Origin of the sequence: Pseudomonas sp. MWU16-30316, assembly GCF_020515645.1 — a bacterium.
GTDB classification, from domain to species: Bacteria; Pseudomonadota; Gammaproteobacteria; order Pseudomonadales; family Pseudomonadaceae; genus Aquipseudomonas; species Aquipseudomonas cerasi.
In genome coordinates this window covers 115344-229661 of the sequence record NZ_JAIZAZ010000005.1, presented here as the reverse complement: position 1 = coordinate 229661, position 114318 = coordinate 115344, and the positions used below count along the sequence as shown (strand labels likewise).

Genomic DNA, 114318 nt, shown 5'->3' with positions numbered 1-114318 from the left:
GATCAACGATCTGCGCGAGCGCGGGCTGATTCGCGCCGCCCATGCCTGGCCTGCCGATGGCATCGACACCGACGCAGCGGGCCGCGCAATCGGTCGCGACGGTGAGGTGCAGCAGCGGCTATGGGTTCTCGGGCCCGCCGTGGAAGGCTGCACGTTCTACAACCACTACTTACCGACACCTGACCCGAGCTGTCGCGCGCTGATCGAGGCGCGCCGGGCGGTCGAGTCCTGCCTGGATACGCTGACAAACACAACTTCAAGTGGCATCACATTTCAGTTGAACAAAGCCATTCAAGCCATTAATTAAAAAGGAATTATTGCCATGTACGAAATCACTTTGCTGACCGCTCTCGCTGGCGCGTTCATCGTGCTGATCATCAGCCCCGGTCCGAATTTTCTGGTAATCACCCAACTCTCGTTCAGCCAGTCGCGGCAGCAGGGTATCTGTGCCGGGCTGGGCGTGGCCTCGGGCAGCATTCTCTGGGCCTTGCTGGCCGCCACCGGGTTGGGGCTGGTATTCCAACAGTTGCCATGGCTGCAACCGACCCTGCAATTGCTTGGCAGTGCCTACCTCACCTGGCTCGGCAGCAAAAGCCTGCGCAGTGCCGGCAGCCAGCCCAAACCCAGGGACATCGCTGCGCTGGGCATTGGCAGTCTGAGCCGTGCCTATCGGTTCGGTCTGCTGACCAACCTGACCAATCCCAAGGCACTGGCGTTCTACACCAGCGTGTTCACCACCGTGACCACGCCAGGCATGCCGATGTGGGTGCGCACTGCAGGTGTGTCGATCATCGCGGTACTGGCGATTTCCTGGTTCGTGCTGCTCGCCACGCTGTTTTCGATACCTGCGGTACAGGCGCGCTATCAGCGCATGAAGAAGGCCATCGACATCGTCACCGGCCTTTTCATGATCGCTTTCGGCCTGCGCCTGCTGATCGGTTTGCTGCCTGCTGGCTTCATCCACTGAAATCATCTGTAAAGGAATACTTGAATGCATCGCAACGACTGGCACTACCCGACTTCCATCCGCGCAGGCGCAGGACGCGTCAACGAACTGGCCGACGCCTGCAGGGTGACCGGCATACAACGTCCGCTGCTGATCACCGACAGCTTTCTGGGCAGCACCGACATGATCGCCAGCGCCGTAGAGGACTGCCGCAGTCAGTTGGGCCACTGCGGCCTGTTTGACCGGGTCAAGGGCAACCCGACCGGCACCAACGTCGCCGAGGGGCTCCACGCTTATAGAACCGGTGGCTACGACGGTGTGATTGCGTTTGGCGGCGGCTCGGCGCTGGACGCCGCCAAGGCAGTCGCGCTGATGTCGGGCCAGACCCGCCCGTTATGGGATTTCGAAGACATCAACGACAACCACCTGCGCGCCGATCCGGCTGGCATTGCGCCGGTGATTGCGCTGCCGACGACGGCCGGGACCGGCTCTGAAGTCGGGCGTGCGTCAGTGATTACCGATGAACAGGCGCAGGTCAAACGCACCATCCTGCACATTCGCATGATGCCGCGCATCGCGATTCTGGATGCCACGCTGACACTCGACCTGCCTAGGCACCTGACCGCCGCCACCGGCGCCGATGCCTTGACCCACTGCATGGAGTCCTGGTGTTCGCCGGCCTGGCACCCGATGGCCGAAGCGGTTTCGGTCAAGGGCATGCAGATGATCAAGGCGTTTCTACCGCGTGTCGTCGCCGACGGGCAGGACCTTGAGGCGCGGCAGCAGATGCTGGTGGCCTCCAGCCTTGGCGCCGCTGCATTTCAGCGCGGTCTGGGCGGCGTACACGCGATCGCCCAGAGCCTTGGGGCGCTCTACGATCAGCATCACGGCTTGCTCAACGCAATCCTGCTGCCCTATGTACTGGAGGCCAATCGTTCGGTGCTGCAGACGCAAATGGACGATCTGGCGGTTTACCTGCGGTTGCCGTCGCCCGGCTTCTCCGGGGTGATGGACTGGCTGCTGACGCTGCGCGAGCAGATTGGCATTCCACATACGCTGAGCGAGATCGGCATCGATGATCGCGAAGCCGAGCGGGTCGGGCGGATGGCTTTCGTCGATGGCTGCTCGCACACCAACCCGATTCGCCATTCGGCGCAGGTCTACGCGCAGATTTTCAGCCGCGCTGTGAGGGGCGAGTGAACCATGGCCGCCCTGACGAGGCGGGCATACAGCGTCTTGACCAGGTCTGGCGGGGATTCGTCGAGCCGGGCCGGATCGTCGGCGGGGTGCTGTTGCTGGCTCGCCAGGGCCGTCTGGAATACGCCAGTGCATGCGGTTGGGCGGATCGCGAGCAGCAGATTCCGGTCACCCGCCACACGCGTTTTCGCCTGGCCTCACTGACCAAGCTGTTGACCTCGGTTGCGGTGTTGCGGCTCTGCGAACGGGGTGTGTTGGATCTGCAGGCTTCGGTGACTCATTGGTTGCCAGCCTTTCGACCGCATCTGGCCAATGGCCGCGAACCGTCCATCACGCTGCAGCACCTGCTGTCGCACACGTCGGGTTTGAGCTATGGCTTTGAGCAGGCGCCCGAGAATGCCTATCAGCGGGCCGGGGTGTCGGACGGGCTGGACCGGGTCCCGTTCGACCTGCAGGAAAATCTGACACGTTTGGCGCGTGTGCCCTTACTGTTCGAGCCCGGCAGCGCCTGGGGATATTCGCTGGCCACTGATGTGCTGGGTGCAGTGGTCGAACAGGCCACTGGCCTGAAGTTGTCAGAAGCCATCGATAAATGGGTCACCGTACCGTTGCGCATGCACGCGACCTCATTCAGGCACCTGCCGGAACATCCGCTGGCCAGCGCGTACAAGGACGGGCTCAGCGGCCCGCAGCGTATCGCCGACGAGGATGAGGTGCTGCTCGCCAGCGGCAAGGCGCAGCTGTCCGCAGCTCGCGTCTTTGACACCGGTGCGTATGAGTCGGGCGGTGCGGGAATGCTGGGCACGGCTGATGACTATCTTCGGCTGCTCGAATGCCTGCGTCTCGGTGGCGCGCCGCTATTGAGTGAAGCCAGTACCGCACGCTTGCTGGGCAATGCGATTGGCCAGACGAGCATCGCCAGCCGCGGACCCGGCTGGAGGTTCGGGCTGGGGCCGATGATTCTCACCGATCCAGTGCTCGCCGGGCAGCGGCAGGGCGCAGGGACCTGGTCATGGTGCGGCCTGTATGGCAGCCATTACTGGGTCGATCCGCATGCTGCGCTGAGCATGGTGGTCCTGACCAATACAGCGGTTGGCGGCGCGTGGGGCGAATTTGCCGACGCGATCGTCGATGCGCTTTACCCCGAGCCTGCGGTCAGGCCCGGGCGAATTGCTTGCGGTAGCTGCTCGGGCTGATGCCCACCAGATTGCGGAAGTGCCGGCGAAACGACTCTTCGGAGCCGAAGCCGGCGCGGTCCACCACTTCGTTCAGGCGTAATTTCGACGATTCCAGCAGTTCCTTGGCGTAGGCAATGCGCTCACCGAGCAACCAGTCGTAAGGCGTCAGCCCGGTGCTTTCCATGAAGCTGCGGTGCAAGGTGCGGGTACTGAGCGCCGCCCTGGAGGCCATCTCCTTGATGGTATGCGGGCGCTGCAAGTCGCTGCGAATCCAGTCCATCAGGTTGGAAATCGGCCCGTCGCTGGCCGATACCAGTTGCCGGGATGCGTATTGCGATTGTCCGCCTTCGCGATGAGGCGGGATGACCATGCGCTGCGCGACCATGTTGGCGACGCGCGAGCCGTGATCGTTGCGCACCAGGTGCAACATCATGTCCAGCCCGGCGGCCGAGCCTGCTGCGGTGACGATGCTGCCCTGATCCACATAGAGTTCGTTGGGCTGAATGGTCAGGCCAGGGTACATGGTGGCCAGCAGGTCGGTGTAGCGCCAGTGGGTCGTCACCTTGTGCCCGTCGAGCAGACCCGCCGCCGCCAGGACGAAGGCCCCGGTACAGATCGAGCAGATTCGCGCGCCGCGTGCATGAGCCGCCTGGAGCTGTTCGATGAGCCGTTGCGGAACCGCGGATTCCACCCCGCGCCAGCCCGGCACGATGATGGTGTCGGCGTTTTCCAGCAGCACCTCGCCGGGTGTCGGCACGATAGTGATGCCCCCGGCAGCGGTGATCGGTCCGTCGTCGACCGGGAAGGTCGCGAACTCGTACCAACTGACGCCCAACTCGGGTCTTTTCAGCGCAAAGACTTCCACCGTGCAGCCAAATTCGAAGGTGCACAGCTGGTTATAGATGAGTGCGACAACGAGATGATTTTTCATGGCGCGATGTTACCGGATATTGGCATTTCAGCCAGTAGTTTGGCGTGATGCTACTGAGTAATCTGCTCTGTGTCACCGCTGAAACCCGCTTAACCCTCACTATGATGCAAGTGGTCTGCCATGCAGGCCCTGGAGCCAACTCGTGCCACTCAATATCGGTATCTACGTTTATGACGACGTCGAGGTTCTCGACTTCGCTGGCCCCTATGAAGTGTTCACCACCGCAACCCGTATGCACGCTCGCAACAGCCGTGATGACCGGCAGTTGTTCAACGTATTCACCATCGGCCGCAGCACCGCGCCGGTGCGTGCCCGCGCCGGCCTCAAGGTCGATCCGGATTTCTCGATCAACGACCATCCGGCCGTCGACTGCCTGATCGTTCCGGGTGGCGTCGTGACCGCCGAACTGGAAAAACCCGACGTGATTCACTGGATCAGCGATCAGTCGGAGCCTGGCCGCGTGGTCGCTGCCGTGTGCACCGGTGCCTTCCTGCTGGCCAGGACCGGCAAGCTGGCCGGCAAGCAAGTGACCACGCATTGGGAAGACATCGACGACCTCAAGGAAATGTTCCCGTCGGTGGACGTGCTCAGCACGCTGCGCTGGGTCGATGAGGGCTCGTTCGTGACATCGGCAGGTATTTCTGCCGGTATCGACATGAGCCTGCACCTGGTCGAGCGCCTGCACAGCCGTGAACTGGCCGAACGCACGGCGCTGCAAATGGATTTCGACTGGACCGAGAACGACTGAGTCATCCAGTCGCGCTGCGGATACCCCTGAAGAGGCTATGTGCCCGAAATGTGCATAGCCAGCGCTTCAACGCGATAGCCAGCGTTCGCTTTACCCCCGCTTGAGACATTCATTCGAATGGCCGATAACCCGGCCAGATCGGTGTTTCGGCGGGGGTTTCCTGTATTCCCGAGCCTTTGGCTCAGCGGCAGGGCCGCACCCACCTTTGCAAAACCAGAGTGCAGGACACATGAAAACCCACTTCTTCAAAGTCGTTCAAACCGTTGCACAGCACGGTTCGTTCTCGGAGGCCGCCGCCATTCTGGGCTGCAGCCAGTCGAACATCAGCTATGCCATCAAGGAGGTCGAAGATTTTTTCGAAAAACGCCTGTTCATTCGCAGTCGCACAGGCTGCACGCTCACCCCTGAAGGCAAGGTCATCAGCCAGACCCTGGGAAATATCATGGCCACGCTCGAACAACTAAAAAAAATGGGGTCAGTGGTAGCGTCACCATTCATTATCACTCGCACATCCGCGAGACCGGCCTGAGTGCCTCGCTGGACTTTCTCGCCCATCATTACCCCGATATCCATCTGAACGTGCTGCACCGCAGCGAGCAGAATCCGTCGCTGGACGCATTGATAAAGGGCGTGGCCGATATCCTCATCCTGCCGGCTACTGTGCTGGACGAGCATTATCTCGAACACCATTGCTGGTCGGACCATTACGTACTGGTAGCGGCGCGAAGCAAGCAGGGCGCGGCGCAGTGTTTCGCCGAGCTTGCGCAGGTGTCGCGCTATGTGGCCTGGCGGCATCCTGGGATGGAGCGCCTGCACCAGCAACTGGCATCGGCACAGCTACGGCTCAGCCAACGCGGCGAGCTCAGTTGCCTGGACACGCTGCTGGACCTGGTCGCCAAGCGCCATTGCATCTCGATTGTGCCCAGCGCGTTGTTGAGCGGGCGGCTTCGCGAGCTGGAATCTATCCCGCTGCCGCTGACCGTGAGACGCCAGATCAGCGTCGTGGCGCGGCCTGCTTCATTGTTGTCCAACGCCGCCAATGCCGTGGTTCAGGCACTCAAGAAACCACCGGCCTCGAACACTCGGCCTGATTGACGGAGGTGTCGCAAAACGTTGTCACAGTGCCCTTAACGAGCGTTTGACCGCGACATGAATGCAACGAATCGGGCCGGCAAGGCTCATATCCGTAAGCAATACATTCAGGACGCTCCGCATGCGGGGCGTCTCAGGTCGCCGATTCGAGAGGAAGACTGAACGCTATGACGATACCGGACAAGCAATACGTGGACTGGCTGGTCGAGCAATCGATGCTTAACGCCGCAAGACAGCGCGCCAAGACCTATTCGGGGCAGGGCAGGCTCTGGCAGCGTCCTTTCGCCCTTGCGCGTCCCAGAGACGCCTCCGCTATCGCCTCGGTCTGGTTTACCGCCTACCCGGCCTCCATCGTCACCCGTGAAGGTGGCTCGGTGCTTGAAGCACTGGGTGATGAAACGCTGTGGCATGCACTGTCGGAAATCGGCATTCAGGGCATTCATAACGGCCCGCTCAAGCTCTCCGGCGGACTGAAGGGGCGTGAGCGCACGCCGAGCATCGATGGCAACTTCGACCGCATCAGTTTCGGCATCGACCCGGACCTGGGTACCGAAGCACAACTGTTGAGCCTGTCGCGCATCGCCGCAGCGCACAACGCGGTGATCATCGATGACATCATTCCGTCGCACACCGGCAAGGGCGCAGACTTCCGCCTGGCCGAGATGGCGTACGAGGATTATCCCGGTTTGTTCCACATGGTCGAGATCCGTGAGGAAGACTGGCAGCTGTTGCCTGAAGTGCCAGCCGGCCGCGATGCGGTCAACCTGATGCCCGATGTGGTGGATCAGCTGCGCGACAAGCACTACATCGTCGGCCAGCTGCAACGGGTGATCTTCTTCGAGCCAGGGGTCAAGGAAACCGACTGGAGCGCCACCGACGTGGTACACGGCGTCGACGGCAAGGCCCGCCGCTGGGTCTACCTGCATTACTTCAAGGACGGCCAGCCCTCCTTGAACTGGCTGGACCCCAGCTTTGCCGCGCAGCAGATGATCATCGGTGACGCGCTGCATGCCATCGATGTCATGGGCGCCCGGGTGTTACGTCTGGACGCCAACGGCTTCCTTGGCGTCGAACGTCGCGCCGAAGGCACCGCCTGGTCGGAAAGCCATCCGCTGTCGATCACCGGCAACCAGCTTCTGGCTGGTGCGATCCGCAAGGCGGGCGGCTTCAGCTTCCAGGAGCTGAACCTGACCATCGATGACATTGCCTCCATGGGGCAGGGTGGCGCGGATCTGTCCTACGACTTCATTACCCGGCCGGCCTATCAGCACGCGCTGCTGACCGGCACCACCGAATTCCTGCGCCTGATGCTGCGTCAGGTGCATGCCTATGGCATCGATCCGGCATCGTTGATCCATGCCCTGCAGAACCACGACGAGCTGACCCTGGAACTGGTGCACTTCTGGACGCTGCACGCTCACGACACCTTCCATTACCAGGGCCAGACGTTCCCGGGCAACATCCTGCGCGAGCACATCCGTGAGGAAATGTACGAGAAACTGTCCGGCGAACACGCGCCATACAACCTCAAGTTCGTCACCAACGGCGTCTCTTGCACCACAGCGAGCATCATCACTGCTGCGCTGGGCATTCGTGACCTGAGCACCATTACCGATGCCGACATTCAGCAGATCCAGCACATTCACCTGCTGCTGGTGATGTACAACGCCATGCAGCCGGGCGTATTTGCCCTGTCGGGCTGGGACCTTGTCGGTGCGTTGACGCTGCCGGCCGAGCAGGTCGACCACCTGATGCAGGATGGCGACACGCGCTGGGTTCATCGTGGCGCCTACGATCTGGTCGATCTGGACCCCGAAGCCGAGTTTTCTGCGGGTGACATGCCGCGTCCCAAGACGCTTTACGGCAGCCTGGTCAGTCAGCTTCAGCGACCTGATTCGTTTGCCTCGCAGCTCAAGAAAATTCTTGCTGTGCGCCGTGCCTATGACATCGCGGCAAGCCGTCAGATTCTGATTCCGGATGTCGAGCATCCAGGGCTGCTGGTCATGGTCCATGAACTGCCGGCTGGTAAGGGCACGCAGATCACTGCGCTCAATTTCAGCGCCGAGACGATCGTCGAAACGCTGCAACTGCCCGGTATTGCGCCAGGTCCGGTGGTCGACATCATCAACGAGCGTGTCGAAGGCGATTTGACCGAGCAGGGCGAGTTCACTATCACCCTGGACGCCTACGAAGGGCTGGCCCTGCGTGTGGTCAGCGCCTTGCCACTGTAAGGTGTAACGCGCAGCCGGATCGGCTGCGCGTTACCGCTGAGTCAGGCTGTTCAGGGCTGACGCTTTTTCAGGCGGTAGGCAAACTGGGCGCGACTCAGGCCCAGCAAGCGCGAGGCGGCCGCCAGGTTGCCTTCGCTCTTGTCCAGCGCCTCCTGGATCAGGCGCTGTTCAAGGTCGTCGATGGAGAACGCCTGATCCGACTGATTAAGGGAGTCCAGCAGGGAGGTAGCAGGTGCCTGCTGTGCGCTCGCAGCCGATGCCTGACGCAGCGCGCCATGGTGATTCAGCGAATAGGCGTCCCGTGGTAACGACTCGTTGCGGAAAATATGCACCAGATCGATGGCCTGGCCTTCATCGCTGGCGATCAGGCCGCGCTCGATCAGATTCTGCAATTCGCGCACGTTCCCGGCAAAGTCATAGCCCAGCAGGGTTTTCAATGCGCGCATGGTCAATCCGGCCGGCGTCCTGCCGTACTCCTGACAGAAGCGCTTGAGAAAGAAGTTGATCAGCAGCGGGATGTCATCGCGGCGCTCGCGCAATGGCGGCAGGGCGATCGGGTAGACGTTGAGGCGATAGAACAGGTCTTCGCGGAAATCGCCATCGGCCACCGCCTTACGCAGGTCGACGTTGGTCGCCGCCACCACTCGCACGTTGACCTTGATACCGTGCCCACCCCCGACGCGCTCGATCTCCCGCTCCTGCAAGGCGCGCAGCAGCTTGCTTTGCCCGGCAAGGCTCAGGGAGGTGATCTCATCCAGGAACAGCGTGCCACCGTTGGCGCGTTCGAAACGCCCGGCTCTGGAGTGCGTGGCCCCGGTATAAGCCCCTCGCTCCACGCCGAACAGCTCGGCCTCGATGAGGTTGTCGGGGATGGCTGCGCAATTGAGTGCCACAAACGGGCCTTCGCGGTTGCGGCTGAGCTGGTGCAACTGGCGGGCGAACATCTCCTTGCCGACCCCGGACTCGCCGCTGATCAAGACGGTTGCCGGGGTCATCGCCACCCGTTGCAGCGCCTGCGTGGCCGCATTGAAGGCAGCGCTTGCGCCGACCAGCGGCTGGTTGCTGCCGGTCGGCGGGCTTGCTTCATAGCTCGCCGCAGGCACCGGTGCGCTGTGCACGGGTGCAGGGGGTTTGACTGCTCTCAGGTAGCTCAGGTCGCGTTCGACATCGCCCCATTGTTCCGAGGTCTTGCCGACCACGCGGCAGCTCGCATGCCCCATGCCACGGCATTCCACTTCGCGGAAAACCACCATCTGTCCGAACAGGCCGCTGACAAAACCGATGGCGTAGCCGATTTCGGTCCAGCACACCGGATCCTGGCCGATGCCGTACGCCGCGACATGCTCATCGGCTTCGCAGGAGTTATGCCAGAGAAACTCGCCCTCGTAAAACCCCGACTCGGCGTCGAATTTGAAGTGCACCGGCTCGACCTTGGTCATGCCTTCCAGGGTATGCAAGTGCGTACCGGCACGAAACGCCGACGAAGCGTCAGCCATTGGCCAGCGTTCGCGAATCAATCGGGCGTCCCGTGCGCCAGACAGATACCCGGCTCGGGTGAACATCCCGCGCGCCTGCTCCTGGCCCAGACGTTCGATGATTTCGCGGCGCAGCGTGCCGAACGATGAGGTGTGCAGCAGCAACATCCGCTGGTCGTTGAGCCAGATGCGCCCATCGTCAGGCGAGAAGAACAGGCAACTGGTCAACTCCTCGGGGGTTGGCGAATCACCTGAATGCATCTGACTGCTGTCGCCGCGAGGCGCGAAATGTTCGGTGGGAACGCTGTGATCGGGCAACTCACAGTGGGGATTATCCATCGTTGTACCTCGGCCGGGTGATGGTCGAAATGATCAAATCATGGCTTGATTAATAAACATAACTTCATCAAATGAACAAGCGGGTCCGCGTAGAGTTTCCGCCTGAGGGGGCTCGACGCTTCAGCGTGGTCGTCGAAAACCCTTGTTCTAAAGCGGTTGAGTGATGACATGATGGTCGGATGACAATCCCGGCACAGGCTTTGCTCTGACGTACGTACGGCGCATGCTTCCCGTGGCAAATGGGGCAGGCGATTACAACCATAAAAGCCGGAGTCTTAATATGTCAGCGTCTGATGGCACCCCTCTGTTGCAACGCGCGATTGAAGCCGAATGTGTTTTCAATGGCGACTGGATTCCTTCCTCGTCTCCCTCATTGCCCGTCATCGAGCCTGCGACCGGCGAGCTGTTGATGAACACAGCCATGGCCGATGCTGCGGACATCGCGGTTGCCTGCCGTGAGGCCGCGCTGGCTCAACCTGCCTGGGCGGCGCTGGGGCCGCGTGAAAAGGCTGACATATTTCTCCTCGCCGCCGATCACGCGGTTTGTGCGTTCGATGAACTGGCGCTGTATGTCGCCCGCGAGACCGGCGGCAGCCTGCAAAAGGGCCAGCACGAAGTGAACGAGACCATCGTGTTGTTGCGTCAGGCGGCGGGCATGCTGTCGCAGGCTCATGGTCATGGCCTGATACTGCCCAGTCAGGCCGGTCGTCTGTCCTACGCGCGGCGTGTTGCGCACGGTGTGGTGGGAGTGATTTCGCCATTCAATTTTCCCCTGGTGCTGTCCCTGCGCTCGGTCGCTCCGGCGCTGGCTGCCGGCAATGCCGTGGTGCTCAAACCCGATCCGCAGACACCCATCAGCGGCGGTTTCCTGATCGCCCGGCTGTTCGAGGAAGCCGGTCTGCCCAAAGGGCTGCTGCACGTGCTGCCGGGTTCTGCCGATGCCGGCGAAGCGCTGTGCCGCGACACCAATGTGCAGATGATCACCTTCACCGGCTCGACCGGGGCCGGACGCAAGGTTGCCGAAGCGGCGGGCCGCAACCTGAAGAAAGTGTCGCTGGAGCTGGGCGGCAAGAATCCGCTGGTGATTCTCGAAGACGCCGACCTTGATCTGGCCGCCAGCAATGCGGCGTTCGGTGCCTGGCTGCACCAGGGGCAGATCTGCATGGCCACCGGGTTGATCCTGGTGCACGAATCCATCGCTGCCGAGCTGACCCGCAAGCTGGCGGACAAGGCGCGGGCGCTGACGGTGGGTAATGCGGCACGCGGTGAGGCTGCTCTGGGGCCGCTGATCAACAAACGGCAGTTGCAGCACGTGCATCAGGTGGTCAGTGACAGCCTGCAGGCCGGTGCGCGACTGGAAACCGGTGGCGAGTATGAAGGCCTGTTCTATCGCCCGACGGTGCTCAGCGGCGTGAAACCCGGTATGCGCGCATTCGAGGAAGAGATTTTTGGCCCGGTGGCGGTTGTGGTCAGCTTTTCCACGGACGAGGAAGCCATCGAACTGGCCAACCGTTCCGAGTATGGCCTGGCAGCTGCGGTGATCTCCCCGGACATCGGCCGCGCGACGGCGATTGGCGACCGGCTCAGGTGCGGCATGTTGCACATCAACGATCAGACGGTGGCCGATGAGTGTGTCAATTCGTTCGGCGGGCGCGGTGCGTCGGGCAACGGCAGCAGCGCTGGCAGCCCCTCGGACTGGGATGAATACAGCCAATGGCAGTGGGTCACGGTGAAGAACCAGGCGCCGGCCTACCCATTCTGAGTCTGACTGACATTCCATGCTTCATCGCAACAGGTGATGTGATTCAACGGCAAGACGTGATCCAACAACAATAAGAGCGCGTGACTATGAACCTGAATAACAAAACACTGATCGTGACTGGTGTGTCATCCGGCATCGGCGCTGAGCTGGCACGTGTGGCACGCTTCCAGGGTGCCCGAGTGATCGGCATCGATCGTCATGAACCGCAATTGACCGTAGACAGTTTTTTCCAGGCGGACCTGGCCGATCCAAAGAATATCGATGCGTTGATCGAGCGCTTGCCCAAGCAGATCGACGGCCTGTGCAACATCGCCGGTGTACCTGGCACAGCGCCCGTTCAGGCGGTCGCCCAGGTCAATTACCTCGGGCTGCGCCACCTGACCCAACGCCTGCTGCCGCGCATTTCACCGGGCGGCAGTATCGTCAACATAGCGTCGATACTCGGCTCGCAGTGGCCGGAAAGGCTGGAGTTGCACAAGGCGTTGGCCGCCACTGAAAGCTACAGCGCAGGGCAGGAGTGGCTGGCGGCCAATCCGGTTGCCCATGAAACCTGCTATCAGTATTTCAAGGAAGCGTTGATCGTCTGGAGTTTCAAGCAGTCGCAGGAATGGTTTCGCGATCATTCTGTGCGCGTCAACTGCGTCGCACCGGGGCCGGTGTTCACACCGATTCTGGGAGACTTTGTCAGCATGGTTGGCCAGGAGCGGGTAGCCCGCGATGGCCTGCACATGAAACGTCCTGCGTTGGCCGATGAGGTGGCCGAGGTGATTGCGTTTCTGTGCTCCGACGCCTCGCGCTGGATCAACGGCGTCAACTTGCCCATAGATGGAGGGTTGGCCGCTTCCTACGTGTAATGGCTGCACGTGTTGCAACCCCGGCGACGCGTTCGTGGCGTCGGGGGCACTTGAAAACAACAACAATAAGTACAGGAATCACAAGATGCCCAAGTCTGTCTTGCGTACCGTTGCGACCGTATCATTCATCGCCTTGTCCTCGACTGCATACGCCTATGACTTGCCCGGCCTCAATCTGGGCAACACCAGCTTCTACGACGGATCCCCGGCGCCTGCGGGTCCGGGCTGGTATCTGGAGGAGTATCTGAACTATGCCAAGGCCAATCGTTTCAATGACGTGAATGGCGACAAACTGCAACTTCCCAAACAGGATGTGGATGTATTGGCGGTGACCACGCAGATCATCTACGTCGGTCAGCCAATGGCCAATGGTGCCATGCCGGGTATTACCGCAATCAACACGTCGCTGGCACATGTCGACGTGGATGACGGCCTGGGCAACACCGCCCTGAGTTCGCGTGCCGGTTTCGGTGATTTGGTCATCGGTCCGTTTCTGCAACTGCCGACGATCACCCATGCCGATGGCAGCCCGCTGCTGACCCAGCGTGTCGAGGCGGACATTGCGATTCCGGTCGGCGCTTATGATCGCAATCGCTCGATCAACCCGGGCAGTAATTTCTGGTCGTTCAACCCTTACTACGCCGCGACTTACTGGTTCTCGCCGAAATGGTCGGCCAGCGGGCGTTTCATGTATTTGTGGAACGGCAAGAATGATGACCCGCAAGCCGGATTCGGCAATGCTTCCGACACGCAGGCAGGGCAGGCTCTGCATGCCAACCTGACTCTGCAATACGCAGTCAACGAGCAACTTTCGCTGGGGCTCAACGGTTACTGGCTCAAGCAGTTCACCGACACTCAGGTGGACGGCCATGATGTCAGTGGTCGCAAGGAAAAGGTCTGGGCTATCGGCCCGGGCCTGCTGTATGCCTTCAACAAGGAGAACGTGCTGACGGTCAATAGCTACTTCGAACAGGGCGCGGAAAACCGCACCGAAGGCAACAAGCTGGTGCTGAATTTTCTGCACAAGCTTTAAGGCATTGGAATTTTTTGACTATCGTTCCTCACGCTCCGCATGGGAATGCAGTTCGTGACGCTCTGCGTCACACGAGGGTTCTGCGATGTCAGGTGGATTGAGGTTCGGCTCAGGTCACCTTTTCGCCCCTCGGCGAGTTGCTGATCCGGGGGTAGCCTGGCAGGACGCCAGGCTAGCCGCACCGGGCCATGGATGGCCCGTTGCGGCGACGCCCGGATCAGTGTCAGGGTGAAGGAACCCGACGAAGTCGGGCCGGAAACAGGAGCGAGGGGCTTTGGTTACTTTGGCCCCATCTCAGTGCCAGGACTCAGCCGTCACTAACGTCGCACTCTGCGTCGACAGTGCCATCGCGATCAAAAAAGCAGCCTGAGATCTAAAACAAATCTCACTTAACCCCCAGAACGATGTGAAACGGATTGCTCATTGTTATACATAAATCCGCTTTTGATTCTAGCCGGAGGCCGTGGGAGTGGACCGGGCGACGCTTCGCTTGTTCGCGAAGAGGGCCTTGATCAGCTCGACCCTGCAGCCTTGAGCTCACGCTGCTCGACGGCGGCTGACCTGGACAGCACTGTAATCGCCGCCAGTGCGGCAATCACCAAGCCTGGCGAGGTGGCCAGCAGTACGCCGGCGGTTCCAGCGCCAGCGCCCAGCAGTTGTCCGGCCGCCAGCGGGCCGGCAACCGAACCGAGACGGCCGATGGCTACTGCAGCACCCACACCTGTGGCGCGTACCGAGGTCGGGTAGGACGGCGGGGCCAGCGCATACAGCACCAACTGCGCGGCGATGACAAACACCCCGGCTGCAAACCCGGCAATGGCCATCGGTACGATACCGACCGACAGACCCACGCCTGCCAGCGCTGCTAGCAAGCCGGCATAGACGAACAGCACGACCTTGATGCCATTGCAGCGATCAAGCAACAACCCGCCCAACAGCGAGCCCAGTGCGCCGCCGATATTGAACAACATCTGCACCATGCCCGCCTGCGGTTTGCTGAAGCCCTGACCGATCAGCAGTGAAGGCAGCCAGTTGAGCAGCATGTACATCACGGTCAGGGTGAAGAAGTAGCCGAGCCACAACGCCAGCGTGGTGCGAGCCCGGCCTTCGCCGAACAACGCAGTGGCGCTTGAATGCCGAACGCTGTCAGCATTGGTCTGCTGTTTGAAAGCGCTGGACTCAGGCAGCAACAGGATCATCAGCGGAGCCACCAACAGCGGCACCAGACCACCGATGATGAACGTGGTTTGCCAGTGCTCGCTGGTGAACATGGCGACGACCGCCGCCAAGGCACCGCCCAGTGGAACACCTGCGTACATGACGCTGATAGCCAGGCCGCGGTGACGTTCGCTTGCAGCTTCTGCACACAGGGCAATCAGGTTGGGCAAGGCCGCCCCCAGACCCAGGCCTGTCATGAAGCGCACCAGCAACAGGCCGGAAAAGCTTTCGACATACGCAGTGCTCAGCGAAAAGACCCCGAACAGCAGCACTGCGCTAACCAGAATCTTCTTGCGGCCGATGCGATCGGCAATCCACCCGCCAAAGAACGCCCCAGGCAGCAGCCCGATGATCCCGGCGCTGAACACCCAGCCCATCATTTTTGGATCAAGGGCGAAGGTCTGGCGCAACCCGGCGGCGGCCGTTCCGGCAGCCTGCAGGTCGAAACCCTCGATGAGCGCAACGATAAAACACAAGACAATGGTCAGCGTCGATCGACGTAATGGACTGTTCATGGCAAGCCTCATTGTTGTTTTTGTTGTGGAGAAAAGCCTGTTCCCGAGCGCCAATCGAGGCGTTGTGACAGGTCGTTATCAAGGTAACAAAAATAACTAAAAAGTGAATCTGACTGGAAGAGTGATAAAAAGAAGTGTTTAGTCTTTCAAAAACATTGAGTTAGCAGCGGAATATCAACAAGCTGATAAAGTAGTTAATAATATTAATGTTCGATTATCGGCCATTTTGGATTGACGCGGCGGTGGAATCTTTCAATTCTCTACTCACGGGCCCGCAGTTAGCGCCGGACCGACTCCAAAAACAACAACAATAAGTGGACACCGAACATGTCAAAGCTCGCTCATGATGCAGCAAGCGCTGTGTCAGCTCCCTTTTTACGTGGAAAACGTTGTGGCCTTGCACTGGGCCTGTTGGGTATCAGTGTCATTCCCGACCCTGCACAGGCGCAGGGCTTTCTGGATGACAGCCATGGCACCCTGACGCTGCGCAACTATTATATGGACCGCGATTACAAGGATGATGGCGCCAAGACTGCGACTCGGGAGTGGGCGCAGGGCTTCATCATGAATGCGGAGTCCGGCTTTACCCAAGGGCCGGTGGGTTTCGGTCTCGATGCGCGAGCGCTGGTCGGGGTGAAACTGGATTCCTCGCCAGACCGCAGCGGCACCGAGCTGTTGCCAGTATCCGCCAGCGATGGCCGGGCGGCTGACGAGTATTCGCGGCTGGCCCTGACCGGCAAGCTGAAATTTCACGAAACCACGGTCAAGACCGGCGACGTGTCGATTTTCCTGCCGTTCGCTTTCGCCAGCCCCTCGCGACTGTTGCCGCAGACCTTTCGTGGCACCACGCTGACCTCCAAGGACATCGATGACCTGACCCTCAATGCGGGCTACATCGACCGGGTCAACAAACGTGACTCGAGCAACTACCAGCCCATCAGCCTCGCTTCACCGAACCGCCGTTTCAATGGGGCGGCAACCTCGTCGCACATGGCTTACGCCGGAGGCGATTATCAGGTCAACAAGGACCTGAGCCTGCGGGCGTACCACGCCGAGGTAGACGATCTCTACACCCAGAACACCCTGGCCCTGTTGCACAAGCTGGCGATTGGCGACGGCGTGCTGACCACCGATCTGCGCAGCTTTTTCAGCCGCGATACCGGCAGTGCAAAGGCCGGTGAAGTAGACAACCAGAACCTTTCCGCGTTGCTTGGCTACAAGTGGGGAGGGCACAGCGTGAGCCTTGGCTACATGCATTCCAGTGGCGACACGGCAACGCCTTATGTCTCGGGCACCGAACTGATGGGGTTGAGCGAGATGACCATGAGCTCGGACTTCCTCAACGCCAAGGAGCGCACCTGGCAAGCCATCTACGACTATGACTTCACGGCCGTCGGGCTGGTCGGGCTGCGCAGTCGTCTGCGTTACGTGCGCGGCGACAACATCGAGCTGGCCGCTTTCAATGCCGATGATCGCAAGGAGCGTGAGTTTCAGATGGAACTGGGCTACGTCGTGCAAAGCGGTCCGCTGAAGAACGTCGGGCTGCTGGCGCGCAAGTCGATCTATCGCAACGACTTCCCGGCGGGTGCAGCCTTTCGTGACGAGAACCAGACACGCTTTATCGTGCAATACAGCTTGCCGCTCTGGTAATCATCGCGCATCGACGGCAGGGAAGCCGTCTATGAGCGCTTTTACGATTGATACACCTTTTTCAGCAACCTGAGCAGGTCCTGACGTTCCTTTTTATCCAGCGCGGCGGTGGATTCCAGGTCGCTGTCCACGGCGATCTGTTTCAGTTCGCGCAGCAGTGTTTCGCCGCTTTTGCTGAGAAAGATGCCGTATGAGCGTTTGTCCGGCTTGCAACGCACCCGGACGGCCAGCGCACGCTCTTCGAGCTTGTTCAGTAATGGAACGACCTGCGGCGGTTCGATCGCCAGCGCCTTGGCCAGGTCTGCCTGCATGAGACCCGGGTTCTGCTCGATGATCGCCAGCGCCGAGAACTGCGCCGGGCGCAGGTCGTGTGCGGAAAGACGTCCGATCAGGTTCTGGAACAGCTTGAGTTGTGCGCGGCGCATGGCATAACCGATCAGATCATCCAGCGCAGAATCCGTTGGCAAACGTGCCTCGGCAGCCTGTACGGGAGCCTGGCAAACGTCGGCGATGTCAGATGGCTTGGCCATTGAAAATGCGGTCCTTATGGTTTGATGGGTCAATCAGCCGGTCAGTTTGCCGAGGTTGGCGAACGATAGCTATGGGGCATACGTGACTGTGACCAGCCTGTTCGGGCGGAGTGCCGAGATTTTGATTAATGTGAATAACAGTTAATTGACATAACTATATTTGCGGTTTAGCTTTGAGTCATCTTCAAGCCAAGAACAAGAGAGCATCGCCATGAGCAAATATGAAGGCCGCTGGTCAACCATCAAGGTCGAGATCGAGCAAGGTATCGCGTGGGTCATCCTCAATCGGCCGGAAAAACGCAACGCCATGAGCCCGACCCTGAACCGCGAAATGATCGATGTGCTGGAAACCCTGGAGCAGGATCCCGATGCGGGCGTTCTGGTGCTGACCGGTGCCGGCGAGGCGTGGACCGCTGGCATGGACCTCAAGGAGTATTTCCGCGAGGTGGACGCCGGACCGGAAATTCTGCAGGAAAAAATCCGTCGCGAAGCCTCCCAGTGGCAGTGGAAGATGTTGCGCATGTACGCCAAGCCAACCATCGCGATGGTCAACGGCTGGTGCTTCGGTGGAGGTTTCAGCCCGCTGGTGGCCTGTGATCTGGCGATCTGCGCCGATGAAGCGACCTTCGGCCTGTCGGAAATCAACTGGGGCATTCCGCCCGGCAACCTGGTGAGCAAGGCCATGGCCGACACTGTGGGCCACCGCCAGTCGCTGTACTACATTATGACCGGCAAAACCTTCAACGGTCAGAAAGCCGCTGAAATGGGCCTCGTCAATGAAAGCGTACCGCTGGCACAACTGCGTCAGGTGACCATCGATCTGGCCAATAATCTGCTGGAAAAGAATCCGGTGGTACTGCGCGCCGCCAAGCACGGCTTCAAACGCTGCCGCGAACTGACCTGGGAGCAGAACGAAGACTATCTGTACGCCAAGCTGGACCAGTCACGTCTGCTGGACAAGGAAGGCGGGCGCGAGCAGGGCATGAAGCAGTTCCTCGATGACAAGAGCATCAAGCCTGGTCTGGAAGCGTACAAACGCTAGTCTGATATCCAGACGTTTCGAGCCAAGTCTGTAGTTCCTGATAAAGACAATAAAGAGGAATCACCATGCTGGACGTGCCCCTGCTGATCGGCGGACAGTCGTGCCCCGCGCGTGACGGACGTACATTTGAACGCTGCAACCCGGTGACTGGCGAGGTGGTTTCGCGGGTAGCGGCGGCGACTCTGGAAGATGCCGATGCGGCAGTCGCAGCCGCTCAGGCTGCGTTCCCCTCATGGGCGGCGATGGTGCCCGGCGAGCGTCGGGCGCGTCTGCTCGAGGCTGCTACGCAGTTGCAGGCCCGCAGCGGCGAATTCATCGCTGCTGCCGGCGAAACCGGAGCAATGGCCAACTGGTACGGCTTCAACGTACAGCTGGCCGCCAACATGCTGCGCGAAGCGGCATCCATGACGACGCAGATCACCGGCGATGTCATTCCTTCCAATGTTCCCGGCAATTTTGCCATGGCGCTGCGCCAGCCCTGCGGTGTGGTCCTCGGTATCGCGCCGTGGAATGCGCCGGTGATTCTCGCCACACGGGCCATCGCCATGCCACTCGCCTGCGGCAACACCGTGGTGCTCAAGGCCTCGGAGCTCAGTCCCGCCGTGCATCGGCTGATCGGCCAGGTGCTGCAGGATGCCGGGTTGGGTGACGGCGTGGTGAACGTGATCAGTAACGCGCCGGCCGATGCGCCGGCGATTGTCGAGCGCCTGATTGCCAACCCGGCAGTGCGGCGGGTCAATTTCACCGGTTCCACTCATGTAGGCCGCATCGTCGGTGAGCTGTCGGCGCGGTATCTGAAACCGGCACTTTTGGAATTGGGTGGCAAGGCACCGTTTCTGGTGCTTGACGACGCGGATCTAGACGCGGCAGTAGAGGCCGCCGCCTTTGGCGCCTACTTCAATCAGGGCCAGATCTGCATGTCCACCGAACGGCTGATCGTCGACCATAAGGTCGCCGATGCCTTCGTTGCCAAGCTGACGGCCAAGATCAAAACGTTGCGCGCCGGTAATCCGGATGACAGCGAATCAGTTCTCGGGTCGCTGGTCGACGTGGGTGCCGGGACGCGCATCAAGGGCCTGATTGACGACGCTGTGGCGCTTGGCGCAACGCTGGTGGCGGGCGGGCAACTGCAGGGCAGCATTCTGCAACCGACGCTGCTCGACGGCGTGACAGATGCCATGCGCCTGTACCGCGAAGAGTCCTTCGGCCCGGTGGCCGTGGTGCTGCGCGGCGACGGTGACGAGGCGCTGTTGCGGCTGGCCAACGATTCGGATTTCGGTCTCTCGGCGGCGATTTTCAGTCGTGACACCAGCCGCGCCCTGGCGCTTGCGCAACGGGTGGAGTCCGGGATCTGCCATATCAACGGACCCACCGTGCACGACGAGGCGCAAATGCCCTTCGGTGGGGTGAAGTCCAGCGGCTATGGCAGTTTCGGCGGCAAGGCTTCGATCGAGCACTTTACCCAGTTGCGCTGGGTGACGCTGCAAAACGGGCCCAGGCACTATCCGATCTGAGCCATCCGATTCGAACGCTTCCAGGCTGGCGGCAGCGGTCTTTTGTACAAGACTGTGTCGCCGGTAAGTCAGGCATAACAATAACAAGGCTGCAGCCTGGTGCTGCAACGCTCGGCCCGGACCGCTGCATGGCGTTTGGTGCCTGCGTACCTTGATGGAGAGAACGCACGTGAGTTCCGATATCAGATCATCAACGCTGCAGAGTGAAGATAATCCACCGCGCTACCGTCAGGTCTCCATCGGCCACCCGCCCATCGAGGTGCGGGAAGAGCAGGGCGTTCTGCACATGCGAGCCCTGGAACCTCTGGCGCGGTTACCCGACCGGCTGCTCGACCGACTGGTGCACTGGGCGCGGTTGCGTCCACAACAGACCTTCATTGCCGCGCGCGACAGCCGGGGCGGCTGGCGCAAGGTCAGTTATGCCGAGATGCTGACTGACGTGCGCGCTATCGCACAGAGCCTGCTGGCGTACGGCCTTTCCGCCGATCGGCCGCTGGCGTTGCTGTCAGGTAACGACATCGAGCACTTGCAGCTTGCTCTGGGGGCCATGTACGCCGGATTTCCGTACTGCCCGGTATCACCGGCGTATTCGGTCATGTCTCAGGATTTCGCCAAGTTACGCCACGTCTGCGACGTATTGCAGCCAGGATTGGTATTTGTCAGCGATGCCGCGCCGTTTCAGCGTGCCATCGATGCGATCATTCCTGCGGACACGCCCGTCATCACTGTACGCGGACAGCTCAATGGCAGGCCTCAGCTGAGCTTCTCCAGCCTGCTCGAAGAGCCGGGTGGCAGCGAGGCCGAGGCCGCGTTCCTGGCCAGCGGCCCCAACACCATCGCCAAGTTTCTGTTCACTTCGGGCTCGACCAAACTGCCTAAGGCGGTGGTGACTACCCAGCGCATGCTGTGTGCCAATCAACAGATGCTGTTGCAGACCTTCCCGGTGTTCGGCGAAGAGCCGCCCGTGCTGGTCGACTGGCTGCCTTGGAACCACACCTTCGGCGGCAGTCACAACATCGGTATTGTGCTGTACAACGGTGGCACGTTCTATCTGGACAACGGCAAGCCAACTGCACAAGGCTTCGCCGAGACGCTGCGCAACCTCAAGGAAATTTCGCCTACCGCTTACCTGACTGTGCCCAAGGGCTGGGAAGAGCTGGTCAACGCACTGGAGCAGGACGCCGAGCTGCGCGAGCGATTCTTCTCGCGCATCAAGCTGTTCTTCTTCGCCGCTGCCGGCCTGTCGCAAAGCATCTGGGATCGTCTTGACCGGGTGGCCGAGCAGCATTGCGGCGAGCGGATTCGCATGATGGCCGGACTGGGTATGACCGAGGCCGCGCCGTCCTGCACGTTCACCACCGGGCCCTTGTCGATGGCCGGATATATCGGCCTGCCCGCACCGGGATGCGAAGTGTGCCTGGTGCCGGTGGATGGCAAGCTCGAAGGGCGTTTTCGTGGCCCGCACATCATGCCGGGCTATTGGCGCTCGCCGCAGCAGACGGCCGAAGTGTTCGACGAGAACGGCTTCTATTGCTCCGGCGATGCGATCAAGCTTGCCGATCCTGCGGCCCCGGAGCTGGGCCTGATGTTCGACGGGCGACTGGCCGAGGATTTCAAGCTGTCGTCGGGCGTGTTCGTCAGTGTCGGCCCGATGCGCAACCGCGCGGTGCTGGAAGGCTCGCCGTACGTGCAGGATGTGGTCATCACCGCGCCTGACCGCGAATGCCTTGGGGCGCTGGTGTTTCCCAGGGTGCACGAGTGCCGGCAACTGGCCGGGCTGGATGCACAGGCCAGCGATGCGCAGGTCCTGGCCAGTGCGCCGGTGCGTGAGTGGTTCGCCGGCTGGCTGGCGCGCCTGAACCAGGGCGCGAACGGCAACGCCAGCCGGCTGGAGTGGATCGTGCTGCTTGATGAGCCCGCGTCTATCGATCGCGGCGAAATCACCGACAAGGGGTCGATCAACCAGCGCGCCGTCCTGCAGTGGCGCGCAGACAAGGTCGAAGCGCTGTACCGTGATCAGGACCCCGACAAGCTCAGTGCCGGGCCCAAGGCATGAGTGGCGGCGGGCAGTATTCGGCATTCAGCGACGTGGCCATCGTCGATGCCGTGCGCACACCCTGGGTGGATCTGGGCGGTGCTCTGGCGCCTGTTTCGCCCATTGATCTGGGTATCAAGGTCGGCCGCGAGGTCCTGGCGCGGGCCGTCATTCAGGCGGATCAGGTCGACAGCGTACTGGCCGGCTCGATGGCGCAGGCCAGTTTCGATGCGTACCTGCTGCCCCGGCACATCGGCCTGTACAGCGGCGTCGCGCAGAGCGTTCCGGCGTTGGGTGTGCAACGCATCTGCGCGACCGGTTTCGAACTGTTGCGCCAGGCCGCCTTGCACGTGGGCGAAGGTGGGCAGATGGCGCTGTGCGTCGCCGCCGAATCCATGTCGCGCAACCCGATCGCGGCCTATACCCACCGCAATGGCTTCTCGCTCGGTGCCGCCGTGCAGTTCAAGGATTTTCTCTGGGAAGCGCTGTATGACCCGGCACCGGCGATGGACATGATCTCCACCGCAGACAACCTCGCCAAGCGTCATGGGTTGAGTCGTGAGGCGGTAGACAGCTATGCCTTGCTCAGCCATGAGCGGGCGCTGCAATCACAGATTTCCGGCAAATGGACCGAGGAAATTGTCCCGGTCAGCCGCGAGCGCTTTGCGCTGGAAGGCTATCAGCCGCGTGGCATCGAGTTGCCGCGTGGGGTTGAAGTGGTCACGCAGGACAGCCATCCGCGAGCGACCCACCTGGCAGCGCTATCGCGTTTGCGCGCCATTCACGCGAACGGTGTGCAGACCGCAGGCAATAGCTGTGCGGTGGTCGATGGCGCGGCGGCGGCCCTGGTGGGGCGTGCTTCACAGTCAACGAGACCGGTGTTGGCGCATCTGCTGGCCAGCGCGGTGACGGGTGTCGCGCCAGAGTTCATGGGCATCGGCCCCGCACCTGCGATCCGCTTGCTGTTACAGCGCAGCGGGCTGGCGCTGAGCGATATCGGTCGGCTGGAAATCAATGAAGCGCAGGCCGCTCAGGTTCTGGCAGTGGCACAAACGCTGGAGCTGGACCACGAGCGGCTCAACTGCCTGGGTGGATCACTGGGCCTGGGTCACCCATTGGCTGCCACCGGGCTGCGTCTGGTCATGACTCTGGCCCGGCAACTGCGCGACGCAGGCCTGCGTTACGGTATAGCGGCAGCCTGCGTCGGCGGTGGGCAAGGCATGGCGCTGCTGATCGAGAATCCCCACTGTGCGTCCAGCCGTGTCTAGCCAGGCAAATACCCGCAAATGCGACATTTTCCTGCTTTAAACGCTACGCCTCAAGCAGGTCATCCTTTAGCGCTTGACCGAATCGTGGCGAACGGTGAATCTCGCACCTCTCGACCCCACGGAACCCCGTCTATGCGTGCCCTCGCTGAGCTTTCTTTCGATTTCGTCTGGCATTTGATGTTCACGGATGACAAGCAGCTCGACCAGGATCTGGCGGTGCGCTCGCTGGAAAATCTTTCCGATTGTTTTTCGTCGATGTCCGACGAAGAGAAAAGGGCGTTCATCGCGGTGGCCCACGAACGCAAGGCGCGCCTTTTCGCAGTGCCCGATGCCGACGGCTACTCGCCGATACGTCTGGCCACCGAAGAGCAGGCGCAGTTTCTCGATCATGTCGTTTCCGGGCAGTTCTTCCAGCAGTTCGAAGAGCCCCTGGCGGCGGATGCAAGCGACCGTGTGGTGCCGATTCGCCGCTGAGCGTACCCACGCTGCCCGGTTATTGCTCGACGGCTTCCGGCAGCCTGGCGATGACCTTGATTTCAAAATCGAAGCCATACAGCCAGGTGACGCCGACGCCGGTCAGGGTCGGGTGCGGCGCTTCGCCCCAAAACTCGGGAATTACCTTCCATATCCGCTCGAACCTTGTCTCGGGATCGACAATGAACACCGTCACGTCGACCACATTGTCGAACGTGCAACCGGCCGCCAGCAGGATGGCGTTCAGGTTGGTGAACGCCAGGCGCACCTGTTTTTCCAGATCAGGCTCGGGTGAGCCGTCTTCGCGACTGCCGACTTGTCCGGACACGAGCAGAAAACCATTGGAGCGTATGGCGGGCGAATAGCGATTGCGCTCGTAAAGCGCCTGGCGGCCAGCCGGGAAAACGACGTCACGTTGGGTCATGGGGATCTCCATCAGAGCTTGAGTACGAAGGCTGAAGTCAGCGTTGAAGCCACAGTAAGGACTTGCGTCAGCGCGATAAACGAGCAACCGTACTCAGCACTGTTTGGGAAACCCAAACAATCGACAGGCTGATGGGACAAGACAGGCGGGGCGAGGATGGACCGTTTCGACGCAATGCAAGCGTTTGCTCGCGTGGTGGAAACCGGCAGTTTCACCAAGGCTGCCAGCACGCTGCACATGAGCAAGACCAGCGTGACGCAACTGGTGCAGCAACTGGAGGCACGCTTGCGGGTCAAGCTGCTCAACCGCACCACGCGGCGGGTTAACGTGACTGCCGACGGTGCGGTATTTTACGAGCGCGTGGTCAGGCTGCTGGCCGATATGGATGACGCCGAGACCAGCCTGTCCAGTGCAACATCGCTGCCCAGAGGGCGTTTGCGCGTGGACGTACCCAGCCCGCTGGCCAGCATGCTGCTGTTGCCCGCCTTGCCAGGGTTTCATGCGCGTTATCCGGACATTCAGATCGATATGGGCGTCAGCGACCGTATGGTCGATCTGATCGGCGAGAACGTCGACTGCGTGGTGCGGGGAGGTGAAATAGCCGATCAGTCGCTGATGGCGAGGCGGGTGGGCGACCTGCAACTGGGCGTTTACGCTGCGCCGGACTATCTGCAGCGCATGGGCACGCCTGTTCATCCGCAAGAGCTTGAAGACTCGGCCCATCGCATCGTCGGCTATCTGTGGGCGCGCACCGGCAAGGCGCTGCCCTACGCCATGCACCGCGCCGGGGAAAAGGTCCATGTGCAGGGGCGCTATACGCTGGCGGTGGATGATGGCAATGCCTACGTTGCCGCAGGGCTGGCCGGAATGGGCATTCTCTGGCTGCCGGACTACATGGCCAGGCCATATCGGGAGCGCGGAGCCCTTGTCCCGCTGTTCGAAGACTGGCAGCTGGACAGCATGCCGATGTACGTGGCCTTCCCGCCGAACCGTCACATCAGCATCAAGGTCCGCGTGTTTATCGACTGGATCACCGAGCTGATGGCCGAGCATGCGCCCGTCACTCGGCCACCGACACGCCCTGCGCAATAGCGTGCCGCGGGTTCAACGCCGTGCCGACAGTTGCTGCGGGGCCAGAAATGCGTCATGAAAATAGTTGCGGAAGGCCTGCATGGCCGGGCTCAATTCACGTTCGCGGTGCCAGGCCAGGCCGACGCTCATGGGCGTTACTGTGTCGGTGACGGTGATTGTTTCGATACGCTTGCCTTCCAGCGACCAGGGGCGATGCACCAGATCGGAAAGGATCGCCACGCCGCTGCCGTTGGCGACCATGCTGCGTACTGCTTCCACCGAGCTGGTGCGGATTCTGACGTTGGGCTGCTGCCCGGCCAGTTCCCAGTAGCGCATGGCGCTTTGTTCGGCTTCGTCGACGGTCAACAGGATATAGGGCTCCTGCGCGACGTCGGCGAGGCTGACAGAGGCGCGTTGACACAGCGGGTGATGGCTGGACAGCCACAGGCGGCGCTCGGAGTTGAACAACGTTTCCGAGATGATATCCGGGTGAGTGATGTTGGCCGTCAGCACCACCGCCATGTCGAAGCGACCTTGTAGCAGGCCTTGTTCGATGGCTTGTCTTTCCTGCTCATGCACCTCGATGGCGACGTCCGGGTGCCAGTGTTCCAGGCGCTGCAAATGATGCGGCAGGAAGTAGCCGATGACGGTGTAGCTGGCGGCCAGACGCAATACGCCGCTGGCGCGGATATCGGGCAGCGGACTGTTCAGCGCATCATCGACGCTGCGCAGAATGACGTAAGCCCTGTTGAGAAAATGACGGCCTGCTTCAGTCAGGCTCATGCCTTGCGCCGAGCGCTGAAACAGCAGGGTGCCGAGCATGCTCTCCAGCTCCTTGATCGCCGTGGTGACCGCCGACTGGGAAATGTTCAGGTGAATGGCCGCCTGCGAGATTTGCCCGATCTCGGCAGTTGCCACGAAATAACGGACCTGGCGCAAGGTCAGGGACATAAGCACTCCAGACAGACGTTCGATGTAGCGGGGTATCTGTTTTTCAGAAGATGGCGTATCTGTTAATAGATCTACCCAAGGGGTGCGGGTGAATTTAACGTGCTTTGCATGAAGCCGGATAGCCCCTTGTCCGGACAACCCACAGGAGCAACAGCCATGCAGGTGGATTTCAACTCGGACATGGGTGAAAGCTTTGGCGCGTGGACCATTGGTGACGGCGTCGATACTGAATTGATGACCTTTATCAGCTCGGCCAATATTGCGACCGGTTTTCACGCGGGCGACCCTGGCACCATGCGCCGCACGATCGAGCAGGCGAAACGTCTGGGCGTTGCCATCGGCGCACACCCGGGGTTCCGTGATCTGGTCGGCTTTGGCCGCCGGCATATCAACTCGACGCCCCAGGAACTGGTCGACGACATGCTCTACCAACTGGGCGCCCTGCGCGAGCTGGCGCGGGTCCAGGGTGTGGCCTTGCAGCATTTCAAACCCCACGGAGCCTTGTACATGCACTTGGCCAGGGACGAAGCCGCAGCCCGCCTGCTGGTGGAAAACCTGCAGCGCCTGGAGCCCGATTTGCTGCTTTACTGCATGCCCGGTTCGGTGATCTGCAAGATCGCCGAGGAGCTGGGCCAGCCGGTGATCCGCGAGTTCTACGCCGATCGCGATTACGACCTCAGCGGCTCCATCGTTTTCACCCGTCACGTACGGGCCCTGGACCCGACCGAAGTCGCAGCCCGCGTGGTGCGCGCTTGCCTGCAAGGTCTGGTGCGTACTGTCGAAGGTGAGGACCTGAGCATCGAATTCGATTCGATCTGTCTGCACAGCGATACGCCCGGCGCGCTGGACCTTGCAGAAGCGACACGCCTGGCGCTGGACGCTGCAGGCGTCAAGGTGCGTGCACCGCGTTGAGTCAACGGCATCGTGCGCGTAGACGCACGAGCTGTGTTACTGATTTTTGCCTGCCGTTCTACAACGATTTCAAGAAAGGAACAGACATGGCTGATCCGATTCGCTACAGCTTTGGCGCTGATGAACATCTGTTCGCCGAAGTCAGTGACAGTATGTCGCTGGAAGCATTTTTCACGGGGCTTGCGGTGACCCGTGCGGTCGAGCGTCTGGCGCTCGATGGTGTGCTGGACGTGTGTCTGGCCAACGCGTCATTCCAGATTCGTTTTGACCCGGACCGTATCGCACCGCATGCCTTGCTCGAAGCGGTAAGGGCGGCCGAGGCCGGTGCAGTCGCCGAACGTACCCTGCAGACCCGGATCATCGAGATCCCGGTGCTGTACAACGATCCGTGGACCCACGAAACCCTGATGCGCTTTCGTGACCGCCATCAGGACCCCGGTTCCACCGACCTGGAATACGCAGCACGCATCAATAATCTGGCGGATGTCGATGCCTTCATCGCGGCGCACAGCGGCGCGCCGTGGTTCGTTTCGATGGTCGGTTTTGTCGCCGGTCTGCCGTTCATGTTCCAGATGGTGGAACGCGAACGCCAGCTGCAAGTGCCCAAATACCTGCGTCCGCGCACCGATACCCCCAAGCTCACACTCGGTCACGGCGGCTGCTTCGGCTGTATCTATTCGGTACGCGGGGCGGGCGGTTATCAGATGTTTGGCGTCACTCCGGCGCCGATCTATGACCCGCAGCAGGGGTTGGCCTATCTGAAAGAGCACATGGTGTTTTTCCGGCCTGGCGACATCGTCCAGTTCAAACCGCTTGACCGGCAAGCCTATGACGAGGCTGTCGCAGAGGTGGAAGCCGGACGCTTCGATCTGCGCATCCGCCCGGTCGAGTTTTCACTGGATGCCTTTCTCGCCGATCCGGTGGGCTATCCCAAGTCGTTGCAGGAGGTGCTGGCATGATCAAGGTGCTCAAACCTGGTCTGGCCACCTCGGTTCAGGACCTCGGCCGCGAGGGCTATTACCACCTGGGCATACCGCCCTCCGGTGCGCTCGACCAGTACGCCCTCAGCGCCGCCAATCAGCTGGTCGGCAATCTGCCCGGCGCGGCGGGGCTTGAATGCACACTGCTGGGGCCGGAACTGGAGTTCCAGTGCGACACGTTGGCCGCGGTCTGCGGCGCGCACATGGCGGCGCGCCTCGACGGCGTGGAAATGCACCACGACACCGCCTTTGCGGTGAAGGCCGGGCAAGTACTGCGCTTCGACTTCCCCAAGGACGGCGCGCGTACCTATCTGGCCGTCGCGGGCGGTATCGATGTGCCGCTGGTACTGGGCAGCCGTTCGACTTACACGCTGGGTGCGCTTGGCGGTTTTCAGGGGCGCCGACTGGCCGCTGATGACCTGCTGCCGATAGGCACGCCCAGCGGCAAGGGACGTGCCGGGGCCAGCCTGCCGATGGCCTTGCGCCAGTCTCTGGGCGGGGAAGTGTATCTGCGGGTCGTGCCGGGCCTGTATTACGAGCGTCTGACCGAATTTGCCGCCACCAGTTTTTTCTCCGAGCCCTGGAGCGTAGGGTCGGAAGCCGACCGCATCGGTTATCGCTTCAAGGGGGGCAGGGCGCTGACCTTCCAGCCCAGGGAGCAGCCCTTCGGCGCCGGTTCCGATCCGTCCAATATCGTCGACAGCTGCTACCCGATCGGTTCAATTCAGGTGCCTGCCGGGCTGGAACCGATTGTCTTGCACCGTGATGCCGTATCGGGCGGGGGCTACGCGATGATCGGCACGGTGATCAGCGCGGACCTGGATCTGATCGGTCAGATGCAACCCAATCAGACCGCCCGATTCGTGGCTGTAACGCTGGAGGAAGCGCTGGTGGCGCGCAAGTCATACAAGAAGAAGCTGGCGTGCCTGAGCAAACTGTTTCCTTCCTGAGACGGTCAGTCGGTTTGCCCGGACTCCAGGTGTGCCCGCATCTTCGCGCGGCACACCTCGAGTATTTCGTCCGCCAGCGGCGAGTCATCCGGGCAGCTGCGTGATAGCAGCAGCGCCCCCAGCGCATGGGCAAAGCGGTCGATGGTGTTTGCCCGCGCCTGTTTCCATTCTTCGCCGCCGGGTGCTGCCTGGTCGGGAGCAAGCGCTGCCAGCAGGCTCTCGATGCCGTCGGCGAAGGTTGCTTTGACCGGGCCCGACTGGCGCGCTGCATCGCCGCTCAGCGCGGCCATGGGGCAGCCCGTGCCAAGGTTGTCACGGTGCTCTCGGGACAGGTAATAATCGATGAACTGCGCTGGATCGATGCCGGTCGATTGCGCCACGGTCTGCGAGATGGCGCACGCCGCCGACTCGGCCATCAGGTCGGACTTTGAACCGAAATGCTTATAGAACCCGCCGTGGGTAAAGCCTGCCGCAGCCATCAGGTCGGCGACCCCGACACCGTCATAGCCATGCTCGCGAAACTGCACGGAGGCCGTCTCGACGATATGTGCCCGGTTGGCCTGGGCCTGGGCCTTGGTGACTCTCATGGGGGTCGCCTCTTTGCCTGTCTGATTGTGGCTTTCTGGGCCAGTAAGAGCGTGACTATAGCATTGATGCTGACCGTCATCAAAACCGCTGATCGTCAGGATGCTGACTGCAGGGAATGGCTGGCAAGCAACATGGATCTTCGCCTTCGCGTTGAAAGTGTTAGCGTGTTACCCGCGTTTTTCTTTGTAACAAGAAAGCTCAGACTAATCGCCAACCTGTTTATGGCACAAAAAGCCCCCAATGCTGATGGACCGCTGGCCCTTCAGGAGAGAGCACCATGCATCGAACGAAAATTTCCGCCGCAATTGCCATCATTTCCGCAGCCACACTCGCCACTTCGCTGGCCTACGGCGCGACCGCCATTCCATTGCCTGCCAGTGCGCCTGCCGACAAACCGATCGGCAAGCTCGAACAGGTGCATGCCTTTTACGATGCGATGCCCACCGGTGTGACAGTCACTGAAACCGGGCGAATTTTCGTCAACTTCCCTCGTTGGGGTGACAAGGTGCCGTTTACGGTGGGTGAGATTCGTGACGGCAAAGTGGTTGCCTACCCCGATCTGGCGGTCAACAAGGAGAACCCCAAAGACCCTGGTGATGGGCTGATCAGCGTGCAGAGTGTGGTCGCCGACGGGAAGGGCCGTGTCTGGCTTCTGGACACGGCCGCACCGGGTTTTGCGTCTCCGCGTCCAGGCGGCGCCAAACTGGTTGCGGTGGACCTGGCCACCAACCGAATCGTCAAGCGCCTGGTGTTTCCGGATAACGTCATCTTGCCCGGCACTTATGTCAACGACATGCGCTTTGACTTGCGCAAGGGATCGGAGGGCACGGTCTATGTAACGGATTCATCCTTGAGCGGGCCGGGTGCGATCATTGTCATGGATATTGCCAGCGGTCACGCCGTGCGGCGCCTGAACGGGGCGCAGTCAACATCTGTCGATCCGGCTTTCGTACCCGTCGTCGAGGGCGTGGCCGTGCTGGGCGATGGTCCGAACGGAACGCGCAAACCGGTCGGCGTCGCTTCGGATGGCATTGCGTTGTCGGCAGACGGCAAGACACTGTATTTCTCGCCGTTGTCCAGCCGTCATCTGTATGCCGTGGCCACCGATCTGTTGAATGACAGCAAGGTCAGTGAGCAGCAGTTGGCAGCGGCGGTGCAGGACCTCGGTGAAAAAGGCGCTTCGGATGGCCTGGAGGCTGATGCCAAAGGCGCCGTATACGCAGGCGACTACGAGCATAATTCGATTCGCAAGCGCCTGCCGGACGGCACCTGGCAAACAGTGGCACACGATCCGCGCATGCTCTGGCCTGACACCTTGTCGATCGGCCCGGATGGCTATCTGTACTTCATCGTCAACCAGTTGCACCGCCAGGCCAACTTCAACGCCGGCCACGACAAGCGCGAAAAACCCTACAGCCTGCTGCGTTTGAAAATAGACGCTGCGCCCGCACCGACCCATTGATCGAATCGAATACCGGAGCATCGATAATGAACACATCTGCAAAGCCAATGGCCTTGATGGCCGTCCTGAAAGCCAGTGCTGGCAAAGAGGCGGCCCTGAAACACGCATTATCGGCACTGGTGGAACCGACCCGGGCGGAGCCGGGCAATATCGAGTACACGCTGTTCGAGGCGCGTGATGAGCGCGGCACGTTCTACATGCGTGAATGCTTCAAGGATCAGGCAGCACTGGACGCCCATGTCGCCACGTCGCACTACCAGCAGTTCGCGGCGGTCAGCGGCGAGTTGCTGGCAGAGCCGCCGCGGTTGATATTTCTTGATCAGGTATCGAGCTGAGTGTCCAAAAGGGCCCAGTCAGTCCGGGCCCTCTCGCGGTGAGTCAGCACACCGTATTGAGCACCTTAGAAAATATTGATCGGGTAACTGACGATCACCCTATGCTCATCGGAATCGCGCTGGCTGGCGAATTCGGTGCGCAGTTGCGCGTGGCGCAGCGCGATGCTGAGGTTCTTTGCCGGACCGGACTGCACCACATAACTCAGAGTGACGTTGCGTTCCCATTCCTTCTTGTCGCCGTCGGATGTCTGGATGTTCGAACCGCTTTCATACATGGCCAGGAAGTTCAGGCCGGGTACGCCCAGTCTGGCGAAGTCGTAGCCATAGCGAACCTGCCAGGTGCGCTCTCCTGCACGCTGGAATTTACCGATCATTGATTCGGTCATGAAGTAGGCAGTCGATCCGTCACCCTGATTCAGCCAGACAGCATCACTGTCGCCGGTCACCGCCTGGTAACCCGCAGCAAAGGTGTGGCCATTGATCAGGTAGGTGAACTGGGCGCTGGACAGGCGGCTGTCGACTTCACCCTTGGTGACGCCGTTGCCGTAATAGCCAACTGTGTAGTACGCCGGGTCGTGACCGTTGGCGCCGTCCGAGCGGTTGTCGAAATGGCGCAGGTCGGTGCGCAGGATGCCCGGACCCAGCTGCATGTCGTATTTCAGGCCCAGGAAGTTCTGCTTGTAGAAGTTTTCCAGGTTGCCGTAGTAGTACTGCAAGGTCAGGTCTTTTGTCGGTTTGTAATCGACGCCTGCATAGTAGAACTTGTTGACGAACTCGCCGGTCAGCGGGTTGTTTGCACCCGGAATCGACATGCCCATCTGATTGGTCGAACCACGGCCCATGACATGCTCCAGCTGGCCTGCGGTGAAGGTGAAGTCCTTCAGGTCGCCAGACTGAATCTGCCCGCCACGAAAAGTCTGTTGCAACATGCGGTCAGTGGACATCACCACCGGCAGCATGGGCACCAGCGTGCCGTATTTCAGTTCGGTCCTGGAGACGCGTGCCTTGAGCGTCGCGCCCAGGCTGCTGAACTCATCGACCGCGCGGCCATCGCTGTCCGTGGGGAAGATATTGCCGTTGAACGCCGTGCTTTGCGGGTTGTAGTGACGGCCTTTGCCCGAGTCCAGACGGATGCCCAACTGGCCGAGTGCGTCGACACCGAAGCCCACTGTGCCCGGCGTGTAGCCCGACTGGTAGTTGAGCATGAAGCCCTGGCCCCACTCCTGGGTGTAGTTCGGGTCGGCGGCGCCGCTGCGGTTGTCTGCGTTACTGAAGAAGTTGCGCGCAAGAATACTGGCCTTGCTGTCTTCCAGAAAACCTTCGCCAAAGCTCTGCTGAGCGATCAGCAGTCCACAAAAGCCCGCAACGAAAGGGGCGGCGCGATTGATACGCTCCATCGGATTCATCCTCATACTGTCATTAAGTGTTGTGAGAGGCAGGGTCGGGCGGCAGTCAGGTTTCTTATTGTTTTTCAGGAACAGGTGTTGCAGATGAATCCGTTGCAGACGTTGCTGCATGGGATACCTGATGAAGGGTGACGCGAGGCAGGCGGTGCAGAACCAGCAACGCGAGCACGCCCAGCCCGGCGCATGTCAGCAGCCCCGTGCCCACCGCCTGGGCGAGGGCGGTGCGCGCTATCAGCAGCGCCGCATCGACATTGGCAGGCGTGTGCTGCAGCAGAACCTGAGGGTCGGCCAGGCGCGGTAAGGCCGACGCCTGACCTGCTGCGTTCAGCGCACTTTGCAGATTGGCGACATACAGCACCTTGACCAGCACGCCCATGGCCGCTGTGCCCAGCAAACCGCCGACCAGTCGCAAGGACTGGGTCAGCGCCGTGGCAATGCCGAGAAATTGCCGCTCGGCGAGCGTCTGGGTGAACACGGTCAGGTTGAGCAGAATGAAGCCCAGCCCCAGCCCCGCCAGCAGAATCAGCCCCAGTAAGGTCGTGAAGCCGGCGTGCAGTCCGACCAGTGCCAAGGCGATGCAGGCAACCGACAGGGCAATGAATCCGCCAATCGGTAACCAGTTGGGGGTTGTCAGACGCGTGACGATACGACTGTTGACGATTGCGCCCAGGGTGATGCTCAGCGCCAGTGGGGTAAGCAGTAACCCTGCGTCTTTTGGCGAGTAGCCGTAGCTGCCCTGCAACAGCAGCGGCAGGTAGAACAGAAGGGTGAACATGATGGCGCCGGCCAACAGCGACATGATGAACAGCAGGCGGATGCTGCGGTTGGCGAACAGCCCGGCGGGCAGCAAGGCAAAGGCACAGCGGCGCTCGTGGAACCACAGGCCGAGCATGGCAGCGAGGGTCACGGCGCCACATGTCAGGCTGACGGACAGAGAACGCTGGCCCAGCCATTCGACGAACAGTTGCAGGCTGCCCAGCGTCAGGACGATCAATAAAGCCCCGAGCCAGTCGAGCCTGATCGCACCGTCAGAGTGGGGTCGATAGCCTTGCGGGCGATACCACGGCAAAAAGCGCCAGGCAAAAAACAAGGCAATCACGCCCAGGGGCAGGTTCAACCAAAACACCGAACGCCAGCCAAACTCGCCGGACAGATAACCGCCCAACCCCGGGCCGATGGCATTGACCACGCTGAACATGGCGCTCAGCAACACCTGCCAGCGCAACCGCTGGCGGGTGTCGGGAAACAGCTCGGGCACACAGGCAAAGGCAGTACCGATCAACATACCGCCGCCCACACCTTGCAAGGCTCGCCCGATCACCAGTACCAACATGCTGTCTGCCAGTGCGCAGAGCAGCGAGGCCAGCGTGAAGATGACTGTTGCGGTCAGCACGAACGGTTTGCGCCCGTAAAAATCGCCCAGCCGGCCAAAGATCGGGATGGTCACGATAGAGGCCAGCAGGTAGCCGGTGGCGACCCAGGCGTACAACTCGAAACCGTTGAGCTCAGCGACGATACTTGGCAGTGCGTTGCCGATGACGGTCTGATCCAGCGCGGAAAGGCCCAGTACCAGTGATATGCCGAGCATGGCCAACAAGGCCTGTTTGAAGGTCAGGGCCGGATGGCTCGGCGTCGTCATGTCGAGGTGCTCAGCGCAACGCAGCGACGGCAGTCGCAATGCGTGTGCAACCGGTTTCAAGGGTTTCCAGGGCAGTCGCCGTAGACATCCGGAAAAACGGTGCCAGGCCATAGGCGGTGCCTGCGACAACGGCAACGCCCTGACTTTCCAGCAGGTACAGAACCACGTCCGTATCGGCTTCCAGTACCGAGCCTGACGGTGTGGTTTTGCCGATCAGCGCGCCGCAATTGACGTACAGATAGAACGCGCCTTCGGGCTTGATGCAGCTCAGGCCGTCAATCGCGTTGATCAGCTCCAGGCAACGATCGCGGCGCTGTCTGTAGACCTTGACGCTGTCGCCGACAAAAGACTGGTCGCCGGTCAGGGCGGCCACCGCAGCGGCCTGGCTCACCGAGCAGGCGTTGCTGGTGGACTGTGATTGCAGGGTCGCCATCGCGTTGATGATATCGCCGGGGCCTGCTGCGTAGCCGATGCGCCAGCCGGTCATGGCGTAGGTTTTTGACACGCCGTTGATGATCAGCACGCGTTCGCGCAGCGCTGGCTCGACAGTGAGCAGGTGGCTGAGCGGAGCGTCGTCGTAGCGAATGTGCTCGTAAATGTCGTCGGTCATGACCAGCACGTCCGGGTAGTCGAGCAGTACGTCGGCCAGCGCGCGCCATTCGGATGCGCTGTAGGTGGCACCGGTCGGGTTGCTCGGCGAATTGAGCAGCAGCCAGCGGGTGCGCGGCGTGATCGCGTTGCGCAACTGCGCGGCAGTCAGCTTGAACTGGTTTTCCTCCGGGCAGGCCAGGGTCACTGGACGACCGTCGCAGGCCAGGACCATGTCCGGGTAAGACACCCAGTAAGGCGCGGGGATCAGCACTTCATCGTCGACACTCAATGTCGCCGCGAATGCATTGAAAATCGCGGCCTTGGCACCGCTGGTCACCACGATCTGGCCGGGCGCGTAAGCAAGGCCGTTTTCACGCTGCAGTTTGGCGGCGATTGCCTCGCGCAGCGCCGTGGTGCCAGCGTTGAGCGTATAGCGTGTTTCACCGTTCTCGATGGCGGCACAGGCGGCCTGACGAATGTGCGCCGGTGTGTCGAAGTCCGGCTCGCCAACCACCAGATTGATGATCGATTTGCCTGCGCGCCGCAGTTCATTGGCCCGATCGGCAGCAGCGCTGCTTGGCGACGGTTTGATGCGGAGCACGCGGGCAGCGATGCGAGATGCGGTCACGTTGGCATTCCTCGTTGATGGCCTTGACGGGGAATACGTTACGAGCCAGAGCCGCGAGCGCCATAAGACCATTTCGTTCTGGGTTGATAGGCAGCGCTTATGACCGCAGATGAACCGACGTCGCACCAAAAGCGGGCGTGCAATGGTTGCAGGGGGATCAGCGCCTGACGAGCCCGTTCAGCGGGAGCTGACATAGCAATTGCTTATGCCTGGTTTTTCCAGAGCTGGCCTGGGTCTTGCTGAAGCCCGTGTGTCGTGACTCTGGAGTGCAGCACCTTGAACCTTCGCCGTTTGAAATATTTCGTGAAAATTGTCGATATCGGCAGCCTGACTCAGGCCGCCGATGTGCTGCACATCGCACAACCTGCGCTGAGTCAGCAGTTGGTGACGCTGGAGGCCGAGTTGCAGCAACAGTTGTTGATCCGCACCAAGCGCGGCGTCACCCCGACCGAGGCGGGCAAGGTGCTGTACGGGCATGCTCAGGTGATCCTGCGCCAGTGCGAGCAGGCACAGAGTGACGTCAACGCCAGTGGTCTGGCGTTATCGGGGCCGGTGTCGGTAGGGCTGGCACCCGGCACTGCCGCTTCGACCCTGTCGCTGCCATTGCTCAAACGCGTACGCGAGCGTCATCCGGGCATTCTGCTGTACCTCAATGAGAACTTTGGCACCACCCTCAGTGAGTTGATCATGAACGGGCGTATGGACATGGCCGTTCTTTATGGCGGACGCGAGGTACATGGCTTGAGTTTTGTGCCCTTGATACGCGAGCAGCTGTACCTGGTGAGTGCCGAAGAGGCGCTTCAGGGGCGCGAGGAAATTCCGCTCAGGGAACTGGCCGATATCGACCTGCTGTTGCCGCGCACCTACAACACTGTCCGTCGTCTGGTGGACGAGGCATTTGTGCGTATCGAGCACAGTGCACGGGTGGTGGCAGAAGTCGAATCTTCGACGACGCTGGCTGCGGCAGTCGCCGATCGATTCGGCTCGACCATTCTTCCCGAATCTGCAGCGCGGGTGCTGGCAGACACGCATGCGGTCAACCTGTGCCGCATTGTCGAACCCGAGATCGAAGCCCCTCTCGCGCTGTGCCTCTCCGGGCACTTGCCGCTGTCGGTGCCGGCCCAGGCGGTCAAGGCGATCCTCCTGGAACTGGTCGCCGAAATGCGCGGCAACCGCCGCGCGCAGTGATCCCGACGTCATAAGGGGCGCTTATCACCCCACAGTCAAACCGTCTTGGCGGTCAAAAACCTGCCTCGTTACATTGCCCTCAGCCACATTTCATTTGCCAGGCAAGGGCTCTTGCATGAATCCGGAACGTATCAAAGCACTTATCGACCTGATGGCCGAATCGGACCTGAGCGAACTCAGCCTGTGTGAAGGTGACGCGCAGCTGCGTTTGCTGCGCGAGCCCGCTCAGGTCGCCAACCGCGTCAATCCGGCTGTTGCGACAGTGCAGACGACGCTCGCAGCGCGCACTGTTTCTCCGACTCAGACAAGTACGACGACCGCCGTACAACAGACACAGGCGTGCGCCTCGCTGTACGGGGTGTTGCACCTGACCCCGGCACCCGACCAGCCGCCTTTTGTCGAGATCGGTACGTCCGTCGAGGTGGGGCAGACTCTGGCGGTGGTCGAGGCCATGAAGATGTTTCATCCGGTGAAGGCTGAGGCGGCAGGGGTGGTGACTGCCATTCTGGTTGCCAATGGCGAAGAGGTTCAGGCCGGTCAGGCGCTGTTCAGCATTGCGTGATGGTCTTGAGCTGCCTTGCAGGCCGTCTTGCGGGTTCACCGATCAGGGGTTTTTGATGTTCGATAAAGTATTGATCGCCAATCGCGGCGAAATCGCCCTGCGCATCCAGCGTGCCTGCAAGGGCCTGGGCCTGCGCACGGTAGCGGTGTATTCCGAAGCGGATCGCGATGCCGGTTATGTACAACAGGCTGACGAAGCGCTGTGCATCGGTCCCGCCGCAGCGGCGCAGAGCTATCTGAATCAGGCGGCCGTGCTCTATGCCGCGCAACTGACCGGTGCTCAGGCGATCCATCCCGGTTATGGCTTTCTGTCTGAAAATGCCATGTTCGCCGAACGCATCGAGCAGGCTGGCCTGACCTTCATCGGCCCCAGTGCTGCGTGCATTCGGGTCATGGGCGACAAGGTCGCTGCCAAGCGGGCGATGCGCGAAGCCGGCGTGCCGTGCGTACCCGGTCCGGATACCAGCATGCCGGCCGACCCGCAGAGCATTCTGCAGATCGCTCGCGACATCGGTTACCCGGTCATCGTCAAGGCCGCAGGCGGCGGCGGAGGGCGGGGCATGCGTGTGGTTCAGGAAGAGTCTCGTCTGCTCGATGCGATTGCGCTGACCCGCGAAGAAGCCCGACACGCCTTCGGCAATCCCGAGTTGTATATCGAGAAGTTTCTGGGCCAGCCGCGCCATGTCGAGATTCAGGTGTTGTGCGATGCCTATGGCAATGCCGTCTGGCTCGGCTCACGGGATTGCTCGATGCAGCGCCGCCACCAGAAGGTGCTTGAAGAGGCGCCTGCACCCGGCATCGACGCAGCATTGATGGCCAGGGTGGGCGAGCGTTGCGCACAGGCTTGCCGCCAGATCGGCTATCAGGGCGTCGGCACGTTCGAGTTCCTCTTCGAAAAGGACGAGTTCTATTTCATCGAGATGAACACTCGCCTGCAGGTCGAGCACCCGGTAACGGAAATGACCTCCGGCATCGACATTGTCCAGCAGCAGATCCGCATGGCGATGGGCGAGCGCCTGAGCTTCAGTCAGGCCGACGTAACGGTGTCGGGCCATTCGCTGGAGTGCCGGATCAACGCCGAGGACCCGCGCAGCTTCATGCCGACGCCGGGCCAGGTCACCCGCTGGCAGATCCCCGGTGGTTTCGGCGTGCGGGTCGATTCGCATGTCAGCCACGGCTACCGCGTTCCGCCTTATTACGATTCGATGGTGGCCAAGGTCATCACTCATGGTGCCAGTCGCGATGAGGCGTTGGCACGCATGCGTCTGGCACTGAGCGAAATGCACGTCGAGGGCATCTCTACCAACATCGCGCTGCATCGCGACATTCTGCAGGACCCGGTGTTCTGCAAGGGTGGCATGGACATTCATCACCTGGAGCGCTGGTTGCAGACAAGGAGCCACCCATGAGTCTCGTGCAGGCGCCGAATGCGCCAAGAATCACCTTGCTGGGAACCACCGCGTTGCTGTTCGAAGCACCCGGCGAGCTCGACCTGGCACCGCAGCAACGCATATGGGCACTGGCCCGTCTGAGCAAGGACTGGCCGCAGGTACGCGAGGCGGTGCCGGGGATGAACAACCTGATGCTGACCTTCGCGGCGCCACCGCGGGACCTGGCCGGTCTGAAAACCCGTTTGCTGGAGGCCTGGGAGCAGTGCCAGCCGCTGCCGTTGCAGGGCCGGATCATTGAATTGCCGGTGGTATACGGCGGTGACGGCGGACCGCACATGGCCGATGTCATCGCCCATACCGGGCTGGATATCGAAACCATCGCCAATCTGCACTGTGAGCCGCTGTACCCGGTGTACGCCCTGGGCAGCCATCCGGGTTATTGCTACCTGGGCGGTATGGACCAGCGCCTGGCAACGCCGCGGCGCAAGGTGCCGGTACTCGATATCGGGGCCGGGTCGGTCTCCATCGGTGGCGTTCAGACGGGTATTTCCGCGTCGGCCGGCCCCAGTGGCTGGAACACCATAGGACGCACGGAAATGGTGTTTTTCGATGCGGGTCAGCAGCCTCCGGCGCTGTTGCAACCCGGCGATCAACTGCGCTTGCGTATCGAGAGGATCATCCGATGATCGAAGTTATCAGCGCTACGTCACTGGCGACCGTTCAGGATCTGGGGCGACACGGCAGCCTCGGCTACGGCGTCGGCACGTCTGGCGCGATGGACACGCTGTCACTGCGGCTCGGCAACCTGTTGCTGGGCAACGATGAAGACGCGGCGGGGATTGAAATTCCGCTGTTCCCGTTCGAAGTGCGCTTTGTCGATGACTGCACCTTCGCGATCACCGGCGCCGCCTGCGCCGCGTCGCTCGATGGTGAGCGGCTGCCAGGCAATTGGGTCGCTCAGGCACGCAAGAATCAGGTGTTGCGGCTCAATTACCCGACGATGGGCAGCCGCGTGTATCTGTGTCTGGCCGGCGGCGTCGACGTGCCGTTGGTGCTGGGCTCGCGCAGCACGCAATTGCGCGGCGCTTTTGGTGGCTGGCAGGGCCGTGCGTTGCAGCAGGGTGATGTGATTCCTGCGGGCGCTGCCAACGAACTGCGTGCCAGTGATTTCGGGGTGCAATCGTCGGTGGCGGCCTTGCCGTTGTTGCTTGACGGGCTGCCGGCCATCCGCGTGCTGCCGGCTGCCGAATTCGACTGTTTCAGTGCCGAGGCGCAAGCAGCGTTTTTTGCCGGTGAGTGGAAAATCACCACGCAGAGCAACCGTTACGGCTACCGCATGGAGGGCACGCCCTTGCTTGCGCGCGAGACGCTGGAAATCCGCTCTCATGGCATCGTGCCTGGCGTGATTCAGGTGCCCCACGGCGGACAGCCGATCGTGCAGATGCGGGATGCCCAGCCCAGTGGCGGTTATCCCAAGTTTGCCACAGTCATCGAGGCCGATCTGTGGCGTCTTGGCCAGGCGCCGATCGGCAGCAAGGTCCGTTTTGTGCAGTGCAGCTACGACGAAGCGGTCGACGCGCTGGACACCAATCACGCTTTCATCGAAGACGCCCGGCGCGTGCTCGCGCTGCGCAGCCTGCAAGGACATCGCTGATGGACATCAAAGAGATTCGCCAGCTGGCAGCGTGTATTCGGGACGCCGGCATTACTGTGCTGGAGTTGAGGCGGCCGGGGTTTGAGCTGTTGATCCGCCGCGGCGAGCCTGTACAGGCCTGCGCTGTGCCCTCTGCGCCACAGGTCGCCGTTGAACCGTCGGCGCTGGCTGCCCATGTGGTGAGTGCCGACAACCCCGGCGTGTTTGTATCGAGTCATCCCGATGAACGCAGCAGCTACGTAAAACCCGGCGATGCAGTGGCTGTGGGGCAGTTGCTGGGGCTGTTGCGTATCGGCCTGTTGTATCTGCCGGTGCGCAGTCATCAGGCAGGGCGCGTACTGCGATTCCTGGCCGCCGAAAACGAGCGCGTCGGTTATGGCCAGCCGCTGATTGAACTGGAGGAACTTGATCATGCGCATTGATCTGAATGCTGATCTGGGTGAGGGCTTCGGGCCCTGGACCATGGGCGAGGACGAGGTGTTGATGCCATTGATCTCCTCGGCCAACGTGGCGTGCGGCTTTCATGCCGGGGATCCGCTGATCATGGACAGCACAGTGCGCCGCGCCAAGGCGCTGGGCATTGATCTCGGTGCGCATGTCGGCTTTCCGGATCTGCAGGGGTTCGGCCGCCGCAGAATGAACATCGAGCTCAAGGAGTTGTGCGCCATTGTCGTGTATCAACTCGGCGCTCTGGCGGGCCTTGCAGCCGCTGCCGGTTACCGCGTCACGCACATGAGTTTTCACGGGGCGCTGGGCAATATGGTCGCAGCGGATGCCGAACTGGCCGGGCCTTTGGTAAGGGCTGTTGCAGGTTTTGACCCGCAGCTGATCATCAGCTCATCCAGCAGCGCGGCCATCGAGCAGGCCGCCGAGGCGTGCAACCTGAGGGTGGCAACGACCTTTCTGGCTGATCGCGCCTATGACGAAAACTGCCTGCTGGTGCCGCGAGGTACGCCCGGTGCGGTGATCAAAGACCCGGAGCAGGTCAGGGCCAGGGTTGCGCAACTGTTGCAGGACGGCTCGGTAACGACCCTGAGCGGCAAGCGTGTGGCGGTCAACGCCCAGTCGATTCTGTTGCATGGCGACACGCCGGGGGCGGTGGAACTGGCGCGCAGCATTCGCCGGAGCATCGAAGAGCAGGGCGGTGTCATCACCCCGGTTTCACAGTTGCTCGGGTCATAAGCGCAGCTTATTGCCACACAACCATTGTGTCTTGGTCGCTGCCCATGACGCTCGTTAAAGTCCAGTACAAGGCGATCAGCATTAACAGCCAAGCGGCTGATCGACGCTTATTCAAGGAAACCCTGACATGCCTTTTTCCGATTATAAAACCGCGCTGGTCACCGGCGCTTCTTCCGGCATTGGCGAGGCCGTCGTCGAGCGGCTGTGTGCCGAAGGTTTGCAGGTCCATGCGCTGGCGCGCAGTGCAGACAAGCTGGCGGCACTGGCGCAGCGCACCGGTTGTATCGCGCACGCTATCGACGTGACTGATCTGGCTGGCCTGACGGCCTTGTTTCAGGCCCATCATTTCGATGTCGTGGTCAACAATGCCGGCGTCGACCGGCCCGGCTCGCTGCTCAAGGCGGACGCTGAAGGGATCGATCTGCTGGTCGATGTGAACCTGCGCGCAGTATTGCAGATTGCCAGGCTCTCGTTGCCGGGGATGGTCGAGCGTGATTGCGGGCACATCATCAACATCAGTTCGATCGCTGCTGCCTACAACTTCGGTGGCAACTCGACGTACCACGCGACCAAGGCTGCGGTAAGCATGCTGTCCCGTCAGTTGCGCATCGATGCCTTCGGCAAGCGCGTGCGGGTCACCGAAATCTGCCCGGGGCGCGTGGCGACGGATATCTTCGCTCACGTGCATGGCGACTCCGAGGAAGTGCGCAAGCGTTTCATCGAGGGCTATGAGCTGCCGGTGGCCAAGGACATTGCCGATGCGATCGCCTATGTGATTGCCGCGCCCATCGCGGTCAACATCGGGCATATGGAAATCACCCCGACGCTGCAGGTGCCCGGCGGTCTGTCGACTGCGCGTCCGCAGGACTACGAAGGCTGAGGCTGCGTCTGCAAGGGCTGTCCCCCATCACGAGAGCGGCATCAGCCGCCATGTCATACCCGCGCCAGACCCGCTGGCGCCTTGCTTCTGCCCTGGCTGAATGTCTATGGGAACAACCATGACGAGTAAATTCGATCTTTCAGCGATCCTGCAGGGCGAGTACGCCGAGCTGATCGTCAAGGGCATAGAAACGACCCTGCAACTGGCATTCGTTGCCTGGTGTCTGGCCATGGCGGTAGCCCTGCTGCTGGTGTCGATTCGCCTGACCGGCAACAAGTACGCCGAGCGCCTGGTGGCGGGTTATGTGTCCTATCACCGCAATGTGCCGACGCTGGTGCAACTGATGCTCTGGTATTTCGGCATTCCCACGCTGCTGTCCGAAAACACACAGATCTGGCTGGCCAACTACAGCACCGAGTACCTGTTTTCGGTCATCGCCCTGGGCCTTTGCCAGGCGGCGTATTTCAGTGAAGACATTCGCAGCGGGTTACGCGCGATTCCGGCCGGGCAAGTCGAGGCGTCGCGCGCGCTGGGCCTGGGTTATGTGCGCTCGATGCGTTACGTGATCCTGCCGCAAGGGGTTCGCAACTGCCTGCCGTCGCTGATCAATCACACGGTCCTGCTGTTCAAGAACACCAGTCTGGTCATGGCCATCGGCGTGGTGGAGCTGACTTATGCCACCCGCGAAGTCGAGAACTACACCTTCCGCACCTTCGAAGCGTATCTGGTCGCAACCGTGGTCTACCTGGCCATTTCATTGATGCTGATGGGCCTGGGTGCTGTGCTGGCCCGGCAATTCAGCAAAGCCATGGCGAGGTAGGCGGCGATGTTCGATGTCTTCACGATTGTTCGCGATAACTGGACCTTGCTGCTGGTCGGTCAATACCCCCACGGTCCGATGGGCGGCCTGATTTCGACGCTGATGCTGGCGGCGCTGGCCCTGTTGCTGGCCTTTCCTCTGGGGCTGCTGTTGTCGCTGGCGCGGGTTTCGCCGTGGCGCTGGCTGCGCTACCCGGCGACGGTCTGGGTCTACGTGATGCGCGGCATTCCGCTGTTGATGGTGATTTTCTGGACCTACTTTCTGGTCCCCTTGCTGATCGGCCATAACATCACCGGTTTCACCACCATGCTCTGCACGCTGGTGGTCTATCAGAGCGCCTATCTGTGCGAAATCATCCGCGGCGCTATTCAGGCGCTGCCGACCGGTCAATACGAAGCCTCCCGCGCGCTGGGCATGGGCTACCTGCGCACCACGGTCTGGGTGATCCTGCCGCAGGCGCTGTACAACGCCTTGCCGAGTCTGATCAGCCAGTTCATTTCGATCATCAAGGAAACGTCGCTGGGCTACGTGATCAACGTCCAGGAAGTGACCTTTGCCGCCAATCAGATCAATAACCAGCTGCTGACCAAGCCGTTTCAGGTGTTCTTCATCCTGGCGATCACTTACTACGTGCTGTGCTACGGCCTGACCCGTCTCGCCGCCGTGGTGGAGCAGCGGATTGCCCGCAAACGTGAAGGCGATGTATCGCCTGTGCCCGTTCCCCGGCCTTTGACTACCGATAATTGAGGGTTGCCCAATGCATCCGATGATCATGTTTTCCAGGATCAATAAATGGTATGGCGAGTACCAGGCCCTGACCGATATCTCCGCCGAGGTGCAGCGCGGCGAAGTGGTAGTGCTGTGCGGGCCCTCAGGCTCGGGCAAGTCGACACTGATCCGCACCGTCAATCGTCTTGAGGACGTGCAAGAAGGCCAGATTCTGTTTGACGGCCGTGACGTGAACGGTACCGACGCCAACGTCAATCGGCTGCGCAGCCGCGTGGGTTTCGTGTTCCAGAGCTTTAATCTGTTTCCGCACTTGTCGGTGCTCGACAACATCATCCTGACCCCGACCAAGGTCCGTGGCTTGAAGAGCAGTGAAGCGCGCGCCCGCGCCATGGAGTTGCTGGATCGGGTGGGGCTGGCACACAAGGCCGGTGCCTACCCCGCACAGTTGTCCGGTGGCCAGCAGCAGCGTGTGGCGATTGCTCGCGCGCTGGCGATGGAGCCGCCCGTCATGCTGTTTGACGAGCCCACCAGCGCTCTTGACCCGGAAATGGTCGGCGAGGTGCTCGGCGTCATGAAAGGCCTGGCCAAAGAGGGCATGACCATGATGTGCGTCACCCACGAGATGAATTTTGCCCGGGAAGTGGCCGACACCATCTGGTTCATGGATGCGGGGCAGATCCTCGAAAAATCCAGCCCTGAGGTGTTCTTTCAGCAACCGACCCATCCGCGTGCCCAGCGCTTCATTGCCGACCTGCGCAGCCATTGAGCGCAGGCACTGATTTCAGCGAATCACTCAATTCATTTCCAGGAGTCTCACCATGCGTATCAAGTCTGTACTGGCTGCACTGGCGTTGTCGCCGCTGGCTGTTTCGGTGGTCCATGCTGATCAGCTCAGCGATGTGATGAGCAAGAAAAGCCTGAGCTGTGGCGTGTATGCCGACGTTCCGCCGTTCTCGGCACCGGACCCTCAAACCCGCGAACTGGTGGGCATGGACGTCGATCTTTGCAAAGCCCTGGCCAAACACATGGGCGTGGAGCTGGAACTCAAGCCACTGTCGGTCGAAGCACGTATCCCGGAAGTCAAAATGGGCCGTGTGGACGTGATTTTCGCCAACCTGGCTTACACCAAGAGCCGTGCCGACCAGATCCAGTTCAGCGACCCTTACTACATCGCCAAGGAAACACTGGTAGTCCGTGCCGCGAATGCCGATCAACCGAAATCGTTCTTCAAGGGCAAACGCATCAGTTCGACCAAAGGCTCTACCTCCGAGCAGTCGATCCGTCTGGCTGACGCGACGCCAGTGACCTTCCAGGACACCGGCTCTGCCTATATGGCACTGCAACAGAACAAGGTGGTGGGTCTGGTGACCAACACCATGACCGCAATCAAGCTGGTAGGGCAGGCCAAGGCCGGCGGCGTGGAATTGGCCATTGCCAAGGAACCGATGGCGCTTGAGCCCATCGGTGCCGGCATGCGCCAGGGCGAACCGGCCTTTCTGGCGAAGGTCAACGAATCGCTGCGCGCAATGGAAGCCGCAGGTGAGATCGACGCGATCTGGGCGCACTGGATCGGCCCGAATACCGAATACAAGATGGTTCGCGAAGACAAGGTACAAAGCCTCAGCGAATTGAAATTCGACCCGTTGCCTTGAGCAAGGGCATGAAGCCGACCAAACGGTCGGCTTCATGCCGCACGGCACCATCGCATCTTGATCAGATATTGATATTTCCTTGATGGTTTATTGATAGCCGAGGTTCAGAGTCCGACCGACAGTATCAATCGTCGGCATGACCCCGCGTGGGCGTCTCAGAGGACAAAATGTCTAATCGCTCAGGTTCGGTTTCTCCATCGGCAGTCGCTGCTTTCATCACCCGAAAGAGACGTTTCGGCGTATCCCCTGTATGGCTGGTTCCGCTGCTCGCTGCCTTGATAGGCCTGTCGCTGCTGATCAGCAGCACACTGTCGAAAGGCTCGAGAATCTTCGTCACCTTCCAGAGCGCCGAGGGGCTTGAACCTCACAAGACGAGGGTCAAGGTCAGGAATGTGGTGATTGGCGAGGTATCGGCCGTGGCCTTGAACAAGGACCGTACAGGCGTTGTGGCGACGGTGGACCTCGATGCCAGCGCCCGTGCTTTCACTGCCGAGGACTCCCTGTTCTGGGTGGTGCGCCCGCGTATAGGCGTCACCGGTGTATCGGGCTTGGATACCGTGCTTTCCGGGCCATTTATCGCGGCGGACAGCGGTACGTCCGGGCATACGAAAAAACACTTTGTCGGTCAGGAAGCTCCGCCACCCATTACCTACGGCGCAAAAGGCACGCGTTTTACCCTGCACGCCGCAGACATGGGCTCACTGGAGGTCGGGTCTCCTGTGTACTACCGACGCATTCAGGTCGGACAGATAGCGGCCTGCCATTTATCCGCAGACGGCAAGGGCGTGGATGCGGAAATTTTCATCAATGCGCCCAACGACAGTTTCGTGACCACCGACACGCGCTTCTGGAATGCCAGCGGCATTGGCATGACGGTGGATGCCGATGGTCTGAAAATAAAGACTGAATCGGTCTCGACGCTACTGGCGGGAGGGGTGGCCTTCGTCGAGCCGGATTACCGTACGAATGCGCCCCGGGCCGCGGAGCATGCACGCTTCATGCTGTTTGACGACCAACAGAAGGCGCTGTCGCCGCCCGACGGCGAACCGGGTTACATCCGTATGATATTCAGTCAGTCGCTGCGGGGGCTGGAGGTCAATTCGCCGGTCGAGTTCATGGGCATAACGCTGGGGCGAGTCGTCTCGGTAGACCTGGACTACGACGCCGCCAGCAAGTCGTTCACCAGCATCGTAGGGGCGCAGATATACCCCGACCGCCTGGGTATGGCCAATGAAAAAATCGTGAAGACGTTAGGCGTTACCGATGATGCACGTACGGCACAGTTGATAGCCGATTTCGTCAAACGAGGCCTGCGTGCGCAGCCTCGCAGCGAGAGTCTGCTGACCGGACAACTGTATATTTCCCTGGGTTTTATCGCCAACGCTGCGCCGGTGCCGTTCGATGTCAGTGCGCAGCCGCTGATAATCCCGACCGTGCCGGGGGAGCTTGAAAAGATGCAGGAGCAGGTACAGCAGATCATCGACAAGGTCAGCAACGTGCCGGTGCAGGAGATCGCCGGCAACTTCAATGGCAGCCTTGGCGAGGCGCAAAAGACGTTCAGGCTTTTCAACGCGCAGGTGATGCCTGAACTGCACGGCGTTCTGCTGCAATCCCGAAGCACACTGGACATTGCCGGTGCAGCACTCGCCGAGGACTCGCCTGTGCACCAACAGATCGACCGGACAATCGACGACGTTCAGCGCATGGCCCGCTCGGTAAGGGTTCTGACCGATTACCTGAGCCGCAACCCCGAAGCCTTGATCCGTGGCCGCACCCGGCAGGATCGACCGGGTGTCTACCAGAGGACCGCGCCTGCTCAGCAGGCCGATTAAGCCGAGCCGGACGGCTTCAGTACCTCGGTTTGACCGCCTTCCAGTCCGGCTTGTATTTTTGCATCTGCTTCACGTCATCGCGCTGCCGAATGCCACAGCTGTGATACTGGTCGTTGAGCTTGCCGAGCTGGTCATGGTCCAGTTCCAGCCCCAGGCCGGGCGCGCGGGTGATGCTGACGCAGCCGTCGACAATCGGCAGTTTGCCGCCCTTGATGACTTCCTCGTCCGGCTCCTGCCACGGGTAGTGCGTGTCGCAGGCGTAGTCCAGATTAGGCACCGACGCTGCGACGTGGGCCATGGCCATAAGGCTGATACCCAGATGCGAGTTGGAGTGCATCGACACGCCGAGGCCAAAGGTGTCACACATCTTCGCCAGTGCCTGAGTGTCGCGCAGGCCGCCCCAGTAATGGTGGTCAGCGAGTACGATTTGCACGCTGTCGAGGGCCACGCTGCGGCGGAACTCGTCGAAATCGGTTACCACCATGTTGGTTGCCAGCGGCAGACCGGTGCGTTTATGCAGCTCGGACATGCCGTAGAGGCCCGGCGTCGGGTCTTCGTAATATTGCAGATCATTGCCCAGCAGCTCTGCCATGCGAATCGAAGTCTCCAGTGACCAGTTGCCGTTGGGGTCGATGCGCAGCGGATAACCGGGGAAAGCCTTTTTCAGCGCCTTGATGCACGACACCTCGTGTTCCGGCGGCAGTGCTCCGGCCTTGAGCTTGATGCTTTTGAAACCGTAGGCTTCGATCATGCGCCGGGCCTGAGCAACGATCTGCTCTTCGCTGAGCGCTTCACCCCAGCTGTCGGGCGCGTAAGGCGCATCGGCATGCTGCGCGTATTTGAAAAACAGGTAGGCGCTGAAGGGTATCTGGTCACGAATGGCACCGCCGAGCAGGTCCACCAATGGCAGGTTCATGGAACGCGCCTGCAGGTCCAGAAACGCCACTTCGAACGCAGAATAAGCATTGCTGACCGCCTTGCTCGCGTGTGAGCCCGGCGCCAGTTCGGCACCCGCCAGGCTGGCAGGCTTATGCGCTGCCACGGTCGCCTGAACGATGCTGCGCAGCTGATTGAGGTTGAACGGGTCGAGCCCGATCAGCTGGTTCTGCACGTGTTGCTGAATCGCCAGTGCCGGGGCATCCCCGTAGCTTTCACCGAGACCGATGTAGCCGTTGTCGCTTTCCACCTCAATGATCGAGCGCAGGGCAAAGGGTTCGTGAATACCACTGGCGTTGAGCAGTGGCGGGTCGCGAAAGGCGATAGGGGTCACGGTCACACGTATGATTTTCAAAGGGCGGTCTCCCGGAGGTCAGGGTTTGAGGCTGGAAGGGGTGCCAGTAACGGCAGGGCTGAGCGCTGCAGGCCGCTCAGCCCTTGACGGGCGGGCGCGATCACCTCGTGGCGTGGTGCGGGCGAAGAAGATCACCACGGCAGCCAGCAGCGATGTCGCTGCCAGTCCATACAGACCGCCTTGAATCGAACCGGTGGTCTGTTCCAGAAAGCCGAACGTGGTGGGCGCAACGAAACCGCCCAGGTTGCCGATTGAGTTGATCAGCGCAATGACCGCAGCGGCAATGCGTGCATCCAGATAGCCCTGAGGGATTGGCCAGAACAGCGCAGACGCGGCCTTGAAACCGATGGCCGCGAAGCAGATGGCGACAAAGGCGAACACCGGACCGCCGACGGTGGACATGAACATGCCGGCGGCGGCGATGACCAGGGTGACTGCCACCCAGGCCTGCTGGTGCTTGAAGCGTGCAGCCAGTGCTGCAAAACCGTACATGGCCACGATGGAGATGATCCACGGGATCGAATTGAACAGCCCGACCTCGAAATCGCTGAAGCTGCCCATCTTGCGGATCATGCTCGGCAGCCAGAAGGTGGCGCCGTAGATGGTCAGCGCCACGGAAAAGTAGATGAAGCAGAACAGCAGGATCTGCCGGTCCGCCAGCAGGCGCAATACCGAGGGTCTGACGGTTTGTGCTGCTTCGCGCTGCCGTTGCTCTTCGGCGATGGCGGTGCTGAGCGCGGTTTTTTCTTCGTCACTGAGCCAGCGGGCTTCGTGAGGATGTGATTGCAGCCAGAACCAGACGAAACCGCAGAGCACGATCGACGCGAAGCCTTCGATCAGGAACATCCATTGCCAGCCATGCAGGTTCAGGCCCTCGATGCCGAGCAGGGCGCCGGACACCGGTCCGGAGATGACCGACGCTATCGCCGAGCCGCTGAGAAACAGCGCCATGGCTTTGCCGCGGTCGCTGGAAGGCAGCCACTGGGTGAAGTAATAGATGATGCCGGGGAAGAAACCGGCTTCGGCGGCGCCGAGAATGAAGCGCAGCACGTAGAAGCTGGTTTCACCTTGAACGAATGCCATGGCCATCGCAGCCGCGCCCCAGGTAAACATGATGCGGGTCAGCCAGGCGCGGGCGCCGTAGCGCTGCAAGAGCATGTTGGAGGGGACTTCGAACAGTGCGTAACCGACAAAGAACAATCCGGCGCCCAGCCCATAAGCCGCTGCGCCGATACCCAGATCGGTTTCCAGATGGCTGCGTACAAAACCGATGTTGACCCGGTCGATGTAATTGACGATGAACATCACCACGAACAGCGGCAGCACGTGGCGTTTTACCTTGGCGGCCGCACGGGCAAGCACCGTGGCGTCCGTAGTACCAGGGACGGTATTCAAGAGGCGACTCCCATTCATTGTTATTTTGGGGATGAGTCGATCATGAGGGCGTGTATTATTCCCGTCCAATCCAGTTAGTGACTTGATTGATACCGGGAGTGGATCAATGTTCGAGCTTTCTCAACTGCGTTGCTTTACCACGGTGGCAACGGAGCTGAATTTTCGCCGTGCCGCCGAACGGCTGAACATGACGCAGCCGCCATTGAGTCGGCAGATTCAGATACTGGAGCATAATCTGGGCGTCGAGCTGTTCACCCGCAGCACCCGCAGTGTGGCCCTGACCGCGGCGGGCAGGGCTTTTTTCATCGAGGCGCAGACCTTGCTGGAGCGTGCGCAGCAGGCGGCCATTTCCGCGCGACGCTTTGCCGAAGGTGACATCGGCTCGGTGACCATCAGTTTCGTCGGCAGCGCCGTGTACGAGTTTCTGCCCAGGGTGATCGCCGAGGCGCGCCTCAAGCAGCCGCAGGTGAAGATTTCCCTGACTGAAATGAACACCTATCAGCAGCACGAAGCACTCAGGGCGCGGCGCATTGACCTCGGTATCGTGCGAGCGCCACTGTTTCAGCCGGGGTACGAGAGCGAATGCCTGGTACGCGAGCCTTTTGTGCTGGCCGTGCCGAGCAATCATCGATTGGCGCATGCGGACTCTGTCGCGGTGGCCGATCTGGATGGCGCACCGTTCCTGATGTATTCGCATTCGGCGTACCCACCGTTCAACGAACTGCTGACCGGTATGTTTCGCTCCGCACGAGTTGCACCGGAGTATGTCCAATGGCTTGGATCGTCACTGACTATTCTGGCGCTGGTCAACGCTGGCATGGGGCTGGCACTGGTACCGCGTTGTGCGACCAATGTGGTGTTCAAGGACGTCGTGTTTCGTGACATTGACCTGGGCGAAGGCGTGCAGAGCGAGTTGCACCTGGTCTGGCGCACCGACAATGACAACCCGGCGTGCCGGATGCTGCTCGAAGCCATTCGTGCGGCCGTCAGGGCGGATGAAAATTGAAGCGAAAAACCTTGTAACGTAGTGGTATCAACTATCATTCATTCAGTCGATAGTCATCATCAAGCAAGGCAAGTTCTGTTTTTCCGGCAAAGGAGGAGGATGGCGCCATAGCCACCTGCTCCAAAGGGAGACGACGCGATGAGAATGTTCAATCTGTTGACGTTTGCTGCCGTGTTCAGCACCAGCATTATGTTCACTGCCCCCGTCAATGCTGCCGTCTCTCCGGTCTCCGAACAGTCCTGCCATTTCATGCCCGTCGTCGACAGCGCTGCCAGCCTGCAACACACTCAGTCGGTGGGCGTGCTGTACAGCGAAAACACCCTCAGCAACCTTCAGTATTTGAACAACTACCATTCGGTGGCACTCCGGAGCGGCAGCAATGGCGCACTCGATGCGCGTATCCGCAACGCATTCATCAACAGCTCGGATCCTGCGCTGGCGACCGACTGGCTGGTGGGCTCATTGAAGAAAGAGTTCGCCTCGGTAACCGTTTACAACAACCTCGATGCGCTGATGCAGGCCCGCCCGGACGTAGTGGTCATGCTCGACACTTACAACCGCCTGGTGAGCAAGCGCAACAGTCAGGTCGAAGCGCGTTTCATGGCGCGCTTCTATGACAACAACCTGCAATACATCGGCAAGGCCGAAGGTGAAGTGGTTCGGCAAATGACCTCGGTCTGGGTGCAAGGCAAGGCCGCTCCGGAGATCGCTGCACAAATCGATCAGCAGCGTGATTTGCAGGTGAATGCCTTGAAACAGTTCGACGCCTCGCTCAAGGCTCTGGTCATGCAGGCCGACCGGGCTCAGGTGGCGGCGAACTGATGGAGTGACTGCGCCAGGCTGAGAAGGCGCGGCGCAGCATTTCACACTGGCCTCAGCTATTGATGACCTGGGCAAAGTTGTTGCTGAACGCGACCTGCGAGACACCCAGCACTGACGCAATCATTCGTGAGCCGCTGCCTTGCAGCTGTATCTGACCACAATGGTTGTTCTGCGGCGTCAACTCGGTGTTGACCGACAGAAACTGCTCATCGATTTTTGTCGCTGCAATACCACCTGCCATCAGCATGGTAGCCAGCGGATCGAAGATCGGCACGGGAAGCCCTTCGGCGTGTGTTCCGGATTTGTGTTCGAGCACTTGTTTGACCAGTGTGGCGACAGGGTCGGTGGCGGTGATCAATTGCCAGTAGCTGGCGTCGAGGATGATCTGGTTGCAGACATCCAGCGGCACCAGCGTCAACGGCAGGCTTGACTGGAAAACAGTGTTGGCGGCGACAGGGTCGACGAACACATTCCATTCTGCATAGTGGTTGCTGCTGTAGGCCTCTCCCTGATCCCATGCCTTTTGCGCGTTGTTCAATGCTGCGACGTTGCCGTCGACGTAAACCGCGCCGGCCATGGCGACGATCTGTTCGACCATTTTGAAGTCGGCTGGCTGGCTGCTCAACGAAAGCATCTTCGCGATGTTGGTAAAGCCCCCCAGCGACAGCACTGTGATGGGGTCCTGGCTGTTTTTTACCGTCTGATACATGAACTCCCAGGCGGGCAGGCTCGACAGTTCCGGCAGCGTGGCAGGGTTCAGTGTCCCGAGCAGGCCCATGATGTCGTTCATGTCGTTTTTGAAGGGTTGCGGAAAGCGGTTGTCGTACTCAAGTGGCTGATCGGTACCCTTTGCCACGACGCTGCCGAGTCGATTGCCGATGCCCAGCAAATGCTGCGCGATGATCACGCCCCAGCCGAGGTCTGTTTCGCCGCATCCGGTCACTGTAATGCCGAGGATGTCGATGTCCTGTCGCTTCATCAGGTAGGCGATCGACAGTACGTCATCCCAGCCCATGTCCGTATCGATAATGACTTTCCTGTTCACGGTAATGCTCCTTGCCTGTAGGGGACGATTGAAAAGAAGGTGTGCAAGCGCCGTTGACTTATGCGAAGGCACGCGGAAAAAAGGTTGCCAACAGGTTATTTCAATTAAACCGATGCACGGCTCGGTTTTACCGTAAAGAATTAATCACATCCGCCGAGAGCCTGACAAGTGAGCCGACAATTAGCTGTCCGGTTCGCATGATGAGCAGCAAGCCACGTGTGCTTTGACTGTGGTAACAGAGAAGCCTTGCGATGCTGAAAAAACTACCGGGTGCCTTGCGTGCCCTGATGTCTGTGCCTGCTGATAACCCCAGGTTGTTGCAGGCCCAATACGTTGCGTTGTCCCGGCAACTGCCGTTGATGTACTTCGTGCTGCTGGTCAATACCTGGGCGTTGGCGTTCACCCATTGGCGAACCGCTCCGGTGTGGCTGACGCTGCTGGTCCCGGCGCTGCTTACGGTTATCTGTGCCGTCCGTGCACGCAAATGGTTGCGCACGGTAAACCGGCCGCCACCCGCTCCGGCGATCATTCTGGCCACGCTGCGTGGTACACATGGCCTGGCAGGCGTGATAGCGGCCGGGTTTGCCGCCTGGTCGCTGTCGCTTTACCCTTACGGCGATGCCTACTCCCAGGCGCATGTCGCGTTTTTCATGGGTATTACGGTGATCGTCTGCATCTTCTGCATGATGCACTTGCGGCCTGCAGCGCTGACCACCGCCCTGGTCGTCAACACCGCCTTCGTCATTTTCTTCGCCTCGACGTACAACGTTACCTTTATCGCCACAGCGGTGAATATCGTGCTGGTGTCGATCGGCATGCTGATCATTCTTCATTACCAGTACCGCGATTTCACCAGCCTGGTGAATGTGCAGGTAAAGACCGAGCAACTGAGTAACGAGAATCTGCTGCTGGCCAATCAGGACAGCCTGACGGGCCTGCCCAATCGTCGCCAGTTCTTTCAGACTCTGGATGCCGCGATGACCGAGGCAATGGCGCAGCGCAGCGGCCTGGCAGTGGGGGTATTGGACCTGGACGGGTTCAAGCCGGTCAATGACCTCTATGGTCACCGCATCGGCGACCGTTTGCTGATGCTGGTGGCTGAACGCCTGACCAGCGCCTCGAGTGACAAGGTGCATGTGTCGCGACTGGGCGGTGACGAGTTCGCGCTGGTGATCAAGGGTGACATGCACAGTGACGCGTTGCTGGCGTTTGGCAAACACCTGTGTGACCTCATGCACGAAAGCTTCGAACTGTCGGACATGCCGATCCAGATTGGCGCGACACTGGGCCTGGCGACGTACCCGGCCACGGCGGATAATGCGACCCAGCTGTTCGAGTTTGCCGATTACGCGCTGTATCAAGGCAAGAACCATAACCCCGGAACCACCTGCCTGTTCTCCGCCAGCCACCGTGAGCAATTGCATGCCGACGGCGTTACCGAACAGGCCTTGCGGCGCGCCAATCTGGAAACCGAGTTCCACGTATCGTTTCAGCCGATCATTGAGAGCTGCACGCGCGAAACGGTGGCTTTCGAGGCACTGGCGCGCTGGAACAGCCCGGAACTGGGGTCTGTTTCGCCGGCGCATTTCATTCCGATCGCCGAGCGCATCGGCATGATCAACAAGCTCACCGTGCCCTTGTTGACCCAGGCGCTTGGCATGGCCCTGTCGTGGCCCGCGCCTATCAGGCTGTCGTTCAATCTGTCCGCGCACGACTGTGCGACCTGGGAAAGTGTCAGCAGAATTGTCGAGATCATCGAACACAGCGGCTTCGATGCGTCGCGGCTCGATCTGGAAATCACCGAAACGGCGGTCATGCAGGATATTGCTCAGGTGCAGCAGGCCATTACCCAGTTCCGCAAGCTGGGTTGCGGTATCTCGCTGGATGACTTCGGCACCGGCTTCTCCAGCCTCAGTCAGTTGCACGCGCTGGCGCTGACCAAGCTGAAGATCGACCGCAGTTTTGTCACCGGCGTGCACCACAACCCGGCCAGTTACAAGATCGTCAAATCGCTGGTTGCCTTGAGTCTGGACATGTCTCTGGGCTGCGTGATCGAAGGCGTCGAAACACAGGATGAGCTGAATGCACTGACCACCCTGGGTTGTACGATGGTGCAGGGCTACTTCTACAGCCCGCCGATCAGTTTTGCAGAAACGCTGGCCTGGATTGAAATACCCGATGAAGAGCGCACCTTCGGTTACGCCGCATCGTGCCCTCTCTGATCGATTGCATGTGGGCGATTCTCTCGGGCGTGCGTGGGGTAAGATGCGTTTTTTGATCCCCACGGAAGCCTTTTGATGAGCAAACCCGGGCAGACCGTCCTTGTTGCGTTGCGCAAGATGATTGCATCAGGCGAGCTGGCTGCCGGCGAGCGTCTGATGGAGGTGCCGACTGCCGAGCTGTTCGGCGTTTCGCGCATGCCGGTGCGCATGGCGTTCCGGACGCTGGAGCAGGAGGGGCTGCTGGTGCCCTTTGGCGGGCGTGGTTTTCAGGTGCGCTCGATCAGCCCGATGGAAATCGCCGGCGCGGTGGATGTCCGCGGTGTCCTTGAGGGGCTTGCCGCGCGGCAGATGGCCGAGCGCGGCCTGACCCAGGAGGCGCGCGACGAGCTGGAGGCCTGTCTGGTACAGGGTGACGCGCTGTTCGAAAAGGGCCATGTCACTGAAGATGACCTTGAGGTCTATCACGACATGAACATGCGCCTGCATCGAGTGATCGTCGAGGGCAGCGGCAATCGCGCCATTGCCGATGCACTGTCACGCAACGACCATCTGCCTTTTGCCTCGGTAACCGCGCTGGCCGTGGATCGCGATAACCTGATTCGCGAATACCGGCGGTTCAATTTCGCCCACATGCAGCATCACGCCGTCGTGGATGCGCTGGTCAACGGGCAGGGCGCTCGCGCCGAGGCCATCATGCGCGAGCATGCCAATGCCACTTTGCGCTATGCAGAAATCTTCGGCACCGGGCAGAACGAGCGCATGAAAGTCATTCAGCGCCCGGACTGATCAGATGTCGAGCACCAGCACGGGCGTCTTGGAACGTGAGCAGCAGGGCGTGAACTGATTGTTGAGCGCCTGCTCGTCTTCGGTCAGAAACAGATCGCGATGATCCGGAATGCCTTTCAACACCCGCGTCAGGCAGGTGCCACACACACCTTGCTCACACGACAGCGGAATATCGATACCGTGGCTTTCGAGCACCTGAGCGACCGTTTTATTGGCCGGAATGGCAATGACCTGGCCGGTACTGGCGATCTCGATTGAAAAGCTGCCATCGTTGCTGGTGTCGACCGGCTCTGCGGAGAAGTACTCGCGGTGCAGAGTGTCCTCGGACCAGCCAGCGGCCCGCGCGCTGTCGAGGATGTATTGCATGAAACCGCCCGGCCCGCACACGTACAGGTGGGTATCGGGCTGTGGGCGGGCGAGTACTTTGCCAGCCTCCAGCGCAGTGTCCGGCTGTTCATCGAAGTGCAGCGTGATGCGCTCGGCAAATGCCGAATGCTTCAGGCGCTCGATAAAGGCGCCGCGCTCGGCGGAACGCACGCAGTAATGCAGCTCGAAATCGGCAGCCTCCAGCGCAAGTTGTTCGGCCATGCAGAGGATGGGCGTGATGCCGATACCGCCGGCGAACAGCAGCGTGCGCCGGCTGTTTTCAGCCAGCGGGAACAGGTTGCGCGGTTCACTGATGCGCAACTGTGCGCCAGTCTGAATCTGTTGATGCAGGCTACGCGAGCCACCACGCGAAGCCGGGTCGTTGAGGACGCCGATCAGGTAGCGGTGACGCTCGTTCGGGGCATTGCACAGCGAGTACTGACGAATCAGCCCGTCAGGCAGGTGTACGTCAATGTGCGCGCCTGCGGTGAACGGCGGCAACAGCGCTCCGTCTGCCCGCACCAGTTCAAAGCTGCAGATGTCCAGCGCTTCATCGTTGCGTGATAACACCGTCACGTCGATCATGTCAGGTCCTCGGGTGACCGCGGCACGGGTCACTTCTGATTGTTTTCTTGGTGTTTCGACGGGCAATGGCCGGTCATTTCGTCGCCATCACGGGAATCTGCTCGCCGCGACCGGCCTGCTCGGCAGCGATCAGGCGCTCCAGGATCTTGCGTGACTGCACGCCACCGGCGTCGATATTGAGCTTGAGCAGGCTGCGATGCGGGTGCGTGAGCAGGTTCTGTTGCTGGCGTTCAAGCATTTCCAGGTCTTCGGTGAAGATCTTGCCCTGGCCTTCACGGATGCTGGCGGTCAGCTCTGCATCAGCGGGATTGAAGTTGCGCGCCATGCCCCAGAAGTACCAGATGGAGGTGTCGGTCTCGGGGGTGATGAAGTCGACGACGATGCTCGACGCCTTGAACTCTTTGGGCGCGTGATAGCCGCCTTTGCCTGCATGGGCTACGCCGACTTCGATCAGCACATGGCTGGGCGGCGTGAAGCGGCAGATCTGCCAGCGATCGACCGGCACGTCATCGGCCAGGTTGTTGCCACGCAGTGCCATCTGCCAGAACGGCGGCGGCATGATGTTTTCCATGTGCCGGGCGGTGACCACTTCCTCGCCTTCGACCGTTGTGACGGGCGCTGCCTCGTCGATTTCCTTCTGGCCGATGCTTGACGCATGCACATAGGTTTCGTGGGTGAGGTCCATCAGGTTGTCGATCATCAGGCGGTAATCGCACTGGATATGAAACAGCCCGCCGCCGTAGGCCCAGTCGTCGCTGACTGCCCATTCCAGATGGTGGATGAGTGCCGGGTCGGCCTTTTCCCGGTCACCGGGCCAGACCCAGATGAAGCCGTAGCGCTCGACCGCTGCGAAGGTCTTGTTGCAAGGGAAGCCGCGAACACGCTGGCCGGGCATTGAAACAGTCTTGCCGTCGCCGCCCATGACCAGTCCGTGATAACCACACACCAGCTGGCCGTTCTCGACATAACCCAGCGAGAGCGGGGCGCCGCGATGCGGGCAGAAGTCTTCGACGGCAATGACCTGCTGGTCCTGGTCGCGATAGAACACCATCTTTTCGTTGCAGATCTGCCGTCCCAGAGGCTTGTCGGCGACTTCATCCGCTGTACAGGCGACGTACCACGCATTTTTCGGGTGCATGATGGTTCTCCACGGTTCGATTATTGATCTTATGGATCCACAGAATGAATCATGTTGTTTCCTCGCGATTATTAATGCCACAGGATCGAGATTAATCCAATGATTAATTTAGTTAGCTATTATTTAATGGATCCACAGAGATTGATCAGCCGGAGCCGGATACCAGCAGCGCCGCTCGCAGGCGCGGCGCGAGTGCTTCCAGCAGGGTCTGCACAGAACGCAGGGCGCGGCAGTCGGGGCGGGTCAGCAGCCACAGGTCAGTGCGGCATCCTTCCAGAGGACCGCTCAGGCGTTCGACCGCACCCAGGCCCTCGACCGTGAAACCGGTCAGCGCCGCCACGCCCAGGCCGGCAGCGACCAACTGCGACACAGCCGACATGTTGCTGCAGCGGTAGCTCGGTAATACCCCTGGAAACGCCTGTTTGCGCCAGATCACCGAGGTGTGGTCGGGCATCGAGTCGTCCGGGCTGATCCAGGGGATCGAGGCCGGGTTTTGCGTCAGGGCTTCGCGGTATTCGGGGCGACCGCAGACAAAGTAGTCGGCACTGCCCAGGCAGCGCCCGATCAGGTGCTCGGGAGGCGTATTGGTCAGGCGCAGGGCGATGTCGGCATCGCGACGGCTGAGGTTGGCAAAGGCGTTGGAGGTGGCCAGCTCCAGCGTAAGCGCAGGGTACTGCGGCATGAAGTCCGCCAGCGCGGGCAACAGCAGGCTGTGCAGTACCGCATCGGTACAGGTCAGGCGCACCGTGCCGCTGACGACTTGTTCGCCCTGCTGCAAAGCGATGCGCGCAGCGGCAAGCGCCTGTTCGGCACGCTCGGCCTGTTCGGCCATGGCCTGAGCGGTATCGGTCGGTACGTACCCGCGCCGGTTCTTTTCAAACAGCGCGGCACCAAGGGCGGCTTCCAAACGACGGATCGAGCGAAACACGGTCGATACATCAACCTGCAACAGGTCGGCGGCACGGGCGAGGGTGCGGCCGCGAACCAGGGCGAGCACCAATGAAAGGTCGGCGTGGGTGATTTCATATTGCATTGGTGCATTGTTCCTTTGCCTGAATGCCTATGTTTGTTGCGCGGATGACTATCCTAGACTGGTTTCATTCCCGCTGGATAGCGTCCGGTAATCGGCGCTGACCATTCAGATTTCACACAGGATTCAACCTATGTCGCGACCTCCCTTGATTGGTGTCACCGCCTGCCGTCAGCAGTTGGGCAAGTACTCTTCTCACACCGCAGGCGACAAGTACGTCGAGGCCGCAGCCTTCGCGGGCATGCCGGTAATCCTGCCTGCGCTCGAGGTGCCCACCGAGCCTGCGCAACTGCTTGCGTCACTGGATGGCCTGTTGTTTACCGGCTCGCCGTCCAACGTCGAGCCGCGTCACTACAATGGGCCGGCGAGCGTGGAGGGCACCGCCCATGACGTCTTCCGGGATCGCACAACTTTGCCATTGCTCAGGGCTGCCATTGCTAAGGGGGTGCCGGTGTTGTGCATTTGCCGCGGCTTTCAGGAACTGAATGTCGCGCTGGGCGGCAGCCTGCATCAGCGTGTCCAGGAGCTGCCCGGCTATCTGGATCATCGCGAGCCGCAAAGCGAGGTGCTGGCGGTGCAGTACGCGCCAAAGCATGCCGTGCAGGTACAGCCTGGCAGTTTGCTCGACTCGCTGGGGCTGGCACCGGGGTTCGAGGTCAACAGCCTGCACAGTCAGGGTATCGATCGCATGGCGTCGGACCTGTGCGCGGAAGCATTGGCCCCCGACGGTCTGGTCGAAGCGGTGTCCATGCCTGGTGCGCCAGGCTTTGTGCTGGGCGTGCAGTGGCACCCGGAATGGGCGTTCATGGACAACCCCGTGTCGCTCAGCCTGTTCAAGGCCTTTCGCGAGGCCTGCCAGAGGTATGCGCGCAGCAGTCGCTAGAGCGATGAGCTGCTGAGTGTTGTGGGCAAACGTGATTTAATATCCGGCTTGATGGCTTCGGGTGATGGACGATCCATTGCACCGGGGCGCTGCCTCATTCACCGGATATCTTTCACATAAGGCCACTATGGATACGGGAGCACGACTCAAACTGGTGCGTGAAAGCTACAAGCTGTCACAGCGTGAGCTCGCCAGACGCAGTGGTGTGACCAATGCCACGATTTCCCTCATCGAACAAAATCGTGTCAGTCCTTCCATCAGCTCGCTGAAAAAGCTGCTTGAAGGGATTCCCATGACGCTGGCGGATTTCTTCACGTTCGATCAGCCTCCGGGTCAGGATCAGTACGTGTTTCGAGCCGGTGATCAACCCGATCTTGGGCGCAACGGTGCCCGCCTGCTGCTGGTCGGCGCGACGTTGCCAAGCCGGCAGATGCGCTTTCTGCGTGAGCAGTACGCGCCGGGCGCCGACTCGGGCGATGAACCCATCGTCCACAGCGAAGGTGAGGAGTGCGGTCTGGTGACGCGCGGCACCGTGGAGCTGACCATCGATGGGCAGGTCAACATTCTCGGTCCGGGTGACGGCTATTACTTCCCGACCACCTTGCCGCATCGCTTCCGCAACATCGGCCAGGACGAAGCGGAGATCATCAGCGCCAACACCCCGGCCAACTTCTAGGTGCCGATAGCCAACGATGCCTTGCGCCTAACGAAGGCTCCAGGAAATACCGGCATAAATCCCCATCCCGTCGCCGGGTGTCGAGCGTGCGATGTCTTTGCCGTTGTCGTCATAGCCGGGTGTCACGGTGCTGGCGTAACGCTGGTTAGTCAGATTGCGCAGGTCCAGCCAGGTCTGCCAGTCTTCGCCGGGTGACGCGTAGCCCAGTGTGGCGCCCAGTAAGGTGTACTGATCGGCGTAAAACGAGTTGGCGTAATCGACCGCGATCCTCGACGCGTGCTCAGTGTTGAGTGCTACGTAAACGCCGACAGGATGGCTGTAGCGCAGCTCGGCCTGATAGTAATGCCGGGGGATACCCGGCAGCGCGTTGGCGCCGAAGCGGTCGTCGTTACGGTAGTGAAAGTCGCTGAACGTGTAGGCCTGGCGTAAATCGACCTTGCCCGCAGCGCCTCCCTGCCACAGCGGGCTGTCCAGGCTGAGTTCGATACCGGTGTGGATGGTCGGGCTGGCGTTGGACTCGGCAATGACTTGCGAGCCTGTCGCGCTGGCTGCCTGGGTTTCGACACTGAGCAGTTCATGTCTGACCTGCGAGTAATACCACCCTGCGGTCCAGTCGCCTGCTGCGCTATTACCCTTGCCGCCGAGCTCCAGCGTAGTCGCAGTCTGATTTTCAAGTTTGACGCCAATACTCTGCAGGCCGGTCGCCGCACCGCTGCCTGCTGGGAAGAAATGGTTGGAACCCCAGATCATTGACCAGGCGTGCGGCGGCTCGACCGAGCGACTCAGATTGCCGTAAAGCTGCAATTGCGGCGTGAAGTCGTAGCGCAGGCCCAGCCGGGTGGCATAGTCCCAGGCGTGAGTGCTGACGGCCTGTTGGGTTGCGGGGTAGGTGACCTCTGTTTCGCGACGGGTATAGAGGGCGGCAACGCCCGTTGTCAGCCACAGGTCCGGTACCAGCTCCAGATCATTGCTCAGGTGCAGCACGCTGTCCGAGCCCAGGTAGCTGTAATCCCGGGTTCTGGTCCCTGGCGCATAGCCTGCGGTGTTGCCGGCAGGCACGCGGACGAATTCCGATGCGCCGTTGTCAGGCAGCCCCTTGGTGGTTCGCAGTCCCAGCGTGGTCGTGCTCTGATGGCCAGACACGGTGTCCTGGCGTATGTAATTGAGCGTGCCGCTGATATCGGTGTAAGCGACTTTCAGGCGATTGGTGCCCTCGCGCAGGTCCATGGGGTAATCGTGATAGACCAGACCCGTTTCGAGGCGTGAGCTTTCATCCAGATAAACAGTGGTCTTGTTGCCGAGCCAGGTGCTGCCGGGTTGCAGGCGTTTTGAGTCGCGCGTACGGTTGAGCGCATTGGCCGTCTGTGGATCATGGCGGATCTGCTCGCGGGTCAGTCTGCCCGGCGAGTCGTTGTCGGTTTCCCGGTAACGAAAGAAGAAGCGGGTTTCCAGATTCGGGCTGAACCGGTAACCGACGTTGGCTGCGATACCCTGGCTACCGCCGGCACTCTGGTCCTGGAAGCCGTTGTAGCTTGAGTCGGTCACGCTGACGTAATAGTCCAGATCGCCCAACACCTGTCCCGAGCTGATCTGCCGTTTCGAGTAACCGTGGCTTCCTGCTTCGTAGCGCAACTGCAGCCTGGGCGCGTCATAACCGGTGTGGGTGACATAGTTGACCGCGCCACCCAGCGCCAGCGAGCCCAGTTCAAAGCCATTGGCACCGCGTCTCACTTCTACGTGGCTCAGCCATAACGGCTCCTTGAGTTCGTAGGGCGTACCGCCGGGGCCGGTCAGCGGCAAGCCGTCGAGCATTTCGAACAGCCCGGAGGCATGCGCGCCAGGCGCCCGGTTCAGGCCCGAACCACGAATCGAGATTTTTGCCCCCTCACTGTTGGCGGCCTTGGCGTAGATGCCGGGCTGGTACTTGAACACGTCTTCATTGTTGGCGACCCGTCCTTGCTCGACGGTGTTCATATCGACAATGTTAGTACCGCCCGGAACTTCCCGTAACGCGTCGCGTGCGATTTGCGCCGGGCTGTCGATACGTGAGCCGTCCACTTCGATGTTGGACAGGCTGACAACATCAGCCTCGGCGACACAGGTAAAAGCAAGAGCCGTACTGAAACCGAACAATTGCAGGGTCAGGTTCAAGGGGGAAAGCAGAAACGGTGGGTGGTACTGCAAGTGCATACGCCTTGTGGTTCACGGCCAGCGTCAACTGCCAGCCCTGCGTGCTCTGGAAAAGGGACAGGTGTTCGATGCCTGATGTGTGACTGGCGTCACTAAACCGGTGAGAGAACAGTCGATGCCGGGCGATATTTTCAGGCTGTTCAATGCTCTAACTGAATATAATTTGCTTTTTGTCTGCTCAGCGAGAACCCTTTCAGGCTTCGCCAGTCCTAGCCATTAGAGAGAGCATTCGCACTAGCCCAATAAACAGTCGTGGAGTTTCTGGAGTGTCGGAAAATAAAGCCCGAGTCGACAATGCGGCGACGGGAGATATCAAGCATCAGGGAAAGGATATCTTTTTCGCAGCGGTAGAAACGACACGGATGCCGATGATCGTGACGGACCCCAATCGCCCGGACAACCCCATCATTTTTGCCAACCGTGCATTTCTGGAAATGACCGGTTATGCGTCAGAAGAAATCATCGGTAGCAACTGCCGGTTTCTTCAAGGGCCGGACACTGATCGGGCGGTGGTGAAATCCATTCGCGATGCAATCGATGAACGCGTCGATATCTCCACTGAAATTCTCAACTACCGTAAGGACGGTTCAACGTTCTGGAATGCCCTGTTTATTTCTCCGGTGTATAACGACGCGGGTGACCTGATCTATTTCTTTGCGTCGCAGCTGGACATCAGCCGCCGTCGAGATGCCGAAGAGGCATTGCGTCAGGCACAGAAGATGGAGGCCCTGGGGCAGCTTACCGGTGGCATCGCGCACGACTTCAATAACCTGCTGCAAGTGATGGGCGGTTATATCGACTTGATCGGCAGTGCGGCAGAGAAACCCTCCATTGACGTGCAGCGTGTCCAGCGCAGTGTTCATCACGCCAAGTCTGCTGTTGAACGCGCCAGCACATTGACCAAGCAATTGCTGGCGTTTGCCCGCAAACAGAAGCTGCAGGGGCGAGTCCTCAATCTCAATGGCCTGGTCTCCACGACAGAGCCGTTGATCGAGCGTACTTTTGGACCGGAAGTGGTGATCGAAACCGATCTGGATCCGGCACTGAAAAACTGCCGCATTGATCCGACCCAGGCAGAAGTTGCCTTGCTGAACATTTTCATCAACGCCCGGGACGCGCTGATTGGCAGGCCCAACCCCAAGATATTCATCGAAACCCGCAATCTGGTCGTCGATGAGCTGGCCAATATGTCCTATGACGGTCTGTTGCCGGGGCGTTATGTTTCTATTGCGGTGACGGACAATGGCATCGGCATGCCCGCGAGTATCCGTGATCGGGTAATGGACCCGTTTTTTACCACCAAGGAAGAAGGCAAGGGTTCCGGGCTCGGTCTTTCGATGGTCTACGGCTTTGCCAAACAGTCGGGCGGCGCGGCGCGTATTTATACCGAAGAAGGTGTCGGTACTACGCTGCGCTTGTATTTCCCGGTAGACGAGGCGGTACTGAGTAAAAACGATCCGCCGAAAGCTTCGGAAAGGCGCATTGGCAGCTCCGAGCGGATTCTGATCGTGGAAGACCGTCCTGACGTGGCCGAACTGGCGAAGATGGTGCTGGATGATTACGGCTATGTGTCGGAAATCGTCCTCAACGCCCGTGAGGCACTGAAGCGCTTCGAGGCCGGCAGCACGTATGACCTGTTGTTCACCGACCTGATCATGCCGGGCGGCATGAACGGGGTAATGCTCGCGCGGGAAGTCAGGCGCAGGTACCCCAAGGTCAAGGTGCTGCTGACCACCGGCTACGCTGAGAGCTCGATCGAGCGAACCGACATTGGCGGCTCAGAGTTTGAGGTGGTGTCCAAGCCCTGTATGCCGCAGGACCTCGCCAGGAAGGTCAGGCAGGTTCTTGACGGTCCTAACGGTATCGCCTGACGGCACTGGCGATGCACCTGCGAAGGCCTGACTGTTCTCAGTCGGGCCTTCATGCTTTTTGGCGCACAGTGTACGGCGCTGTCTTTATTACGATACCTGCGCGCATTCCTGCAGAGTTGCGTATATCCAGTGAGTATCGACAGTTAAAAGTTGGCAACAGGTTAATTCTCGTCCGTTATTAGCAGACGTCAGACAACTTCAATAATTAGAGCAAACAGCCTAATGAAACGGTACGTGTGTAAAGCGCTTGGAGCATCGGGCGAAGGTTACGTTCCGTTGCTGTGCGTCATTAAAAATACTGTTCTATTATGCTTTGTACAGCCTGAAAAAAAGTCTATAAAAGTTTTAAACTTCTTGAACGTCGCCTGGGTCATTGATGGGTACGTCACACATTTGTGTGTTCACTGCCAATGACTCAAAGGACTATGACTATGATTCGCGACGACCGTATCGCCCCAGGTGCCCCTGTGTACCACGAAACTCATGCAGCGGCTCCGCTGCTTAAACGAATCTCCTGGAGTGCGATTCTGGCCGGTGTCGTTCTGGCCATGGTTGTGTCGCTGTTGCTGAACCTGCTGGGTACGGCAATCGGAAGTGCCAGTATCGATCCCATGCAGGAAGCCAATCCACTGTCCGGTATGGGTACGGGCGCAGGTATCTGGGTCGTTGTAAGCTCGGTGATCTCGCTGTTCGTCGGCGGCTGGGCCGCGGGACGTCTCGCGCAGCGCGAAGGCGCGTTTCATGGCCTGCTGGTGTGGGCGACTGTATCGCTTATCACTGTTTATCTGGTCTCCAGCGCAGTGACCGGCGTCGTACGCGGTGGCCTCAATCTGGCAGGCAGCGGCATGTCGGCCCTGGGCAGCGGTATCGCACAGGTGGCTCCGGCCGTTGGCAGCAAGATTCAGGATCAATTGCGCGCTCAGGGCATTGATTTCAATCTGGACGATATCCAGGGCGAAATCGAAACGGCCATGCGGCAGACCGGCAAGCCCGAGCTGAACCCGGACAACGTCAAGCAGGAAGCTCAAGCGACTCAGCAGGATGCGCAGAATACTGCCAAGCAGAGCGCACAGAATCCTCAGCAAGCTGACGAGCAATTGAGCGGTCTGATGGATCGCATCAAAGCCAAAGGCGACCAGGCTTGGGATGCGGCTGATCGTCAGGCGCTGGTCAATCTGATCAAGGCGCGTGGCAACAAGACTGATGCCGAAGCCAATCAGATCGTCGATCAGGCTCAGGCCAGCTATCGTCAGGCGTATGCCAAGTATCAGGAACTGAAAGCTCAGGCAGAACAGAAAGCCCGTGAAGCAGCTGAAGTCACTGCCAAGCGCGTTTCGCAAGGTGCCTGGATTCTGCTTATCACTCTGGTGATCTCGGGTCTGGTAGCAGCGGGCGCCGGTGTACTGGGTCGTCGTACTCAGCCGCCAGCCAAAGTTGTCGCTGCGATCTGAACCAACGCAACAAGACTGGACTGAAGTATCAGACGGGGAGCGTTGATCGCTCCCCGTTTTTATTTCAGCCATTCGATATCGTGTCAGTGCCGATCCGCTTCGACAACACGTTGGTAAAGTCCATCCCTCAATTTTTTACCTTATCATCGTGCGGCTCTACAGCTTGCGTAACAGTGCAACTTTCAAAGAGCAAATACTCTAACAGCCTGCGGCGGGATATATATTCAATCTCAACGGTGGCACCTGTGCCATTGATGTTGCCAAGTCTATATTCACTGGGTTTTAAGGGTTGTTACTGTGAAGGTGTCCCGGTGGAATATCGGGTCGGGCTTTGGCTGTTCGGCAGTGGGCTCAGGCTGGGTGAATTCGGCACTTAGCAAGTACGCTTGTGAGCGTGCAGAATCAAACGTCATGTTGTGCGCCCACAAACGGGTGCTGACACTTCCTTTGGTCCGATACTGCCCGTCCGGGTCACGTGCCACCACGGTCAGACTGGCATCTGCACCACTGGGTATCAACAGGCGATCGTTTTGGCGGTCGTACGCCATGCTGTTGACAGCGCGGGTGGTGGGCAATGCTGCGAGGCGTTTGCCGGTCATCAAGTCGGCAATAATTAACTGAGGGCTTGCGCCACGACAGGCAATGAACAGACGTTGTCGCGATTCATCGGCGGCGACCGCGCTGGGTTTGTTGCAGCCCTCGAACGTCCAGTACTGATGTTTCTCCAGCAGTTGGCCTGAAAGAACGGCCACTTGATTCTCGTCACGCATCGGCACTATCAGCGTGCCGTCGCCGAGGATGATCGGCGCGTCGAGTTTCTGTGCCGGAACCTGCCGGGAACCCACGAGTGCGTCGGTACGTGTGTCGATGAAATACAGTGTGGAGTGGTCGCCGCGACGGCCGCTGGTAACGATCACTCGCTGATGCCCGGGATCGTAGATGACATTGTTCAGGTTGCCTGAGTCCAGTTTGAGCCGGTTTTGTACGGTCATGCGGTCCAGCGCGACGATGCCTAATGTACCGTCCATGTTGGCGACATAGGCGTGATTGTGCTCAGGTGCAAAGGCAACGGCATTGGCACCGGTCGAGTTGTCCAGGGTCTTGATCAAAACCTGCCGTTCGACGTCGAACACGGATAAACCGTTCTCGCGGCGTGCGATGTACAAATGAGGCTGTGCCGGCTGCAATGCCGCGAACCCCCAACTGTAGCCAGCGCCTGGCAGCACGGTTGCTGCGCGGGTGGTGTACAGCAGCGAGTCATCCGCCTGAACCGAAAGAGGTGCCAGCAGCGTGAACACACTGGCAAAAATCTGTAATCCCGTCACCTTGAGCCACCTGATCAACGACATCATCGGCTTAAAACTCCAGAGTGGTGGAAAGAATGAACTGCCGCGCATCACCAACGGACACGAAGTAACGGTTGGCGCTGGAGGTGTAATACGTGCGGTCAAACAGGTTCTTGACGTTGAACTGAATGTTGAGCTTGTGCTCATCGACTTTTATATCGTAAGACGCGAAGGCATCCGCCACGGTGTAGGCGGGCAGTTCGAATGAGTTGGCAGAGTCTCCCGGGCGCTCTCCGACGTAATGTGCGCCAGCGCCGGTGCGCAAGCGGTCACCGCCGCCGATAATGCTGCCCCAGTCGTATACCGCAGACACTGCCGCTGTGCGCCGGGCGACGTTCCACAGCTCGTTGCCCTTGTAGAGCGGGTCCTTGGTGATCTTCGCATCCAGTAGTGCAAAGCTGCTGATCACGCTCCAGCGATCGGTCAATTCTCCAGCCACGTCCAGTTCTATGCCTCGCGAGCGGGCTTCTCCGGATGTCCGCCAGTCGGTGAGCTTGGTCGCATCGTTGAACTGGGAGACCAGAATGTTTTTCTTGCGAATATCGAAGACCGCTGCGGTAGCCGTAATGCGTCCCGGAATGTCCAGTTTGGCACCCAGTTCGTAGGACCTGGCTTGCTCAGGCAGCACGGCAGAGTCAATGACCACGCCACTGCTTAACGGCGCAATGGTTGAGCTGGGTTTCAGTGATTGCGTGTAGCTGCCGTAGAACGACAGCACATCGTTGTATTTGTAGACGACGCCACCGCGCGGCAGCCATTTCTGCCCATTGATATTGGTGTTTGCCACAAAGGGGCGACCGCGTCCGGCTATTTGATCGTAGGTTTGGTAGCGCGCACCGGCCACCAGAATCCACTGTTCGTTGAGGTGGAACGAGTCCTGAGCAAATAACGAGGTGGCGCGCAGTTTATCGGTCTGGTCACTGTCGCTGGCCGATACGGTGCTGGACGGGGATTCCCGGCCATAGACAGGGTTCAGATAATTGAAGCTGGACCGCGCTGTTTGACGCAGCAGGTCCGAGCGGAAGATTTTGCGTTTCTCATCATCGACGCCAACCTGCAAGTCATTCTGGAAGCCTGCGATCTGAAAGGTGCCTTCCAGGTCGGCAATTGCAAAACTGTCGGCGCTCACAGCACCATGGGTTGCATCGTTACTGCGCGTCACTGCGCCCGTGGCGGCATTGATGGCATTGATCCGCAATTGGTTGGCATCGTAGGTTTCACGGTTCCAGCTGTAGCCGAAATGAGATTTCCAGTTGTCGTTGAACTGATGGTCGACGCTCAGTTGCGTGAGGTCCGAGCGACCTTCCATTTCATTGAACGGTTCGTCCAGGCGCCGTGTTCTGGGAATATCCAGCGGGTGGTTGGTACGCGGGTCCAGTGCCGTTCCGCGGTCGAAAGGGTAAAGAAATTCCCTGTGCTCATATGAAAGCACCACTTGTGTCGTGTCGCCGTACCAGGCAAGCGATGGCGCGACCAGAGATTCGCGATGGGTGCCGAAATTACGCCAGTAATCCTCGTCTTCATAATCCACCACCATGCGATAAGCCAGACGGCTGTCGCCCAGCCCGCCGGTGCTGTCAAAGCTGCCACCGCTACCGTCGCGGCCATGCGCATAGGCGGAGGCGCGACCACTGATTGCGTTGTAGCTCTCCAGCTGCGGGCGTTTACTGACGACGTTGACTACGCCACCTGGGTCCATGATGCCGTAAAGCAGCGATGCCGGACCTTTGAGCACTTCCACGCTGTCAGCAGTAGCGCTCAGACCACGTCCCTGAACGATGGGCATTCCGTTGTGCATGATCGAACCGTCGCGATTGCCGCCAAAGCCACGCTTCATCAAGGTGTCTTGCGTCGCCGCCAGGGTGTTGCCCTGAGTGATGCCACTGGTATTGGCCAGCGCATCGTCCAGATTGCGCGGCTTCTGATCGCGCAGAACTTGTGCAGAGACTACGTTCACGACCTGGGGCACTTCCAGCGTCGACCTGTCGCTGTGCAGGATCGAACTCGTACCGGTTGGCTGGTAGCTGGTACTGCGATCGGAGTTGGCTTCAACCTGTATCGCGCGCAACTCCATCGACTCTGAGGCAACCAGCGTGTAGCTGCCGTTGCTTTGCTGCGCGGCAAAGATGCCGCTGCCTGCGAGCAATGCGGTCAGTCCTTCAGTGACCGAGTAGTTGCCGTCAAGGCCCGGTCCGACCTTGCCGTCGGTATACGCCGCATTTCCGGCCAACTCGATACCTGCCTGCTGGGCAAAACGGACGAGTTGCCCGGTGAGTGGGCCTTTCTCGATGCTGAACCGGTGAGTCAATGCGCTTGCATCGGTGGCAGAGGCGGTTGAGACCCACGATGCACTTACACCGCCCACCGTCAATGGAATGATCATGGCCAGCGGCGTCAGGCTGAGATAAAACGGGCGTCGTTTATGGAAATGCATAGTGCTGGCGTCCACGCTGATGAAAGGAAAAAATATTGGCTTTCATCTACACCGGACGAGCAGGGCAAAAGGGGAACCACCGCGTGCAAAAAAAATCAGGACCGCGCAATTATGCCCGCGCCTCGACAGTGACCCACCAGGGCAGCGTGCGCTTGATCGCCACGGGCAGTACCGACGCGAGGGCAGCCAGTGCCCTGTCTGTATCTTTGATGGAAAAGGTGCCGACCACTCGCAGCCCTGCAATCTTCTCGTCACAAGCAAGGTAGCCATGCCGGTAGCGGGACAGTTCATTGACGAACTGCAGGAGCGGCATACCTTCAGCGACCAGAATGCCGGAGGTCCACGCGCGGCCAGAGGCAGGAGCGGGTTGTGGGCCGTCGAGTCGATCCCCATAAAGGGTTATCTGCTGCCCGGCATGTACATCGCAGCTTTGATCGGCTGCCATGACCGACACCTCGCCTGAATAGACCGTGATGCAGGTGGCGTCATCATTCAGCAGCCGTGCACTGAATTCTGCGCCGTATGCCTGCGCTTTTCCATTAAGGGTCTTTACCTGCGTCCGCTTATTCCGCGAGCGGATAGCGTCGATCAACACTTCGCCTTTCAGCAGTTGCAACGCTTGAACATCAGGGGAGGCCGTAACGTTCAATGCGCTGGCGGTGTTGAGCCAGATTCGGGTGCCGTCAGCCAGCGTGAACTCTCGTGTTTCGCCCGTTGAGGTGGATAAATCGGCCCGAATCGAAGCAAACAGCGAGCCGTTCTCACCGTTGTTCAGCAGGTGCCAGCCCAATGCCCCGCCCAGTGCGAGAACGCCCATTGAAAGAAGGGTCTGACGGCGGCTCATCGATGAAGAGCTGGTGGACTGTAGAACCTTGTAAGCGCCATTTCTTTCTAGCGGATCCTGAAACTGGGCGAAGCGTCCACCTATCTTCTCCACCAGTGCCCAGGCCTTGCGGTGTTCCTCGTTCTGGCTCAGCCAATTCTGCCACTTGCGTCGCTCGGAATCGCCAGCATCCTCTGCACCCAGACGCGCATACCATGCCGCAGCTTGCTGGAGAACATCATAATGATCACTGCGAGGACTGTTCATGGTCAACACCCATCGGCACGTGCGGACAGTTCACGCACCATGCACTGATACATGACCTGTGCCATGTACTTTTTCACCATGCGCTCGCTGGTGCCAATCTGTTCGGCAATCTCGCGGTAAGTGTTGCCTGACAGTTGCGCCAGCAAAAAGGCGGTTCGCGCCTTGTGCGGCAAGTCACGCAGCATGGCGTCGATTTCATGCAGTGTCTCGAGAAGAATGGTGACGTACTCGGGGGAGGGGTGTAGGTTCTCGGGCCTGTTTGCCAGCTCTGTCAGCCATGCCTGCTCGATCTGCCCCCGGCGCCATTGATCGATGCACAGGCCACGTGCAACGGTACATAGGAACGACCGCGCTTCACCGGGCAGCATGAATACTCGTGGCTTGAGCAACAGGCGCAGGAAGGTATCGTGAGTCAGGTCCGCTACGTCGGCAGTGTTGAACGAGTTGCCAAAGCGCCGGGTCAGCCAATGACGTAGCCAGCCGGAGTGCTGTGCATAAAGGTCGTCGATGCGGGTCTGATCAGGAGCGCTTGAGCAGGTCATGAGAAAGCAGTCGTTCCGAAGTTATAGAGAATCATACGCATACAATAAACAATCTCATTGATAAAGCACAGAACAAGCGTGCCAATTGTCTTGTTGACTGACGTATGCCCTGCTTGCGTGTTCTGGCGTTGCCGCTCAATACGCTCGCCGCACGTGGGCAGGCGCTGTCGCAGATTCTGATCCTGCGTGCTATACCGATAAGCTATCGTCGATTTGAACCGGTTGCGTAAAGTGTCCAGCGTCGCGATATCCCGCCTGTGCGTGACGCACAAACGTATCGTTTTGGTAAGCCATGAATATAAAAACCAACCTAAGACGCCGCATTGTGGTGGTGTTTGCGCTGATGAGCGCATTTGTGGCGGCCATGTTTGGCATCGGTATTTACATGACCGAGCACTTCGTTGAATCCAGGCTCATTACCATTGATCTTGAAAACGATCTGCACCGTCTCTTGAATGCGCAAAGTACCAATGAGTGGAGTCATCGGCCTGAGCGCGAGGAATTGTTCTACGTCGAAGAAGGCGCAGGCGATTTGGCTGTTCCGCAGGATCTGGAATATCTGCATCCGGGGTTTCAGGAAATCACCCGTCAGGGCAAGGAGTATTATGCGCTGGTGAGTACCGTCGCCGACCGTCGCTATGTGTTGTTGCGAGATCAAAGTGGTTTCGAAAAGCGCGAAAGGATGTTGCTGGCCATTGTATTTGTCGGTTTTGTGCTCAGCGTGCTGCTTGCCGTGTTGCTTGGGCGTGTGCTCGCCACACGCGTCATCGCTCCGGTCGCGCGTTTGTCGCGTCAGGTTCGACACCGTGATCAACTGTTGTCTATTGCGCCGCCGTTGTCTCCGGACTATGCCGATGATGAAGTGGGTGAGCTGGCTGTTTCTTTTGACCATACGCTCGGGCAATTGCGAGCGGCACTGGGCCGAGAGAAGTTGTTTACCAGTGATGTCAGTCACGAGTTGCGTACCCCTTTGATGGTACTTGCCTCGTCCAGTGAGTTACTGCTTGAGAGCCCCTGCCTGGATGAGTTGGGGCGAGCGAAAGTCTTGCGTATCACGCAGGCGACGTCCGACATGCGCCAGCTCGTTGAAACATTTCTCATGCTGGCCAGGGACAATGGAGCCCATGCGCGCAATGGTCTCCGGGCAACCGTACATGAAGTGGCGTGCGAGCTGATTGAGGTATGGCGAACGCCGATAGAAAAAAAAGGGCTGGAGTTGATGTTCAGTCCTGGCGCGAACGCAGGTGCGTCTTACAACGCGACCCTGTTGCATTCGGTAATGGGGAATCTGCTGCGTAATGCCTGGCATTACACCGATACGGGGTATATCAAGCTGTCGCTGTTCAAGACCGGGTTTTGTGTAGAGGACAGCGGCTCGGGTATTTCCGACGACACGCAGAATGCGTTGTCCCGACCCTTCGTACGGGGTGAGGAACAACGTGGTGAAGGGCTGGGAGTAGGGCTGTCACTGGTTAATCGGATCTGTGCCTATCAGCGATGGCAGGTGACATCAAGCAACCTGCCTGGCGGTTGCATCTTCCGTGTGGAACTGCAACCGCAGGATGCGGACAGCGAGCCCGTCAGAGTCAGTTGAGTGGTTTATGCGGGGTGGTTTCAATCGGTTGCGCCAACTGCCGCCAGCCATAAAAGGCGAGCGCGGTAAGCAGCGCACTGAGCCAGACAATCACACCAGCCCAGAATGTGTGGGACATGAAATGCCAGCCCTGAACAACTCGTGTGGTGCCGTAGATTGCACCCAGTACGGTCGATGCGTAGAGGATTGCCTTGGCATGGCGCCAGCAGTAACGGCGTGCAACGAAATACAGTGCCACCATGGTAAATCCCCCCGAAGCATGGCCTCCTGGCCAGCAACGACCTGCACCTGCTTCATGGAACAGGCTGAAGTTTTCGAACCACTCCTTTTTCTCCATTGTGCCGCCATACAGAGTGGTTTCCACAGGGCAGTAAATGCTCGTGTGACTTTTGAAAAAGTGGATCATGCCGGTGATCACCGCGAAAGAGACCACGATAAATAGCAGGTCGCGACGGTGACGAGCAGTGAAGCGTAACAATGGGGCTACCCGAGCAGTTTCCAGCAAGCCAATCATTCGGTCATTGCGCCCGGGCTTCAGCAGTGGCCATATAAAGGACAGCAACAGCCCGATCACTGCGGCTTCTCCCGTCCAGTCGGGAATGATCCTGGGCCAGCGGTGGGTCAAATTTTCAAATAGGCGGTCATGCTCAAACGGAAATACCTGAAGCGGGTAGTAAAGCCAGTTGCTGATCGCTTCGTCGAGCGAAGTAAGATCAAAAACGAAAAAGGTCAGCAGCGCTATTGCCACCGGCACGCCGAAGTTCCAAGCATAGAATCTTGATTTTTCGCTTTGCACTCTTTTTTATTCCATAGTCATTTGCGTGGCTTGAGAGTTCAGGTCGATGTGCCCAAGTCTTCTGCGAGGCAGAATATACGTAGCGGCCTGTTCAATTCCTAGCAGGACTTTCATGAAAACCGTTTCATTCAGCTTTGGCATTTTTTTCACATGTCATTGACCCGACGATGACCTGTCCTTGATCAAGCTGGCGGCCTTAAAGGACAGAGTCAGCGTGTTCGGTTGTCCATTGAACAGGCAGGCATGCGGGGCAACTTGATGAAAAGTTATGGTAAATCCGCGTTCAGGGCATCTTCGCTTCTGGGCGGCAGGGTAAATGTTGTTCTGATGGCGGCCGCCATTGTGATTTCTTTGCTTGTGTTGACGGGTTACACCTATTGGCCGCGCTCGCCAGTTCGGCTTGTTCAGGGCGAGAATCTGGCCATGTCCGGTTTGTATGCCAGCTGGAAGAAAGGTGATGTGATGGTACTGGTTCGCCACGGCGAACGCTGCGACCGCTCCAGCAACGAGTGCCTTGGTGCAAACGACGGCATCACTCGCTACGGCAGTTCCGTTTCGACAGATGTCGGCCGGTCGTTCAGCGAACTCGGGCTTGCACACACCGATGTAATAACCAGCCCTTTGACCCGCACCGCCCAGACCGCACAAGCCATGTTTGGCCATCCGATGGAGGCCCAGGAATGGTTGTACAACTGTGATGAGAAGATGCTGAATGAAGTCATGGCGCACAAGTCTCTGAATCGAAATCTGATTCTGGTGACGCACAGCGGTTGTATTGGTCAGTTGGAAAGCCTGCATGGGTATCCTCATGCAGCCACCAGCGAGTACGACAGTGCGCTTTTCATTTCGCTCGACAGCCAGGGTAAACATGTTATCCGGGGAATTATAAACCCGGAGGACTGGACGCAACTGGCGCAGCAGAAAAGCCGCTGAGTTGCCAGGTACGCAGTGAAACTTAGTAGTGACTGAGGGCGGCGCATCGAAGAGGGTCTGCTCGGATAGAGGGCAAGTCGTGGCTTGCCCTCTATAGGCGGCGATGTTGCGTTACGGCTATGGCTTGGCGTTTTCAGGCTTCCAGCCGAGCAACTTGTGTTTGAACCCGTAACTGGCAACCTGGTAATAGGCGATGGCACGAGCGATCAATGGATCATCGCTGGTCGCCTTGCTTTCGACACTTTCTCCCGGCGCATTGTCGTGACGACGCAGACCCTGGCGGGGGCTGAGGATCGCAAGGTTGTTGCCGTCAAACAGGCCCAGGTGCTGGTAATTGCCGACTACCACGCGAGGTGGCAACGAGGTGTCCAGAAACAGGTTGCGGCCGAAGAACGTCGATTGATAGTCCAGGTTCAACAAACCCAGCAAGGTGGGCGCCAAGTCGATCTGACTGGCCAGACGGGATATTTCTGCCGGCTGGATCAGCTTGGGGGCGTAGATGAACAGCGGGATAGCATAGTTATCGATAGGCAGGTCTTCCTTTCCGGCGCTGCCCGCGGTGTGGTCAGCGACGAAGACGAATATTGTGTTGTCGAACCATGGTTTCTGGCGCGCGTCCGCCAGGAACTTGCCAATGGCGTAATCGGTATATTTCACTGCGCCATCACGGCCGTTACCCGACGGGATGTCGATACGTCCTTCGGGATACGTATAAGGGCGATGGTTGGACGTCGTCATGAGTTGCAGCAGGAACGGTTTTTTTGCCGCAAAATCGGCATCCGCCAGGTTCAGCGCCTGACGATAAAGGTCTTCGTCAGCCATGCCCCAGGCATTCTTGAAGTGAATGTCCTCTTCCTTGACGCTGCTCTGATCAACGACGCGATAACCGTTGCCGCTGAAAAAAGCATTCATGTTGTCGAAGTAACCACGCCCGCCATAAACGAAAACGCTGTCATAGCCCACATGGGCCAACTGCTGACCCAGGCTGGCAAAACCACTTTCGCGACCCACGCGCTTGACCACCGAGCGCCCTGGCGTGGGCGGAATGGAAAGGGTTATGGCCTCCAGACCACGGTCGGTGCGTGTACCTGTGGCGTAGAAGTTGTTGAAGTAAAGACCCTGTTTGCGTAGCGCATCGAGGTTGGGCGTCAGGTTGCGTGTGTCTCCATTGCTGCCCAGGTATTTGGCACTGAGACTTTCGATGGTGACCAGTACGATGTTAGGCGTGCGTGGCGTTCCCGGGTTGTTGATCGACCGTCGAATATCCAGAGGGTCGTTGCCAGTGAACTGGCTGTCGGGCTCGGCAAGCTCCTGGCGCATTTGACCGGCGACCTGAGCATCGGGGAGGGTGGCGTAGAACTGTTGATAGTCCAGTTCATTGTTGCGGAACGCGGCAAAAAACTGATAAGGCCCGTTACTGGCGAGTTCCCGCTGATAGGCATTGCCACCCATACCGCGTGGTGTGTCCTGATCGACCCATTGCAGGCTGATACCCGCGAACAATAGCAATAATGCACTGGCGGCAAGACGACCACGATAGGACGGCAGGGCCGCTTTCACTGCTGCGGCTACTGCTCGACTGATCAGCAGGCTAACGACGATAGCAACCAGCGCCAGAATGCCGAGCAGTTTACCAACAGGGTAGGATTCGAGAATGTTATTGAGTACTTCATCGGAATAGACCAGGTAGTCCACCGCGATAAAGTTGAACCTCACCCCGAACTCATCCCAGAACAGCCATTCGGCGACCGATACAAACAGCATGACGAATATACTTATCGTCATGACCCCTTGAAGGAACCAGCGGTGCCCGCGGGCACGCCACAACACCGGCGGGCAGAGGAAGACGTAAATGCCCAGAGGGACTGCAGCGTAGCTCAGGAAGGCAAGGTCGTAGAGAAGTCCTGTTGCGAAAGTCGCGAAAAACTGCGTTCCTGCTTGATCCATATGAGTCGAAAATAAAAAAAGGCGTGTCAGAAAGAAAATGATCAGCCATGTACCAGTCGCCAGCAGCAAGAATCGGGCTGGGGCTGTTGAATAAATCCGCATTTATCAATTCCTTGGACGGGAAAAATCTGAAATTTCAGGGTGAAATATGTTGAGCATCAGCGTCTACTGCTGCGTCATGAAAGTAGAAGAGTTTTTCGCGTTGTCAAATTTCTGTAATCATAAACACACGCGGAAAGACAGTGCATCCTGCACGCTCTATTAATGAGTGTTAGCCAATTATTTATACACAAGGGTGAGTATTTGGTTGCGCAGGCGTGAAAAAAATGTTTAAGAGCTGTTCAACAATTATTCAACAACTCACTGTTTATAATTTGTCGTCCTGTTGCCTGTCGGTATCCTCTTTCTCGTCAAACCGGTATCTCCCTTGATGACTTCTCGTGTGCGTTCGCCGTTGCTGTTACTGCTGGGTGTCTTGCTGTTTTTTCTCGCACTGGGAAATCACCAGTTGCAAAATTCGACGGAGCCACGCGTGGCTGGCATTGCCATGGAAATGCACCTGAGTGGCAATTGGATTACGCCGAAACTGAACGACCAGCCTTTTCTGGAAAAGCCGCCGATGAGTGTCTGGCTGGATGCGGCGGCTATTCAGGTGTTCGGTCCTGCCCCATGGGCGGTAAGACTGGCTTCTGCCTGCGCGGGTCTGCTCAGCGTGTTGCTGCTTTACAGCATGCTGCGACGTTTCGGGCGGCCGGCATCCGTGGCCTGGGTGGCTGCTTTCATGCTGGCGACCCAGGCCAGCTTCTGGAGCAATTCGCGGCAAGTGGGCGAGGATGCCTTGCTGGCGTTGGGGGTAACCACCGCTTTGTTGGCATTCTTCCATGCCAGTAATCGCCTGCGTAGTGATGGGCTCTCTACCGGGCCCTGGTTGCTGTTCATGCTGGGTATCACACTGGCGACCCTGAGCAAGGGCGTGCTGGGGCTGGCAATGCCGGGCGTGGTGATTTTCGCCTGGCTTGTTTGCGAGTCAGTGCAGAACAAACGCATTGTTATTGCTCACTGGTTGCGCCCGGCAATGCTCACCCTTGTGGCCCTGATTCCGCTGCTCGTGTGGCTGTGTTTCCTGTACGGACAGGGTGGCACGCAATCAGTGAAGGACGTGCTGTGGACCAACAGCGTTGGACGCTTCAGTGGTTCGTTCGAAGAGGCGGGTCATTACGAACCTGCCTATTATTACCTGACAAAACTGCCTGAGGCATTCTTGCCGTGGAATATCCTGGTTTATCTGGGGCTGTGGCATTTTCGAAAGCAGTTAATGGCCAATCGTTATCTGCTGTTCTTCGCCCTGTGGCTGGGCGCGCAGTTCCTGTTGTTGTCGCTGGCCTCCAGTAAACGCATGGTTTATCTGATGTCGCTGGCACCTGCGGCGGCAGTGATTGCTGCGGAATATGCTTTTGTTCTGGGTGAGCGATTGCAGGCTCGGTCGGGGCGCTCATTTTTTGCGGCGTCTATCATGAGAAATGGAAAGGCGCTCATGGCCGCAGGCGTTGTGCTGGTTGTAGCGAGCTATCTAAGTGCAGCCCTATGGCTCGCGCCATACGCCGACAGGCAGTTGTCGTTCCTGCCATTGACCGACAAAGTCCATACCCTGCAGGTGCAGGGACGGCAGGTTGCCTTATTCCAGCCCAGCGAACGGCTGGCGGGGGCCAGCGTGTTCTATAGTCAGAGCCTGCTGAAAACACTCGCTAGCAACGCTGAATTGACTGGTTTTCTTACCAGCGCTGAAGGCAATGTCGCTGTGATGGAAAGCATGCAGCCACCCGAACCGCCTCTGCGGATTGTTGACAGCGTAAAGGTCGGGGATCGTATCTACTATTTCGTCAGTCAGGCACCGCTGGGAGTGGCTGTCAGTTACTGACAGCCACTCTGCACGGCGAGCGTCGCAGGTTTGTTATACGGCCTGACTGCTCGCCACTTGATCATGCGGTATCCACTGCTTCTGCGGGATCGGCAGATCGCACGACTCACCACGACCGATGGGGAAGTAGTGAAAGCCGCGTTTTGCCAGCCGTTCAGTGTCATAAAGATTGCGGCCGTCGAAGATGATCGGCGCATTCAGCCGCTGCTGTATCAGATCGAAATCCGGGGCTTTGAACTGCTGCCATTCGGTGCAGACGATCAATGCATCAGCCTCGTTGAGCGCTGATTCTGGCGTCCCCATGAGAATCAGATCCTTGCGATGACCATAGAGGCGCTGGGTTTCCTGCATGGCTTCGGGGTCGAACGCGCGCACGCTGGCCCCCGCGTCCCACAGCGCTTCCATGAGCACGCGGCTGGGGGCATCGCGCATGTCGTCGGTGTTGGGCTTGAATGCCAGGCCCCACAGGGCAAAGGTCTTGCCGCGCAGGTCGCCCTGATAGAACGCGTTGACCCGCTCGAACAGTTTGTTCTTCTGTCGTTCGTTGATGGCCTCGACCACCGACAGCAGGTCGTTGGAGCAATGCGCCTCTCTGGCGCTGTGTATCAACGCACGGATGTCCTTGCCGAAGCATGAGCCGCCATAGCCGCAACCGGGGTAGATGAAGTCGTAACCAATACGTGAGTCGGCACCGATGCCCAGCCGCACGGACTCGACGTCTGCGCCCAGATGTTCTGCCAGCTCGGCGATCTGGTTGATAAAGCTGATTTTGGTCGCCAGCATGCAGTTGGCGGCGTACTTGGTCAGTTCGGCGCTGCGCAGGTCCATGAACATGATCCGCTCATGATTGCGGTTGAACGGCGCATACAGCTCGCGCATGACGTTACGCACCGCTTCATTTTCGCAGCCGATGACGATACGGTCCGGGCGCCGGCAATCGTTGACCGCCGAGCCCTCCTTGAGAAATTCCGGGTTGGAGACGATATCGAACTGCAACAGCCGGCCCGCCTGACGCAGCGCCTTGTCGATGTGGCTGCGCAAGGCGTCGCCACTGCCGACCGGTACGGTGGATTTCTCGACGATGATCAGTGGTTCGCGTCGATGCCGGGCGATGGCTTCGCCCACCGCGAAAAAGCCGCTCAGGTCAGCTGAACCATCGTCTCGGGAGGGCGTGCCGACCGCGATGAACAGGACCTCGGCATGCTCCACCGCCAGTTGCCCGTCGGTAGTGAAGTTCAGACGCTGCTGATCCAGATTTTCACGCACCAGGTTGGCCAGGCCAGGCTCGTAGATATGCACCTGGCCCAGGCGCAACTGATCGATCTTGGCCTGATCAATGTCCATGCAGACCACATCGTGGCCGACTTCGGCGAGCACGGTCGCTTGTACCAGGCCGACATATCCGCTACCGAAAACGCTGATTTTCATGGGAAAGATCCTGAGGTGATGGGTCGCACATGCGCCGGAGGTTGATGGTCAAGACACCTGCCACGATCAGGGTGACACCCACAGTTTTCGATACCGTGAACGTCTCGTGGAAAAACGGCAGCGCTGCGGCGAGCATATAAACCAGCGCGTAGCTGATACTGAGCAGCGAATAGGCACGGCTCAGGGGCAAGCCCCGCAGGGCAAGTAGCCAGAAAAGCATGGAGAGCGCATAAGCGGTGATCGAGGCGCAAACGACCACCAGTGCACGGAGATCGAGCTGCGTCGGATTGTGCAGTTCGAGCCATTGAGCGGGCGAGGGCAGGCGGCTCATGCTCCAACGCATGCCCAGTTGCGCTGCGCTGACCAGCGCCACACTGGCCATGGCGCACAGGGTTGCCCGGCAGCGCGTCACGCCTGACGCCCCAGCTGAAATACCCCGACAAGAATCAGCGCAATACCCAGCCAGTGCTGTGCGTCAACCGGCTCATCGAACAGATAGCGACCTGCCAGCGTGATCAGCACGAAATTAAGACCCAGCATCGGATAGGCGATGCCAACGTCCAGGCGTTGCAACACCAGCAGCCATATAAGCAGGCCCGCTCCAAGGCAGGCCACCGCCAGCCACAGCCATATCGAACGCAGCGCTGTAAACGCGCCGGGAAATGCGCCACGCCAGTCTTGTACTGCGTACTTCTGCGCGATCTGGCCCAGACAGGTCAGCAGGCATGCACACGCGAGCATCAGCCAGGTCACGATGCCGATTTCTCGTAAATGAGGATGGCCAGGTTGCCTTCGTCATAGCGCTGACCATCCTTGGGAAGACTTTCGAGCTCTTTCAGTTCCTCATCGCTCTTGCCGCGCATGATGACGCCGACCCGGCCTTGGCTGCGGGCGTTCTTCATCCAGGCATCGATGTCCTGCAGGCGGACTTCGCGACCCTGCACATCGGGATAGCCCAGCCCGTATTCCAGCTCGCCCCAGGTGTTGAACAGCGCAACATCAGGCCGTTTCAGGCGCCACGCCAGTGCCGAGGCCGCGCCCAGATCGTTGCTCAGCAGATGCGTGCAGTCCGCCAGTTCGACCTGGTGCCTGACCACGAACGGGTCGGGAGTCTTGTTATTGATCACATCGTTTGGCAGCGCAGCGGGTAGCAATGCGATCAGCAGCCAACTGCCCAGCGCCGGCATGGTCCAGAACGTCAGTGGACGCAAGCCTTGCAGCGCGTTGGCAAATGTCCATCCGAGAAGCACGATGACCGCCAGTGACAGATGCATCGGTTCGTTTTCGTAGACGGGCTGCTTGAGTTGCAGGTAGATCAACGCCACAAGCCCGACAAAGCTGACGGTCGCGTTGACTAATCCATTCGTGCGCAACGCAGTGCTGTGACCTTTATCAAGGCGGTCGACCAGAGCATTGGCCATCAGCAGTGCCAACGGCAGCAGGCACGGCAGTATGTAGGTCGGCAGTTTGCCTTTGCTCAGGCTCAAAAACGCCAGCGGCAGCAGCAGCCACAGCAGCAAAAAGGCAATGTCAGGGCGGCTTTTTTGTTGCCATGCCTGCTTCAGTGTTACCGGCAGCAGCAGTGCCCACGGCAAACAGGCCGCCACGAGCAGGGGCACATAGAACCACCAGGGCTGGGCATGCTGCGCATTGTCCCCGGCAAAGCGGTGAATATGCTCGTGCCAGAAGAAGTAACGCCAGTAGTCGGGCGCTTGCTGGTGGATCGCCAGCGCCCACGGCAGGCAGACGGCGACGGCAATCAGTACCGCGAGCGGGCCGAATCTGAGCAGCTCGGCCAGGCGCCGCTGCCACAGCATATAAGGCAGGGTGATGATGACGGGCAGTGCCCAGGCGAGAAAGCCCTTGGTCATGAACCCCATCCCGCAGGCCACGCCGACTACCGCCCATGCCGCCAGACGCGCTCGACCGACGCTGTGCACGGCGTACCAGAATGCCAGCAGTGTCACGTTGGTCCAGAAGCTGAATTGCGGATCGAGATTGGCGTAACCGGCCTGGCCCGCGACAAAGCCGAAGCTCATGAACAGCAAGGCGCTGGCGAACTGCTTGCGCGGGTCGTTCCAGATCTTGCCGGCCAGCAAATAGGCCAACAGCACGCTCAAGCCGCTGGCCAGTGCCGACACAATGCGCACGCCGAACAGGTTTTCGCCAAAAACCTGCTGCCCCAGTGCTATCAGCCAGTAACCGGCAACCGGTTTTTCGAAGTAACGCAATCCCATGAAGTGCGGGACGACCCAGTTGCCACTGTGGAGCATTTCCTGGCTGATCTGCGCATAGCGGGTTTCATCGGGAATCCACAGGCCGTGAAAGCCCAGGGGTAGCAGATAAGCCAGCACGAACGCCAATAACAGCAGCGCAAGATGACGGTGCCTGACGTGCATCACTGCTGCACCCCCAGCCAGCCATCGCGGCCGGGCAGGTGACCGCGAACGATATGCCCGGAAGGCAGCCGTTCAATGGCACCTGGCAGCAGATCGCCCAACGGTGCGAAGTGGATGCCCTGGGTATTGGCGCGCTTTAACAGCTGCCTGAAACCGTCGGCCATGATGATTCCTTCCACTTCGGCGTGGAGGGTGTAGACATTGAGTCTGCGTGCGGCAAAACGGCCGAGAATGTAGTCGTTGAACGCATCCGGCTGCAGGTGCGGACCGACGACTTCATCGAAGGTCGGCAAGTCCACCGGAACCTGAGCGGTACCGACACTTCCATCCGCCAGCAACGGGCGAAACAGACTGACGCCACGGCAATCACTGTTGTAACGAAAGCCAAACGCTTCTTTGGCCTGCACGACGCGCTGGTCGGCGCGCCAGCCTGCTGCCGCAGAGCACACCACCGGCTGGCCGAGGATGTCGCTCAGGCAATCGACCCCACGGTGTATCTGGGCGGTCAACTGTCGGTCGCTCCAGTGTCCGGCATTCGCTTGCCAGCCATGGTGATCCCACGCATGCAGGCCTATTTCGTGGCCTGCATCCAGCGCGCGGCGCATCAGTGGGCCAAGGTCCCGGCCAATCGGTTTGCCCGGCCATGCGGTACCGGCCAGCAGAATATCCCAGCCATACAGGCTCGCCGCCCTGGAACGCAGCATCTTCCAGAAGAACGTGGGCCTTACCAGGCGCCACAGGTGGCGTCCCATGTTGTCGGGGCCGACACTGAAAAAGAAGGTCGCCTTGACCTGCGCTTCGTTGAGTATGTCCAGCAGCCTTGGCACGCCCTCACGGGTGCCTCGGTAAGTGTCGACATCGATTCTCAGGCCTGCCTGCATCAGCACTGGTCCGCTTTTTCAGCCATGGCTTCGCGCAGGAAGAAATCCAGGGTTTTGCCGATGGTTTCGCTCAGCTCGATACCCGGTGTCCAGCCAATAAGCTTTTTAGCGTTGTCGATGCTCGGCGTGCGGTGGCTGACGTCCTGATAGCCCTTGCCATAGAAGGACTGGCTTTCGACTTCGCGGAAGCCCGCGAAAGGCGGAAAATGGCCGCGCAACGGATGGGCTTCGAACTGGCGAAGCAACTCTTCACCCAACTGACGGATGCTGGCTTCGTTATCGGGGTTGCCGATGTTGATGATTTGTCCGTTACAGCGCTCATCGCGGTTTTCGATGATCCGCGCCAGCGCCTCGATGCCGTCGACGACATCCGTGAAGCAGCGCTTCTGGGCGCCGCCGTCCACCAGGCGAATGGGCGTGCCTTCGACCAGGTGCAGGATCAACTGAGTGATGGCCCGCGAGCTGCCGATGCGCGCCGAATCCAGGCGGTCCAGACGCGGTCCCATCCAGTTGAACGGACGAAACAGGGTGAATTGCAGGCCTTTCTGGCCATAGGCCCAGATCACCCGGTCCAGTAGCTGCTTGGACACCGAGTAGATCCAGCGCTGCTTGTTGATCGGGCCAACGATCAGGTTGGAAGTGTCTTCGTTGAAGTTTGCGTCCTGGCACATGCCATAGACTTCGGAGGTGGACGGAAAAATCACGCGCTTGTTGTACTTCACGCAGTAGCGGACGATCTTCAGGTTCTCTTCGAAATCCAGCTCGAAAACCCGCAGTGGATTGCGCGTGTATTCAATCGGCGTGGCGATGGCCACCAGTGGCAGCACAACGTCGCATTTCTTGATGTGGTATTCGATCCACTCGGTGTGGATGCTGATGTCACCTTCGATGAAATGAAAGTTCGGCTTGGCGCGCAGGCGCTCGATGGCGTCCGAGCCGATATCCATGCCGTAGATTTCGTAACGGTCATCCTGCAGCAGACGCTCGGACAGGTGGTTGCCGATGAAACCGTTGACGCCGAGGATCAGCACACGGGTACGACGGATCGACCGGCGCTGTGCCTTATCGAGCAATTGCGAGCCTGCTACAAGCCCGAATTCGCGCGCCAGTTGTGCACCACTGAGGTACAAGCCGCTGTCGCCGCGCTGCCCTGCGGTGATGACCAGCGAACCCTCGCCACAGGCAATACGTAACGGGTCGTGGCTGATGACCGTGCCGGGTGCTTCGCCGTTATTGCCTGCCTCGGCATTGGCAGCCCAGACAATCAACTTGTTCTCGCCTACCGGGCAGAATGCGCCAGGGTAGGGCTGCGTGACTGCGCGGATCAGGTTGTAGAGCTGGGTGGCTGGCAGCGACCAGTCGATCAAACCGTCAGCCGGGGTACGCCGACCGAAATACGTTGCACGGGATTCATCCTGAGGCGTAGCTGGCAGTTGCCCTTCTGCCGCCAGCAGGGGCAGTGTTTCGCAAAGCAGGTCAGCGGCGGCATCACGCAATTTGCCATGCAGCGTCAAGGCGGTATCGGTGGCACTGATCGAAACCCGCTGCTGGGCGACTATCGGCCCGGCATCCGCGCGTTTGACCATCTGATGCAGGGTCACGCCGGTTTCACTTTCGCCGTTGACCAGCACCCAGTTGGCCGGCGCGCGGCCGCGATAACGCGGGAGCAGCGAGCCGTGCAGGTTCAGCGCGGCCTTTTTCGCGCAGGCCAGCAACGAATCGCCGAGGAGCTGGCGATAGTAAAAGGAGAAAATGAAGTCCGGGGCCAGTTTGCCGATGCGCTCCACCCACAGCGGGTGATTCGGGTCCTCGGGGGCATGCACCGTAATGCCGTGCCGGGCGCACATCTGGGCCACAGAACCAAAAAAGGTTTTTTCCCTGGGGTCGTCGGCATGGGTGAACACTGCGGCAATCTCATAGCCTGCATCCAGCAACGCTTGCAGACCGACACAGCCAATATCGTGATACGCGAAAACGACAGCTTTAATGCTCATGGCGCGACCTTGTTCATATAGGGAGTTACAGGGGAATCAACGCTGTCGGTGGCCACTCGGGACGAGCTGCGCACGACTTTCTCGATGAAGAAGCGCGGACGCGCACGCACGTCGCTGTACATCCGGCCCAGGTACTCACCCAGCAGTCCCATACCGATGAACTGCCCTCCGGTGAACACGAACAACACGGCAAACAGGACGAACATGCCGTCCCCGGCCCATGACGCGCCGAAGATCAGGCGCAGAACGATCAGCAGCGCCGCGAACAAGACACCGAGCAACGCCATGCTGAAACCGATGATGCTGAGCAGGCGCAGGGGCGTGGTGGTCATGCAGGTGATCAGGTCGAACATGAGGTTGATCAGGCGCATCGGGCTGTATTTGGAGTCGCCGTGCTCGCGTTCGGCGTGGTCGACCAGCACCTCGGTGGTGTGTCGCGCGAAGCTGTTCGCCAGAATAGGAATGAACGTGCTGCGCTCCCGGCAGGCGAGCATGGCATCGACAATCGTGCGTCGGTATGCGCGCAGCATGCAGCCGTAATCGTTCATGGCCACGCCGGTGGAACGCTGCACGGCCAGGTTGATGAGTTTCGATGGCCAGCGTCGCCAGGCGGAGTCCTGACGATTGCTGCGCACCGTGCCGACTACGTCGTACCCTTGTTCAGCGAGCTTCACCAGGCGAGGGATTTCCTCGGGAGGATTCTGCAGATCGGCATCGAGGGTGATGACCACGTCGCCCTGGCACTGCTCGAATCCGGCCATAATGGCGGCGTGCTGACCGTAGTTTCGATTCAGGATCACCGCGACGAACGGGCTGTCGGCACGCCCGGCAGCCCGCTGGAGGATGTCTGTCGAGTCGTCGCGGCTGCCATCGTCGACCAGCACGATTTCGAATCGGTGGTTGAGCTGTTCGCAGGCCGCTTCAGTACGGCGCAACAACTCTGGCAGGCTTTGTTGTTCGTTGTAGACCGGGATGACGATCGACACGAACTTGATGGGATACGGTTTCAATGGCTGGATTCCACGGTCGATTCAATGGCACCGACCACCCGCTCGACATCATCGAGGGTCATGTCGGGGAACAGGGGGATGGAGCACAGCCTTGATGAATTCCATTCAGTGTCCGGCAGACGGACGTTCGGGAAACGCTTGCGGTAATAGCTGTGCAGGTGAGTCGCGATGAAGTGGATGCCGGTGCCGATGTTCTGCGCTTGCAAGGCCTTCATGAAGGCGTCGCGATTCAGCCCGCAGCGCTCGGGGTCGATGCGCAGAATGAACAGGTGCCAGGCATGTTGCTGGGCATGCCGGGGCAGGGCGAGAGGCAGAACGGGGCTGTTGGCCAGTCGATCGAGGTAATGGCTGGCGAGTGTCTGGCGCTGTGCATTGATGGCGTCAAGGCGCTGCAACTGCACCCGCGCAATGCTCGCATTCATGTCGGCCAGGTTGTATTTGAAGCCAGGCTCCATGACCTCGGCCTGAGGCTTGCGACCCAGGGTCAGGCGGTCGTAGGCATCGACACCCAGACCATGGAATTTAAGCTGACGCACCCGATCAGCCAGCCGTGCATTGTCGGTGACCAGCATCGCGCCTTCGGCACAGGTCATGTTCTTGATTGCGTGAAAAGAGAAGATCGCAGTGCCTTGCTGGCCGACCGGACGTCCCTGGTAACCGGTGCCAACGGCATGTGCAGCATCCTCGATCACGGTGATGCCGTACCGTTCGGCGAGCGCATACAGCGGATCGAGATCGAATGCGGCGCCTGCGTAATGCACCGGCACGATCGCTTTGGTCCGGGGGGTGATGGCTTGCTCTATCAGCGCGGCGCTGGTCATCAGGGTGTCACGGTCAACATCGACAAACACCGGAGTGGCCCCCAGCAGGCAGATCATGTTGGCTGTCGACACCCAGGTTTGCGATGGTGTAATCACTTCATCGCCAGGCCCTACACCCAGCGCCAGCAGCGCAATGTGCATCGCTCCGGTGGCCGAAGACAGTGCAACTGCATGTTGCGCGCCGACCCGCTCGGCGAACTCTTCCTCCAGCTTCTGACATTCCGGGCCGGTGGTGATCCATCCGGAACGCAGCACGCGCGTTACCGCAGCAATTTCTTCATCGCCAATGGACGGCCGTGAAAAGGCAAGAAAAGTTTGACTCATCTACAGAGACTCTCCGATTGACGCAGCAGGGCCGAACATAAAAAAGTCACACGACGAATGCGCAAACACAGGGTGCGTGAGTGCCGTGAACTTAGGCGTTCAACTGTAAAAATAATGTCCAGATGCCGTTGCTTTTTTGTATCGCCTGGCAGGCTTTCGAAGCATAGAGTAGGGGGAAACTCAAACGGCCGACAATGTCGTTATGCGTCCATGTAGAATTATTAATCTGGTGTTCAGGTTTCATCGAGCCCGTCATGAACAGACAGCTTTAGTTCAGCTTGCTCATGATAATCATGGAAAGTTAAAGCGGGTGAAGTGTATTGCAGTTGCAGGATTTTTTAATGAAGGTTTCATGACCGCGAAATGGGTTTCGCGTTTTTTAACAGGGTCGAACCTGAATCGAACAGGTTGCTATTGGCCCGGTTTCATTGGGGGGAGGCAGCTTTTTTCTCGGTTTTTTGAAAAGCAGACTGCGCGTCCGGATCAACCCGGGTCGAGAGGAATTCGCTCGGGTGTAGAAAACAGTGTCGCCATCAAGTGATATATATAACCAAGCGATAGAGTCGGGCAGTGTGGTATGGAAAAGTACGTGTATGAGGGCCAGGTTGGTACGGGGCATCATCGAGGTGTGATTGGGGGCGTTATAAGTTCGAGACGGTTCAGTGCACGCGTGCTGGTTGTTGCAAGGTGTTCAAGGTTTACTTCATGTTCTCTTATGTCCATTGGCACGGTCCTGTAGGTGGCGGGTACAGGCGAAGTATTTAACGACGGATTTAAAAACGACTGTCTGCTCGACTGCAATTGCCAGGTTCATTTGATGCAGCGAAGCAAGAAACCACGCGGTGCGCCCTGGCGTCCACCAGCACATGGCGGGCTCGTATAACCCGCTTCACCGCGATTATCGCTCCTGCGAAGGCTGCCGATCTGTACACCCCGTTCTGTCTAGTTCCGGCTGGAGATGTTAAATTAGCCGCCATGAACTTCTTCCGAACCCATTGCTCGCCCATTGCCTGGATACTGTACGCAGTTGTCCTGTTCAATGGTCTTGCGTGCAGCATCGGTCATGGCCAGATGATGGCCGCCTTTGCAGACACTGCAGTGGCATCGGTCTCCCATGCAGACCATGGGATGTCGGATATGCACGGTGGGCATCACACGATGCACATGTACATGGACGGCTCGTCCAAAAAGACGGACATGTCAGGCAGCATGAAGGCGCAGTCGGGAGACTGTTCGTTTGCCGGCACGCTGACGCTGGCGATGATTTTCTTCGTGGCGCTGGGCTGGCTGACCCGTATCCGCCGTTCTCGTTTCGTGTTGCCCGACCTCTGGCTCGGCAACCTGCCAAGGTACTCCCTCCCGCGACTCAATCCACAGGCCCCGTAGCGCCCATCGTGGACGTGTGAGTATCGCTCGCACGAACAACCGATATTGCCCTTATAGCCTGCCGGAAGGTCATTCCGGAGGGGCGCGTTTATACGTTGGTGAGTCCTTATGTCTGCATCCTGTTCAAGCCCGGAGCTACGGCCTTCCGGGGCGTTTGTCGCCTTTCTGAAAAGGCTCCATTTTTACATCGGCGTATTCGTTGGTCCGTTCATGCTGGTCGCGGCCTTGAGTGGCATCGTCTATGCGCTGACCCCGCAGATCGAAGATTCGCTCTATGCGCGTGCGCTGCACACAGACAGCCGTGGTCCTGCCATGAGCTTGCAGGCGCAGATCCAGCGCGCGCAGGCATCGGCAGGTCCAGGCCTGAGCGTTGCCGCAGTGCGCCCGGCACCCCGGGAAGGGAATACCACTCGGGTCATGTTCAGCGATCCGGGCTTTGGCCCATCAGAGCATCGAGCGCTGTTCGTGGACCCGGTGAGTGGCGAAATTCGCGGCGACATGAAGGTCTACGGTACCAGTGGCGTACTACCCCTACGCACCTGGATCGATCAGTTTCATCGGGGCCTTCTGCTGGGCGATGTCGGCAGGATCTACAGCGAGCTGGCCGCCTCATGGCTGTGGGTGGCTGCGCTCGGCGGTCTGGTGCTGTGGACGGTTCGCCGTCGTCGGCAGAGTCGTGAACGCGGCAACGTGCGCCGCTGGCATGCAACCACCGGCGTATGGCTGTTGCTGGGGCTGCTGTTCTTCTCGGCCACCGGTTTGACGTGGTCACAGTACGCTGGCGATAACATTGGCGTACTGCGTGCCTACTATGGCTGGTCAACGCCCAGTGTGGCCACCGCACTGGGCAAGTCGGCGGCGATGCCAATGTCTATGCCCATGGACGAGCACGCCGAGCACCATATGCACATGGCGCCGACGACACAGGCATCCGTGTTGGACCCTGCCTTGTTTGACAGCGTTCTGGCCAGCGCGCGTGCCGAGCATATCGATGCAGCCAAAGTTGAGATCAGGCCATCCGCGAGCAGCGACAAGGCGTGGGTGGTCAGCGAGATAGATCGCAGTTGGCCGACGCAAGTGGATGCCGTGTCGATCAACCCGCAAACACTGGAAGTGGTCGATCACGTCAGGTTTGCAGACTATTCGCTGCCCGCCAAGCTGACCCGCTGGGGCATTGATGCGCACATGGGCGTGTTGTTCGGTCTGGCCAATCAATTGGTGCTGGTGGTGTTCGCCAGCGGCCTGGCGGCCATGGTCGTCATGGGTTATGTGATGTGGTGGCGACGTCGTCCAACGCTTTCTCAACCACGCAATCAGCAGGCAACGCTCTTGAGTCTCTGGCGCTCATTGAATCCGGGCGCGCAATGGGCGTTGATCCTGGTCGCAGTGTTGACTGGCTTTGCCCTGCCCGTATTGGGCGTGAGTCTGCTGGGCTTTATCGTCCTGGACGCGCTACTGGGCTACCGGCGAGCCGCAAGACCCTTGGTCGACGGCAAGGTGTAACCCTTAGTTGCGCGGATTACCAAGCGCATCGAGCAACTGATTCCCGACCAGGGCCGTCTGCTCGATGGCTTGTCAGTAGCGGATACCGCGGTCGCTCAATACGCTGCGACCGTTCCGTCCTTCCTCGGATCGGTCCCGCCCACGTATCCATGCGCGGTGCGCTGGATAATCTGCGCACCGCCGAAGGCAAACACGCCGCTCGGCTCTTCGACATCGATGTCGTGACCCTTGGCGCGCAGTGCTTTCACCACCTCGGGGTCAAACGCACGCTCCACGGCGACTTTCAGGCCTGATTCGATCCTCCAGCGCGGTGCGTCGGCAGCGGCTTGCGGGTTCTGTTTGTAGCGCAGGATGCGCATCATCATCTGCAAGTGACCCTGCGCCTGCATCGGGCCGCCCATCAAACCGAAGGACATCAGCGGCGTGCCGTCGGCATTCATGACAAAACCGGGGATGATTGTGTGGAACGGGCGTTTGCGCGGCGCGACGTAATTGACGTGCTGCGGGTCCAGCGAGAAGCCCGCGCCGCGGTTCTGCATGCTGATGCCCGTACCGGGTACCACCACACCCGAACCGAAGCCCATGTAGTTGGACTGGATGAACGAGATCATCATGCCGCTTTCATCCGCTGCCGACAGGTACACCGTGCCACCCGGTTTTGGCGAGCCGTGCCCGGGATTGGCGGCCTGATCGGTGATCAGCCCTGCGCGTTCCGTCAGGTAAGCCTGGCCCAGCAAATCGGCTGAGGGCACGCGCATGTGCTCGCTGTCGGCGACATGTTCGTCGAGGTCGGCCAGGGCCAGTTTCATTGCTTCCAGCACCGGATGAACCGTCTCGAGGCTGTCCACCGGGTGTTTACCGACGCCCAGTGCTTCGAGCATGGTCAGGCCGGCAAGGGTGGCAATGCCCTGGCCATTGGGCGGCAGTTCATGCACCACAGCGCCTGCGTATGGCACTGACAGGGTGTCGATCCAGTCCACAGTGTGCGTCGCCAGGTCGTCGAGACTCATCACGCTGCCATTGGCGTTGGCATGGGCGATGATTGTTTGCGCCAGTGCGCCGCGATAGAACGCTTCGCCTTTGGTCTGCGCGATCAGTTCCAGCGTGCGGGCATGGTCCTTGAGCCGGATTTTCTCTCCGGCCATGGGGGCCTTGCCATCCGGCATGAAACACTCGGCAAAGCCCGGTTGGTCCTTGAGCAGATGCGCGCCGCGTTTCCACAGCTCGGCGATAATCGGTGTGACCTGATAGCCATCGCGGGCGTAGCCGATCGCCGGTTCGGCCAGGGTCGCGAAGGGCAGTTTGCCGTAGCGTGCCGAAAGCTCCACCCAGGCCGACACTGCACCCGGCACGCTGACCGCAGGCCAGCCGCGTTGCGGCATCTGGCCCTGGCCTTCGAAGTATTCCGGTGTCCAGGCCTGTGGCGCGCGGCCGGAAGCGTTCAAGCCTTGCAGCTTGCTGCCGTCCCAGACGATGGCAAAGGCATCGCTGCCGATGCCGCAGCCGGTGGGCTCTACCACAGTCAGCACCATGGCCGCGGCGATGGCGGCGTCGACCGCATTGCCGCCACGGCGCAGCATGTCCAGCCCGGCCTGAGCGGCCAATGGTTGAGAGCAGGCGACCATATTGTTGCCCATCACCGGCGAGCGGGCCGACGCGTACGGTTGGTTGTAATCCAGATCATCGAACATAAGGGTTTCTCTTTGGCAGAAGACGAAAGGTTTAGCCCTTGGGGTCCAGCGCATCGCGCAGGCCGTCACCCAGCAGGTTGAAACACAGGACCGTGATGTAGATCGCCACACCTGGCGCAATCGACATCCACGGCGCCTGCTCCATGAAATTTTTCGCAGTATTGAGCATCGAGCCCCAGGACGGCGACGGCGGTTGCTGGCCCAGGCCGAGAAACGACAGGCTGGCTTCGGCTAGAATCGCCGAGGCGATGGTCAATGTGGCCTGTACCACCAGCGGCGACATCACGTTGGGCAGCACGTAACGCAGGATGATCCAGCGATCCGGCAGACCGATGGCGCGGGCACCTTCGAGGTAATCCTCGTGTTTGATCGACAGCACCTGGCCGCGGGTCAGGCGGGCAAAGATCGGCATCGCGGACAGGCCGATGGCGATCATCGCGTTGGTCAGGCTGGGGCCGAGAAAGGCGCCCAAAGCGATGGCCAGCACCAGGAACGGACAGGACAACAGCGCTTCCATGACCTGCGAGATGATCATGTCCAGCTTGCCACCGAAGTACCCGGCCAGCAGGCCCAGCGGCACGCCGATGACCATGGCGATGGCCACCGAAACACCACCGGCCAGCAGCGAACTGCGTGCGCCATACAGCAAACGCGAGAATAAATCGCGCCCCAGTTCGTCGGTGCCCATCCAGTAGATCAATGAAGGTGCCTTGCGTACCGCGAGGAAGTTGGCTTTGAGAGGGTCATGAGGCGCAATCCAGGGCGCCAGAACGGCGGCCAGGACAAACAGCAACAACACTGCCGCGCCAATCACTGCGCCTTTGTTGGCCAGGAATTTTTTCAGAAAAGGCGAGCGACTGCGGGGCAGGATCGCGCTGTGCGACAGGCTGGCGATAGCGGTCATCAGGCAGTCCTCAGGCGTGGGTTGATCAGGCGATAAAGCACGTCTGCCAGCAAGTTCAACATCAGGAAGCCAATCGCGACACATAACACCACGCCTTGCACCACGGCGTAGTCACGGTTGAATACGGCGTCGACAATCATCTTGCCGAACCCCGGAATGCTGAATACCTGCTCGGTCAACACCGCACCGCCGAGCAACTCACCGAACAGCAGTGTCGTGAGGGTGATGATCGGCATCAATGCGTTGCGCAACGCATGCTTGAGAATCACCGTGCGCGGGAACAATCCCTTGGCCCGTGCGGTGCGGACGTAGTCAGCACGCAGGACTTCCAGCATGGCGCTGCGGGTGTGGCGCATGAGAATCCCGGAAAGCCCGGCACCCAGTACGAACGCTGGCAGGATCAGGGTCTTCAGGTTTTGCCCGAAGTCCTCACCCATCGGCACAAAGCCGGAGGCGGGTAGCCACTGCAGTTTCACTGCAAAGATCATGATCAGCAGAATGCCCAGCCAGAAGTGCGGGATGGAAATCCCCGACAGCGCCACCACGTTGGCCCCGTAATCCACCGCAGTGCCTTTGCGCACCGCCGAAATGATTCCGGTGGGAATGCCGATAAACAGCGCAATCAGCAGGGCCAGCACGGCCAGTTCGATAGTCACCGGCAGTTTCGACGCCAGCAGCGTGGTCACCGGTTGCTCGGTGCGCAGCGATGTTCCCAGGTCGCCGGTCAGCACGTTGCCGACCCAGTTGAGGTACTGCAACGGGATCGGGTCATCGAGCCGGTATTTGTCGCGCAGGTATTCCATGACCGCTGGATCGCGTTCTTCCCCGGCCATGGCCAGCACCGGGTCACCCGGCAGCAGCTTCTGCAGGGTGAAGACGAACAGCGAAACCAGAATCAGCGTCGGTATCGAGCTGAGCAGGCGTCGCAGGATGAACATCAGCATACCGGAACCTCGCAGGTGCGCCCGTCAGTCATGGCTTGAACGCGACATTGTTCAGACGAATCAGACCGTCCGGGTTAGGGACGAAACCGGTCACGTTGTTACGCATGGCAATGATTCGCGGGTCGAAATACAGGTAGACGGTCGGTACTTCATCGGTCAACAAACGCAGCGCTTCGTTGTACAGCGCCTGGCGTTGTGCAACGTCGTTCACGGTGCGCGCCTTGTTGAGCAGTTCGTCGAGCCTGGCGTTACAGTATTTACCGTCGTTCTGGCCGCCTTTGCAGGTCACGAACTGATGGATATCGCCGTCCGGATCGGGGCGGCCTGACCAGGCGCTCATGCCGATCTGGAAGTTGCCGCTCGCCTGTTCGCTGAGCATCGTCGCGTATTCAGTGGCAATCAGGTTGACCTTGAAGCCTGCTTCTTCAGCCATGGCCTGAATGATCTGCCCGACCTGCTGTGCGATGGGGTTGTTGGCCACTTTCAGGTCCACCGCCAATGGCAGCTTCACACCGGCCTGAGCCAGCAGCGCCTTGCTTTTCTCGATATCGCGAGCCGGGATCGGCAGGTCCTTGTCGTAATACGGGCTGTTTTTCGGGAACGGCTGAGCGCTTGGCGCGTACAGACCCTCGAACACCACCTGGTTGATAGCATCGCGGTCGATGGACAGCTCAAAGGCTTTGCGTACGCGCTTGTCCTTACCCATCGGCGAGTTGGCTTTTTCACCGTTGCCGATGTTGAACATCAGTTGCATGTAGCCCAGGCCGGGTGTGTTGTAGATCGCCAGCTTGCTGTCACCCTTGACCGTTTTCACATCGGTTGGTGCAACACGCTCGATGATGTCCAGGTCGCCGGAGCGCAGGTTGGCCAGGCGCACCGATGTATCCGGAATCGGCAGGAACACCACTTTGTCGAAGTGATAAGCCTGTTTATTCCAGTACTTGTCAAAACGCTCCAGCACGATTCGATCCTGCTGCACGCGCTGCACGAATTTGTAAGGGCCGGAGCAGACCGGGTTGGCGGCGAATTCGCCTTGCGCAGCTTTCGGCGCGAGCATCATTCCGGCGCGGTCAGACAGCTGTGAAACCAGCGTGGCATCGGCCTGCTTGAGCTTGATGGCGACGGTTTTTGCGTCTATCACCTCGACGCTGTCCACCGAGGCCAGCTCGCTTTTGCGCAGCGAGTCGGGGAGGGTGCGGGCGCGGTCGAGGTTGAACTTCACCGAGGCGGCATCAAAAGGTTCGCCATCGTGGTACGTCACGCCTTCGCGCAACGTCATGGTCAGGGTTTTACCGTCTTCGCTCCAGTTCCAGGCGGTGGCCAGTTGCGGCGAGTAGGTCAGGTCCGGGTTGACGTCCACCAGTTTGTCGCACAGCGCGGTGTAGACCAGGCGGCCGGAGTAGGTGCGCGAACGATGCGGATCAAGCACATCGGGATCGTCCTGAATGCCGATGCGCAACGTCGATTCGGCAAAGGCAGCGTTGGCGGCCAGCAATAACAATGTTCCTGTCACGACGCGTGCGATTTTCATGGCTGGCTCTCCACTGCAAGGGATTGATGATGCTTGAACAGATTCAGGCGCTGGGTGTAGGCAGCGCTGGGTGTCGGAAGGATCAGCGTGGCGCTGCCTGCGTTGGCGATTTCACGCCAGAAGTGGCAGGCGACCTGGCGTTCGGCCTCGACTGTTTCCATGACCGGCGCAGCGTCCTTGCACAGCGCACGGGCGTGCGGGCAACGGGTATGAAAGCGGCAACCCGAAGGCGGGCGGCTGGGGCTGGGCATATCGCCGCCGAGGAGCGGACGCGGCTGGCGCAGGTCAGGGTGGCTGACCGGCACAGCGGCCATCAGCGCCTGGGTATAAGGGTGCAAAGGGTTTTCGAACAGCGCGTCGACCGGCGCCAGTTCGATGATTTCACCCAGGTACATCACCGCCACGCGGTCGCTCATATGGCGAATCACGGCCAGGCCATGGGCAACAATCACCAGGGTCAGGCCGAATTGATGCTTGAGGTCTTCGAGCAGGTTGACCACTTGCGCCTGCACTGAAACGTCCAGCGCCGAGACCGGCTCGTCACCGAGGATCAAGCGCGGCTCGGAAGCCAGGGCGCGGGCAATGCCGATGCGCTGGCGCTGACCACCGGAGAACTCATGGGGATGCCGACCGCCGTGTTCCGGAGCCAGACCTACCGTGCGCAACAACTCGGCGACTTTAGCCTGACGGTCGCTACGGCTGGCCTGGCTGTGCAGCCAGATCGGTTCGCCAACGATGGATTCCACGGTCATGCGTGGATTCAGCGAGGCGAACGGGTCCTGAAAGATGATCTGTAAGTCACGGCATACCTGACGCAGTTTTTCCGGCGTCAGGTTGGCCAGGTTGCGGCCCTCGTAAATCACGTCGCCCGCAGTCGGTTGCAGCAGGTTGAGCAGCAAGCGGCCAAGGGTGGATTTACCCGAGCCGGACTCGCCTACCAATGCCAGCGTCTCGCCCTTGCGGACTGACAGGTTGACCTCATTGACAGCCTGTACCGGCGGCTTCTTCGGCTGCAAAAGGCCGCTTTGCACGGTAAAGTGCTTGCTCAGGCCGATGCCTTCCAGAATGGGTTTCTGCGCGTTGCTGTCGGGGCTGACGCGCCCGGCGATGTCTGGTCTGGAAAGGTTCACGCACTGACTCCCACATGCTGTTCCAAAGGCGCACGGATGCACGCGGCGAAGTGTCCGGGAGACAACTCAAGCAGCGGCGGGCGTTCGTCTCGGCATCGCTGGATCACGAACGGGCAACGCCCGGCGAAACGGCAACCGCCCGGCATTTCTGCCGGCGTCGGCACCCGGCCGTTAATGGTCGCCAAACGACCTTCACGAGGGCCGATCGAGGGCATCGAGCCCATCAGGCCGATGGTGTACGGATGCTGCGGATCGTCGAACAGGGTTTTCACCGGGCCGCTTTCCACGACACGCCCGGCGTACATGACCATGACGTCATCGGCGACTTCGGCGACTACACCCAGATCGTGGGTGATCAGAATCATCGCTGTGCCGGTCTCGGTCTGCAGGTTGGCGATCAGCGAGAGGATTTGTGCTTGAATGGTCACGTCCAGCGCAGTCGTCGGTTCATCCGCGATGATCAGCGCCGGGTCATTGGCCAGCGCCATGGCAATCATGGCCCGCTGCCGCATGCCACCCGAGAGTTCATGTGGGTAGGCGTCCAGCCGCTGGCGAGCGTCCGGCACGCGGACCTTTTCCAGCATGTCCAGAGCCCGCTGGCGGGCAGCCTTGTCTGAAAGGCCCTGATGACGCATCACGCTTTCAGCGATCTGCTCACCGATGGTGAAGACCGGATTGAGGGAGGTCATCGGCTCCTGGAAGATCATCGCCATGCGGTTGCCGCGCACGTCCAGCAGGCGCTCTTCGGACATGCCCAACAAGGCTTCATCGATCAGCAGCGAGTCGCTGGCGTCTACCTTGGCCGTCGTCGGCAACAGGCCCATCAGGCCCATTGAGGTCACGCTCTTGCCGCAGCCGGACTCGCCGACGATGGCCAGGGTCTTGCCGCGCTTGACGGAAAACGATACGCCGTCGACAACATTGGCGGGCGCACCGGCAAAGCGGACGGTCAGGTCGCTGATGCTGAGCACCGTGCCGTCGCCGTTTTCTGTGAGGTGGGCAGTGGCGCTCATAGGCTGGCCTCCAGGTCTTGGTTGATGACGGTGTTCAGGGCCTGTTGCAGCGCACGTAAATGGCCGCGCATGGCGGTGGCGGCTTTGATCGGATCGCGGCTTTCAATGGCGCTGACAATGTCGTCGTGATCGTGGCTGTAAGTGTCGAGGCGGTCGGCATTGCGCGCCCGGTGACGCAAGTCTCGCCAGGCGGGGTCCAGACGAATCGCATCGAGCATTTCGAAGATGTCCAGCATCAGCCGATTACCCGCGGCTTCGGCAATGGCACGGTGCAGGGCGCTGTCCCACAGCTCGATGCCTTCGGCATCGGTCTGCTCGGCGACCTGCTGGCGAGTGGTGCGCTCGGCAAGGCGGCGCAGAATCGCCATCTGTTCACCATTGGCCCGTACCGCCGCCAGTGAGGCAAGCGCTGGCTCCAGGTGCAGGCGCGCTTCCATGACCTCGGTGAAATTGGTCCGGCCGGAAAGCCGCGCGAAGCTCATGGCGGCACTGGGTGGCGTCGGTCCGACAAATGTCCCTTTACCTTGCCGGCGCCAGACCTGGCCTTCGGCTTCCAGCACCGACAGGGCGCGACGAACTGCGCGTCGGCTGACCCCGAAATCGGCCGCCAGATCCCGCTCGGTAGGCAATGCCCGCTGGGGGAAGGCCGCATGCTGGGCAACGATCTGGCGCAACGCGTCCAGCGCCAGTTTCGAAGAGTTGTCGATGGGGATGTCAGGGTCGAACCTTTGCATCGTGGTACTCGCGCCAGACCGAAAAAAGATGCCCTGAGCTGCCCGCAGGCAGGGGTTCCAGGCATAAGGGCTGGTGCAAGAGCGATGCCAATGAAAATTGGTTCGGTCAATTTTGCCGGGCAAGATGGCCAGCCACTATCGCGGATCAAGCCTGGCGGGCCAATGTTCAAAGGTCCGCCGGGTTGGTCCGCGGCATGGCAAGGGGATTGGTTCGCCGTTGAGTGAACCAATTTTTCAGCGGGTACGGATTTGCTGCATCAATGCGTGCAGGGTGCGCCAAAGTGCACCGCTAGGTGCGCGACCGATGTGCCGCCTCGCGCTAAGCCGCTCGTCATTCCAGGGCCAGATCGAGCAGTGCGGCCCCCAGAGCCTTGCCGTGGGCATCGAGCGCCAGTGACCGCGTGACCCCGCCACGCAGGATGCCGGGCAGGACGAAGTTGAGCGCACCAACACGTGGCAGTTCGTAGCGCCGTACGGGTGGTCCATTTGCATCCAGCAGTTCGGCAAAGTGTTCAGTGACCCGTTCCACCGTCAGCAGCTCAGCCAGACGTGGATAATCGTCGATGCGAAAGGCAACGATGGAGATATTGGAGACGTCACCCTTGTCACCGGTACGTGTATGAGCGATGTCCCGCAATTTGGTGGTGTTCATGCCAGATCCTCCAGATGCACGTGCAGGTTGACCTGGTCTCTCGGCACAAACAAAGACGCCACCGCGACTACCTGGCGGACTGACTTGCTCGCACCGCCGCCGCCGTACGGGCCGTTGGTGTAGAGGGTTTCCACCTCATTGCCGACGCGTATTGCATCGTTTTTGTCCACGCAACGCGCGGCCACCCGGAGGCGTACTTCCCAGGGCTCGCCCTCGGCGCGCGCTCCCAGGTGACTTCCATGCAAGGCGTTAACGCCGATCAGTTCGGCTCGAATGTCCTCACATACCACGCCTGTCAGGGCCAGGCGTTTGAGTACGATGTCCTTCGCCAATTGTCCGCGAGCCAGCGCGCCGGGGCCGCCGTAGGACATTTGTCCTTCGCCGATCCAGCCATCCAGAAAACCTACTGACACCTTCAGCGTCGCGGGACGTGCGTGTCCGTCCGCCCCCTGAACGCGCACTTCGTCTCTGGCGACGGATTCGAAGGCCGCATCGGTAAAATCCGCGCTGACATCCGGCGTCAGATAGGCGGCAGGGTCATGCACTTCGTACAACATTTGCTCGGTGCAGGTGGCGGTATCAATGCGGCCACCGGAGCCTGCCACTTTGCTGATGACGGCGTTGCCTGCCGCATCTATCTCGGCCAGCGGGAAGCCCAGACGGTCGAGGTCTGGGACGTCTTTAACACCAGGATCCGCGAAATAGCCGCCGCTGACCTGGCCGGCACATTCGAGCAAATGCCCGACCAGGGTTCCGCGGCCCAGCAATGCCCATGCGTCCTCGGCCCAGCCGAACTCGAACATTTGCGGTGCGAGAAACAGTGAGGGATCAGCGACCCTTCCGGTAACGATCACGTCAGCATCGGCGCGCAAGGCCTGGATGATTCCTTCCGCGCCCAGATAGGCATTGGCCGAGATGAGCCTGTCGCCGAGGGATCGCAGAGACCTGCCGTTGTCGAGGGTTTGATCGGGCTGTTGCAGCAGGGCTGTGAGCACGTCATCGCCTGTCAGGGCTGCGACTTTCAAGCCGTTCAAGCCCAGTTCTGCCGCTATCCGGCGTATTTCACTAGCGGCGCCAAGCGGATTTGCAGCGCCCATGTTGGTGATGATTCGCAAGCGGCGGCGCGTACCGTCAACGCCGTTGCCCACAAAAGGCAAGACCCGGCGCATGCGCTCGCTCAGCAATGGATCGTAGCCTGCTGATGGGTCTGCCAGACGCGACTGCTGTGCCAGTGCAATGGTACGTTCTGCGAGGCATTCAAATACCAGGTAATCCAGTTGCCCATGCTCGGCCAGCTCGATCGCCGGCTCGATGCGGTCGCCGGAATAACCAGCTCCTGAACCAATCCGTATTGTTTTCATTCAGAAAACCCCTATGACCATAGCGGTCAGGGTCATGATGACCGAGGCCGCAAACAGGAAAGGGATAGTGAAACGCTGGTGGTCAGCCAGTTCGATCTTGCACAGGCCGACCAGCAGAAAGGTCGCTGGCGTCAACGGGCTGACCGGGAAGCCGGTGGTATGCACGCCAAGCAGCGACGCCTGCGCGACCTGCATCGGGTCAACGCCGAGCGCTTTGCCGACCTCGGCGACCACGGGCATGATGCCAAAGTAGAAGGAGTCCGGATCGAAGAGCAGGCTCAAGGGCATGGATAGAAAGCCTACGACGACCGGGATCAGCTTGCCGTGCCCGGCCGGGATCTGGCCTACGGCCACTTCTGCCATGGCCTTCAGCATCCCGGTGCCCTGCATGATGCCTGTGAATACCCCGGCAGCAAGCAGAATACTGGCCATGGTCAGGGCCGTTTTGGCGTGTGCGTCGATGCGTGCCCGTTGTGCGTCCACGGCAGGATAGTTGATGCACAAGGCAATCACCGTGCCGAGCATGAACATCACCACCGGATCGACAACCCCCGCGATCATTACGCCCATCACCACCAGCGTCAGCAGCAGGTTGACCCAGAACAACCGAGGCTTGCGCAGTTCACGCTCGGCATCACTGAGCACGCGTTGGTGGGGTTTTACATCGAGATTGTCAGGACCCAGGCCCAGGCGTCGCTCTTCACGCCGTCCCAGGAAAAACGCGCAGGTGAAGACGAAGATCAGTCCGACGATCTGCACCGGAATGAGCGGCTGAAACAGATCCGAAACCGGCACGTGAAGGGCTGCGGAGGAGCGCAACACCGGACCCGTCCAGGGCAGGAAGTTGACACCCGCAGCCATCGCCGTGACGCAGGCCAGTATGCGTTTATCCATGCCCAGCCGCGTATACAACGGCAGCATTGCCGGAATGGTCACGAGAAAGGTCACCGCGCCGGAGCCGTCCAGATGCACCAACAGCGCCAGCAGTGCGGTGCCCATGACGATGCGGGTCGGCCGTGTACCGACCCGTTTGAGGATGCGATCGATGATCGGATCGAGCATGCCGGCATCCGTCATGATGCCGAAGAAGAGGATGGCGAATACAAACATCCCGACTACAGGCGCAACGTTCTTGATGCCTGTGATGATGAAACCACTGGTTTGCAGACCAAAACCAGCGAGGAGGGCGGCGATGATCGGGAGGGCGATCAATGCAACCAGGGGAGATATGCGTTTGCTCATAATACTGACGAGCATGGCAAGGATGGTTATCACACCGAGTGTGGCGAGCATGGGCAGATCCTCTTTGGCATCCCTGTGCGCGGCAGCGACGAGACACCCTCTTGTTGTTTTGCAAGAGTAATAACAACGACGCTATGCTCTGTGAATTGAAATATTCAGTGGGTCTTGTTCGGAAAAACAAAATGAAGAATTCGATCCAGCACATCCGCGCCTTTCTGTCAGTCGCTCAGACCGGCAGTTTTTCCAAGGCCGCAGCTGCTCTCAACTTGTCGCCGTCTGCACTGACCGTACAAATCCAGCAACTGGAAGATTGGCTTGGCGTTGCCTTGCTGGAACGAAGCCCGCGTCATGTCTGCTTGACCGGCGCCGGGCAAAATGCGCGTTTACCCATGGAAAAACTGCTGTTGGATCTGGACAACATCGTTACTGCTGCGCGGGATATTGCAGCCTCACGACGCGGCTTGATCACCATCGCCGCCTTGCCATCGCTGTGTTCCGGTGTACTGCCTGTCGTGTTGAAGACGTTCCGCGAGCGGTTTCCCGGTGTCGAGGTCAGACTGCGAGATGTCGTCGCGCAACGCATCGACACGCTTGTCATGGAGCGCGAAGTGGATTTCGGATTAGGCGTACAGGCTCGGCCCACTCATGGGCTGGAGTTCAACGCGATATTGGAAGACCGGTTGTGCCTGTTCGCCCCAAAAGACCATCCACTGGCAAAGCGTCCGACAGTGAGACTGGACGAGATAGCTGTTTTTCCGATCGTTCTTACCGGCAGGGAAAGCAGCGTTCGCGATTTGGTCGAGCGAGTGTTTGCTGACGAGCAACTGCCTTTATCTGCGGGGCTGGAAGCCAATTACATGTCTACCGTGCTGGCGTTGGTCAGGCAGGGGCAGGGCGTTACACTTCTTCCGGAGTCAGCGGACGATGGGCGGGGAGACCTGAGCAAGGTGCCAGTTGATCATCCGGGTGTTGTTCGGCAAATCGGGCTCATTACCCGTACGGAGCACACAATGGCCCCAGCTGTTGTCGAATTTGTTCGGTTGCTGGAGGGGCTGCGCACGCTCGGCGATCCCAGCCATTGATTTCCTGTTATACGAATGGAATAGGATGGGATAGAAGAAAGACGGGTGTCTCGGCATTGCGTCCCGGTTTCTGACTCAAGGTATGCAACGATGAAAGTATTGTTCATGTGCACCCACAACAGCTGCCGCAGCATTCTGTCTGAGGCGCTTTTCAACCATCTGGCGCATCCAGGTCTGGAGGCAGTCAGCTCGGGCAGTTTTCCCAGTGGCCAGGTAAATCAACAGGCTTTGCGAACCCTGGAAGCAGCAGGTATTTCCACCGCAGGCCTTAGCAGCAAGGCTTCGGACGTTTTTGAAGGCTCGCTTCCAGATATCGTGATCACCGTCTGTGACAGGGCTGCAGGTGAAACCTGCCCGATCTTCTTCGGGCCTGCCCTGAAGGCGCATTGGGGGCTGGCTGATCCTTCCGAAGTCTCCGGGTCGGAAGCGCAGATCACCGCAGCGTTTGAAAGTACACTCGCCAAAATTCGCGAGCGTGTGACAGCGTTTCTTGCGTTGCCACTGGAGGCCATCAGCACCGACCAGCTCAAGGCCGAACTTGATCGTATAGGTTCGCTTTGAAGAGCAATAAAGGTTGCTACGACCAGGCTGACAACTGCTTCGAATTCTCCAGCTCACTCGAAATGAAGATCCCATGCAGCTCATTACCGAAATCATTCATCCCGAACTGAAGTCCACACAGGGCAGAATATTCAGACGCCATGCGGCACGCGGCATCGTATTGAGGGATGAGAAAATACTTTTACTGTTCACTGAACGCTATAACGACTTCAGCTTTCCTGGAGGCGGCCTTGATGCAGACGAGGACGTTGTTACAGGGTTGAAGCGTGAACTTGAAGAAGAGACGGGCGCTCGCGAAATTCAGGTGCTCCAGCATTATGGTTACATCGAAGAATACCGGCCCTATTGGAAGCCCCAGTATGATCTGATGCACATGACCTCACATTTTTATCTGTGCGAAGTCGCGCACCAATTAGAGCCCGTTAGAATGGAAAGCCATGAAATAGCCAATGGCATGCGGCCCGTCTGGATCAGCGTAACTGAAGCCATCGCTCATAATGAGGCTGTTATGCAGCGTCAGGAGTCTTCGATGGGGCAGTCCATACAACGCGAGACCTTAATGCTGAGAAAAGTCGTCTCGGAGTTGGTCGTCAATCGGTGAGTATTTTATGTCTGGGTCAAGTGCAGGAGGGGCGCTTGTGGGGGGGGATTGATAACTCAACTAAATGACTGTTTAGTTGAGTTATCAATCTCAGGGACTTTAAGGTTGGGCGAGGGCGGTTGTTCTGCAGGCGAATATGAGTCTCACGTTCCTTGGTAGATCGTCATCAAAAGCTCGCTGACTCAACCTGATTTTAATCATCTGCTAAAAAGAGACTTGGCCGGTAATGCATTTTTGAACTTCACCACCAACCCAGATGCCTTCACCGATCTGTTCTACCTGAATTCGTCCGCGACGTCCCAACGCCGTACCTTGGCTGACGGTATATCGTTTTGGCATTAGCCCGGCGGGTATTAGCCATTGAGCAAGGCTGGCATTAAGGCTACCAGTAACAGGGTCTTCGGCAGACCTGTTGCTAATGAAGGCTCGAACTTCGATATCAGCTTCTGCATCTCGCCCGACCCAGGGCGCAAAGGCCCCTACGTTTAACCCATTCAGTGCTGCATAGTCTGGATGTACTGCCAACAATTCTTCACGCGTGCGCAGCATTACCACAACCCAACCCGGGCCGTTGTCTGCCCATTGGCTCGCAATAATACGGTCAGGTGCAACACCCAATCCATCGATGATGCTGTGCAAAACATCGTCTTCAACCGCGCCTCCACGTAGCAACGGTGGTGCCGCGAAAGACAAACGAGGGCCGTCGCGGCGGATGTGAACTAAACCTGCATCACACTCCTGAACGACTTCTTTACTTTGCGAAAAACCATGATCCCCCAACCACACGTAACAGCTGCCTAAAGTAGGGTGGCCAGCGAAAGAAAGTTCACGGATTGGAGTAAAGATACGTACACGATAATCCGCATCAGGATGGGTAGGACGCATGAGAAATGTCGTCTCGCTAAGGTTTGTCCAACGTGCGAACGCGGCCATTTGTTCGGTGGTCAGATCATCAGCGTCGCTTACGACTGCCAGGGCATTGCCTTCCAGGGGCTTACTGGCGAATACATCAACCTGGTGAAAACTCAGTGTATTGGGCATAAAGCGCTCGTCGGTCGGGTTCCGTGGGAAAGGTAACCCTAAATACATCGCAGGATAGTGTCCACATAGCCGCACGAACGACCCGGCGAAGAGCCAGTTCTTGAGTCCAGGAGCCCATGATTGGATCTGGTTCTCGACCCCATTGTTGTTAATGGGTACAACCGAGTCATCGAGGTATCGTGACAGCGCTGCGTAGCCATCACGGATAAAGCAACTCGATACAGCGCCGGGCTCGCTCAGTGTTTTTAGCTTCGTGATAGATCAATGTGCGTGGCGGTTTCACTCAGGATTGATTCGAGGCTGATTGGCATGTGTCGACAGGAGCCTTTTCCTGCGGAAATGCGCTCGGCACTGGCCAAGATCGCGTAACATCTTGTTACGCATAATGTATATTATGTTAAATTATGTGTATTTCTATGTCTGTCATGTGTAGCTGTCCGTATCCACTAACGTACGCACTGATTTCCACGAACCTCCGTACTCCCTGCAGATCAGACTGCTTACGTAGCGTTCCTCAACCATTTTCTCACCTCCCGTTTCACAAACCACCGAACTGATACCCGCGCTGGCCATCCCACACCCAAAACCATCTCAAAATTCCAACGCCTTCAAATGCCCTCCAATCCAATCTAGTCCGATCCCGTCAGCCTGGCAACGACCTCCGCTAAACTGCTCACTCTCCAACGACCATCTTACCCGTGCCGAGCTGTGCATCATCCCCAGACCGATGACCTCGTTTAGATTTGATCCAGATTGGCCGAATCAGCCGTTACGCCCCTTTCATAAACTAGCTCAAAGATTGCGATCGCGAATCTCATAGGTGCCGCTTGACTAGTGAATCCAGCTTTCTCTTCACGCCGATCTTCGGATTCAGCACCACTGCTGATTAGCCGAGGCCACCAAATGCCCGCCCCGGCGCCTCAACCATAGGCAGGTTCGGGTACCATACATAGCGTTATGCATTCTGTTCCTTGCAACCCACTCTTGTAGGTCACCCTTGCCGCTAAAGCCCCTCACTGCCCGCGAGGCCTATCAAATCCTGCGCGACATCGCGCTCGGCGTTCGCACTATGCGCCGGGTTGGCAAACAGTCGTGGCCTGAAATCTACTGCGGGCTGATGGTCGTTTAGGTCGACGGGTGGGTAATCACGCTCTACAACGATTGCGACACACTGGACTACTGTGACAGTTGTTATAGCCCGGAGGGCCGCGCTTACATCTTCGATTCATCCGAGCGTTTCGGCACCGATCCAGTGGAGTTGCTAAGTACCTGGGAACATCAGCAGCTTGAACGCATGCTCCTGGAACTGTAATCAGCGCCCCACCAGCTTCCAGCTTCATAACCCTCCTCCCACGGCTTCCTTCAGGGTTTGCGCGCCCGTAGAATCGGGCTGCCTGCCGAATCGCGCCTAGGCGGCTGCCACTAAGACTCTCAAGACCACTCGGTTTCGCATGGCGTATCCATTGGGTCTCTTACTCACGCGCAACCTAACGCGCAACGCTTGGAACACGTCGCTGATGAAACCTGATGTCGAAAAACTCAACACCTATGCCAAGGGTGACCGGTTCGAGGAACAGGTCTTCGATTTTCTTTCCAAGGAAATTATCGAAGGTCGGTTCTATGCCTTCCGACCTGAGTGCTGCAAGATTTTCAGGAAGAAGGGGTATTACTCTCGCGATCGAGAAGATTTCATCATCTTCGACGTCTCGGTGGAAATCTTCCTCCCAGGCTTTGACACCCCTTCGATGCTGGTACTCATCGAATGCAAGAACTACAACGGTAAGGTACCGGTCGGTGACATCGAGGAATTTGGCTCGAAGATCAGCCAGGTCTCCGGTTTCAATGCCAAAGGGATTTTCGCATCTGCCAGCGCGTTTCAATCAGGCACTTTCAACATTGCTCGCAACCGCGGCTTCGGGGTGCTGCGGTTCTTCGAGCCGTCTGAATTCCGCTGGCAGCTTCCCCGAGCGCTCCTGACGGGCGCTCGTAGCGCGCGAGCCCGCAAGCGCGCCGAGATTGAATATGCCCTGACCGAGCCGCACTTCAAACCTACGGTATACAACGCTTATGCCCTCACGCCCGCAGGGTTCACTGACGGTTGGGACGGTATATGGAAAGGTTTGGGCCTGGAGAGCGTATTTCGGGAGGCTGACCTGGCTCGCATTCGATTGCCGTCTCTCGTGACTGCGCCGAGGGTCGCATTTATTTCACGAGAACGGATCGAGAGCCTGGCCACCCAAGTGCTGAGATCCATCACGTACGTTCACGGCGCAGTGGATCTGAACGCGATTGTGAACAAAGAGGCGACTGCAAGCGGACTGGTTGTGAGCTATCTGGAATCCTCTACATCTGCGTTGGGCAGCATCACGTTCGCCCCGCTTGAGATCAAGATCTTTGCTGAAGACAGCCAAGCACAACTCGCGCGTTTCACGCTCGCTCATGAATTGGGTCACCACTTTCTCAATCACAAGTGCTACATGACCCGTGAGAGTATTCGGGCCCAGGAGATCGACCAGGCCCAATTCATCACAATCCCGAAAGGGGAAGTCGAACGGTTGGAGTGGCAAGCCAATACGTTCGCCTCGTGCCTGCTGATGCCTAGCGAAGACTTTCAGACGGCCTTTGGGCTATTGCTGCGGCATCTGGGTATTCGAAATCGAGGCCACGGGCCCTTGTACCTCGACAGCCAACCCGACAACGTCAGTCAATTTGAAACCGTGTGCGCCTCGCTCAGCAAATACTTCAACGTCTCCAAGACAGCGATCCGCTTGCGCATGCGAGCACTAGGCCTCCTGGTCGAAGTGGAAAGGTAACTCCCCAAATCGGTTACGGCTTATCGCCTAACTTCGAGCTTATAAAAAACGCTTTCGATTTGGAACCTGCGTCGGTCAGACATGACTGCCCCTTGAATCTGGCTAGAGAGCCTCACGAAATAGCGACACTCGTTCTTTTCGCCTAGCGCCCTGATGCCCTGCACTGCTTTCACGAAATCTTCATAAGATCGAGTAGGGTTGGCCATCAGTTCTGCAAACCCTGGCAAAGCCTGCGCATCGGCCAGCCGCGATGAAGGCCAGGCGGGCTCGAAAGACATGTCGTTATCACGAAGGTAGACCGTCAGGAACATTTCTGGTTTGCCAGCACTGTCAGCCCAGCATGGCGGAAGATCTCCGCCCTTACCCTTGTTGAGGCGGTTCTGGAGGAACTGTACCTGCCCTTTCAGATCGGAATTGGTTTTTTGCAATAAGGCGGGGTTCACACCGTCCTTTTCGGCTTGGGTAAACGCCTGCGCATGCTTGACCAGTTCCTGCACTTGGTCAGAGGTCGGTGCGCCATCGATGGAAAGGGCGGCCTGGAGCATTTGCTCGGTAGCCTTCAGTTCTCCAATACGCTTGACGATGTCGGTAGGCTGTTGATCCTTCTCCGGGTCGGCGACCAGCTTCTTAAGCTGATCGTAGGACATCAGGGTTTCCAAAATTAGCCGTTTGCTTTGTTCAGGCTTACCAGCAGCACCGGCATCTTTCAGGGCCTTGTCGATTGCAGCAAGGGCTGTGACTTCCTGCTCTTTCTGCGTCAGCAGCACTTTAAGTTCGGAGGCTTCATCCCGAGCTTTTGAAGCATCCACAAGCTTACTGATGACCTCGTCGGAGTTGGTGATACCCATTTCAGCCAAGCGTGCCTTCAGAGCCTGAGTGGCCTCAGCAATTGCCTTCTCACGCTGATCTAGCCCGTGGAAGTTATCGAGCTTCTGCTGGAGGTCATGCTTATCGGAGTTGAGCTTGTAGACTTGGTAGCCGGTTAGCATCAACAGCAGGAATGCGATCACCATCCAGATCTCTGAGATGGACAGACTGAAGACTTGATCGTTCTTCTGACTCATCAAGCAGGTCTCGCATCAGACTCAACCGGATCGTTGACTGCAGCGAACTCCAAGGTTGTTCCAGGTGCGATGGACGCTTCATTGACCGCTGGTTGTATCAGGTCGATCTTATTCAGATGTTCAATCTTGAGGGTCAACTCGTCCAACTGTGCATGGGCGTGTTTTGTATCTGCACTGCTTTGTTCAACCCGGGCAGCGATCTCACCATGAACCTTGTTGCTGTGAACCACCGCCTCGATCAGTGGCGTCAGCGTGTTTAAGATGCTCGTACCGAGGGCCTCGTTGGACTTCGTGCCCTGCTCGATCACGGATTGAATACCACTGCCGATTCCTTGTTGGAGCCGGTTGAATGATGTATCGGAGGCCTGACTCGCATCCAGGAAGCGATCCGCCAACTTAGACATTGCCTCGCGGTTGGCGCCGGCTGATTCCAGTTGCCCCTTATGAAATCCATCGAGGGAGTTAACAAAATCCCTCTGAATGCGCTCAAGCTGAGCGACAGTCTGGCCGCCCTGCTCCGTAATGCTGTCCATCAATCGTTGCTGCACGTCGACGATATTGCCTACAGCCGCTAGGTTTTCCTCTAGCGATTGAGTCTTCGTGTTCAGTCCACGGATTGCAGTACCTACCGCCCGGGCTGCTGTCTTCACATCGTCCGTGAGTGCTGAGATGCTCGTGTTCACGCCATCAGTTGCATCAGCCAGCGTATCAATCGCGGGACTCAATTTCTTAGCGAAAAGGTCATCCGGGAAAAGGGTATGCTCCAACCGCGCTGAAGCTTTCTCACCGAATTCGAGTGAGTGGCTTTCCATTCGCTCCAACGTTTGCTCGCTGCGTTGAGCGAGACCGGAAATGGTAGTGAGCATTTCATCGCTGGCACCTTTGACATCGCTCAGCATGGCAGCGAAAGCTTCATTGCTTCGCTCGGTCGCGTGGGCGAAGTAATTGTCCATCTGCGCCATGTTCTGCTTTGACATCTCCGTGATTTGCGCTTGCACGCTCGACACCGCATCACGAGAAGTGGCGATTACGTTGTCCCTGAACATCACCAGTTGCTGATACGCGTCCTCGAACATGTGCGCCAGGTTTTCAGAGGCCTTCACCGCCTGCTCGTGGATGTTTTCTGCCACGTCATCCTGATCGGCCCTGAAGCCGATATAGAGCGTTCTGGCAATCATGCCGATACCAGTGCTGACGAGGGCTGCGCCGAAACGCATCGCCATACCGCTCAGGTTGTCACCAATGCTCTGGATATCGATCAGGCAGACAATAATGCTACCGACCGTGAACAGAAAACCCAGGTAGTAGACGGAGTCAGCGAACTTGGCAACCGTCAGTTGCGTGTCGTAGTTGTCCCGAATTCGGTTACCTACCCACCAATACCCGGCCATGACGGCGATCGGCACGACGAGTCCAAAGAAAAAGGTGCCGACATAAAGGCTCAGCACAGCGCAGCTTGCCTTGAGCACCAGCGCAATGATGAACCAGAACCTAACCGTTCGCAGGTGGGCCTTAATGTCCATTTACAATCCCTCCATGGGGTTAACGCTATCGAGCTTCGCTTGGTTAGCTTCAAAATAATGTGCCCAGAAATCCGACCGCTTTCCATAAGGCGCGGCATTCGGCTCTGCTGTCAGCATGTTGATAGTTACGTTTACGCCCCGAAGTGTCATGGCCGTAGATTTGCGACCATAAGGCGTGTTGGCGAACTCTTTGTAGGACGGCAGCGTCGATCTGTACATGCTGAAGGAGGCCTCGTTCGCCACCATGTCGCTAAAGATGACCAGCTGTTTGTTGCCCTGTACGTTTGAGTGCTCAAAGGCCTTGATGCCTACTAGCTGGAGCATCTCGAAGATTGGCGATGTCTTGGCCTTTTCATCGAGCGAGATGTGCTGAATCACTGCATCCAATGGTTTGTCGAATTTTTCAGCGTAATCCTTCTCCACCAGCCGCTTTGAAGAGAGAAATTTCATGTCATCCTGCCATTGAGTGGGCTTGCAACGCTCAAACAGGGGCGTGTCATGTTGCTTATAATCTTCATCCAGCAGGAAGACGGAGATCAACGCTCCGACCGGGAGATCGTTGATCACCAGCGATTTGATCCGCTGAGACAATGCCGCTTTCTCGTTGAATGAGAAGGGCGAAGTGTTGTCGATCAGCACCACGTATTGTGCAACCGGCCCCTTGCTTGGGCACAAGGTCACCCTGTCGAGTGTGTCTTTCTGAAGCATTGACCAGACGCCCCACCCAATACCAACAAGCACCAACAGAACCACCGCCCAGATCACGAGGGTGTGCGAAGAGGTCTTCACGTCTTCTTCGAAGATCGACATCGTGATTTCCTTAAGCGTTGCTTTCCAGTGGATGGATCAGTTCGTATTGCTGATTGAAAGACGCTTCGATCTTTTCCCGCGTAGGCTCGATCGTCGCGATCATCTCTTTCAGCAGCGCTTCTTGCTTTTCCAAACGGTGCTGATCGTCAATGATGCTGAAATCAGGCATCGTGTCCGACTCGAATATTACAGGCTCGTCAAAGTAAGCTGGGCGTGGGCAGTCCGCGGGCCTCTTAAGCTGGTTCTCATAGCGGTAGCACTGAACGAGTGAGCGCATGGTGTGCTCAACTTTGACGGTGTACGCGGTCAGGGTTTTGCCAACCACGGTTTTGTCATTCATGCCCCTTTTGAAGCGCAGAATCCGCTGTTCCGCGTGTTTGATCTCAGCTTCGAGCTGGGAGAGTTTTCCAGCTTTTTCGGATTCAAGCTTTTTGCGCAACTCGGCGATCGCCTTTAAGTTGACCAGGAAAGCATCTTTGTAGGCCTTGAAGACCTTCGCGTAACCGGGATAAGGGTCAGTCCAGTGGTAAGCGTGCCACATGGCCATCACGCCGAAAGCAACCGTCGCGGCGAAGAGCATGATCGATTCAAAGTCGATGAAAGGACTAACGCGGTTGGCAAACGCGTTCTGAGCGAGGCCCAAAGCGCTTTCGCTTCCGTCTTCCAGCACGCCCAGGGCATAGCGAAAGTAAGCCACAACCAAACCCATGGCCACCGTAGCCCCGAGGCCTATCAGCCCAGAAATCCAACCACAGAGCCGCCTGAAGGAACTGACGTGATTGACGTTGGTGAAGATCCCTCCCGCAACAAACCCAAGGGCAACGTTTACGATAGAGAAACCCGCGGCCAGCACGAAACCACCTGCCAGACCGTCAGCCATCCCATTAGCAAACCACATCGCGTTAAAAACACCTTCGAACACGACCGCAAGGATGAGCAAAGCTTTGCGCTGGCTCAGCTTGTTCTTGGTCGGAAGCTTCGCGTCGGTTTCAGGAAGTTTATTTTCGAACCGGAAGGCATCAAGCAGCTCCTTGTGCTCTCTCATCTGCTTACCAGTGATTTGGATCTTAGGCTGAGCTATAGAAAGGATTCGATCAGCCGCGCGGACGAATTCATCGCCCAACTGAGCAATGCGATTGGCGTCACGCGTGAGCTCAACCTCATCCAGACCGCGCTGGATCAGCACCTTGCGGTGCGCGCCGTATTTGAACCCCATTGATCGCAGATTGCCGAGCTCCGACTTTATCGCATGCTCAACAGGGCTTTCTTGGATTTGGTCAGGGGCTGGTACGCGTGCAGCACCATGCTGATGAGCGCGGCGCACAACATCAAGGCGGTCTCGAATCTCGTTTTCATCGAAAGGCTTAAGCAGAGGCTCGACAGATTCTTCCGGTCGGCTCTCGAAGAACCTGGCGATAGCGGAGAAGATTTTTTTGAGAAACTTCATTGAGAAAAGTCCATAAATCGTCGCTTTAGAACGATTCCTGAAATTTCCCCACAGTGCACCGAGTCGCTGTGTAGCACCGCGATGATGGCCTGATAGGGTTCAGTGAATGCGTTTTCCGTAACGTGAGCCCGAAATCAAAAGGCCATCATTTAACCCAAATCATGACGCTGGGCGCCTGGAATGGCAAGGGAAGCTGGAGCTATATCGTCACCCAAGCTGCGTACTTGAGCGGTATGTCGGGTGTGAGTTGACTGTCGGTGGAGGCGCGGTCGGCGCATCTTGTGCACTTCGAGGGGGGTATGGTGGCTTTTGTTAAGCAGCCCCCTCCCACACTGAGCCCAAACTCATATGGCCAATATGCGGGGGGTCGTTCAAAGCAGACGATGTACCGCTCGCCCGGTAATCCGTTGGTGCCTTGGCCGCATCCGAGAAATCCGCAATAATGCTGATAAGCCACTATCATTCTATGGACTGCAGTTATGGCACGGAAGCGCAAAGGGGGTAACGCCGGTCTCGGTGCCTTCCTCCCCCTCATCATCTTGGTCGGGCTGTTCGCTCAGATCCCCAAGCCTGTTTGGATTATTCTGGCCGTGAGCGTCGCGGTAGGATTTACATGCTGGCTTGTCTTCAAGCCACGTAAGCGCAAGCTCGCCTCCTCCCCTACCCATGAGTCGATAAGTCTTTCGACGATCGCTCAAGATGAACCTATGGTGAGTATTTCCCTAGGACGCTCCGATTCGTCCGAATTCCAACGTGTGCGGCTTGGTTCATCCTCAAGTCAAACGTACGCCATTCCGAAACCTGCCACCAAAACTGGCAAAGCCCGCTGGCTCGGGTTGAACGAGAGCGTGGAGGTTGCCGGGCTGCATCTGCCTGGCGGGCTACTTTATGTTGCGAGCAACGGCGAGATGTTTGGGTACGAAGAACCCTCGCTCATTGACGCATCACTGCGAGTGGCGAAATCGAGAGTTGATCCCTCTGTGCGGCAGATGGGTTATTGGCCTGCGTACAACGACATCACGCCGGAGGCTCGTCGAGGTTATCTGCAATGGCTGGCCGATGGACGCAGTGACCCTGAGGCAGATGTTGGCTATGTCTTTCTCTTTTTTTATGGGCTTGAGCGTCGGGCCTTGATCGATGGAGTGACCAGTGCAGAGGCGCGTGCTGACGTCGAGGTTATTCAGGAGGAAGTACGCAGGCTGCTCGGCATCTA

General features: G+C 59.3%; 100 protein-coding genes and 2 pseudogenes (2 of these 102 running past the window's edge). 55 read left to right on the top strand and 47 right to left on the bottom strand.

Features of this window, described 5'->3' with window-relative positions; genetic code table 11:
* The 4 genes in view from LCH65_RS17775 to LCH65_RS17760 are tightly spaced (at most 24 nt apart) and all read left to right on the top strand, a layout consistent with a single transcriptional unit that may run on beyond the window.
* Positions 1–307 carry the end of an FAD/NAD(P)-binding domain-containing protein gene (locus LCH65_RS17775; protein ID WP_058416878.1) on the top strand. It extends 1442 nt beyond the left edge of the window, so the window shows 307 of its 1749 coding nt (coding positions 1443–1749); the start codon falls outside the window, past its left edge; the stop codon is at positions 305–307.
* Between the two features lie 15 nt (positions 308–322).
* Positions 323–967 carry a LysE family transporter gene (locus LCH65_RS17770; protein ID WP_054080959.1) on the top strand — a complete coding sequence of 215 codons (645 nt, stop codon included), beginning with the start codon at positions 323–325 and terminating at the stop codon, positions 965–967.
* Between the two features lie 24 nt (positions 968–991).
* Positions 992–2146, top strand: a complete 1155-nt coding sequence (locus LCH65_RS17765) for an iron-containing alcohol dehydrogenase (RefSeq protein ID WP_074806411.1) — start codon at positions 992–994, stop codon at positions 2144–2146.
* Positions 2143–3339, top strand: coding sequence for a serine hydrolase domain-containing protein (locus LCH65_RS17760; protein ID WP_226439684.1), 1197 nt, complete (start codon positions 2143–2145; stop codon positions 3337–3339). Before LCH65_RS17765 ends, LCH65_RS17760 begins: the two co-directional genes overlap by 4 nt.
* On the opposite strand, the gene ftrA is transcribed toward LCH65_RS17760, so the two are convergent.
* Positions 3299–4252 carry a transcriptional regulator FtrA gene (gene ftrA, locus LCH65_RS17755; protein WP_003370777.1) on the bottom strand — a complete coding sequence of 318 codons (954 nt, stop codon included), beginning with the start codon at positions 4250–4252 and terminating at the stop codon, positions 3299–3301. The genes LCH65_RS17760 and ftrA overlap by 41 nt on opposite strands.
* A 142-nt stretch (positions 4253–4394) precedes the next feature.
* Between ftrA and LCH65_RS17750 the strand changes: the two genes are divergently transcribed.
* The 4 genes from LCH65_RS17750 to treS all read left to right on the top strand — a co-directional run bounded on the left by LCH65_RS17750 (position 4395) and on the right by treS (position 8323).
* Positions 4395–5000 (top strand): DJ-1/PfpI family protein, encoded by a 606-nt coding sequence (locus LCH65_RS17750; protein ID WP_003435425.1) that lies wholly within the window; start codon positions 4395–4397, stop codon positions 4998–5000.
* A 229-nt stretch (positions 5001–5229) separates the two neighbouring features.
* Entirely contained in the window at positions 5230–5529 is a 300-nt protein-coding gene (locus LCH65_RS17745; RefSeq protein WP_003370783.1) for a LysR family transcriptional regulator, read from the top strand.
* Positions 5526–6095, top strand: coding sequence for a substrate-binding domain-containing protein (locus LCH65_RS17740; RefSeq protein ID WP_248672394.1), 570 nt, complete (start codon positions 5526–5528; stop codon positions 6093–6095). The genes LCH65_RS17745 and LCH65_RS17740 overlap by 4 nt, the downstream gene beginning before the upstream one ends.
* Positions 6096–6259: 164 nt before the next feature.
* Positions 6260–8323, top strand: a complete 2064-nt coding sequence (gene treS, locus LCH65_RS17735) for a maltose alpha-D-glucosyltransferase (protein WP_058396881.1) — start codon at positions 6260–6262, stop codon at positions 8321–8323.
* Between the two features lie 50 nt (positions 8324–8373).
* Here the strand turns inward: treS and LCH65_RS17730 are convergent, their stop codons facing one another.
* Positions 8374–10137: a sigma-54-dependent Fis family transcriptional regulator gene (locus LCH65_RS17730; protein ID WP_032609751.1), complete on the bottom strand. Its 1764-nt coding sequence runs from the start codon at positions 10135–10137 to the stop codon at positions 8374–8376.
* A 280-nt stretch (positions 10138–10417) separates the two neighbouring features.
* On the opposite strand from LCH65_RS17730, the gene LCH65_RS17725 reads away from it, so the two are divergent.
* The 3 genes from LCH65_RS17725 (at position 10418) to LCH65_RS17715 (ending at position 13786) form a co-directional block, all read left to right on the top strand.
* A complete protein-coding gene (locus LCH65_RS17725) occupies positions 10418–11899 on the top strand; it encodes a benzaldehyde dehydrogenase (RefSeq protein ID WP_003435421.1) in 1482 nt (493 codons plus the stop codon).
* Positions 11900–11985: 86 nt separating this feature from the next.
* Positions 11986–12753, top strand: a complete 768-nt coding sequence (locus LCH65_RS17720) for a coniferyl-alcohol dehydrogenase (protein WP_003435416.1) — start codon at positions 11986–11988, stop codon at positions 12751–12753.
* Positions 12754–12838: 85 nt separating this feature from the next.
* Positions 12839–13786: a transporter gene (locus LCH65_RS17715; protein WP_003435410.1), complete on the top strand. Its 948-nt coding sequence runs from the start codon at positions 12839–12841 to the stop codon at positions 13784–13786.
* A 512-nt stretch (positions 13787–14298) separates the two neighbouring features.
* On the opposite strand, the gene mhpT is transcribed toward LCH65_RS17715, so the two are convergent.
* Positions 14299–15519 (bottom strand): 3-(3-hydroxy-phenyl)propionate transporter MhpT, encoded by a 1221-nt coding sequence (mhpT, locus tag LCH65_RS17710; RefSeq protein WP_003435407.1) that lies wholly within the window; start codon positions 15517–15519, stop codon positions 14299–14301.
* Between the two features lie 327 nt (positions 15520–15846).
* Here mhpT and LCH65_RS17705 point away from each other — a divergent pair, with 327 nt between their 5' ends.
* Positions 15847–17169, top strand: coding sequence for an OprD family porin (locus LCH65_RS17705; protein WP_054080955.1), 1323 nt, complete (start codon positions 15847–15849; stop codon positions 17167–17169).
* A gap of 41 nt (positions 17170–17210) precedes the next feature.
* Here LCH65_RS17705 and LCH65_RS17700 read toward each other — a convergent pair whose 3' ends face one another.
* The gene (locus LCH65_RS17700; RefSeq protein WP_003370802.1) at positions 17211–17699 is read right to left on the bottom strand and encodes a MarR family transcriptional regulator; all 489 of its coding nucleotides are present in this window, start codon (positions 17697–17699) and stop codon (positions 17211–17213) included.
* Between the two features lie 211 nt (positions 17700–17910).
* Between LCH65_RS17700 and LCH65_RS17695 the strand changes: the two genes are divergently transcribed.
* The 5 genes from LCH65_RS17695 (at position 17911) to LCH65_RS17675 (ending at position 24032) form a co-directional block, all read left to right on the top strand.
* Positions 17911–18741: a p-hydroxycinnamoyl CoA hydratase/lyase gene (locus LCH65_RS17695; protein WP_003401024.1), complete on the top strand. Its 831-nt coding sequence runs from the start codon at positions 17911–17913 to the stop codon at positions 18739–18741.
* Between the two features lie 65 nt (positions 18742–18806).
* Positions 18807–20255 carry an aldehyde dehydrogenase gene (locus LCH65_RS17690; protein ID WP_044308021.1) on the top strand — a complete coding sequence of 483 codons (1449 nt, stop codon included), beginning with the start codon at positions 18807–18809 and terminating at the stop codon, positions 20253–20255.
* A gap of 169 nt (positions 20256–20424) precedes the next feature.
* Positions 20425–22311: a feruloyl-CoA synthase gene (locus LCH65_RS17685; RefSeq protein ID WP_226439683.1), complete on the top strand. Its 1887-nt coding sequence runs from the start codon at positions 20425–20427 to the stop codon at positions 22309–22311.
* Entirely contained in the window at positions 22308–23558 is a 1251-nt protein-coding gene (locus LCH65_RS17680; RefSeq protein ID WP_003435397.1) for a thiolase family protein, read from the top strand. The genes LCH65_RS17685 and LCH65_RS17680 overlap by 4 nt, the downstream gene beginning before the upstream one ends.
* A gap of 132 nt (positions 23559–23690) precedes the next feature.
* Entirely contained in the window at positions 23691–24032 is a 342-nt protein-coding gene (locus LCH65_RS17675; protein WP_003370812.1) for a hypothetical protein, read from the top strand.
* 19 nt (positions 24033–24051) lie between these two features.
* Here LCH65_RS17675 and LCH65_RS17670 read toward each other — a convergent pair whose 3' ends face one another.
* A complete protein-coding gene (locus tag LCH65_RS17670) occupies positions 24052–24456 on the bottom strand; it encodes a RidA family protein (protein ID WP_058416491.1) in 405 nt (134 codons plus the stop codon).
* Positions 24457–24612: 156 nt separating this feature from the next.
* Between LCH65_RS17670 and LCH65_RS17665 the strand changes: the two genes are divergently transcribed.
* Positions 24613–25548 carry a LysR family transcriptional regulator gene (locus LCH65_RS17665; RefSeq protein WP_129485262.1) on the top strand — a complete coding sequence of 312 codons (936 nt, stop codon included), beginning with the start codon at positions 24613–24615 and terminating at the stop codon, positions 25546–25548.
* Between the two features lie 12 nt (positions 25549–25560).
* Here LCH65_RS17665 and LCH65_RS17660 read toward each other — a convergent pair whose 3' ends face one another.
* Positions 25561–26478: a LysR family transcriptional regulator gene (locus LCH65_RS17660; RefSeq protein ID WP_003346362.1), complete on the bottom strand. Its 918-nt coding sequence runs from the start codon at positions 26476–26478 to the stop codon at positions 25561–25563.
* Positions 26479–26634: 156 nt separating this feature from the next.
* On the opposite strand from LCH65_RS17660, the gene LCH65_RS17655 reads away from it, so the two are divergent.
* From LCH65_RS17655 to LCH65_RS17645, 3 genes are all read left to right on the top strand, one after another.
* Positions 26635–27390 (top strand): 5-oxoprolinase subunit PxpA, encoded by a 756-nt coding sequence (locus LCH65_RS17655; protein WP_003370817.1) that lies wholly within the window; start codon positions 26635–26637, stop codon positions 27388–27390.
* Positions 27391–27476: 86 nt separating this feature from the next.
* Positions 27477–28349: an allophanate hydrolase subunit 1 gene (locus LCH65_RS17650; protein WP_003435393.1), complete on the top strand. Its 873-nt coding sequence runs from the start codon at positions 27477–27479 to the stop codon at positions 28347–28349.
* Positions 28346–29320: a biotin-dependent carboxyltransferase family protein gene (locus LCH65_RS17645; protein ID WP_060707828.1), complete on the top strand. Its 975-nt coding sequence runs from the start codon at positions 28346–28348 to the stop codon at positions 29318–29320. The genes LCH65_RS17650 and LCH65_RS17645 overlap by 4 nt, the downstream gene beginning before the upstream one ends.
* A 5-nt stretch (positions 29321–29325) precedes the next feature.
* Here LCH65_RS17645 and LCH65_RS17640 read toward each other — a convergent pair whose 3' ends face one another.
* Positions 29326–29907: a TetR family transcriptional regulator gene (locus LCH65_RS17640; RefSeq protein WP_044308028.1), complete on the bottom strand. Its 582-nt coding sequence runs from the start codon at positions 29905–29907 to the stop codon at positions 29326–29328.
* Between the two features lie 278 nt (positions 29908–30185).
* On the opposite strand from LCH65_RS17640, the gene LCH65_RS17635 reads away from it, so the two are divergent.
* Both LCH65_RS17635 and LCH65_RS17630 read left to right on the top strand, forming a co-directional pair.
* Positions 30186–31370, top strand: a complete 1185-nt coding sequence (locus tag LCH65_RS17635; protein ID WP_046719367.1) for an L-dopachrome tautomerase-related protein — start codon at positions 30186–30188, stop codon at positions 31368–31370.
* Between the two features lie 26 nt (positions 31371–31396).
* On the top strand, positions 31397–31705 hold the full coding sequence (locus LCH65_RS17630; RefSeq protein WP_003370828.1) for a putative quinol monooxygenase: 309 nt from the start codon (positions 31397–31399) through the stop codon (positions 31703–31705).
* A gap of 65 nt (positions 31706–31770) precedes the next feature.
* On the opposite strand, the gene LCH65_RS17625 is transcribed toward LCH65_RS17630, so the two are convergent.
* The 3 genes from LCH65_RS17625 to LCH65_RS17615 all read right to left on the bottom strand — a co-directional run bounded on the left by LCH65_RS17625 (position 31771) and on the right by LCH65_RS17615 (position 35969).
* The gene (locus LCH65_RS17625; protein WP_099265966.1) at positions 31771–33102 is read right to left on the bottom strand and encodes an OprD family porin; all 1332 of its coding nucleotides are present in this window, start codon (positions 33100–33102) and stop codon (positions 31771–31773) included.
* A 64-nt stretch (positions 33103–33166) separates the two neighbouring features.
* Positions 33167–34789: an MFS transporter gene (locus tag LCH65_RS17620; RefSeq protein ID WP_226439712.1), complete on the bottom strand. Its 1623-nt coding sequence runs from the start codon at positions 34787–34789 to the stop codon at positions 33167–33169.
* On the bottom strand, positions 34761–35969 hold the full coding sequence (locus LCH65_RS17615; RefSeq protein ID WP_003435387.1) for an aspartate transaminase: 1209 nt from the start codon (positions 35967–35969) through the stop codon (positions 34761–34763). Before LCH65_RS17615 ends, LCH65_RS17620 begins: the two co-directional genes overlap by 29 nt.
* 276 nt (positions 35970–36245) lie before the next feature.
* On the opposite strand from LCH65_RS17615, the gene nac reads away from it, so the two are divergent.
* From nac to LCH65_RS17550, 13 genes are all read left to right on the top strand, one after another.
* Positions 36246–37157 carry a nitrogen assimilation transcriptional regulator NAC gene (gene nac / locus LCH65_RS17610; RefSeq protein ID WP_226439682.1) on the top strand — a complete coding sequence of 304 codons (912 nt, stop codon included), beginning with the start codon at positions 36246–36248 and terminating at the stop codon, positions 37155–37157.
* A gap of 115 nt (positions 37158–37272) precedes the next feature.
* The gene (locus tag LCH65_RS17605; protein WP_003370838.1) at positions 37273–37719 is read left to right on the top strand and encodes an acetyl-CoA carboxylase biotin carboxyl carrier protein subunit; all 447 of its coding nucleotides are present in this window, start codon (positions 37273–37275) and stop codon (positions 37717–37719) included.
* A 55-nt stretch (positions 37720–37774) separates the two neighbouring features.
* The gene (gene accC, locus LCH65_RS17600) at positions 37775–39127 is read left to right on the top strand and encodes an acetyl-CoA carboxylase biotin carboxylase subunit (protein ID WP_003370840.1); all 1353 of its coding nucleotides are present in this window, start codon (positions 37775–37777) and stop codon (positions 39125–39127) included.
* Entirely contained in the window at positions 39124–39795 is a 672-nt protein-coding gene (gene pxpB / locus LCH65_RS17595) for a 5-oxoprolinase subunit PxpB (protein WP_003370843.1), read from the top strand. Before accC ends, pxpB begins: the two co-directional genes overlap by 4 nt.
* The gene (locus LCH65_RS17590; RefSeq protein WP_074806434.1) at positions 39792–40763 is read left to right on the top strand and encodes a biotin-dependent carboxyltransferase family protein; all 972 of its coding nucleotides are present in this window, start codon (positions 39792–39794) and stop codon (positions 40761–40763) included. The genes pxpB and LCH65_RS17590 overlap by 4 nt, the downstream gene beginning before the upstream one ends.
* Positions 40763–41185, top strand: coding sequence for a biotin/lipoyl-containing protein (locus tag LCH65_RS17585; protein ID WP_074806437.1), 423 nt, complete (start codon positions 40763–40765; stop codon positions 41183–41185). Before LCH65_RS17590 ends, LCH65_RS17585 begins: the two co-directional genes overlap by 1 nt.
* Positions 41175–41945 (top strand): 5-oxoprolinase subunit PxpA, encoded by a 771-nt coding sequence (locus LCH65_RS17580; RefSeq protein ID WP_226439681.1) that lies wholly within the window; start codon positions 41175–41177, stop codon positions 41943–41945. Before LCH65_RS17585 ends, LCH65_RS17580 begins: the two co-directional genes overlap by 11 nt.
* A 127-nt stretch (positions 41946–42072) precedes the next feature.
* A complete protein-coding gene (locus LCH65_RS17575; protein ID WP_003370854.1) occupies positions 42073–42825 on the top strand; it encodes an SDR family oxidoreductase in 753 nt (250 codons plus the stop codon).
* Positions 42826–42943: 118 nt separating this feature from the next.
* A complete protein-coding gene (locus LCH65_RS17570) occupies positions 42944–43645 on the top strand; it encodes an amino acid ABC transporter permease (protein ID WP_003370856.1) in 702 nt (233 codons plus the stop codon).
* Between the two features lie 6 nt (positions 43646–43651).
* A complete protein-coding gene (locus LCH65_RS17565) occupies positions 43652–44392 on the top strand; it encodes an amino acid ABC transporter permease (protein WP_003435366.1) in 741 nt (246 codons plus the stop codon).
* Positions 44393–44411: 19 nt separating this feature from the next.
* A complete protein-coding gene (locus LCH65_RS17560) occupies positions 44412–45140 on the top strand; it encodes an amino acid ABC transporter ATP-binding protein (RefSeq protein WP_173427771.1) in 729 nt (242 codons plus the stop codon).
* Positions 45141–45192: 52 nt separating this feature from the next.
* Positions 45193–46026, top strand: a complete 834-nt coding sequence (locus LCH65_RS17555) for an ABC transporter substrate-binding protein (protein WP_058396896.1) — start codon at positions 45193–45195, stop codon at positions 46024–46026.
* A gap of 167 nt (positions 46027–46193) precedes the next feature.
* The gene (locus LCH65_RS17550; RefSeq protein WP_226439680.1) at positions 46194–47858 is read left to right on the top strand and encodes an MlaD family protein; all 1665 of its coding nucleotides are present in this window, start codon (positions 46194–46196) and stop codon (positions 47856–47858) included.
* A gap of 16 nt (positions 47859–47874) precedes the next feature.
* Here LCH65_RS17550 and LCH65_RS17545 read toward each other — a convergent pair whose 3' ends face one another.
* Both LCH65_RS17545 and LCH65_RS17540 read right to left on the bottom strand, forming a co-directional pair.
* A complete protein-coding gene (locus LCH65_RS17545; protein ID WP_096128486.1) occupies positions 47875–49149 on the bottom strand; it encodes a glucarate dehydratase family protein in 1275 nt (424 codons plus the stop codon).
* An 18-nt stretch (positions 49150–49167) separates the two neighbouring features.
* A complete protein-coding gene (locus LCH65_RS17540; protein WP_164989741.1) occupies positions 49168–50511 on the bottom strand; it encodes an MFS transporter in 1344 nt (447 codons plus the stop codon).
* A gap of 139 nt (positions 50512–50650) precedes the next feature.
* On the opposite strand from LCH65_RS17540, the gene LCH65_RS17535 reads away from it, so the two are divergent.
* Positions 50651–51550, top strand: coding sequence for a LysR substrate-binding domain-containing protein (locus LCH65_RS17535; protein ID WP_003370874.1), 900 nt, complete (start codon positions 50651–50653; stop codon positions 51548–51550).
* Between the two features lie 138 nt (positions 51551–51688).
* Positions 51689–52372, top strand: coding sequence for an ATPase (locus tag LCH65_RS17530; RefSeq protein ID WP_226439679.1), 684 nt, complete (start codon positions 51689–51691; stop codon positions 52370–52372).
* Between the two features lie 52 nt (positions 52373–52424).
* On the opposite strand, the gene LCH65_RS17525 is transcribed toward LCH65_RS17530, so the two are convergent.
* Positions 52425–53417, bottom strand: coding sequence for a nucleoside hydrolase (locus LCH65_RS17525; protein ID WP_226439678.1), 993 nt, complete (start codon positions 53415–53417; stop codon positions 52425–52427).
* A 251-nt stretch (positions 53418–53668) separates the two neighbouring features.
* Here LCH65_RS17525 and LCH65_RS17520 point away from each other — a divergent pair, with 251 nt between their 5' ends.
* Together LCH65_RS17520 and LCH65_RS17515 are read left to right on the top strand one after the other, a co-directional pair.
* Complete coding sequence (locus LCH65_RS17520; RefSeq protein ID WP_054080943.1) at positions 53669–55639, top strand: EAL domain-containing protein; 1971 nt, start codon at positions 53669–53671, stop codon at positions 55637–55639.
* Between the two features lie 75 nt (positions 55640–55714).
* Positions 55715–56425, top strand: coding sequence for a GntR family transcriptional regulator (locus LCH65_RS17515; protein ID WP_003435349.1), 711 nt, complete (start codon positions 55715–55717; stop codon positions 56423–56425).
* Here the strand turns inward: LCH65_RS17515 and LCH65_RS17510 are convergent, their stop codons facing one another.
* The 3 genes from LCH65_RS17510 to LCH65_RS17500 all read right to left on the bottom strand — a co-directional run bounded on the left by LCH65_RS17510 (position 56426) and on the right by LCH65_RS17500 (position 59547).
* Complete coding sequence (locus LCH65_RS17510) at positions 56426–57376, bottom strand: PDR/VanB family oxidoreductase (protein WP_226439677.1); 951 nt, start codon at positions 57374–57376, stop codon at positions 56426–56428. It lies immediately after the preceding gene.
* 73 nt (positions 57377–57449) lie between these two features.
* Positions 57450–58514, bottom strand: coding sequence for an aromatic ring-hydroxylating dioxygenase subunit alpha (locus tag LCH65_RS17505; RefSeq protein WP_003370890.1), 1065 nt, complete (start codon positions 58512–58514; stop codon positions 57450–57452).
* A 145-nt stretch (positions 58515–58659) separates the two neighbouring features.
* On the bottom strand, positions 58660–59547 hold the full coding sequence (locus LCH65_RS17500) for a LysR family transcriptional regulator (protein ID WP_058396900.1): 888 nt from the start codon (positions 59545–59547) through the stop codon (positions 58660–58662).
* A gap of 130 nt (positions 59548–59677) precedes the next feature.
* On the opposite strand from LCH65_RS17500, the gene LCH65_RS17495 reads away from it, so the two are divergent.
* Positions 59678–60427: a gamma-glutamyl-gamma-aminobutyrate hydrolase family protein gene (locus LCH65_RS17495; RefSeq protein WP_226439676.1), complete on the top strand. Its 750-nt coding sequence runs from the start codon at positions 59678–59680 to the stop codon at positions 60425–60427.
* Between the two features lie 127 nt (positions 60428–60554).
* The gene (locus tag LCH65_RS17490) at positions 60555–61103 is read left to right on the top strand and encodes a cupin domain-containing protein (RefSeq protein WP_003344936.1); all 549 of its coding nucleotides are present in this window, start codon (positions 60555–60557) and stop codon (positions 61101–61103) included.
* 27 nt (positions 61104–61130) lie between these two features.
* On the opposite strand, the gene LCH65_RS17485 is transcribed toward LCH65_RS17490, so the two are convergent.
* A complete protein-coding gene (locus LCH65_RS17485) occupies positions 61131–63293 on the bottom strand; it encodes a TonB-dependent receptor (RefSeq protein WP_226439675.1) in 2163 nt (720 codons plus the stop codon).
* 266 nt (positions 63294–63559) lie between these two features.
* On the opposite strand from LCH65_RS17485, the gene LCH65_RS17480 reads away from it, so the two are divergent.
* Together LCH65_RS17480 and LCH65_RS17475 are read left to right on the top strand one after the other, a co-directional pair.
* Entirely contained in the window at positions 63560–65164 is a 1605-nt protein-coding gene (locus LCH65_RS17480; RefSeq protein WP_044308042.1) for a hybrid sensor histidine kinase/response regulator, read from the top strand.
* 431 nt (positions 65165–65595) lie between these two features.
* The gene (locus LCH65_RS17475; protein WP_054080941.1) at positions 65596–66615 is read left to right on the top strand and encodes a hypothetical protein; all 1020 of its coding nucleotides are present in this window, start codon (positions 65596–65598) and stop codon (positions 66613–66615) included.
* Positions 66616–66887: 272 nt separating this feature from the next.
* Here LCH65_RS17475 and LCH65_RS17470 read toward each other — a convergent pair whose 3' ends face one another.
* The 4 genes from LCH65_RS17470 to LCH65_RS17455 all read right to left on the bottom strand — a co-directional run bounded on the left by LCH65_RS17470 (position 66888) and on the right by LCH65_RS17455 (position 72027).
* Complete coding sequence (locus LCH65_RS17470; protein ID WP_058416500.1) at positions 66888–67967, bottom strand: hypothetical protein; 1080 nt, start codon at positions 67965–67967, stop codon at positions 66888–66890.
* 4 nt (positions 67968–67971) lie between these two features.
* Positions 67972–70395, bottom strand: a complete 2424-nt coding sequence (locus LCH65_RS17465) for a TonB-dependent receptor (RefSeq protein WP_096128488.1) — start codon at positions 70393–70395, stop codon at positions 67972–67974.
* Between the two features lie 109 nt (positions 70396–70504).
* Entirely contained in the window at positions 70505–71485 is a 981-nt protein-coding gene (locus LCH65_RS17460; RefSeq protein ID WP_054080938.1) for a FecR domain-containing protein, read from the bottom strand.
* A gap of 2 nt (positions 71486–71487) precedes the next feature.
* Positions 71488–72027 carry a sigma-70 family RNA polymerase sigma factor gene (locus LCH65_RS17455; RefSeq protein WP_003370913.1) on the bottom strand — a complete coding sequence of 180 codons (540 nt, stop codon included), beginning with the start codon at positions 72025–72027 and terminating at the stop codon, positions 71488–71490.
* 292 nt (positions 72028–72319) lie between these two features.
* Between LCH65_RS17455 and LCH65_RS17450 the strand changes: the two genes are divergently transcribed.
* Positions 72320–73621, top strand: coding sequence for a HAMP domain-containing sensor histidine kinase (locus tag LCH65_RS17450; protein ID WP_226439674.1), 1302 nt, complete (start codon positions 72320–72322; stop codon positions 73619–73621).
* On the opposite strand, the gene LCH65_RS17445 is transcribed toward LCH65_RS17450, so the two are convergent.
* A complete protein-coding gene (locus LCH65_RS17445) occupies positions 73614–74417 on the bottom strand; it encodes a phosphatase PAP2 family protein (RefSeq protein ID WP_003370920.1) in 804 nt (267 codons plus the stop codon). The two genes, LCH65_RS17450 and LCH65_RS17445, sit on opposite strands and share 8 nt — an antisense overlap.
* 258 nt (positions 74418–74675) lie before the next feature.
* On the opposite strand from LCH65_RS17445, the gene LCH65_RS17440 reads away from it, so the two are divergent.
* Positions 74676–75350, top strand: a complete 675-nt coding sequence (locus LCH65_RS17440; protein ID WP_226439673.1) for a histidine phosphatase family protein — start codon at positions 74676–74678, stop codon at positions 75348–75350.
* 117 nt (positions 75351–75467) lie between these two features.
* Here LCH65_RS17440 and LCH65_RS17435 read toward each other — a convergent pair whose 3' ends face one another.
* Positions 75468–77399, bottom strand: coding sequence for an LTA synthase family protein (locus tag LCH65_RS17435; protein ID WP_054080936.1), 1932 nt, complete (start codon positions 77397–77399; stop codon positions 75468–75470).
* A gap of 328 nt (positions 77400–77727) precedes the next feature.
* On the opposite strand from LCH65_RS17435, the gene LCH65_RS17430 reads away from it, so the two are divergent.
* Positions 77728–79215 carry a glycosyltransferase family 39 protein gene (locus LCH65_RS17430; protein WP_187599310.1) on the top strand — a complete coding sequence of 496 codons (1488 nt, stop codon included), beginning with the start codon at positions 77728–77730 and terminating at the stop codon, positions 79213–79215.
* Between the two features lie 33 nt (positions 79216–79248).
* On the opposite strand, the gene LCH65_RS17425 is transcribed toward LCH65_RS17430, so the two are convergent.
* From LCH65_RS17425 to arnB, 8 genes are read right to left on the bottom strand one after another with little or no spacing between them, the layout of a single operon-like run.
* Positions 79249–80643, bottom strand: a complete 1395-nt coding sequence (locus LCH65_RS17425; protein WP_187599307.1) for a UDP-glucose/GDP-mannose dehydrogenase family protein — start codon at positions 80641–80643, stop codon at positions 79249–79251.
* The gene (arnF, locus tag LCH65_RS17420) at positions 80621–81025 is read right to left on the bottom strand and encodes a 4-amino-4-deoxy-L-arabinose-phosphoundecaprenol flippase subunit ArnF (RefSeq protein WP_003370934.1); all 405 of its coding nucleotides are present in this window, start codon (positions 81023–81025) and stop codon (positions 80621–80623) included. Before arnF ends, LCH65_RS17425 begins: the two co-directional genes overlap by 23 nt.
* Before the next feature lie 26 nt (positions 81026–81051).
* Positions 81052–81396, bottom strand: a complete 345-nt coding sequence (gene arnE / locus LCH65_RS17415; RefSeq protein ID WP_003370936.1) for a 4-amino-4-deoxy-L-arabinose-phosphoundecaprenol flippase subunit ArnE — start codon at positions 81394–81396, stop codon at positions 81052–81054.
* Positions 81393–83042: a lipid IV(A) 4-amino-4-deoxy-L-arabinosyltransferase gene (arnT, locus tag LCH65_RS17410; RefSeq protein WP_226439672.1), complete on the bottom strand. Its 1650-nt coding sequence runs from the start codon at positions 83040–83042 to the stop codon at positions 81393–81395. Before arnT ends, arnE begins: the two co-directional genes overlap by 4 nt.
* Entirely contained in the window at positions 83042–83923 is an 882-nt protein-coding gene (gene arnD / locus LCH65_RS17405) for a 4-deoxy-4-formamido-L-arabinose-phosphoundecaprenol deformylase (protein ID WP_003370941.1), read from the bottom strand. Before arnD ends, arnT begins: the two co-directional genes overlap by 1 nt.
* Positions 83923–85917 carry a bifunctional UDP-4-amino-4-deoxy-L-arabinose formyltransferase/UDP-glucuronic acid oxidase ArnA gene (arnA, locus tag LCH65_RS17400; RefSeq protein ID WP_065349802.1) on the bottom strand — a complete coding sequence of 665 codons (1995 nt, stop codon included), beginning with the start codon at positions 85915–85917 and terminating at the stop codon, positions 83923–83925. Before arnA ends, arnD begins: the two co-directional genes overlap by 1 nt.
* A complete protein-coding gene (gene arnC / locus LCH65_RS17395) occupies positions 85914–86927 on the bottom strand; it encodes an undecaprenyl-phosphate 4-deoxy-4-formamido-L-arabinose transferase (RefSeq protein ID WP_003435301.1) in 1014 nt (337 codons plus the stop codon). Before arnC ends, arnA begins: the two co-directional genes overlap by 4 nt.
* Positions 86924–88072 (bottom strand): UDP-4-amino-4-deoxy-L-arabinose aminotransferase, encoded by a 1149-nt coding sequence (gene arnB, locus LCH65_RS17390; protein ID WP_060707812.1) that lies wholly within the window; start codon positions 88070–88072, stop codon positions 86924–86926. The genes arnC and arnB overlap by 4 nt, the downstream gene beginning before the upstream one ends.
* A gap of 975 nt (positions 88073–89047) precedes the next feature.
* On the opposite strand from arnB, the gene LCH65_RS17385 reads away from it, so the two are divergent.
* Together LCH65_RS17385 and LCH65_RS17380 are read left to right on the top strand one after the other, a co-directional pair.
* Positions 89048–89458, top strand: coding sequence for a DUF2946 family protein (locus LCH65_RS17385; RefSeq protein ID WP_096137308.1), 411 nt, complete (start codon positions 89048–89050; stop codon positions 89456–89458).
* Between the two features lie 108 nt (positions 89459–89566).
* Positions 89567–90961: a PepSY-associated TM helix domain-containing protein gene (locus LCH65_RS17380; RefSeq protein WP_226439671.1), complete on the top strand. Its 1395-nt coding sequence runs from the start codon at positions 89567–89569 to the stop codon at positions 90959–90961.
* Between the two features lie 95 nt (positions 90962–91056).
* On the opposite strand, the gene LCH65_RS17375 is transcribed toward LCH65_RS17380, so the two are convergent.
* From LCH65_RS17375 to LCH65_RS17330, 10 genes are all read right to left on the bottom strand, one after another.
* A complete protein-coding gene (locus tag LCH65_RS17375) occupies positions 91057–92652 on the bottom strand; it encodes a gamma-glutamyltransferase family protein (protein WP_226439670.1) in 1596 nt (531 codons plus the stop codon).
* Between the two features lie 31 nt (positions 92653–92683).
* Positions 92684–93556 carry an ABC transporter permease gene (locus tag LCH65_RS17370; protein ID WP_003370958.1) on the bottom strand — a complete coding sequence of 291 codons (873 nt, stop codon included), beginning with the start codon at positions 93554–93556 and terminating at the stop codon, positions 92684–92686.
* On the bottom strand, positions 93556–94500 hold the full coding sequence (locus LCH65_RS17365) for an ABC transporter permease (RefSeq protein WP_003435284.1): 945 nt from the start codon (positions 94498–94500) through the stop codon (positions 93556–93558). The genes LCH65_RS17370 and LCH65_RS17365 overlap by 1 nt, the downstream gene beginning before the upstream one ends.
* A 28-nt stretch (positions 94501–94528) precedes the next feature.
* A complete protein-coding gene (locus tag LCH65_RS17360) occupies positions 94529–96031 on the bottom strand; it encodes an ABC transporter substrate-binding protein (protein WP_003435281.1) in 1503 nt (500 codons plus the stop codon).
* The gene (locus tag LCH65_RS17355; RefSeq protein WP_226439669.1) at positions 96028–97161 is read right to left on the bottom strand and encodes an oligopeptide/dipeptide ABC transporter ATP-binding protein; all 1134 of its coding nucleotides are present in this window, start codon (positions 97159–97161) and stop codon (positions 96028–96030) included. The genes LCH65_RS17360 and LCH65_RS17355 overlap by 4 nt, the downstream gene beginning before the upstream one ends.
* Entirely contained in the window at positions 97158–98174 is a 1017-nt protein-coding gene (locus tag LCH65_RS17350) for an ABC transporter ATP-binding protein (protein ID WP_003370963.1), read from the bottom strand. The genes LCH65_RS17355 and LCH65_RS17350 overlap by 4 nt, the downstream gene beginning before the upstream one ends.
* Positions 98171–98908 (bottom strand): FCD domain-containing protein, encoded by a 738-nt coding sequence (locus LCH65_RS17345; RefSeq protein WP_003401136.1) that lies wholly within the window; start codon positions 98906–98908, stop codon positions 98171–98173. Before LCH65_RS17345 ends, LCH65_RS17350 begins: the two co-directional genes overlap by 4 nt.
* Before the next feature lie 331 nt (positions 98909–99239).
* A complete protein-coding gene (locus tag LCH65_RS17340; RefSeq protein WP_003370969.1) occupies positions 99240–99560 on the bottom strand; it encodes a hypothetical protein in 321 nt (106 codons plus the stop codon).
* Positions 99557–100921: an acyclic terpene utilization AtuA family protein gene (locus LCH65_RS17335; protein ID WP_058416507.1), complete on the bottom strand. Its 1365-nt coding sequence runs from the start codon at positions 100919–100921 to the stop codon at positions 99557–99559. Before LCH65_RS17335 ends, LCH65_RS17340 begins: the two co-directional genes overlap by 4 nt.
* A complete protein-coding gene (locus tag LCH65_RS17330) occupies positions 100922–102214 on the bottom strand; it encodes a citrate:proton symporter (protein ID WP_003314918.1) in 1293 nt (430 codons plus the stop codon). It lies immediately after the preceding gene.
* 131 nt (positions 102215–102345) lie between these two features.
* Between LCH65_RS17330 and LCH65_RS17325 the strand changes: the two genes are divergently transcribed.
* The 3 genes from LCH65_RS17325 (at position 102346) to LCH65_RS17315 (ending at position 104407) form a co-directional block, all read left to right on the top strand.
* Positions 102346–103245 (top strand): LysR family transcriptional regulator, encoded by a 900-nt coding sequence (locus LCH65_RS17325; RefSeq protein ID WP_042930937.1) that lies wholly within the window; start codon positions 102346–102348, stop codon positions 103243–103245.
* Between the two features lie 90 nt (positions 103246–103335).
* A complete protein-coding gene (locus tag LCH65_RS17320) occupies positions 103336–103806 on the top strand; it encodes an arsenate reductase ArsC (RefSeq protein ID WP_099265958.1) in 471 nt (156 codons plus the stop codon).
* 73 nt (positions 103807–103879) lie between these two features.
* The gene (locus tag LCH65_RS17315; RefSeq protein WP_074806500.1) at positions 103880–104407 is read left to right on the top strand and encodes an NUDIX domain-containing protein; all 528 of its coding nucleotides are present in this window, start codon (positions 103880–103882) and stop codon (positions 104405–104407) included.
* 204 nt (positions 104408–104611) lie between these two features.
* Here LCH65_RS17315 and LCH65_RS17310 read toward each other — a convergent pair whose 3' ends face one another.
* Positions 104612–105448 carry a PhzF family phenazine biosynthesis protein gene (locus LCH65_RS17310; RefSeq protein ID WP_172831829.1) on the bottom strand — a complete coding sequence of 279 codons (837 nt, stop codon included), beginning with the start codon at positions 105446–105448 and terminating at the stop codon, positions 104612–104614.
* A gap of 78 nt (positions 105449–105526) precedes the next feature.
* Positions 105527–105643, bottom strand: a pseudogene (locus LCH65_RS17305) (transposase); the annotation flags it as partial.
* 802 nt (positions 105644–106445) lie between these two features.
* On the opposite strand from LCH65_RS17305, the pseudogene LCH65_RS17300 reads away from it, so the two are divergent.
* Together LCH65_RS17300 and LCH65_RS17295 are read left to right on the top strand one after the other, a co-directional pair.
* Positions 106446–106760, top strand: a pseudogene (locus LCH65_RS17300) (hypothetical protein).
* A 205-nt stretch (positions 106761–106965) separates the two neighbouring features.
* Entirely contained in the window at positions 106966–108261 is a 1296-nt protein-coding gene (locus LCH65_RS17295) for an ImmA/IrrE family metallo-endopeptidase (protein ID WP_226439668.1), read from the top strand.
* Positions 108262–108281: 20 nt separating this feature from the next.
* On the opposite strand, the gene LCH65_RS17290 is transcribed toward LCH65_RS17295, so the two are convergent.
* The 4 genes from LCH65_RS17290 to LCH65_RS17275 are packed head-to-tail and all read right to left on the bottom strand — an operon-like array spanning position 108282 to position 113105.
* A complete protein-coding gene (locus tag LCH65_RS17290) occupies positions 108282–109325 on the bottom strand; it encodes a hypothetical protein (RefSeq protein ID WP_161428787.1) in 1044 nt (347 codons plus the stop codon).
* Positions 109325–110848 (bottom strand): hypothetical protein, encoded by a 1524-nt coding sequence (locus LCH65_RS17285; protein WP_099265955.1) that lies wholly within the window; start codon positions 110846–110848, stop codon positions 109325–109327. Before LCH65_RS17285 ends, LCH65_RS17290 begins: the two co-directional genes overlap by 1 nt.
* The gene (locus LCH65_RS17280) at positions 110849–111658 is read right to left on the bottom strand and encodes a hypothetical protein (protein ID WP_080479687.1); all 810 of its coding nucleotides are present in this window, start codon (positions 111656–111658) and stop codon (positions 110849–110851) included. It lies immediately after the preceding gene.
* A gap of 10 nt (positions 111659–111668) precedes the next feature.
* Positions 111669–113105 (bottom strand): hypothetical protein, encoded by a 1437-nt coding sequence (locus LCH65_RS17275; RefSeq protein ID WP_003370990.1) that lies wholly within the window; start codon positions 113103–113105, stop codon positions 111669–111671.
* A 479-nt stretch (positions 113106–113584) separates the two neighbouring features.
* Between LCH65_RS17275 and LCH65_RS17270 the strand changes: the two genes are divergently transcribed.
* Positions 113585–114318, top strand: the start of a protein-coding gene (locus LCH65_RS17270) for a TerB N-terminal domain-containing protein (RefSeq protein WP_096114875.1). It continues 1732 nt past the right edge of the window; only the first 734 of its 2466 coding nucleotides appear in the window; it begins with the start codon at positions 113585–113587; the stop codon falls past the right edge of the window.

What these genes read in the sequence shown, in the direction of transcription:
- arnB (WP_060707812.1), bottom strand. Translation starts at nt 88,072, where the DNA reads ATGAGTCAAACTTTTCTTGCCTTTTCACGGCCGTCCATTGGCGATGAA.
- LCH65_RS17475 (WP_054080941.1), top strand. Translation starts at nt 65,596, where the DNA reads ATGATTCGCGACGACCGTATCGCCCCAGGTGCCCCTGTGTACCACGAA.
- LCH65_RS17375 (WP_226439670.1), bottom strand. Translation starts at nt 92,652, where the DNA reads ATGTTCGATGATCTGGATTACAACCAACCGTACGCGTCGGCCCGCTCG.
- LCH65_RS17670 (WP_058416491.1), bottom strand. Translation starts at nt 24,456, where the DNA reads ATGACCCAACGTGACGTCGTTTTCCCGGCTGGCCGCCAGGCGCTTTAC.
- LCH65_RS17290 (WP_161428787.1), bottom strand. Translation starts at nt 109,325, where the DNA reads ATGAGTCAGAAGAACGATCAAGTCTTCAGTCTGTCCATCTCAGAGATC.
- LCH65_RS17495 (WP_226439676.1), top strand. Translation starts at nt 59,678, where the DNA reads ATGTCGCGACCTCCCTTGATTGGTGTCACCGCCTGCCGTCAGCAGTTG.
- LCH65_RS17350 (WP_003370963.1), bottom strand. Translation starts at nt 98,174, where the DNA reads ATGAGCGCCACTGCCCACCTCACAGAAAACGGCGACGGCACGGTGCTC.
- LCH65_RS17705 (WP_054080955.1), top strand. Translation starts at nt 15,847, where the DNA reads ATGTCAAAGCTCGCTCATGATGCAGCAAGCGCTGTGTCAGCTCCCTTT.
- LCH65_RS17565 (WP_003435366.1), top strand. Translation starts at nt 43,652, where the DNA reads ATGTTCGATGTCTTCACGATTGTTCGCGATAACTGGACCTTGCTGCTG.
- LCH65_RS17460 (WP_054080938.1), bottom strand. Translation starts at nt 71,485, where the DNA reads ATGAACAGTCCTCGCAGTGATCATTATGATGTTCTCCAGCAAGCTGCG.
- pxpB (WP_003370843.1), top strand. Translation starts at nt 39,124, where the DNA reads ATGAGTCTCGTGCAGGCGCCGAATGCGCCAAGAATCACCTTGCTGGGA.
- LCH65_RS17490 (WP_003344936.1), top strand. Translation starts at nt 60,555, where the DNA reads ATGGATACGGGAGCACGACTCAAACTGGTGCGTGAAAGCTACAAGCTG.
- LCH65_RS17435 (WP_054080936.1), bottom strand. Translation starts at nt 77,399, where the DNA reads ATGCGGATTTATTCAACAGCCCCAGCCCGATTCTTGCTGCTGGCGACT.
- LCH65_RS17330 (WP_003314918.1), bottom strand. Translation starts at nt 102,214, where the DNA reads ATGCTCGCCACACTCGGTGTGATAACCATCCTTGCCATGCTCGTCAGT.
- LCH65_RS17745 (WP_003370783.1), top strand. Translation starts at nt 5,230, where the DNA reads ATGAAAACCCACTTCTTCAAAGTCGTTCAAACCGTTGCACAGCACGGT.
- LCH65_RS17580 (WP_226439681.1), top strand. Translation starts at nt 41,175, where the DNA reads ATGCGCATTGATCTGAATGCTGATCTGGGTGAGGGCTTCGGGCCCTGG.
- LCH65_RS17470 (WP_058416500.1), bottom strand. Translation starts at nt 67,967, where the DNA reads ATGATGTCGTTGATCAGGTGGCTCAAGGTGACGGGATTACAGATTTTT.
- LCH65_RS17575 (WP_003370854.1), top strand. Translation starts at nt 42,073, where the DNA reads ATGCCTTTTTCCGATTATAAAACCGCGCTGGTCACCGGCGCTTCTTCC.
- LCH65_RS17680 (WP_003435397.1), top strand. Translation starts at nt 22,308, where the DNA reads ATGAGTGGCGGCGGGCAGTATTCGGCATTCAGCGACGTGGCCATCGTC.
- LCH65_RS17430 (WP_187599310.1), top strand. Translation starts at nt 77,728, where the DNA reads ATGACTTCTCGTGTGCGTTCGCCGTTGCTGTTACTGCTGGGTGTCTTG.
- mhpT (WP_003435407.1), bottom strand. Translation starts at nt 15,519, where the DNA reads ATGAACAGTCCATTACGTCGATCGACGCTGACCATTGTCTTGTGTTTT.
- LCH65_RS17770 (WP_054080959.1), top strand. Translation starts at nt 323, where the DNA reads ATGTACGAAATCACTTTGCTGACCGCTCTCGCTGGCGCGTTCATCGTG.
- ftrA (WP_003370777.1), bottom strand. Translation starts at nt 4,252, where the DNA reads ATGAAAAATCATCTCGTTGTCGCACTCATCTATAACCAGCTGTGCACC.
- arnD (WP_003370941.1), bottom strand. Translation starts at nt 83,923, where the DNA reads ATGCAGGCAGGCCTGAGAATCGATGTCGACACTTACCGAGGCACCCGT.
- arnF (WP_003370934.1), bottom strand. Translation starts at nt 81,025, where the DNA reads ATGGCCAGTGTGGCGCTGGTCAGCGCAGCGCAACTGGGCATGCGTTGG.
- LCH65_RS17310 (WP_172831829.1), bottom strand. Translation starts at nt 105,448, where the DNA reads ATGCCCAATACACTGAGTTTTCACCAGGTTGATGTATTCGCCAGTAAG.
- accC (WP_003370840.1), top strand. Translation starts at nt 37,775, where the DNA reads ATGTTCGATAAAGTATTGATCGCCAATCGCGGCGAAATCGCCCTGCGC.
- LCH65_RS17465 (WP_096128488.1), bottom strand. Translation starts at nt 70,395, where the DNA reads ATGCATTTCCATAAACGACGCCCGTTTTATCTCAGCCTGACGCCGCTG.
- LCH65_RS17275 (WP_003370990.1), bottom strand. Translation starts at nt 113,105, where the DNA reads ATGAAGTTTCTCAAAAAAATCTTCTCCGCTATCGCCAGGTTCTTCGAG.
- LCH65_RS17605 (WP_003370838.1), top strand. Translation starts at nt 37,273, where the DNA reads ATGAATCCGGAACGTATCAAAGCACTTATCGACCTGATGGCCGAATCG.
- LCH65_RS17500 (WP_058396900.1), bottom strand. Translation starts at nt 59,547, where the DNA reads ATGCAATATGAAATCACCCACGCCGACCTTTCATTGGTGCTCGCCCTG.
- arnA (WP_065349802.1), bottom strand. Translation starts at nt 85,917, where the DNA reads ATGAGCATTAAAGCTGTCGTTTTCGCGTATCACGATATTGGCTGTGTC.
- LCH65_RS17380 (WP_226439671.1), top strand. Translation starts at nt 89,567, where the DNA reads ATGTCTGCATCCTGTTCAAGCCCGGAGCTACGGCCTTCCGGGGCGTTT.
- LCH65_RS17625 (WP_099265966.1), bottom strand. Translation starts at nt 33,102, where the DNA reads ATGGAGCGTATCAATCGCGCCGCCCCTTTCGTTGCGGGCTTTTGTGGA.
- LCH65_RS17640 (WP_044308028.1), bottom strand. Translation starts at nt 29,907, where the DNA reads ATGAGAGTCACCAAGGCCCAGGCCCAGGCCAACCGGGCACATATCGTC.
- LCH65_RS17530 (WP_226439679.1), top strand. Translation starts at nt 51,689, where the DNA reads ATGAGAATGTTCAATCTGTTGACGTTTGCTGCCGTGTTCAGCACCAGC.
- LCH65_RS17325 (WP_042930937.1), top strand. Translation starts at nt 102,346, where the DNA reads ATGAAGAATTCGATCCAGCACATCCGCGCCTTTCTGTCAGTCGCTCAG.
- LCH65_RS17585 (WP_074806437.1), top strand. Translation starts at nt 40,763, where the DNA reads ATGGACATCAAAGAGATTCGCCAGCTGGCAGCGTGTATTCGGGACGCC.
- LCH65_RS17520 (WP_054080943.1), top strand. Translation starts at nt 53,669, where the DNA reads ATGCTGAAAAAACTACCGGGTGCCTTGCGTGCCCTGATGTCTGTGCCT.
- LCH65_RS17570 (WP_003370856.1), top strand. Translation starts at nt 42,944, where the DNA reads ATGACGAGTAAATTCGATCTTTCAGCGATCCTGCAGGGCGAGTACGCC.
- LCH65_RS17340 (WP_003370969.1), bottom strand. Translation starts at nt 99,560, where the DNA reads ATGAACACCACCAAATTGCGGGACATCGCTCATACACGTACCGGTGAC.
- LCH65_RS17510 (WP_226439677.1), bottom strand. Translation starts at nt 57,376, where the DNA reads ATGATCGACGTGACGGTGTTATCACGCAACGATGAAGCGCTGGACATC.
- LCH65_RS17720 (WP_003435416.1), top strand. Translation starts at nt 11,986, where the DNA reads ATGAACCTGAATAACAAAACACTGATCGTGACTGGTGTGTCATCCGGC.
- LCH65_RS17365 (WP_003435284.1), bottom strand. Translation starts at nt 94,500, where the DNA reads ATGCTGATGTTCATCCTGCGACGCCTGCTCAGCTCGATACCGACGCTG.
- LCH65_RS17635 (WP_046719367.1), top strand. Translation starts at nt 30,186, where the DNA reads ATGCATCGAACGAAAATTTCCGCCGCAATTGCCATCATTTCCGCAGCC.
- LCH65_RS17555 (WP_058396896.1), top strand. Translation starts at nt 45,193, where the DNA reads ATGCGTATCAAGTCTGTACTGGCTGCACTGGCGTTGTCGCCGCTGGCT.
- LCH65_RS17385 (WP_096137308.1), top strand. Translation starts at nt 89,048, where the DNA reads ATGAACTTCTTCCGAACCCATTGCTCGCCCATTGCCTGGATACTGTAC.
- LCH65_RS17715 (WP_003435410.1), top strand. Translation starts at nt 12,839, where the DNA reads ATGCCCAAGTCTGTCTTGCGTACCGTTGCGACCGTATCATTCATCGCC.
- LCH65_RS17455 (WP_003370913.1), bottom strand. Translation starts at nt 72,027, where the DNA reads ATGACCTGCTCAAGCGCTCCTGATCAGACCCGCATCGACGACCTTTAT.
- LCH65_RS17370 (WP_003370958.1), bottom strand. Translation starts at nt 93,556, where the DNA reads ATGACCGCTATCGCCAGCCTGTCGCACAGCGCGATCCTGCCCCGCAGT.
- LCH65_RS17280 (WP_080479687.1), bottom strand. Translation starts at nt 111,658, where the DNA reads ATGTCGATCTTCGAAGAAGACGTGAAGACCTCTTCGCACACCCTCGTG.
- LCH65_RS17440 (WP_226439673.1), top strand. Translation starts at nt 74,676, where the DNA reads ATGAAAAGTTATGGTAAATCCGCGTTCAGGGCATCTTCGCTTCTGGGC.
- LCH65_RS17650 (WP_003435393.1), top strand. Translation starts at nt 27,477, where the DNA reads ATGGCTGATCCGATTCGCTACAGCTTTGGCGCTGATGAACATCTGTTC.
- LCH65_RS17655 (WP_003370817.1), top strand. Translation starts at nt 26,635, where the DNA reads ATGCAGGTGGATTTCAACTCGGACATGGGTGAAAGCTTTGGCGCGTGG.
- LCH65_RS17730 (WP_032609751.1), bottom strand. Translation starts at nt 10,137, where the DNA reads ATGGATAATCCCCACTGTGAGTTGCCCGATCACAGCGTTCCCACCGAA.
- LCH65_RS17590 (WP_074806434.1), top strand. Translation starts at nt 39,792, where the DNA reads ATGATCGAAGTTATCAGCGCTACGTCACTGGCGACCGTTCAGGATCTG.
- LCH65_RS17660 (WP_003346362.1), bottom strand. Translation starts at nt 26,478, where the DNA reads ATGTCCCTGACCTTGCGCCAGGTCCGTTATTTCGTGGCAACTGCCGAG.
- LCH65_RS17295 (WP_226439668.1), top strand. Translation starts at nt 106,966, where the DNA reads ATGAAACCTGATGTCGAAAAACTCAACACCTATGCCAAGGGTGACCGG.
- LCH65_RS17675 (WP_003370812.1), top strand. Translation starts at nt 23,691, where the DNA reads ATGCGTGCCCTCGCTGAGCTTTCTTTCGATTTCGTCTGGCATTTGATG.
- LCH65_RS17485 (WP_226439675.1), bottom strand. Translation starts at nt 63,293, where the DNA reads ATGCACTTGCAGTACCACCCACCGTTTCTGCTTTCCCCCTTGAACCTG.
- LCH65_RS17560 (WP_173427771.1), top strand. Translation starts at nt 44,412, where the DNA reads ATGATCATGTTTTCCAGGATCAATAAATGGTATGGCGAGTACCAGGCC.
- LCH65_RS17535 (WP_003370874.1), top strand. Translation starts at nt 50,651, where the DNA reads ATGTTCGAGCTTTCTCAACTGCGTTGCTTTACCACGGTGGCAACGGAG.
- LCH65_RS17645 (WP_060707828.1), top strand. Translation starts at nt 28,346, where the DNA reads ATGATCAAGGTGCTCAAACCTGGTCTGGCCACCTCGGTTCAGGACCTC.
- LCH65_RS17665 (WP_129485262.1), top strand. Translation starts at nt 24,613, where the DNA reads ATGGACCGTTTCGACGCAATGCAAGCGTTTGCTCGCGTGGTGGAAACC.
- LCH65_RS17765 (WP_074806411.1), top strand. Translation starts at nt 992, where the DNA reads ATGCATCGCAACGACTGGCACTACCCGACTTCCATCCGCGCAGGCGCA.
- LCH65_RS17725 (WP_003435421.1), top strand. Translation starts at nt 10,418, where the DNA reads ATGTCAGCGTCTGATGGCACCCCTCTGTTGCAACGCGCGATTGAAGCC.
- LCH65_RS17335 (WP_058416507.1), bottom strand. Translation starts at nt 100,921, where the DNA reads ATGAAAACAATACGGATTGGTTCAGGAGCTGGTTATTCCGGCGACCGC.
- treS (WP_058396881.1), top strand. Translation starts at nt 6,260, where the DNA reads ATGACGATACCGGACAAGCAATACGTGGACTGGCTGGTCGAGCAATCG.
- LCH65_RS17630 (WP_003370828.1), top strand. Translation starts at nt 31,397, where the DNA reads ATGAACACATCTGCAAAGCCAATGGCCTTGATGGCCGTCCTGAAAGCC.
- LCH65_RS17695 (WP_003401024.1), top strand. Translation starts at nt 17,911, where the DNA reads ATGAGCAAATATGAAGGCCGCTGGTCAACCATCAAGGTCGAGATCGAG.
- arnT (WP_226439672.1), bottom strand. Translation starts at nt 83,042, where the DNA reads ATGCACGTCAGGCACCGTCATCTTGCGCTGCTGTTATTGGCGTTCGTG.
- LCH65_RS17515 (WP_003435349.1), top strand. Translation starts at nt 55,715, where the DNA reads ATGAGCAAACCCGGGCAGACCGTCCTTGTTGCGTTGCGCAAGATGATT.
- LCH65_RS17690 (WP_044308021.1), top strand. Translation starts at nt 18,807, where the DNA reads ATGCTGGACGTGCCCCTGCTGATCGGCGGACAGTCGTGCCCCGCGCGT.
- LCH65_RS17315 (WP_074806500.1), top strand. Translation starts at nt 103,880, where the DNA reads ATGCAGCTCATTACCGAAATCATTCATCCCGAACTGAAGTCCACACAG.
- LCH65_RS17360 (WP_003435281.1), bottom strand. Translation starts at nt 96,031, where the DNA reads ATGAAAATCGCACGCGTCGTGACAGGAACATTGTTATTGCTGGCCGCC.
- LCH65_RS17425 (WP_187599307.1), bottom strand. Translation starts at nt 80,643, where the DNA reads ATGAAAATCAGCGTTTTCGGTAGCGGATATGTCGGCCTGGTACAAGCG.
- LCH65_RS17320 (WP_099265958.1), top strand. Translation starts at nt 103,336, where the DNA reads ATGAAAGTATTGTTCATGTGCACCCACAACAGCTGCCGCAGCATTCTG.
- LCH65_RS17700 (WP_003370802.1), bottom strand. Translation starts at nt 17,699, where the DNA reads ATGGCCAAGCCATCTGACATCGCCGACGTTTGCCAGGCTCCCGTACAG.
- LCH65_RS17285 (WP_099265955.1), bottom strand. Translation starts at nt 110,848, where the DNA reads ATGGACATTAAGGCCCACCTGCGAACGGTTAGGTTCTGGTTCATCATT.
- LCH65_RS17345 (WP_003401136.1), bottom strand. Translation starts at nt 98,908, where the DNA reads ATGCAAAGGTTCGACCCTGACATCCCCATCGACAACTCTTCGAAACTG.
- LCH65_RS17550 (WP_226439680.1), top strand. Translation starts at nt 46,194, where the DNA reads ATGTCTAATCGCTCAGGTTCGGTTTCTCCATCGGCAGTCGCTGCTTTC.
- LCH65_RS17450 (WP_226439674.1), top strand. Translation starts at nt 72,320, where the DNA reads ATGAATATAAAAACCAACCTAAGACGCCGCATTGTGGTGGTGTTTGCG.
- LCH65_RS17505 (WP_003370890.1), bottom strand. Translation starts at nt 58,514, where the DNA reads ATGCACCCGAAAAATGCGTGGTACGTCGCCTGTACAGCGGATGAAGTC.